Source organism: Mycetocola sp. Y791, assembly GCF_059445325.1.
Genome location: NZ_JCAIUC010000002.1, coordinates 1 through 113,053, shown reverse-complemented (window position 1 = coordinate 113,053; position 113,053 = coordinate 1). Strand labels below are relative to the sequence as shown.

The 113,053-nt window shown below is 66.2% G+C and carries 111 protein-coding genes (1 of these 111 cut by a window edge); 69 read left to right on the top strand and 42 right to left on the bottom strand.

Features of this window, described 5'->3' with window-relative positions; translation table 11 throughout:
• Together AC1C2N_RS05380 and AC1C2N_RS05375 are read left to right on the top strand one after the other, a co-directional pair.
• Positions 1–590, top strand: the 3' portion of a protein-coding gene (locus tag AC1C2N_RS05380; protein ID WP_495433174.1) for a M23 family metallopeptidase. Its footprint begins 406 nt before the window's first position; only the last 590 of its 996 coding nucleotides appear in the window; its start codon lies beyond the left edge, outside the window; its stop codon occupies positions 588–590.
• Positions 591–677: 87 nt separating this feature from the next.
• Entirely contained in the window at positions 678–1,319 is a 642-nt protein-coding gene (locus AC1C2N_RS05375; protein ID WP_495433173.1) for a class E sortase, read from the top strand.
• Between the two features lie 52 nt (positions 1,320–1,371).
• Here AC1C2N_RS05375 and AC1C2N_RS05370 read toward each other — a convergent pair whose 3' ends face one another.
• The 4 genes from AC1C2N_RS05370 to AC1C2N_RS05355 form a co-directional block, all read right to left on the bottom strand.
• A complete protein-coding gene (locus AC1C2N_RS05370) occupies positions 1,372–2,655 on the bottom strand; it encodes a coiled-coil domain-containing protein (RefSeq protein WP_495433172.1) in 1,284 nt (427 codons plus the stop codon).
• A 56-nt stretch (positions 2,656–2,711) separates the two neighbouring features.
• Entirely contained in the window at positions 2,712–3,413 is a 702-nt protein-coding gene (locus tag AC1C2N_RS05365) for an HAD hydrolase-like protein (protein WP_495433171.1), read from the bottom strand.
• Positions 3,414–3,477: 64 nt separating this feature from the next.
• Positions 3,478–4,173, bottom strand: a complete 696-nt coding sequence (gene nucS, locus AC1C2N_RS05360) for an endonuclease NucS (RefSeq protein ID WP_495433170.1) — start codon at positions 4,171–4,173, stop codon at positions 3,478–3,480.
• Between the two features lie 96 nt (positions 4,174–4,269).
• Positions 4,270–5,514 (bottom strand): MFS transporter, encoded by a 1,245-nt coding sequence (locus tag AC1C2N_RS05355; RefSeq protein WP_495433169.1) that lies wholly within the window; start codon positions 5,512–5,514, stop codon positions 4,270–4,272.
• A gap of 158 nt (positions 5,515–5,672) precedes the next feature.
• On the opposite strand from AC1C2N_RS05355, the gene AC1C2N_RS05350 reads away from it, so the two are divergent.
• Positions 5,673–6,752: a LacI family DNA-binding transcriptional regulator gene (locus tag AC1C2N_RS05350; protein WP_495433168.1), complete on the top strand. Its 1,080-nt coding sequence runs from the start codon at positions 5,673–5,675 to the stop codon at positions 6,750–6,752.
• A 9-nt stretch (positions 6,753–6,761) separates the two neighbouring features.
• On the opposite strand, the gene AC1C2N_RS05345 is transcribed toward AC1C2N_RS05350, so the two are convergent.
• From AC1C2N_RS05345 to AC1C2N_RS05300, 10 genes are all read right to left on the bottom strand, one after another.
• Positions 6,762–7,856: an FUSC family protein gene (locus AC1C2N_RS05345; protein ID WP_495433167.1), complete on the bottom strand. Its 1,095-nt coding sequence runs from the start codon at positions 7,854–7,856 to the stop codon at positions 6,762–6,764.
• Positions 7,857–7,949: 93 nt separating this feature from the next.
• Complete coding sequence (locus tag AC1C2N_RS05340) at positions 7,950–8,519, bottom strand: GNAT family N-acetyltransferase (protein WP_495433166.1); 570 nt, start codon at positions 8,517–8,519, stop codon at positions 7,950–7,952.
• Between the two features lie 74 nt (positions 8,520–8,593).
• A complete protein-coding gene (locus AC1C2N_RS05335) occupies positions 8,594–9,247 on the bottom strand; it encodes a response regulator (RefSeq protein WP_495433165.1) in 654 nt (217 codons plus the stop codon).
• Positions 9,244–10,419, bottom strand: a complete 1,176-nt coding sequence (locus AC1C2N_RS05330) for a sensor histidine kinase (protein ID WP_495433164.1) — start codon at positions 10,417–10,419, stop codon at positions 9,244–9,246. Before AC1C2N_RS05330 ends, AC1C2N_RS05335 begins: the two co-directional genes overlap by 4 nt.
• A gap of 124 nt (positions 10,420–10,543) precedes the next feature.
• Complete coding sequence (locus AC1C2N_RS05325; RefSeq protein WP_483406604.1) at positions 10,544–11,416, bottom strand: ABC transporter permease; 873 nt, start codon at positions 11,414–11,416, stop codon at positions 10,544–10,546.
• Complete coding sequence (locus AC1C2N_RS05320; RefSeq protein ID WP_495433163.1) at positions 11,409–12,341, bottom strand: ABC transporter ATP-binding protein; 933 nt, start codon at positions 12,339–12,341, stop codon at positions 11,409–11,411. The genes AC1C2N_RS05325 and AC1C2N_RS05320 overlap by 8 nt, the downstream gene beginning before the upstream one ends.
• Positions 12,342–12,428: 87 nt before the next feature.
• Entirely contained in the window at positions 12,429–14,252 is a 1,824-nt protein-coding gene (locus tag AC1C2N_RS05315) for a glycoside hydrolase family 15 protein (protein WP_495433162.1), read from the bottom strand.
• Positions 14,253–14,339: 87 nt separating this feature from the next.
• Complete coding sequence (locus AC1C2N_RS05310) at positions 14,340–15,236, bottom strand: glucose 1-dehydrogenase (protein WP_483406607.1); 897 nt, start codon at positions 15,234–15,236, stop codon at positions 14,340–14,342.
• 61 nt (positions 15,237–15,297) lie between these two features.
• A complete protein-coding gene (locus AC1C2N_RS05305) occupies positions 15,298–15,864 on the bottom strand; it encodes an RBBP9/YdeN family alpha/beta hydrolase (RefSeq protein WP_483406608.1) in 567 nt (188 codons plus the stop codon).
• A gap of 107 nt (positions 15,865–15,971) precedes the next feature.
• Complete coding sequence (locus tag AC1C2N_RS05300) at positions 15,972–17,285, bottom strand: MATE family efflux transporter (protein ID WP_495433160.1); 1,314 nt, start codon at positions 17,283–17,285, stop codon at positions 15,972–15,974.
• Positions 17,286–17,367: 82 nt separating this feature from the next.
• Here AC1C2N_RS05300 and AC1C2N_RS05295 point away from each other — a divergent pair, with 82 nt between their 5' ends.
• Positions 17,368–17,727, top strand: a complete 360-nt coding sequence (locus tag AC1C2N_RS05295; protein ID WP_495433159.1) for a VOC family protein — start codon at positions 17,368–17,370, stop codon at positions 17,725–17,727.
• A gap of 114 nt (positions 17,728–17,841) precedes the next feature.
• Positions 17,842–18,315: a MarR family winged helix-turn-helix transcriptional regulator gene (locus tag AC1C2N_RS05290; protein WP_483406611.1), complete on the top strand. Its 474-nt coding sequence runs from the start codon at positions 17,842–17,844 to the stop codon at positions 18,313–18,315.
• Here AC1C2N_RS05290 and AC1C2N_RS05285 read toward each other — a convergent pair.
• Together AC1C2N_RS05285 and AC1C2N_RS05280 are read right to left on the bottom strand one after the other, a co-directional pair.
• Positions 18,301–18,834, bottom strand: coding sequence for a cupin domain-containing protein (locus tag AC1C2N_RS05285; protein ID WP_495433158.1), 534 nt, complete (start codon positions 18,832–18,834; stop codon positions 18,301–18,303). The two genes, AC1C2N_RS05290 and AC1C2N_RS05285, sit on opposite strands and share 15 nt — an antisense overlap.
• 47 nt (positions 18,835–18,881) lie before the next feature.
• Positions 18,882–19,295 carry a nitroreductase/quinone reductase family protein gene (locus AC1C2N_RS05280; RefSeq protein WP_495433156.1) on the bottom strand — a complete coding sequence of 138 codons (414 nt, stop codon included), beginning with the start codon at positions 19,293–19,295 and terminating at the stop codon, positions 18,882–18,884.
• Positions 19,296–19,469: 174 nt separating this feature from the next.
• On the opposite strand from AC1C2N_RS05280, the gene AC1C2N_RS05275 reads away from it, so the two are divergent.
• The gene (locus AC1C2N_RS05275) at positions 19,470–19,823 is read left to right on the top strand and encodes a VOC family protein (protein ID WP_495433155.1); all 354 of its coding nucleotides are present in this window, start codon (positions 19,470–19,472) and stop codon (positions 19,821–19,823) included.
• A gap of 79 nt (positions 19,824–19,902) precedes the next feature.
• Here the strand turns inward: AC1C2N_RS05275 and AC1C2N_RS05270 are convergent, their stop codons facing one another.
• On the bottom strand, positions 19,903–21,351 hold the full coding sequence (locus AC1C2N_RS05270) for a collagen-binding domain-containing protein (protein WP_495433154.1): 1,449 nt from the start codon (positions 21,349–21,351) through the stop codon (positions 19,903–19,905).
• A gap of 115 nt (positions 21,352–21,466) precedes the next feature.
• Here AC1C2N_RS05270 and AC1C2N_RS05265 point away from each other — a divergent pair, with 115 nt between their 5' ends.
• The 3 genes from AC1C2N_RS05265 (at position 21,467) to AC1C2N_RS05255 (ending at position 24,771) form a co-directional block, all read left to right on the top strand.
• Positions 21,467–22,525, top strand: a complete 1,059-nt coding sequence (locus AC1C2N_RS05265) for an ABC transporter ATP-binding protein (RefSeq protein ID WP_495433153.1) — start codon at positions 21,467–21,469, stop codon at positions 22,523–22,525.
• Positions 22,522–24,141: an ABC transporter permease gene (locus AC1C2N_RS05260; protein ID WP_495433152.1), complete on the top strand. Its 1,620-nt coding sequence runs from the start codon at positions 22,522–22,524 to the stop codon at positions 24,139–24,141. The genes AC1C2N_RS05265 and AC1C2N_RS05260 overlap by 4 nt, the downstream gene beginning before the upstream one ends.
• A 114-nt stretch (positions 24,142–24,255) precedes the next feature.
• Positions 24,256–24,771: an META domain-containing protein gene (locus AC1C2N_RS05255; protein WP_495433151.1), complete on the top strand. Its 516-nt coding sequence runs from the start codon at positions 24,256–24,258 to the stop codon at positions 24,769–24,771.
• A gap of 97 nt (positions 24,772–24,868) precedes the next feature.
• On the opposite strand, the gene AC1C2N_RS05250 is transcribed toward AC1C2N_RS05255, so the two are convergent.
• Positions 24,869–26,314 (bottom strand): MFS transporter, encoded by a 1,446-nt coding sequence (locus AC1C2N_RS05250; protein WP_495433149.1) that lies wholly within the window; start codon positions 26,312–26,314, stop codon positions 24,869–24,871.
• Positions 26,315–26,365: 51 nt separating this feature from the next.
• On the opposite strand from AC1C2N_RS05250, the gene AC1C2N_RS05245 reads away from it, so the two are divergent.
• From AC1C2N_RS05245 to bsh, 6 genes are all read left to right on the top strand, one after another.
• The gene (locus AC1C2N_RS05245) at positions 26,366–26,929 is read left to right on the top strand and encodes a TetR/AcrR family transcriptional regulator (RefSeq protein WP_495433147.1); all 564 of its coding nucleotides are present in this window, start codon (positions 26,366–26,368) and stop codon (positions 26,927–26,929) included.
• A gap of 95 nt (positions 26,930–27,024) precedes the next feature.
• The gene (locus AC1C2N_RS05240) at positions 27,025–29,076 is read left to right on the top strand and encodes a M13 family metallopeptidase (protein ID WP_495433146.1); all 2,052 of its coding nucleotides are present in this window, start codon (positions 27,025–27,027) and stop codon (positions 29,074–29,076) included.
• Positions 29,077–29,376: 300 nt separating this feature from the next.
• Positions 29,377–30,294 carry a serine hydrolase gene (locus AC1C2N_RS05235; RefSeq protein ID WP_483406623.1) on the top strand — a complete coding sequence of 306 codons (918 nt, stop codon included), beginning with the start codon at positions 29,377–29,379 and terminating at the stop codon, positions 30,292–30,294.
• Between the two features lie 40 nt (positions 30,295–30,334).
• Entirely contained in the window at positions 30,335–30,619 is a 285-nt protein-coding gene (locus AC1C2N_RS05230; RefSeq protein WP_495433145.1) for a helix-turn-helix domain-containing protein, read from the top strand.
• 64 nt (positions 30,620–30,683) lie between these two features.
• Entirely contained in the window at positions 30,684–31,112 is a 429-nt protein-coding gene (locus AC1C2N_RS05225) for a VOC family protein (protein WP_495433144.1), read from the top strand.
• Positions 31,113–31,253: 141 nt separating this feature from the next.
• Positions 31,254–32,252: a choloylglycine hydrolase gene (gene bsh / locus AC1C2N_RS05220; RefSeq protein WP_483406626.1), complete on the top strand. Its 999-nt coding sequence runs from the start codon at positions 31,254–31,256 to the stop codon at positions 32,250–32,252.
• Here bsh and AC1C2N_RS05215 read toward each other — a convergent pair.
• Together AC1C2N_RS05215 and AC1C2N_RS05210 are read right to left on the bottom strand one after the other, a co-directional pair.
• The gene (locus AC1C2N_RS05215) at positions 32,249–33,502 is read right to left on the bottom strand and encodes an NUDIX domain-containing protein (RefSeq protein WP_483406627.1); all 1,254 of its coding nucleotides are present in this window, start codon (positions 33,500–33,502) and stop codon (positions 32,249–32,251) included. The two genes, bsh and AC1C2N_RS05215, sit on opposite strands and share 4 nt — an antisense overlap.
• Positions 33,499–34,248 carry an alpha/beta fold hydrolase gene (locus AC1C2N_RS05210; protein WP_483406628.1) on the bottom strand — a complete coding sequence of 250 codons (750 nt, stop codon included), beginning with the start codon at positions 34,246–34,248 and terminating at the stop codon, positions 33,499–33,501. The genes AC1C2N_RS05215 and AC1C2N_RS05210 overlap by 4 nt, the downstream gene beginning before the upstream one ends.
• 409 nt (positions 34,249–34,657) lie before the next feature.
• Here AC1C2N_RS05210 and AC1C2N_RS05205 point away from each other — a divergent pair, with 409 nt between their 5' ends.
• Both AC1C2N_RS05205 and AC1C2N_RS05200 read left to right on the top strand, forming a co-directional pair.
• Positions 34,658–36,043 (top strand): glycine--tRNA ligase, encoded by a 1,386-nt coding sequence (locus tag AC1C2N_RS05205; RefSeq protein WP_495433143.1) that lies wholly within the window; start codon positions 34,658–34,660, stop codon positions 36,041–36,043.
• A gap of 172 nt (positions 36,044–36,215) precedes the next feature.
• On the top strand, positions 36,216–36,596 hold the full coding sequence (locus tag AC1C2N_RS05200) for a DUF4190 domain-containing protein (protein WP_495433142.1): 381 nt from the start codon (positions 36,216–36,218) through the stop codon (positions 36,594–36,596).
• Positions 36,597–36,712: 116 nt separating this feature from the next.
• Here AC1C2N_RS05200 and AC1C2N_RS05195 read toward each other — a convergent pair whose 3' ends face one another.
• Both AC1C2N_RS05195 and AC1C2N_RS05190 read right to left on the bottom strand, forming a co-directional pair.
• Positions 36,713–38,131: a glutamyl-tRNA reductase gene (locus tag AC1C2N_RS05195; protein WP_495433141.1), complete on the bottom strand. Its 1,419-nt coding sequence runs from the start codon at positions 38,129–38,131 to the stop codon at positions 36,713–36,715.
• Positions 38,132–38,235: 104 nt separating this feature from the next.
• Positions 38,236–39,288: a hypothetical protein gene (locus tag AC1C2N_RS05190; protein ID WP_495433140.1), complete on the bottom strand. Its 1,053-nt coding sequence runs from the start codon at positions 39,286–39,288 to the stop codon at positions 38,236–38,238.
• A gap of 188 nt (positions 39,289–39,476) precedes the next feature.
• Between AC1C2N_RS05190 and hemE the strand changes: the two genes are divergently transcribed.
• The 12 genes from hemE (at position 39,477) to AC1C2N_RS05130 (ending at position 50,308) form a co-directional block, all read left to right on the top strand.
• On the top strand, positions 39,477–40,586 hold the full coding sequence (gene hemE, locus AC1C2N_RS05185; RefSeq protein WP_483406633.1) for a uroporphyrinogen decarboxylase: 1,110 nt from the start codon (positions 39,477–39,479) through the stop codon (positions 40,584–40,586).
• On the top strand, positions 40,583–42,139 hold the full coding sequence (gene hemG / locus AC1C2N_RS05180) for a protoporphyrinogen oxidase (protein WP_495433138.1): 1,557 nt from the start codon (positions 40,583–40,585) through the stop codon (positions 42,137–42,139). Before hemE ends, hemG begins: the two co-directional genes overlap by 4 nt.
• Before the next feature lie 44 nt (positions 42,140–42,183).
• A complete protein-coding gene (locus AC1C2N_RS05175; RefSeq protein ID WP_108389864.1) occupies positions 42,184–42,543 on the top strand; it encodes a hypothetical protein in 360 nt (119 codons plus the stop codon).
• 18 nt (positions 42,544–42,561) lie between these two features.
• Positions 42,562–42,975: a phage holin family protein gene (locus AC1C2N_RS05170; protein ID WP_108389865.1), complete on the top strand. Its 414-nt coding sequence runs from the start codon at positions 42,562–42,564 to the stop codon at positions 42,973–42,975.
• Positions 42,962–43,216 carry a hypothetical protein gene (locus AC1C2N_RS05165; RefSeq protein WP_495433136.1) on the top strand — a complete coding sequence of 85 codons (255 nt, stop codon included), beginning with the start codon at positions 42,962–42,964 and terminating at the stop codon, positions 43,214–43,216. Before AC1C2N_RS05170 ends, AC1C2N_RS05165 begins: the two co-directional genes overlap by 14 nt.
• Positions 43,217–43,341: 125 nt before the next feature.
• On the top strand, positions 43,342–44,061 hold the full coding sequence (gene hemQ / locus AC1C2N_RS05160; RefSeq protein ID WP_483406636.1) for a hydrogen peroxide-dependent heme synthase: 720 nt from the start codon (positions 43,342–43,344) through the stop codon (positions 44,059–44,061).
• Positions 44,058–45,239 (top strand): ferrochelatase, encoded by a 1,182-nt coding sequence (locus AC1C2N_RS05155; protein WP_495433135.1) that lies wholly within the window; start codon positions 44,058–44,060, stop codon positions 45,237–45,239. The genes hemQ and AC1C2N_RS05155 overlap by 4 nt, the downstream gene beginning before the upstream one ends.
• Positions 45,236–46,219 (top strand): hydroxymethylbilane synthase, encoded by a 984-nt coding sequence (gene hemC / locus AC1C2N_RS05150; protein ID WP_495433133.1) that lies wholly within the window; start codon positions 45,236–45,238, stop codon positions 46,217–46,219. Before AC1C2N_RS05155 ends, hemC begins: the two co-directional genes overlap by 4 nt.
• A 7-nt stretch (positions 46,220–46,226) precedes the next feature.
• Entirely contained in the window at positions 46,227–47,021 is a 795-nt protein-coding gene (locus AC1C2N_RS05145) for a uroporphyrinogen-III synthase (protein ID WP_483406639.1), read from the top strand.
• 120 nt (positions 47,022–47,141) lie between these two features.
• Complete coding sequence (gene hemB / locus AC1C2N_RS05140; RefSeq protein WP_483406721.1) at positions 47,142–48,068, top strand: porphobilinogen synthase; 927 nt, start codon at positions 47,142–47,144, stop codon at positions 48,066–48,068.
• Positions 48,065–49,384: a glutamate-1-semialdehyde 2,1-aminomutase gene (gene hemL / locus AC1C2N_RS05135; protein WP_495433131.1), complete on the top strand. Its 1,320-nt coding sequence runs from the start codon at positions 48,065–48,067 to the stop codon at positions 49,382–49,384. Before hemB ends, hemL begins: the two co-directional genes overlap by 4 nt.
• A 192-nt stretch (positions 49,385–49,576) precedes the next feature.
• Positions 49,577–50,308: a hypothetical protein gene (locus tag AC1C2N_RS05130; protein WP_483406641.1), complete on the top strand. Its 732-nt coding sequence runs from the start codon at positions 49,577–49,579 to the stop codon at positions 50,306–50,308.
• Between the two features lie 69 nt (positions 50,309–50,377).
• On the opposite strand, the gene AC1C2N_RS05125 is transcribed toward AC1C2N_RS05130, so the two are convergent.
• The gene (locus tag AC1C2N_RS05125) at positions 50,378–51,388 is read right to left on the bottom strand and encodes an MDR family oxidoreductase (RefSeq protein WP_495433130.1); all 1,011 of its coding nucleotides are present in this window, start codon (positions 51,386–51,388) and stop codon (positions 50,378–50,380) included.
• Between the two features lie 79 nt (positions 51,389–51,467).
• On the opposite strand from AC1C2N_RS05125, the gene AC1C2N_RS05120 reads away from it, so the two are divergent.
• The 3 genes from AC1C2N_RS05120 (at position 51,468) to AC1C2N_RS05110 (ending at position 54,830) form a co-directional block, all read left to right on the top strand.
• Complete coding sequence (locus AC1C2N_RS05120; protein ID WP_495433129.1) at positions 51,468–52,868, top strand: MFS transporter; 1,401 nt, start codon at positions 51,468–51,470, stop codon at positions 52,866–52,868.
• A gap of 286 nt (positions 52,869–53,154) precedes the next feature.
• Positions 53,155–54,405, top strand: coding sequence for an MFS transporter (locus tag AC1C2N_RS05115; RefSeq protein WP_495433128.1), 1,251 nt, complete (start codon positions 53,155–53,157; stop codon positions 54,403–54,405).
• Between the two features lie 179 nt (positions 54,406–54,584).
• On the top strand, positions 54,585–54,830 hold the full coding sequence (locus tag AC1C2N_RS05110) for a hypothetical protein (protein WP_108389876.1): 246 nt from the start codon (positions 54,585–54,587) through the stop codon (positions 54,828–54,830).
• Positions 54,831–54,989: 159 nt separating this feature from the next.
• Here the strand turns inward: AC1C2N_RS05110 and trhO are convergent, their stop codons facing one another.
• The gene (trhO, locus tag AC1C2N_RS05105; RefSeq protein WP_495433127.1) at positions 54,990–55,904 is read right to left on the bottom strand and encodes an oxygen-dependent tRNA uridine(34) hydroxylase TrhO; all 915 of its coding nucleotides are present in this window, start codon (positions 55,902–55,904) and stop codon (positions 54,990–54,992) included.
• A gap of 46 nt (positions 55,905–55,950) precedes the next feature.
• Positions 55,951–56,715, bottom strand: coding sequence for an IclR family transcriptional regulator (locus tag AC1C2N_RS05100; protein WP_495433126.1), 765 nt, complete (start codon positions 56,713–56,715; stop codon positions 55,951–55,953).
• 153 nt (positions 56,716–56,868) lie between these two features.
• Between AC1C2N_RS05100 and AC1C2N_RS05095 the strand changes: the two genes are divergently transcribed.
• The 14 genes from AC1C2N_RS05095 (at position 56,869) to AC1C2N_RS05030 (ending at position 71,769) form a co-directional block, all read left to right on the top strand.
• Entirely contained in the window at positions 56,869–57,810 is a 942-nt protein-coding gene (locus tag AC1C2N_RS05095) for an acetaldehyde dehydrogenase (acetylating) (protein ID WP_483406647.1), read from the top strand.
• A gap of 3 nt (positions 57,811–57,813) precedes the next feature.
• A complete protein-coding gene (dmpG, locus tag AC1C2N_RS05090) occupies positions 57,814–58,845 on the top strand; it encodes a 4-hydroxy-2-oxovalerate aldolase (protein WP_495433125.1) in 1,032 nt (343 codons plus the stop codon).
• Positions 58,846–58,847: 2 nt separating this feature from the next.
• Entirely contained in the window at positions 58,848–59,648 is an 801-nt protein-coding gene (locus AC1C2N_RS05085) for an HpcH/HpaI aldolase family protein (protein ID WP_495433124.1), read from the top strand.
• Entirely contained in the window at positions 59,645–60,967 is a 1,323-nt protein-coding gene (locus tag AC1C2N_RS05080) for an MFS transporter (RefSeq protein WP_483406650.1), read from the top strand. The genes AC1C2N_RS05085 and AC1C2N_RS05080 overlap by 4 nt, the downstream gene beginning before the upstream one ends.
• A 161-nt stretch (positions 60,968–61,128) precedes the next feature.
• Positions 61,129–61,965 (top strand): polyphosphate kinase 2, encoded by an 837-nt coding sequence (gene ppk2, locus AC1C2N_RS05075; protein WP_495433122.1) that lies wholly within the window; start codon positions 61,129–61,131, stop codon positions 61,963–61,965.
• Between the two features lie 178 nt (positions 61,966–62,143).
• A complete protein-coding gene (locus AC1C2N_RS05070; protein WP_495433121.1) occupies positions 62,144–63,337 on the top strand; it encodes a thiolase family protein in 1,194 nt (397 codons plus the stop codon).
• Positions 63,338–63,475: 138 nt separating this feature from the next.
• Positions 63,476–64,240: an SDR family NAD(P)-dependent oxidoreductase gene (locus AC1C2N_RS05065; RefSeq protein ID WP_495433120.1), complete on the top strand. Its 765-nt coding sequence runs from the start codon at positions 63,476–63,478 to the stop codon at positions 64,238–64,240.
• A 157-nt stretch (positions 64,241–64,397) separates the two neighbouring features.
• A complete protein-coding gene (locus AC1C2N_RS05060) occupies positions 64,398–65,171 on the top strand; it encodes an enoyl-CoA hydratase/isomerase family protein (protein WP_495433119.1) in 774 nt (257 codons plus the stop codon).
• Between the two features lie 193 nt (positions 65,172–65,364).
• Positions 65,365–66,192, top strand: a complete 828-nt coding sequence (locus AC1C2N_RS05055; protein ID WP_495433118.1) for an SDR family oxidoreductase — start codon at positions 65,365–65,367, stop codon at positions 66,190–66,192.
• A gap of 158 nt (positions 66,193–66,350) precedes the next feature.
• Positions 66,351–67,385 (top strand): enoyl-CoA hydratase/isomerase family protein, encoded by a 1,035-nt coding sequence (locus tag AC1C2N_RS05050; protein WP_495433117.1) that lies wholly within the window; start codon positions 66,351–66,353, stop codon positions 67,383–67,385.
• A 104-nt stretch (positions 67,386–67,489) separates the two neighbouring features.
• Positions 67,490–68,158 (top strand): GntR family transcriptional regulator, encoded by a 669-nt coding sequence (locus AC1C2N_RS05045; protein WP_495433116.1) that lies wholly within the window; start codon positions 67,490–67,492, stop codon positions 68,156–68,158.
• Complete coding sequence (locus AC1C2N_RS05040; RefSeq protein WP_495433115.1) at positions 68,155–69,678, top strand: MmgE/PrpD family protein; 1,524 nt, start codon at positions 68,155–68,157, stop codon at positions 69,676–69,678. Before AC1C2N_RS05045 ends, AC1C2N_RS05040 begins: the two co-directional genes overlap by 4 nt.
• On the top strand, positions 69,679–70,578 hold the full coding sequence (gene prpB / locus AC1C2N_RS05035) for a methylisocitrate lyase (protein ID WP_495433114.1): 900 nt from the start codon (positions 69,679–69,681) through the stop codon (positions 70,576–70,578).
• Between the two features lie 81 nt (positions 70,579–70,659).
• Positions 70,660–71,769: a bifunctional 2-methylcitrate synthase/citrate synthase gene (locus AC1C2N_RS05030; protein ID WP_495433112.1), complete on the top strand. Its 1,110-nt coding sequence runs from the start codon at positions 70,660–70,662 to the stop codon at positions 71,767–71,769.
• A 79-nt stretch (positions 71,770–71,848) separates the two neighbouring features.
• On the opposite strand, the gene AC1C2N_RS05025 is transcribed toward AC1C2N_RS05030, so the two are convergent.
• Positions 71,849–73,228, bottom strand: coding sequence for an FAD-binding oxidoreductase (locus AC1C2N_RS05025; protein ID WP_483406660.1), 1,380 nt, complete (start codon positions 73,226–73,228; stop codon positions 71,849–71,851).
• A gap of 151 nt (positions 73,229–73,379) precedes the next feature.
• Between AC1C2N_RS05025 and AC1C2N_RS05020 the strand changes: the two genes are divergently transcribed.
• Positions 73,380–74,327: a DNA-3-methyladenine glycosylase family protein gene (locus AC1C2N_RS05020; protein WP_495433111.1), complete on the top strand. Its 948-nt coding sequence runs from the start codon at positions 73,380–73,382 to the stop codon at positions 74,325–74,327.
• 36 nt (positions 74,328–74,363) lie between these two features.
• Here AC1C2N_RS05020 and AC1C2N_RS05015 read toward each other — a convergent pair whose 3' ends face one another.
• The 3 genes from AC1C2N_RS05015 to AC1C2N_RS05005 are packed head-to-tail and all read right to left on the bottom strand — an operon-like array spanning position 74,364 to position 77,440.
• Positions 74,364–76,040: a phytoene desaturase family protein gene (locus AC1C2N_RS05015; RefSeq protein ID WP_495433110.1), complete on the bottom strand. Its 1,677-nt coding sequence runs from the start codon at positions 76,038–76,040 to the stop codon at positions 74,364–74,366.
• Positions 76,041–76,075: 35 nt separating this feature from the next.
• A complete protein-coding gene (locus AC1C2N_RS05010; RefSeq protein ID WP_495433109.1) occupies positions 76,076–76,498 on the bottom strand; it encodes a VOC family protein in 423 nt (140 codons plus the stop codon).
• A 45-nt stretch (positions 76,499–76,543) separates the two neighbouring features.
• Positions 76,544–77,440, bottom strand: a complete 897-nt coding sequence (locus AC1C2N_RS05005) for a LysR family transcriptional regulator (protein WP_495433108.1) — start codon at positions 77,438–77,440, stop codon at positions 76,544–76,546.
• Between the two features lie 153 nt (positions 77,441–77,593).
• Between AC1C2N_RS05005 and AC1C2N_RS05000 the strand changes: the two genes are divergently transcribed.
• From AC1C2N_RS05000 to AC1C2N_RS04985, 4 genes are all read left to right on the top strand, one after another.
• Entirely contained in the window at positions 77,594–81,271 is a 3,678-nt protein-coding gene (locus AC1C2N_RS05000) for a proline dehydrogenase family protein (protein WP_495433107.1), read from the top strand.
• Positions 81,272–81,374: 103 nt separating this feature from the next.
• Positions 81,375–81,731 (top strand): hypothetical protein, encoded by a 357-nt coding sequence (locus AC1C2N_RS04995; protein WP_483406668.1) that lies wholly within the window; start codon positions 81,375–81,377, stop codon positions 81,729–81,731.
• Between the two features lie 3 nt (positions 81,732–81,734).
• The gene (locus AC1C2N_RS04990; protein ID WP_483406669.1) at positions 81,735–82,046 is read left to right on the top strand and encodes a DUF7882 family protein; all 312 of its coding nucleotides are present in this window, start codon (positions 81,735–81,737) and stop codon (positions 82,044–82,046) included.
• A gap of 40 nt (positions 82,047–82,086) precedes the next feature.
• Positions 82,087–83,478 carry an MFS transporter gene (locus AC1C2N_RS04985; protein WP_495433105.1) on the top strand — a complete coding sequence of 464 codons (1,392 nt, stop codon included), beginning with the start codon at positions 82,087–82,089 and terminating at the stop codon, positions 83,476–83,478.
• 12 nt (positions 83,479–83,490) lie between these two features.
• Here the strand turns inward: AC1C2N_RS04985 and AC1C2N_RS04980 are convergent, their stop codons facing one another.
• Entirely contained in the window at positions 83,491–83,910 is a 420-nt protein-coding gene (locus tag AC1C2N_RS04980; RefSeq protein ID WP_483406671.1) for a GntR family transcriptional regulator, read from the bottom strand.
• 74 nt (positions 83,911–83,984) lie between these two features.
• Between AC1C2N_RS04980 and AC1C2N_RS04975 the strand changes: the two genes are divergently transcribed.
• Complete coding sequence (locus AC1C2N_RS04975) at positions 83,985–84,872, top strand: Vgb family protein (protein WP_495433104.1); 888 nt, start codon at positions 83,985–83,987, stop codon at positions 84,870–84,872.
• A 15-nt stretch (positions 84,873–84,887) separates the two neighbouring features.
• Here AC1C2N_RS04975 and AC1C2N_RS04970 read toward each other — a convergent pair whose 3' ends face one another.
• Together AC1C2N_RS04970 and AC1C2N_RS04965 are read right to left on the bottom strand one after the other, a co-directional pair.
• Positions 84,888–85,634 carry a GTP pyrophosphokinase gene (locus AC1C2N_RS04970; protein ID WP_495433103.1) on the bottom strand — a complete coding sequence of 249 codons (747 nt, stop codon included), beginning with the start codon at positions 85,632–85,634 and terminating at the stop codon, positions 84,888–84,890.
• Between the two features lie 92 nt (positions 85,635–85,726).
• Positions 85,727–86,245 carry a CGNR zinc finger domain-containing protein gene (locus AC1C2N_RS04965; protein WP_483406674.1) on the bottom strand — a complete coding sequence of 173 codons (519 nt, stop codon included), beginning with the start codon at positions 86,243–86,245 and terminating at the stop codon, positions 85,727–85,729.
• Positions 86,246–86,348: 103 nt separating this feature from the next.
• On the opposite strand from AC1C2N_RS04965, the gene AC1C2N_RS04960 reads away from it, so the two are divergent.
• Complete coding sequence (locus AC1C2N_RS04960) at positions 86,349–87,182, top strand: alpha/beta fold hydrolase (protein WP_495433102.1); 834 nt, start codon at positions 86,349–86,351, stop codon at positions 87,180–87,182.
• Positions 87,183–87,265: 83 nt separating this feature from the next.
• On the opposite strand, the gene AC1C2N_RS04955 is transcribed toward AC1C2N_RS04960, so the two are convergent.
• Positions 87,266–87,604, bottom strand: coding sequence for a cupin domain-containing protein (locus tag AC1C2N_RS04955; RefSeq protein ID WP_495433101.1), 339 nt, complete (start codon positions 87,602–87,604; stop codon positions 87,266–87,268).
• Between the two features lie 205 nt (positions 87,605–87,809).
• On the opposite strand from AC1C2N_RS04955, the gene AC1C2N_RS04950 reads away from it, so the two are divergent.
• Entirely contained in the window at positions 87,810–87,974 is a 165-nt protein-coding gene (locus AC1C2N_RS04950; protein WP_162924865.1) for a hypothetical protein, read from the top strand.
• A 166-nt stretch (positions 87,975–88,140) separates the two neighbouring features.
• Here AC1C2N_RS04950 and AC1C2N_RS04945 read toward each other — a convergent pair whose 3' ends face one another.
• Complete coding sequence (locus AC1C2N_RS04945; RefSeq protein WP_483406677.1) at positions 88,141–88,578, bottom strand: Lrp/AsnC family transcriptional regulator; 438 nt, start codon at positions 88,576–88,578, stop codon at positions 88,141–88,143.
• A gap of 185 nt (positions 88,579–88,763) precedes the next feature.
• On the opposite strand from AC1C2N_RS04945, the gene ddaH reads away from it, so the two are divergent.
• The 4 genes from ddaH to AC1C2N_RS04925 all read left to right on the top strand — a co-directional run bounded on the left by ddaH (position 88,764) and on the right by AC1C2N_RS04925 (position 93,229).
• On the top strand, positions 88,764–89,627 hold the full coding sequence (gene ddaH, locus AC1C2N_RS04940) for a dimethylargininase (protein ID WP_495433733.1): 864 nt from the start codon (positions 88,764–88,766) through the stop codon (positions 89,625–89,627).
• Entirely contained in the window at positions 89,624–90,871 is a 1,248-nt protein-coding gene (rocD, locus tag AC1C2N_RS04935) for an ornithine--oxo-acid transaminase (RefSeq protein WP_483406678.1), read from the top strand. The genes ddaH and rocD overlap by 4 nt, the downstream gene beginning before the upstream one ends.
• An 82-nt stretch (positions 90,872–90,953) precedes the next feature.
• The gene (locus tag AC1C2N_RS04930; protein ID WP_495433099.1) at positions 90,954–92,420 is read left to right on the top strand and encodes a peptide MFS transporter; all 1,467 of its coding nucleotides are present in this window, start codon (positions 90,954–90,956) and stop codon (positions 92,418–92,420) included.
• Between the two features lie 71 nt (positions 92,421–92,491).
• Complete coding sequence (locus AC1C2N_RS04925; protein WP_483406680.1) at positions 92,492–93,229, top strand: polyprenol monophosphomannose synthase; 738 nt, start codon at positions 92,492–92,494, stop codon at positions 93,227–93,229.
• 127 nt (positions 93,230–93,356) lie between these two features.
• On the opposite strand, the gene AC1C2N_RS04920 is transcribed toward AC1C2N_RS04925, so the two are convergent.
• Positions 93,357–94,625, bottom strand: coding sequence for an alpha-hydroxy acid oxidase (locus AC1C2N_RS04920; protein ID WP_495433098.1), 1,269 nt, complete (start codon positions 94,623–94,625; stop codon positions 93,357–93,359).
• Between the two features lie 50 nt (positions 94,626–94,675).
• Positions 94,676–95,434, bottom strand: a complete 759-nt coding sequence (locus AC1C2N_RS04915) for a FadR/GntR family transcriptional regulator (RefSeq protein ID WP_483406682.1) — start codon at positions 95,432–95,434, stop codon at positions 94,676–94,678.
• A 107-nt stretch (positions 95,435–95,541) separates the two neighbouring features.
• Between AC1C2N_RS04915 and AC1C2N_RS04910 the strand changes: the two genes are divergently transcribed.
• From AC1C2N_RS04910 to AC1C2N_RS04900, 3 genes are read left to right on the top strand one after another with little or no spacing between them, the layout of a single operon-like run.
• Positions 95,542–96,000 carry a hypothetical protein gene (locus AC1C2N_RS04910; protein WP_495433097.1) on the top strand — a complete coding sequence of 153 codons (459 nt, stop codon included), beginning with the start codon at positions 95,542–95,544 and terminating at the stop codon, positions 95,998–96,000.
• On the top strand, positions 96,000–96,386 hold the full coding sequence (locus tag AC1C2N_RS04905) for a transcriptional regulator (protein ID WP_495433096.1): 387 nt from the start codon (positions 96,000–96,002) through the stop codon (positions 96,384–96,386). Before AC1C2N_RS04910 ends, AC1C2N_RS04905 begins: the two co-directional genes overlap by 1 nt.
• Position 96,387: 1 nt before the next feature.
• Positions 96,388–97,290, top strand: a complete 903-nt coding sequence (locus AC1C2N_RS04900) for an alpha/beta hydrolase (RefSeq protein ID WP_495433095.1) — start codon at positions 96,388–96,390, stop codon at positions 97,288–97,290.
• A gap of 79 nt (positions 97,291–97,369) precedes the next feature.
• Here AC1C2N_RS04900 and AC1C2N_RS04895 read toward each other — a convergent pair whose 3' ends face one another.
• A complete protein-coding gene (locus AC1C2N_RS04895) occupies positions 97,370–98,290 on the bottom strand; it encodes a 2-hydroxyacid dehydrogenase (RefSeq protein WP_495433094.1) in 921 nt (306 codons plus the stop codon).
• A gap of 77 nt (positions 98,291–98,367) precedes the next feature.
• Here AC1C2N_RS04895 and AC1C2N_RS04890 point away from each other — a divergent pair, with 77 nt between their 5' ends.
• Positions 98,368–98,586, top strand: a complete 219-nt coding sequence (locus AC1C2N_RS04890; RefSeq protein WP_495433093.1) for an SCO4848 family membrane protein — start codon at positions 98,368–98,370, stop codon at positions 98,584–98,586.
• Between the two features lie 120 nt (positions 98,587–98,706).
• Here AC1C2N_RS04890 and AC1C2N_RS04885 read toward each other — a convergent pair whose 3' ends face one another.
• From AC1C2N_RS04885 to AC1C2N_RS04875, 3 genes are all read right to left on the bottom strand, one after another.
• Complete coding sequence (locus AC1C2N_RS04885) at positions 98,707–100,206, bottom strand: rhamnulokinase (protein WP_495433092.1); 1,500 nt, start codon at positions 100,204–100,206, stop codon at positions 98,707–98,709.
• 121 nt (positions 100,207–100,327) lie between these two features.
• On the bottom strand, positions 100,328–102,364 hold the full coding sequence (locus AC1C2N_RS04880) for a bifunctional aldolase/short-chain dehydrogenase (protein ID WP_495433091.1): 2,037 nt from the start codon (positions 102,362–102,364) through the stop codon (positions 100,328–100,330).
• A gap of 81 nt (positions 102,365–102,445) precedes the next feature.
• The gene (locus tag AC1C2N_RS04875) at positions 102,446–103,207 is read right to left on the bottom strand and encodes a DeoR/GlpR family DNA-binding transcription regulator (protein WP_495433090.1); all 762 of its coding nucleotides are present in this window, start codon (positions 103,205–103,207) and stop codon (positions 102,446–102,448) included.
• Between the two features lie 191 nt (positions 103,208–103,398).
• On the opposite strand from AC1C2N_RS04875, the gene AC1C2N_RS04870 reads away from it, so the two are divergent.
• The 6 genes from AC1C2N_RS04870 (at position 103,399) to AC1C2N_RS04845 (ending at position 109,687) form a co-directional block, all read left to right on the top strand.
• Complete coding sequence (locus tag AC1C2N_RS04870; RefSeq protein ID WP_495433089.1) at positions 103,399–104,214, top strand: DeoR/GlpR family DNA-binding transcription regulator; 816 nt, start codon at positions 103,399–103,401, stop codon at positions 104,212–104,214.
• 103 nt (positions 104,215–104,317) lie between these two features.
• Complete coding sequence (locus tag AC1C2N_RS04865) at positions 104,318–105,346, top strand: autoinducer 2 ABC transporter substrate-binding protein (RefSeq protein ID WP_483406692.1); 1,029 nt, start codon at positions 104,318–104,320, stop codon at positions 105,344–105,346.
• 63 nt (positions 105,347–105,409) lie between these two features.
• Complete coding sequence (locus AC1C2N_RS04860) at positions 105,410–106,945, top strand: sugar ABC transporter ATP-binding protein (protein ID WP_495433088.1); 1,536 nt, start codon at positions 105,410–105,412, stop codon at positions 106,943–106,945.
• A complete protein-coding gene (locus tag AC1C2N_RS04855; protein ID WP_483406694.1) occupies positions 106,942–107,952 on the top strand; it encodes an ABC transporter permease in 1,011 nt (336 codons plus the stop codon). Before AC1C2N_RS04860 ends, AC1C2N_RS04855 begins: the two co-directional genes overlap by 4 nt.
• Positions 107,949–109,031, top strand: coding sequence for an ABC transporter permease (locus AC1C2N_RS04850; RefSeq protein WP_495433087.1), 1,083 nt, complete (start codon positions 107,949–107,951; stop codon positions 109,029–109,031). The genes AC1C2N_RS04855 and AC1C2N_RS04850 overlap by 4 nt, the downstream gene beginning before the upstream one ends.
• Positions 109,032–109,108: 77 nt before the next feature.
• Positions 109,109–109,687, top strand: coding sequence for a dienelactone hydrolase family protein (locus AC1C2N_RS04845; protein WP_483406696.1), 579 nt, complete (start codon positions 109,109–109,111; stop codon positions 109,685–109,687).
• A 43-nt stretch (positions 109,688–109,730) separates the two neighbouring features.
• Here the strand turns inward: AC1C2N_RS04845 and rhaI are convergent, their stop codons facing one another.
• Positions 109,731–110,897, bottom strand: coding sequence for an L-rhamnose isomerase (rhaI, locus tag AC1C2N_RS04840; RefSeq protein WP_495433086.1), 1,167 nt, complete (start codon positions 110,895–110,897; stop codon positions 109,731–109,733).
• 181 nt (positions 110,898–111,078) lie between these two features.
• The gene (locus AC1C2N_RS04835; protein WP_483406698.1) at positions 111,079–111,408 is read right to left on the bottom strand and encodes an L-rhamnose mutarotase; all 330 of its coding nucleotides are present in this window, start codon (positions 111,406–111,408) and stop codon (positions 111,079–111,081) included.
• A 183-nt stretch (positions 111,409–111,591) separates the two neighbouring features.
• Between AC1C2N_RS04835 and AC1C2N_RS04830 the strand changes: the two genes are divergently transcribed.
• Positions 111,592–112,635, top strand: coding sequence for a LacI family DNA-binding transcriptional regulator (locus AC1C2N_RS04830; protein WP_495433085.1), 1,044 nt, complete (start codon positions 111,592–111,594; stop codon positions 112,633–112,635).
• Positions 112,636–113,053 lie beyond the last annotated feature (418 nt).

Below are 113,053 nucleotides of genomic sequence, written 5' to 3'. Positions count from 1 at the left end.
GCCGCGACAGCTACTCGGCGACCTCGCCTGAGGAGCTTCAGGCGACCAAGGCCGCGCTCGCCGCCGCGGCTGCCGAGGCGGCTGCAGCAGCAGCCAGGGCCGCGAACAAGACAAGCTCGAACTCGAGTTCGAACTCGAGCTCGACCAGTGTCGAGCCATACACCGGCCCGGCAGGCGCCTGGGTGCGCCCGGTCGGCGGAAAGATCTCATCGTCATACGGCCCCCGCGGACTCATCTGCAACGGTGCCGGATGCTCCAACTCGTTCCACGACGGCGTCGACTTCAGCGGTAGCTGCGGCACCCCGGTGAAGGCCGTGTCTGCGGGGCGTGTCACGTTCGTTGGTGCTGCCGGCAGCTACGGTAACCGCGTGATCGTCGACCACGGCGGCGGAGTCGAGTCGGTTTACGGCCACCTGCAGGGCGGGTCATACCGCGTGTCGGTTGGCGACATGGTCGACCCGGGAACGGTTGTTGCCGGGATCGGTGCCACCGGCGTTGTCACCGGATGCCACCTTGACCTCAAGATCCGTGTCAACGGCAGCTTCACGAACCCCGTACCCTTCCTCGCGAACCGGGGCCTTCAGCTCTAGTTGGATGTCGTGAGTGGCTCGATATCGTGAGCTGCTCATGAGCGCGAGCCTCTCGATATCGTGAGCCCGCTGGCCTAGCCTGAGCACATGCCATGGTCAGCCGCAATCGCCGGACCTCCGTCGGGCGTGCGCGCCTGGCGTCTGCCGCTCGCCGTGCTGACCGCCACCCTTTCCGCGGCCGTGTTGTTGCCCTCGGATGCTGCGAGTGCAACGGCGGACGTTCTGCCGGCGACCAGCGCCACCACGTCGGTTCCGGCCGCTCCCGCGACGGGAACGGTTATCGCCACCCTGCGCATTCCGCGGTTCGGTGCGGACTATGCCGAACCGATCGGCGAAGGCGTCAGCGAGTCCAGGGTGCTCAACTCGATGATCGGACATTTCCCGGAGACCGCTCTGCCCGGCGAGCCGGGTAACTTCGCTCTCGCCGGGCATCGCGTCACCCACGGCAAGCCGTTTCATCTGATCGGGAGCCTCGTGATCGGGGATCCGATCGTGGTCGAGACCGCCGACGGCCAGTACCTCTACCGATTCCGATCGTCCGAATATGTGCCGCCGTCCGCGATTGACGTGACGTATCCGGTCCCGCGGCAGGAGGCATCCGTCGACCAGGAAAAGGTCATCACCTTCGTCGCGTGCAACCCGTTATTCTCCACGGCGGAGCGCATCATCGCGTACGGCGTTTTCGAATCGTTCACGCCAGTGGGTCAGCAGCCGGCCCCGGCTGGTTAGGTCCGATGCGCGAGGTACCTGCGGCACCGGTCTCCTCAGAACCCGAGGCTGATCAGCGCTTGAGCGGGGCTGTGCGCGGTCCTGCGTCGTAACGGGCGAGGGCGTCGGCATCCTGGGCCAGGCGGGAGGCCCTGCGCGCGGTGTCGAGCGCTTCGACCGGATCGTCGGCGGCCTCGGCCAGCGCGAGTTGCCGTTGCGCCTCGGCCAGTCGGGTCCGAGCATCCGCCCCGACCCGTCCGCGATTGTCTTCGATGAAGCCGGCCGCCACATCGAGGTGGCTCCTGGCCGAAAAGAGCGCACCGCGCAGGGCTTCCCTGGCGTTCTCGATGCGTTGCTCTCTGCTGCGAGCTGAGGCGAGTGCGGCGTCGAGGCGCGAGACGGCGTCGCGGAGTTCGTCGAGGCGGGCGAGCGGGTCAGGCAACTGCCTGCGGTCGGTGACGAGCGCGATCGTCGCCGTCACGACATCCAGCGCGCGCGAGATCTCATCGGCGGATTCCGGAAGCGGCGCTTGATCGCGCCTGGCCGTCGCCTCGCTCACCGCCCGGCGGGTCTTCGCAACGGCGGTCGCGAGTTCGGCGCTCGCTGCATCCAGACCTGATGCCGTTCTGGCCACCGATTCGAGGGCGTGCCTCGCCGTGAGAAGGTGTCCCGATGCGCGTTCGATGTCAGCCGTGGCCGGCTCGTTTGCCGCGACCCGGGCGCGGGCCGTCTCGAGCGACGTTCTCGCTTCGGCAAGAGATCCACTGGCGCTATCGACGGCGCCCTCGACGCCCGCATACGTTCCGGGAGCATAGGTCTCGCTGAGCCTGTCGAGTGTGGCCTCGGCCTCCGGTACCTGTGCTTCTGCGGCGGCAACCGCGACCTCGAGTTCGGCCAACTGCTCAGGAGCGGAACGCTCGAGGGCCCGCATGCCGTCGAGAGTCGCCGTCTGCCCGCCGACGGACTCGGTGATGAGTCCGCACAATTCAATGATGCGCTGGGACCACCGGCGCCGCTGGGACTCGCTGTCGGGAATAGCGTCGTGAAGTTGCTGGTGGAGCTCGAATGCTTCGCGGAGCTGTGCCCGGCCACTCGTCACCGCTCGCTGAAGCTCGGCAGCGGCACTGTCACCGAACTGGGCTCGTGCAAACTCGGCCTCATCCTCGGCCTCTCGCAGGAGATCATCCGCTTGAACGAGTTCGACCGCCGCCGATTGTTCGATCGCCCGAAGGGTGGAGACCGGATCGATACCGCGCTTGCGTTGCCGCGCACGCATCACCCGAGCCGCGAGAATCACTGCGATCGCGGCGGTGCCGAAGACAATGAGCGACGGGAGCCACCAGAGTCCGTTGAGCATGTCCCGAGTGTAGTTGCGGCCGGTGGGAGCCAGCCGAGAACCGGCGCGCTCCGGTGCTAGCCGATGAGGAGCTTGGCGAGCTGGTCCGTCGAATGTACAACGGCAAGCGCGTGCTCAGCCTCGGCCGGCGAGCCGTAACCCCACTCCACGAGGATCGTGGGGATCCCGTGAGCGGCCGCCCCTTCGACGTCGTGGTGGCGGTCACCGACGAGGACGACCTTCGAGAGGTCGACATCCTTCGCCGTCAGCCTCTTGAGTGCCTCCTCGATGACGTCAGCCTTTGAACTGCGAACCTCGTCTTCGGAAGCACCGCACAGCACGGTGAAGTACCGGCTGAGCGCGAAGTGGTCGAGGACCGCCTGGACCTGCGACTCCGGCTTGCTGCTCGTGATGGCGAGAGGAATGCCCTGGGCAGAGAGAGCCTTGATGATCCCGGCAATCCCCGGGTACACCGCAGAACCGGTCCACGGCCCCTCGACCGCTGAAATCGCGCGGTAGACCATGAGGGCGTTCTGTGCCTCGTCAGGGGTCATCCCCGCGCGTTGTTCGAGTGACTCGAGCATGGGTGGGCCCACCCACCCGAGCAGCTCCGCTTCCGATGGCACCGGCCGACCAAGCTCTTCGAAGGTCTTGACCAGTCGCGCAACGATTCCGGGGGCGGAATCGGTGATCGTTCCGTCGAGGTCGAAGAGCACGCACGACCAGTTGCGGGTGATGACCGAGCCTGTGCTCGTCAGTTCGGGTGAGGTAATAGACATAGGGACTCCATGATAGGCACTCTGTCGATCATCACAACAATTGCCTGATTCCCAGCTGGAAGAGCTAGAACAGTCGGCCGTCGGCGTTGTCGAGTCCGCGCATCGCGTCGTAGTCGAGGACGAGGCAGCGGATGCCGCGGTCTTCGGCGAGCGTGCGGGCCTGCGGCTTGATCTCCTGCGCGGCAAAGACGCCCGAAACCGGGGCGAGGCGCGGGTCGCGGTTCATCAGTTCGAGGTAGCGGGTGAGTTGTTCAACACCGTCGATGTCACCGCGGCGTTTGAGCTCGACAGCAACCGATGCGCCCTTCTCGTCGCGCGCGAGGATGTCCACGGGGCCGATGGCTGTCATGTACTCGCGGCGGACGAGGGTGTGTCCGTCGCCGAGGAGCTCAATCTGCTCGGCCAGGAGCTTTTGCAGGTGTGCTTCGACGCCGTCCTTCTGCAGGCCGGGGTCGATGCCGAGTTCGTGCGCCGAATCGTGCAGCACCTCGTAAATCGAGACGATGAGCATGTCGCCGGTCTTCGCGTGGGTGACCTTCCAGGTCTCTGTCACGCCGGCATCCGCCTGGTCAGAATCGGGCTCGCCGATGGCGAGCGTGCACGGCGGACTCATCCAGTTGAGCGGCTTGTAGCTGCCGCCGTCCGAGTGGACGAGGAGGCTGCCGTCGCTCTTCACCATGAGCAGGCGGGTGGCGAGCGGAAGGTGCGCCGAGAGTCGTCCGGCATAGTCAACGGAACACTTCGCAATCACCAAACGCACTCGAGAAGTGTAGCCCGGGCCGGAGGTCGGTTTGCGCGCTCGACCGCCGCGAGTGTCGGGGCTGGGCAGAAAACCCGGCGCAGGCGAAGCCGATTCTCAGGCGGAGTGCACCGGCGCCGCCGGCACCGCGTGGCGCTCGCGGGCTGCGGGCGATGCAAGGCCGGAGAGCACGACGAGCACAAGCACGACGAAGAGCGCGTTGAGCAGACCGACCTGATCGCCGAGCAGGCCGATGAGCGGCGGTCCGACGAGGAATGCGAGGTATCCGATCATGGCGACGGCGCTGACCCGCGCCGCGGCGTTTGCGCCCTCCGCTGCCGCTGACATCCCGAGCGGGAAGCCAAGGGCGCTGCCGAGGCCCCAGAGGATGGTGCCACCGATGACGATCCACAGGTCAGCACCGAGGATGAAGGCGAGCAGGCCGACCACCGCAGAGACCGCGGAGACCTGCAGCACGCGCACGCGACCAAAGCGATCGATGAGCGGGCCTCCCGCCACCCGGCCGACGGTCATCGCCGACACGAAGACGCCGAAGACGAGCGCTCCCGTGGGCTCCGTCAGACCGTGACCCTCCACGCTCGCCAGGGCGAGCCAGTCGTTCGCGCTGCCCTCCGCGAACGCCATGCCCAGCATGATGACGCCGATGAGGATGAGCCGCAGGTCGGCCCAGACCGCGAGGCTCGACCGCAGCCTGGCCTTCCAGTCCTGCTTGTGTGCGTGTGCCTGGGTGGAGTCGCCGAGGTCCTCACGAACGGGCACGTACCTCACAGCGACCACAACGGCCAGAGCGATGATCGCCGCCATGGCGATGGCGTGCCAGACCAGCCCGATTTCCAGGGCGGATGCCGCTGCGCCGATTCCCGCGCCGAGAACGGTTCCGACGCTGAAGAACGCGTGCATGAGCGGCAGCACTGTCTTGCCGAGTTCGGTTTCGGCCGCTGCGCCCTCGACGTTCATCATCACGTCGACGCTGCCGTTGCCGAACCCGAACAGCGCCAGCCCCACGAAGACCAGCACCGGTGAGAACACCACTCCAGCGCCGACGCCGATGACCGCGAGTCCGACCGCGACGCAGCCGAGCGAGAACACCATTCCCGTGCGGGCGCCGAAGCGGGCCATCAGCCACGCTGAGGCCATGAGCCCGAGGATCGATCCGGCACTCATCCCGAGGATCAGGATGCCGATCGACCCGGTTGTGACGTCGAGGTTCTGCTTGATCTCAGGCAGCCGGGCCGCCCAGGTGGCGATACTGAGCCCGGAGAGCGTGAAGATCACGAAGATCGCGTTGCGCCAGGCAACGAGCTCAGAGCGCGGGCGGAGGGCGGGTGCGTGGGGCGACATGCAGATCCAGTGGGGTGTGTGCGGGTGAGGAAGCGGGAGAACCGGTGAATGGAATCGAATCGATTCGACCATCCGCTTCGCCTAAGCTAACCCCAGACAACACCGCCCGGTCAAGGCCGCAGTGCCCACACCGTTCGGCCCGGCGATCGCGAGGACGAATGACCAACCAGCCAGCGGCATCCGCTTCGGTTTCACACGGAGGGCGCCCGACGCTCGCCGCGGTCGCGGCACGTGCCGGCGTGTCGCCCTCGACGGCGTCACTCGCTTTCAGCGGTCAGGGGCCGGTGTCGGATGCCACGCGGGAGAAGGTGCTGACGGCCGCCCGGGAGCTGCACTACGGCGGGCCTGATCCGCTCGCCCAGTCGCTGCGCCGCGGCAGGAGCGGCATCGTTGGCGCCCTCATCCCCGCGCGAATCGGTGTCTCCTTCCGTGACCCGGTTCTGATCCAGACGCTTGACGGCCTCGCCGAGGAAATTTCGAGCATCGGTGCCGGTCTCCTCCTGATGCCGGACCTCGGTGATGGGGTGGTCAGCGTCACCACGGCACCGGTCGACGCGGTGGTTCTCGTCGGGTGCAACGCGGATGCCGTCGAAACGCTCGATGTGCTTCGTCGCCGCAACATCCCGATCGTTCAAATCGAGGGCCCGGGTGACAGTGGCGTCCTCACCGTGAGCGTCGACAACCGGGGCGGGTCGCGGCAGCTGGCACAGCACCTCAAGGACCTCGGCCATTCGCGAGTCGCGCTGGTCACCCTCGGGCTTGACCGGGATTCCACGCCGGCACCGCTGACACCCGAGCGTGAGGCTCGCGCCACGGTCACGACGACCGTCGACAGGATCGCAGGTGTCCGCGACGTGTATCCGGAGGTCTCCGGCATGACCGCCGGCGGCAGTCGCAGCGACGCCGGGCGTGAAGCGGCTCTCGCCCTGCTGGATGTCGACCCGGGGAAACGGCCAACCGCGATCATCGCCCAGAGCGACGTGCTCGCCGCAGGGGTGATCGCAGCGGCAGAGGAACTCGGTCTTCGCGTGCCAGACGATCTCAGCGTTGTCGGCTTTGACGGCATCCGGGTTGACGGACTCGAACGACGGCTCACAACGATCTGGCAGCCCTCCCAGGGCAAGGGCGCGGCCGCGGGGAGGGCAGTCGTCGAGATGCTCGCGGGTCGGTCGGCGGACCCCGTTGCGTTCGACGTGCGATTCCAGCCGGGCGACACGACGGGACCAGCGCCGCACTGACCGCGTGGTCTAGGCCCGCTCGCCGTCCTGCACCATCACCGCGAGGATCCGGTTGAGGTCCATCGCCACAGCGGCAACGGGCGTGAGCGCCGATGGTGCGCTGTTGGTCTGCTGGTCGATGCGATCGGTGAGCGCGTCGACCGCCGCGCGCGCCGCCTCGACGGCATCCGCCACATCACGGTCGGAGTTCCGTTTCTTGAGGGGGTCGGCGACGGCGTGGAGCGCCTTGGACAACGGCTCGCGCAGCGGTTCAGGGACCTCGGAGTGGAACGGAGCATCCCAGATCGCGGCGGCGAGCACCTCGGTCAGGTCGCGCACGTGGAAGGTGATGCGCTCGAGATCGGCGAGGTCTCGGTAGTCGTCGTCGAGGTTCCGTTTGTGGCGGCGCGCGCGGGGATTGCCCTTCCTGCTCTCGTCGGCCTCGCCGACGGCCACCCGAACGGCGGTTGCCGTCTCGGCGAGTGTGTTGCTGCGGCTCGCCCACCCCTCGTGCTCTGGCGGCCAGTTCTCGACGAGGGCATCACCGACCTCCTCGAGGTGCTTCGCGAGCAGGCTGCGGAACTGGGCGAGCTTGACGACGGCACCGTTGAAGTTGAGCGGTGGCAGGATGAGGAAGTTGACGAGGAGACCGACGGCAACGCCGACACTCATCTGGACGATATAGCCGATCGAGTACGAATCAGCGTTCGGGCCACCGACGATGAGCACGAACAGCGCGGCAACGGGAACGTAATCGCCGCCGGTCGTGAGCCACTTGCTGCCGGCGATGAGCACGCCGACGCCGATCACGAGCGAGATCGTGACGACATTCGGCGCCGCGACAATGAGCACTATGGCGGCGAGCAGGATGCCGATGGCGAGCGAGGCGAGCGTCTCGACGCTGGTTCGCAGTGAGCTCATGAGCGTGGGATACATGCTGATGAGCGCGCCGAGCGGTGCGTAGTACGGGTACTCTTCCGCGACCCCCGGCACCAGGGGAGCGATCAGCCAGGCGATGGCGACAGCGATCGATGTCTTCACAGCGAGCAGGAACCTGGGGTGTCTGAGCCAGGCTCTCAGGCGCGCACCGGTTGTCTGCACCGCGGTGCGTGTTGCTGACGTCATTGGTTCATCATCACAAACCCCGCTGGGAAGGCGGCGGGGTGCTCTGCCGCCTTCGAGTTGTACCAGCCGGGACGGCTCCGGTTGGCGCGCGGCTCAGCGGGTCTGGGCTGCCCATTCCCGGTCGAGCACGGCGTAGACGCCCGTGTCGCCCCACTCGCCCTTGACCCAGATGTCCTCCAGGTAGTGCGCCTCCTTGCGCATGCCGAGTCGGCGGCACAGGCGCACCGAGGCGTCGTTGGCGGGGTCGAGCTTCGCGATCACCCGGTGGGCGCCCATCCTGCGGAAGGCGAAGTCGACAGCGGCGGTCGCGGCCTCCGTCGCGTAGCCCTGGCCCGAGTAGTCGGGGTGCAGGATCCAGCCGACCTCGACACTCTGGTTCTCGGCGTCGTCGATGTTCAGGTAGATCAGGCCGATGACCTGCTGGTCGTCCCGTCGCTCCATGGTGGGCTGAATCCAGTCGCCCGAATTCTCCAGTCGCAATTTCGTCGACGCTTCGGCGATCTTCTCCTCGATGGTGGCTCGGTCGCGCGGCTCGTAGAGGAGATAGGTGCAGACATCCTCACGGGACTGGAACGCATGGATCGGGTCGACGTCGTCCATGATGGGCAGCCGCAGGGTGAGCCGCTCGGTCTGGATAGGGCGGGTGAACTCGGTCGCGCGCATGCCTCATGCTAACCAGCACCGGTTCGGTCGGCCAGTGCCGGGTTCTCAGCATCCGCGCTCAGAGCGGGCCGTGCTCAGAGCAGCCCGAGCTCCAGGGCGAGTGTGACGGCGCGGGTGCGGTCAGAAACCCCCAGCTTCTCGAAGACATGGATGAGGTGCGTTTTCACCGTTGCCTCACTGATGAACAGCTGTTTCGCGATCGACGGGTTGCTGTGCCCGGCCGCAACGAGCCTGAGCACATCGAGCTCTCTCGGGCTGAGCCTGGGTCCGGCGGGTGCGGCGCCCTGCCGCATCCTGTCCACGAGCTTGGCCGCGATGGCGGGCGCGAGCACGGTCTGGCCGCCGACCACCGAGCGCACCCCGGCAATGATCTCGCCCTCCGGCGCCGCCTTGAGCAGGTAACCGCTCGCGCCGGCCTCGATCGCGCCGAGGATGTGGTCGTCCGACTCGTAAGTGGTGAGAATGAGCACCCGTGTGCCCGGCAGCGTCGCCACGATCTGCGCGGTCGCCGCCGCACCGTCCACCTCCGGACCGCTCGCGACGGGCATCCGCAGGTCCATCAATACGAGGTCGGGTTCGAGCTCCAGCGCCAGCGCTACGGCTTCGGCACCGCTCGCGGCTTCACCGACGACCTCGATATCGTCGGCGAGAGAGAGCAGCGAAGAGATCCCCGATCGCACGATGGGGTGGTCGTCGGCAACGACGACCCTGATCGGAGCATCGGTCATGCGGTTCTCTCCTTCGCGAGGGGGATGGTGACGGTGAGCTCCGTGCCCGTCGCTGTCCCGGCATCCGTCACGACGAGCGACCCGCCGACGAGCCCGACCCGGTCGCGCATGCCGCTGAGACCAAAGCCGCGTTCATCGTCCGGCTGGTAACCGTCGAGGCCCCGCCCGTCGTCGCTGACCCGCAGGCTGACGCCGTCGTCATCCTGGATCACGGTGACGGATGCTGCGCGCGCGTGTGCGTGCTTCCGCACGTTGGCGAGGCCTTCCTGTGCGCACCGCAGCAGCACCACCTCGATGTCACGGGGGAGTTCGCCGAGGGTGACGTTGGTGGTGACAGCGACACCGGTCTCACGCGAGAAGCGCTCGCCGAGGCGGGCGAGGGTGACGGCGAGTGAGGCGTCGCTCGCGGGAAGGCCGGCGTTGGCCGTCACGAGCGCTCGCGCCTCGCTGAGTGCGTCGCGTGCGGTGGACTCGATGAGCTCGAGGGTCGACTCCCGGGCGGGCTGCTCGCGGCGCGCCCGCTGGGCGAGCATGACGATGCTCGTGAGGCTCTGCGCGATGGTGTCGTGGATGTCGCGAGCGATGCGTTCGCGCTCGGCCGTGCCCCCGGCATCCCGGTGGAGCAGTTCGAGTTCGCCCTGTGCCGACTGGAGTTCCGCGAGCAGTCGCTGGCGTTCGTCGCCGTAACTCGCGATGCTCGTGATCCAGAGGCCGAGTGCGAGGCTGAACGCGAGCGAGAGACCGCCGACGAAGAGTGTCTGGATCACTCCATCCACCCCACCGCCGAGGCCGAGACCGAAGCCGAACGCCATCACGGCGGCGGCACCGACGTTGGCGAGAACGGCCTGCGTCGTGGTCAGCGACACCACCCAGATCAGCGGAAACGCGATGGTTTGCGCGGTGATGACGTTGGGTTCGAATGCGGCACCGACCCCGACGATGACGGCGAGCAGCGCCTGAAAAGCGAGGCTCGGCGCCAGTGTCGGTGTCGGCCGTCCGCGATGGCCGGCGCCAACGAGCCGACGGCCGAACAGGTAATACGCGGCGCACAGCAGTGCGAGCGAGACCAGGGCGGCCCACCCGTGGAAGCCGTCGGAGGTGTACACGACGGTGATCCCCACGACCACCGCGGTGGCGGCAACCGCGATGTCCCACCACTTCGGATTGTTCACTGGACTACTCTCTCGCATCGCGACCGGGGTCGCTGACAGTGGTTTGGGGAGGAAAAACATGGGGTCCGTTGCCACCAGGGCGACGACCCGCACGATTTTCCTCCCGTCGCACGACGGTTCGGGTTCAGCTGTCCTTGCGGATCCAGCGGAAGGTGAACCGGCAGAGCAGCAGCCCGACGACGCACCAGATCAGCATGATGATGGCAACCCAGTCGAGTTCCCAGCCGCCGTTCTGTTCGAGGCTGGCGAAGTTCTCGGGCAGGAACACCGAGCGCATGCCCTGGGCCAGCCACTTGAGCGGGAACACGCTCGCGATGTTCTGCAACCACTCGGGCAGCATCGTGAACATGAGGTAGACGCCGGAGATGAACTGAAGGACGAGCACGATGGGGATGACGACGGCCGTCGCACTCTTGCCGGTTCGTGGCACCGCGGAGAGCGCAATGCCGAGGACGGCCGACGTGATGATGCCGAGCAGGTACAGCCACGCGAAGCGGGCCCAGAGTTCCGGCTCCGTGGGCAGCTCGATCGAGAAAACGACGCGAGCGACGACGAGAAGCAGTGCGATCTGTGCGAGTGACGTGACGAAGACCTGGCCGATTTTGCCGATGAAGTAGCTGATCACCGGCAGCGGCGAGCCGCCGAGCCGCTTGAGCGTTCCGTCGCTTTTCTCCGTCGCGATGTCGGTCGCGAGGTTCTGCACTCCCGAGAGCAGGATGCCCGCCGCGATCATGCCCGGCAGGTAATACGCGCCCTGGGTGATGCCGCCGCTACCGTCGGGGTTCGTCCCGATGTTCCCCGACGTGCTGAAGGCTGTTGCGAAGATCGCCAGCATCACCACGGGGAACAGGAAGGTGAAGAACACCTGGTCGCCGACCCGGAAGTAGGTCTTGACCTCGTATCCGATGCGCTTGATTCCCAGGCGGATGCCGCGCCCCGCCGGGAGCGCCGGGACCGGGTTCGCGACCGTCGGCCTCGTGAGGGTTGATTCAGACATGCGCTGCTCCTGTCGGTTCGGCCTGTTCCGTCGCCTCGGCATTGGCCGTTGCGACGAGGCCGAGATAGATGTCTTCGAGGCTCGGCCGGATGACCTCGAGGCCCTGGGGCTCGCCGCCCGTGCGTTGTGTCAGCGCCGTGACAAATGCGGCGGGCTCGGTGGTTCGCTCCTCGTGGAGCCCGGCCCCGTCGCGCCAGCGGACGACCGGTATTCGGGCGTCGGCGCCGCCGATCGAGCCGACCGGGCCGATCTCGACGAGCCGTCCTGCGGCGATCACGGCCACGCGATCGGCGAGCTGGGCTGCCTCGTCCAGGTAGTGGGTGGTGAGGAGGATCGTGGTGCCCTCGGCCTTGAGCGACCGGATCAGGTCCCAGAAGTGGCGGCGCGCTTCGGGGTCGAAACCCGTCGTTGGCTCGTCCAGGAAGAGCAGCTGAGGGCGCCCGATGACGCCGAGCGCGACGTCGACCCGGCGGCGCTGGCCGCCGGAGAGTTTGCCGATGCGGGTCTTCGCCTTGTCGGTGAGACCCACGGCGGCGATGACCTCGTCGACGTCCCGTGGCGACGGGTAGTACGCCGCGAACTGTTCCACCTGTTCACGCACGGTGACGTGTGCGGCCTCCGCACTCGACTGCAGGACGATGCCCAGCTGGGCCTTCCACGCCAGGTCGCCCTTGTGCGGGTCGACGCCGAGCACGCGCACCTCGCCGCTGGTTCGGTCGCGGTATCCCTCGAGGATCTCGATCGTGGTCGACTTGCCCGCGCCGTTCGGTCCGAGCAGGGCAAAGGTCTCTCCGCGCTGAATGTCGAAGCTGACGCCGTTGACGGCGGTGTGTGCGGGGTAGCGCTTGATGAGGTCACGAACCTCGACGACGGGCGGGCCCGACGGTTCTGCGGATGCCGGTGGCGGGCTCGTCGAAAATGTCATGACTACAGGATCGCGCCGTAATCATCCCCGCAACAGAGGTGGTTCGGCTGATTCACAGGTCAACCGACCGGTTGATGCGAGCGAACGTCAGCCGTCGAGTTCGCTGATCAGGATGGCCGTATAGATGAGCGACAGGTGGCTGAGTCCCTGTGGCAGGTTGCCCGCAAAGTCCAGGGTGTCGGCCTCGATCATTTCGGAGTACATTCCGACGTCGTTCGACAGCTCAACGAGCTCGTCCATGAGAGCTTTCGCCTCGTCCATCCTGCCGACGCACGCCAGCGCCCCGGCACGCCAGAAGGCACACGCGACAAAGGTGGCCTCCTCTTCCCGCATGCCCGAGTACCGGTAAACGAGCGGACCGCTGCCCAGCTCGGCCGTGATTGCATCGATGGTCCGTGACATCCGTTCGCCCCGATCGAATCCGCTCGGTGCGTGGAGCAGGATCGACGCGTCCAGCTCGTCCGAGCCGGGATACATCGTGTACGCCTGCCGGTCGTCCGACCAGCAGTTCTCGTTCACCCACTCGGCGATCCTGTCGCGTTCTGCCTCCCAGCGCGCCGAATCGCCCGGGATCTGCCCGAGGCCAGCCAGGTGAACGGCGCTCGAGAGCGCCTGCCAGCAGCCGAGCTTCGAGGTTGTGTAGTGGCGCGCTCCCTCGAGTTCCCAGATGCCGGAATCGGGCTTCTGCCAGTCGTCGCAGGCCTGGTCGGCAACCGCCGCGAGCGACCGCCCGGTCTCTGCGTCGAGGATGTTGCCCGCGTCGACGTAGCTGCGCATGACGTCGAAGAGGTCACCGTACGGTCCGAGTTGCAACTGGTGTTTGGCATCGTTGCCGCAGACGACCGGGCCCAGTTCGCGCCAGCCCGGCGCCTGGGTATGGACGATGTCATCGGGAATCCGGCCATCGAGGGTATAGAAGATCTCGAGCTCGGGGCCGTGCCTGCGGATGGTGGTGAGCATCCACGACACGGCCGCCTGGCTCTCCTCACGGAGGCCGAAGCGGATCATGGCCTGCAGCGTGTAGGCCACGTCGCGAACCCAGGCGAACCGATAGTCCCAGTTCTTGCCGCCGTTGATCGTCTCGGGAAGGCTCGTTGTCGCCGCGGCGGCGATGGCACCGGTCGGGCTGTGAATGAGGAGCTTGAGCGCGAGAGCGCTGCGCTCGACGGCATCCGACCACGGTCCCTCCCAGGAGAACTCGCGGGACCACGCCCGCCAGTTCTCCACAGTGCGGTCGATGCCCCGGTCGACGTTCCTCGGGTTGGGCGGGTGCACCGGTTCGCGTGACGTGCCGGAGACCGCGAAGAGGTGGCGGGAGTCCGGGCTGGTGGTGAACGCTCCGTCGAGGCTGTGGGTGCCGGGCTCGTTCGGCCCGTGCTCGAAGCCCGTGACCGACAGCATCACTCCGTCGATCCTGATCACCGGGCCGTGCACGGTCTGGTCTACCCACGGCATCGCGGTCCGGAGAGCACGACCGGGTTCGACCGACCAGGTCATGGCGACCGTTCCCCGAACGCCGTCGATCCGCCTGGCCAGTTCGGTCCACGGCAGCCGCCCAGCCACACCGGTGACGAGCGCGTCTGTGACGCGGACGACACCGGATGCTGTCTCGAACGTCGTCTGCAGCACGTTGGTTCCCGAGACGTAGGAGCGCGTTGTCGTGAACGGCTCGACGGGCGAGAGCCTGATCCGTCCACCGTCTTCGGCGTCGAGCAGCGCGGCGAACACCGGGACCGAGTCGAGCGCCGGGATGGGCAGCCAGTCGACGTCGCCGTCGCGGGCGATGAGCGCGACGGTGCGGCCGTCACCAATGCCCGCGTAGCCGCGGAGGTCGGCGTAGCCGTTCTGGCGATCGAGCGCGCCGGCGCGGTTGGCATTCGCTCCCCGCCCGGTGGACTGCTGTTCTCGCACTGTCTCTCCGATTCCCCTGCCGCTCCCGAAATCGAACGCCTGCCTCACACAGAGGTGCCGCCCACCGGTTGGTGGGCGGCACGTGGGTTACGGCGTCGGCATCCCGCCATTGACGTGGAGGGTTTCACCAGACACGTAGCTGGACTCGCCCGATGCCAGGAACACGAAGGCCGGTGCGAGTTCGGCCGGCTGGCCTGGGCGACCGAGCGGCGTATCAGTACCGAAGTCGGGCAGTGCCTCTGTCGGCTGGCCGCCGGCGGTCTGGAGCGGGGTCCAGATCGGGCCTGGCGCGACGACATTGACCCGGATGCCCTTGGGCGCGAGCTGCTGGGCGAGCGCCTTCGAGAACGTGTTGATCGCTGCCTTCGTTGTCGCGTAGTCGACGAGGTTCTCCGACGGCTGGTAGGCCTGGATCGACGAGGTGTTGATAATCGTCGAACCCGGGCCCATGTGCTTGAGCGCGGCCTTGGTGACCCAGAACGTCGCGTAGACGTTGGTCTTGAAGGTCTCGTCGAACTGCTCGTCGGTGAGGTCGAGGAGGTCCTCGACGTGCTGCTGCTTCGCCGCGTTGTTCACGAGGATGTCGAGGCCGCCGAGTTCGGTGACCGCGCGCTCGACGAGCTCACGGCAGTAGTTGACGTCGGTCAGGTCGCCGGGGATGGCAACCGCGGTGCGACCGGCCTCCTCGATGAGTGCGACGACACCCTGGGCATCCTCTTCTTCCTCCGGGAGGTAGGCGATGGCGACGTCGGCGCCCTCGCGGGCGAAGGCGATGGCGACCGCTGCACCGATTCCGGAGTCAGCGCCGGTGATGAGCGCCTTCCGGCCCTCGAGTCGGCCCGAACCCTTGTAGCTCTTCTCGCCGCGGTCGGCCTTCTGGACGAGGTCCGCGTCGAGGCCCGGCCCGTCCTGCGACTGTGCCTTGGTGTCGATGTCTGCGTACTTCTTGCTTGGATCTTCGAACGAGTGCTGGTCGGGCGACATGGTGACCTCTCCTGCTTGATCGTGGAACGGCGCGAGAATTCAGCGCCGTCCCTCGATGGTGTCAGGGCTCGCGGGAATGCATCATCCCGTTGACCACGGGAAGCAGTTCGGGTATGGAGAAGCAGCCTAAACGGTCGACGAAGTGACCCGCGCCGGGGACGATGGTGAGCGGTGCGTCGAGCTCGCGGGCCAGTTCGGCGGTGAACTCCGGAGCGACTGTCGTGTCATTGTCCGAGCCGAACACGTGGCGGTGCTCGATGGTTCCGGCGAGGGATGGCACGTCGATGGGAGGGGCGGTGAACCCGTCGAGCTGCGGCAGGTTCGGTAGGGGTGACACGAACCCGGCGACCAGGATGAGGCCGCCGAGCCGCCACGGCCGCGGCATCCGTTCGAGGTAACGCAGCGTCGTGATGCAGCCGAGGCTGTGACCGATGAGGATCGTCTCGTCGTCGACCCCGCCGACCGTCACCGCGAGGGCGTCGAGCCAGGCTTCGGGTTCAGGCTCCGTGGGGTTTGGCAGTGCGGCAACGCTCACAACGCCGGGGTCAAACTGGTCGACCAGCCACGGGAACCAGTGCCGGTCGGGGGCAGCGTTGTATCCATGAGCGACGACGATGCGGGGTGCCATGCGACGATTCTGGCATTCCGGCTGGTGCCGCCGGCTGGGGTGGCGCACTTTGTCGCGCCAGACGTGTACGAGGGACGATTCGTGTCCAGTCTCCGACTGCGGCGAACTCAGACCCCGGTGCGCATCCAGGCCGTCGTTCGTGCCCGCAGCCCCAGGGTGAGTGCGCGCGCCGCGAGGTAACCGAGCGTGAACGCGGCGGTCAGGAATGCCAGGCCAGCGGCATCCGTCGGCGCCGAGAGCTGAACCCAGAGTGCCAGCGGAACGAAACAGGCGAGGTTCAGGATGCCGGTGAGCGCGAGATAGCGCGCGTCGCCGGCGCCGATCAGCACGCCGTCGAGCACGAAGACGAATCCGGCGAGCGGGGCGCTGATGCCGAGCACGATGAGGCTCGGCACGAGCAGGGCCGCGAGGTCGGGGTCGCTCGTGAAGAGCAGGCCGGTGACGCCGGACGTGGCGACGATGACGAGTCCGAGCACGACGCCGGAGCCGACGCCCCAGGTGAGGCAGCGGGTGAGAACGGCGCGCACTCCCGCTGTGTCCGCCGCGCCAAGTCCTTTACCGATGAGGGCCTGGGCGGCGATCGCGAGGGCGTCGAGCACAAACGCGGTGAGGGTGAACATCGTCATGACCACCTGGAACCCCGCGAGTTCCTTCGTGCCGAGTCCCGTCGCGACGAAGGTCGCCAGCAGGATCGCCGCGCGGAGGCTCGCGGTGCGCACGAACAGCCAGCCGCCCGACATCGCCGAGCCCGAGATGCCCTCGCGGTGCGGCCGGATGCTGGCGCCGGTGCGGCGGGCGTGGCTCAGCACAACGACGAGGTAGACGGCCGCCATGCCCCACTGCGCCACGACGGTGCCGATCGCCGAGCCGGCGATGCCGAGGCCGAGCAGGTAGATGAAGACGAAGTTGAGCGCGATGTTCGCCGCGAACCCGATGCCGGCGACGAAGAGCGGGGTCTTCGTGTCCTGCAGGCCGCGGAGCAGCCCTGTTGCGGCGAAGACGAGGAGCATGGCGGGGATGCCGGCCATCGAAATCGAGAGATAGACGGATGCCTGCTGCGTGACATCCGCCGAAGCACCGAACCAGGAGAGCAGGAGGGGTGTCGCGACCACTCCGGCGAGACCGAGCACCGCGCCGAGGCCGAGTGAGAGCCACAGCCCGTCGATGCCGACGGACACCGCGCCGCGCTCGTCGCCCGCGCCGAGACGGCGGGCAACGGCGGGGGTCGTCGCGTAGGCGAGGAAGACCATGAGGCCGATGATGGTCTGCAGTACGGCGCCGGCGAGGCCGAGGCCGGCGAGCGGGGTCACGCCGAGGTGGCCGATCATGGCGGAGTCGGCGAGGAGGAAGAGCGGTTCGGCGACGAGGGCGCCGAGCGCGGGGACGGCGAGGCGCAGGATGTCGCGGTCAACCGTTTTCACTTCTCGAGCCTAAGGGAGGCCGAGCAGGGCAGGGCAACGGGAGGGCTTTCGATGCCGGGCCCCTCGTCGTATCCTCGCCGACATGATCGGAGAATTTCGAAGCGTCGTGCTCGACTGCCCCGACGCACGCTCCCTGGCGTCCTTCTACGAGGAGCTGCTCGGTATGGAGCGCATCATCGACCGTGACGACTGGGTTGCCCTGCAGAAACGCGAGGGCGGCCCGCGGGTGTCGTTCCAGCAGATCGAGGACTACAACCCGCCGAAGTGGCCCGGCCAGCTCGTTCCGCAGCAGTTGCACATCGATGTGACCGTCGACGACATGGACACCGCCGAGCAGCGCGTGCTCGCGATCGGGGCCACCGACGCCGGCTACCGCGAAGACGACTTCCGCGTCTTCCTCGACCCGGCAGGCCACCCGTTCTGCCTCGTCGTGGACAGCTGACGCCCAGCGCGAATCAGCGTCGATGGACACCACCCGACCTCGGGTATGCCCGCGGTCGGGTCATAACGTTGCTCGAACAACTACCATTGAGTGACGATGGTGAAGGGGTGTTTCATGAGCAATGCGGACGATGCTGCGGGCACGGTTGCCGGGCAGGGCCCGGTGAGCCACGCGATCTTTCGGGTTGCTCGACTGCACAAGACGATGGCGGGGCAATTGCTCCGGGAGACCGGTCTCTATCCCAACCAGGAACTCCTGATGATGCGACTCTGGGACGAGGGGCCGCAGCGGCAGGTGGATCTGGTTCGCCATCTGGAGACCGACGCTCCGACCGTTGCGCGCACCGTTCGACGGTTGGAGCGAGCAGGGTTCGTCCGGATCAGCGTCAGCCCGACGGACAAGAGGGCGACCGTGGTCGAGGCCACGCGCGCGAGTATGCCGCTGAGAAAAGCTGTGCACCGAATCTGGTCGGAGCTGGAGGCGGCGACGGTCGGTTCGCTCTCGGAAGACGAGCGGGCACAGGTCCTTGCCTCGTTGACGTCGCTGGAGCAGAACCTGACCGCCGCCGCGCAATCAGCTCGGGGGTAGGTTCTCGATCGCGTAGCGGGGACCGAGCTCGATAGCCTTGCCGATGGCATCCTGCGCCTCGTCATCGGAGAGTTCGAGCCGGGCAGTCCGCGTCGGGAGCGGCTTTCCCCACAGCGTGAAGTACTCTTCGAGCCCTGGCGGCGAAATCATGCAGAGCATTCGTGCGTCGCTGCCAGAGGCGTTATGGAATCGGTGGGGTGCCCCAGCGGGGATATTGACCGTTTCCCCCGCCCGGACCCGTGTCGTTTGTCCGCGGAACGTGATCTCCACTTCGCCCTCGAGCACGTGGAACATCTCCTCGAAATTGTGTCGGTGCGGGGGCGGCCCGCCGCCGGGTGGCACATGCATGTCGATGAGCCCGTACCTGCCGTCGGTGTCCGCGCCCGTGAGCAGGATTGTGTAGTTGTCACCCACGACTCCGTAGTGGGGCAGAGTTTCGTCCGTGTCCGGCCGCCGGATCCTCAGCGACCTGCTGAGGTCATCCGGTGGCACAGCGTTGGCGGTGGATGGATCTGTCATGGTGTCTCCTTGATTATCGGAAGGTGGATCGTGCCTGGCCACGCGTTTCATCGCGGGGTGAAGCGGAATACGGGGAGCAGGCGTGCCGTGCGCTGTTGATAGGCCGCGAACGATGGCGCTCGCTCGGTAAAGCGCGCGAATGCCGCCTGGCGCTCTGGTCCGTCGAGTTCCTCCGCCGTTACGGGGATCGTCCTGACATCGCCTGCAACGGACGCTTCGATCTCGACCTCGGGCTCCGCCCTGAGGTTCACGGCCCAGGCGGGGTCTCGTGCTGCCCCCATCGCGGATGCCACAACGAGCCACGTGCCTGGGTCGCGGAGTGACAGGGCGGGGTTGACCCGGGGCTCCCGTGTCCTGGCGCCGACGCTATGAATCAGGAGGAGGCTCGATCCGAACCCCGCAGAGGCGACGACTCCGTTGTTTGTTCTGAATTCGGAGATGATCCGGTCGTTGAATGACATTGTGGTGCACTCCTTTCGGGTGAGCGCCGGCTTGCCGCCTGTGCAGCGGTTGATGCGCAATACTATGCCGAACAACTATTCTGGGTCCAGATATTCCTCACCGGATGTTTCCCGACACCAGGCGAGCAACGGGAGGGCTTTCGCTGCCCGAACTCTCGTCGTATCCTCACGGACATGATTGGTGAACTTCGAAGCGTTGTGCTCGACTGCCCTGACCCCGACTCCCTTGCCTCGTTCTATGAGCAGCTCCTTGGCATGGAGCGCATCATCAACGAGGACGACTGGGTAGCCCTGCAGAAGCCCGGCGGCGGAATCAGGGTCGCCTTCCAGCAGGTCGACGATTACACGCCCCCGCAGTGGCCGGGCCAGGTGGTCCCGCAGCAGTCACACTTCGACATTCGAGTCGACGACCTTGACGCAGGGGAGGCAAAAGTACTCGCGATCGGGGCGCGTGACGCCGGGAGCCGGGAGGACGATTTCCGGGTGTACCTCGACCCGGCCGGTCACCCGTTCTGTCTCGTGAGTTAAGCACGGCCCAGCGCTGGGCTGTCCTGGTGTCGCTGACCCATCACGCTGTCCGCCACGTCGGGAGGGACCCGACCCGGTCTCAGTCCTTGCTCGTGCGACGCCGTCCGAAGAGAAGGAGCGCGCCACCCACGGCGGCAGCAGTCGCAATGCCGGTGAGTGTCGCTGCGAGGGAAACGTCCCCTCCCGTGCCCGGCAAACGGTCCCGGTCATCTCCCCACGATGTCCCCGTCTGAGAATCCGGTGTCGGATCCGAGCCGGGACCTGGCGCGGGTGCGGTTGGGGTATCCGTCGGAGTGGGAGTCGGGTCCGGCGTAACGGTTGGCGTTGGCGTTGGCGTGTCCGTTGGTGTGGGCGTTGGCGTGTCCGTTGGCGTCGGCGTTGGCGTCGACCCGTCCTCGTAGGTGCACGTGAGTTCGGTATTGAACGGGAAGCTGTGCACTTCCCTCGGTGCCCCGCCCGGAATGGCTGGCGTGCCGTGCGTGAACTGCGCCGCGATCACGTTTCCTTCGATGTTCTGCGTGACTTGCCAGCTCAGGTTGGCGTTTGGGGCGTAAATCGTGCCTTCGAGGCTGTCACCGCCGGCGACGGTCACAGATGTCGCCTCTGGGAAGTTCCACAGGATGTACGGTGCCTGGGCCGAAGTCGCACCCGGCAGATTCGGAATGGAGCCGTTGAACGTTTGCCCGCTGATGTTCACGAGCACGGGAGTGTCTTCGGCGGGCTGTGAGTCGACAACGAGTTCGCTCAGCGCTTCGAGGTCGGATGCCGGGATGTTCAGTACGTTCGTCACGCCGGGAGTAAGCGAGAGGTGACCCCGGGTCCCCGGAGCGACGGGCGAGGTGAGGGGCGTGCCCGCATCGTCGGTCAGTGTGGCGTTCGGGGTGCATTGGGCGAGTTGAGTGGTGAGCCCGCGATATGCGGTGAACGCTCCCGGAATGTCGATCAGGTCGGCGCTAACCGGCGCGGAGACCTGGGCGGGTGTCTCAATAACCGTTCCCTCGATTCGGGGAACGGAACCGTATGCTGCTCCGGGCTCGACAATGTTGTAGTTGACCGTCGCGTTGTTGTTGTCGCGGTCCAGGGCCAAATATGTCGATGCGTCGGCGATCTTCGTGAAGCCGTTGTTGAGCACCCTGAGCACGTTGGAGCCACTCGCTGCGAAGTCGACCCCTCCTCCGACATAGAGGTACGTCGGTTGAGCGTCACCGGGTGCTGTGAAGGTGTTGGGATATATCCCGGCACCGGCGATTGAATAACTAGCGCCGAAGCTCAGATCACCACCCGCGGCGACTGTCCCTTCGGTCTCGTCGGCGTTCAAAGCAACGTCGCCTTCAACAAACACGGTGAAACCGCTATTCGCCGGATGCCCGCTCACCGCCACGGTGACAGGGTTGACGGGTCCGACCGTGATGGTCGCTCCCTCAGCGGGCAGAGACCCCGCAGCAAGAACTGTCGCGGCCGCCAGAACGCCAACCGTTCCGGCCACAATTGCCATTCCTGCAAGTCGCTTCGTCGTGTATCGCCTCATCGGGATAGGTATAGCAAGGAGGGGAGACCGTGGGTAGAGACTTCCCTTGTCTTCGTCGCGCTGAGATTGCGCTCGCGTCTGGTCAACGCGCCCCGCGAAGCGTAGCCTCCGCAGTATGAGCACCGTGATTCAGGCTCGTGATCTCCGCAAACAGTTTGGCCAGGTGCACGCACTCGATGGCCTCGACCTCGATGTCGAAGCCGGCGAGATCCATGGTTTCCTCGGGCCAAATGGGGCGGGAAAGTCGACGACGATCCGCATCCTGCTCGGCCTCGCGCGGCAGACCGGCGGCACCGCGACGGTGTTCGGACGGGATCCCCGGGCGGATGCCGTCGCGATCCACCGGCGGCTGGCATACGTTCCCGGCGACGTGAGCCTGTGGCCCAACCTCACCGGCGGCGAGGCGATCGATCTGCTCAGCCGGCTCCGCGGCATCCGTGACCGCACCGAGTACGAGCGGAGTAGAAAGCGTCTCCTCGATGTTTTCGAGCTGGATCCCACGAAGAAGGGGCGCACCTACTCCAAGGGGAACCGACAGAAAGTGGCGCTGGTCGCCGCCTTCGCCGTGCCCGCCGAGTTGTACCTGCTCGATGAGCCGACGTCCGGGCTCGATCCCCTCATGGAGGCCGTGTTCCGGGCGGAGCTCACCGACCGGGTCGCCGACGGTGCCACAGTGCTGTTGTCGAGTCATATCCTGAGCGAAGTCGAAGAGCTCTGCACCCGCGTCAGCATCATCCGCTCGGGTCGGCGGGTCGAAGAGGGAACGCTCAGCGATCTCCGGCGCCTCACCCGCACCGAGATCAGCTTCGCTGCGTCCGGCCTCAGCGACGCTGATCTCCCGGCCCTTCCCGGCGTCGAAGACCTTCGGATCGAGCACGGCAGGGTCGCGTTCACCGCGGAGACCGCCTCGGTCACGGATCTCCTGCCCGCGTTGGCGGCGCTCGGGGTGACGGGGCTGACGATTACGCCACCCTCCCTCGAAGAGCTCTTCCTCCGGCACTACGGCGATGGGGCAGGCGCCGAGGCAGCGTCGGCGCTTGCGTCACCCCCTCGGCCGGGGCGTGACGCGGCCACCCCTGGACCGCCGCGGAAGGCCGCCGTCGCCCGAGGCGCGGTCCCCGCAGACCCGGCCGTGGTTCACCCGCCGGCCCGCCACGCCCGAGACCGACGATGACCGAGTTTGTCGCGCTGCTCGGGCAGCGGGCGAGGCGGGATCGGGTCCAGACGCTGAGCTGGCTCGCCGCGATCGGTGCACTGGTCTTCTTCACGGCGGCGGCGCTCGGCGACAATTTCGGCGACGAGACGCAGCGGGCCGCGCTGCTGAGGCTGGCGACGGCGAACCCGGCCATCCTTATCCTGCGCGGGCCACCGCAGGGCGCTGCGGTCGACGCCCTCTTCATCTTCACGATCTTCGCCTTCCTCGGCCTGCTCGTCGGCCTCGTCAACACCTTCCTCGCCGTCCGTCACTCCCGCGCCGAGGAGGAGACCGGCCGGGCCGAGCTGGTGGCGGCGACCCCGATTCCGCGCTTGCTTCCGCTCAGCGCCACACTTGCCTGGGGAGTGATCGTCAATCTTCTGCTCGTCATCGTGGTGAGCGGATGCCTGCTGGCCGCAGGCCTGGACGCGGCAGGTTCCTGGCTCACCGGTCTGTCGCTCGCGGCCGTTGGCGTCAGCTTCCTGGCCGTCGGTCTGGTCGCCTCGGAACTCATGCTCACCTCTCGGGCGGCGAACGGCACGGCGGCCGGTCTCGTGCTCCTCGCTTATCTCGCTCGCGGAATCGGCGATGCGTTCGGGGCGGTCTCCGAGGACGGACTCAGGGTCGACAGTGCGTGGCCGAGCTGGCTGTCGCCGATCGGCTGGGGGCTGGCGACACACCCGTTCACGGCGGATGACGCAACCCCGTTGCTGCTGAACGTCGCCCTCGCGGCCGTGCTGACGGCATCCGCCTGCCTGCTGCAGGTGGCGAGGGACAGCGGCGCAAGCGTGTTCGGGGCAGGCGTGGGGCGGCCGCGGGCGCGGGCAACACTGGCGGGTTCGCTCGGCCTGGCCTGGCGGCTGCACTGGCCGTCGGTGATCGGCTGGGCGGCCGGCGGGGTTCTGCTCGGCGTATTCGGGGGCGCGCTTGGCAGTATCGCCGGAAACAATGACGTCGCGAGCAACCCGGTCGCTGAGCAGTTGCGCCGGCTGTCGGGCGAGGGGGAATCGCTCAGCCAGGCGTTTCTGTCGGTGATCTTCACCGTCGTCGGGATTCTCGCCGCGGGCTGTGCTGTTCAGGCGATCGTCCGTGCTCGGCAGGAAGAGGCGCTCACGACCGCCGAACTCGTCCTCGCGACCCCGGTGCACCGCGTGAAATGGCTCGCTGACTATCTTCTCGTTGGCACTGTCGCCGTTGTGCTCGTGCTCGCCGCCTCGGTGGTGGCGGCCGCGCTCTCCGCTGCCCTGGCCGGAGCGGAGGAAGTCACGACGGCTGACACGCTCGCCGCTGGTGCTGCCCAGCTTCCCGCCGCACTGCTCTATCTGGGCGTCGTCGCCCTCGTGTTCGTGCTCCTGCCCCGGTTCACCGGCCCGATCGGCTGGGCGCTTCTCGTGGCCGGCGCGTTCCTCGGGCTCTTCGGCAAGCTCGTTGGCCTGCCCGAGTGGGCCGAGAACCTCTCACCGTTTTCTCACACCCCGATCGCCCTCGGGAGCGAGACGGACTGGAGCGGTGGATTCGGGATGCTCGCGCTCGCGTTCGCAGCGGGGATCGCGGCATCCATCGTTCTGAACCGGCGAGACCTGGCAGCGGCGTGACCTGCGGTTGCTCCCAGCGGGGTCGGACGACTCTGGTCGGCACCCGTCTGCCCGGCTTAACCTCGCCATAATCAACCCGGTGCCAGCCCGCGCACTGGCCATTGGAGGGGTGTCATGATCAACCAGACTCACAACAGCAGGGGCATCTCTGCGATCGTCGGGGTCTTTGCGCTCGCGCTCGCATTGACGGGGTGCGGAGGGGGCCCGGACAACGGAGCACCGCCGCGCGACGGCGGTGCCGGCGGCGGCACTCGGGATACCGGGAGCCCGAAGGACAGCGGTCGCATACCCACCCTCACCGAAGAATTTGTTGTCGGTACGTGGGGCGACCCTGACGACGCCGACGACCCGTACCTCGAATTTGCCCAGGACGGAACCGTGACCGGCAGCGACGGATGCAACGACCTCGCCGGGACCTGGACGATCGAAGAAGAGGCGATCGTGTTCTCCGAACTGGCCACGACCCTGGTTCAGTGCGCAGGCGTCAACACCTGGCTGAGCACAGCAGCTACAGCCGTCGTTGAGCCGGACGATGACGACGAACTGGCCTTCCTCAACGGTGAGGGTGTGCCGATCGGCACGCTGGATCGCGACGGTCCTGACTACGACGACCCCGACGGCGACGACTAATCGCGCCGACAAAATCGAGACGACGGCACAGAAAAGCGGGAGGGGCGAACCCCTCCCGCTTTTCTCGTGGGCGCGTCCTGGCCGCAGCCACAGCCACTTAGCCCACGTGGAGTGCGTTCTCCGCCTTGTCGCCCATCGGCATGAGGTCTTCCTTCGACCCGCGGATGAACGTGGCGGCGATGATCGAGCCGATCACGAGCGCAACCGCTGTGCCGATGAATACCGCGGAGTATCCCGAGACAAAGGCCTCGAAGCCCGTGCCAGTCGCACTGCCCGCCGTGTACAGCGCCGTGTAGATGCCGAGTCCGATCGATCCGCCAATCTGCATCGCGGCAGTGTTGGCCGCGCTCGCCGCACCGGCATCGTGGGGTTCGACGCCGAGCAGGGCAAGGTTCTGCATCGGCACGAAGAGCATGGCCATTCCGACGCCGAGCAGAACAACCCCTGGCACGATCTCGGTCCAGTAGTTACCCGTCACGGAGAGTCGGCTCAGCCAGAGCATTCCCGCGGCGGCGATGAGTGGTCCGACAACCATGAGGGGCTTGGGGCCGATCCTCGGCAGCAGCTTGGTGGCGATCGGGGCGACGATGCTGATCACGATGGTCATCGGCAGCGACGCGAGCCCGGCGAGAAGCGGTGAGAACCCGAGCACGATCTGGAGGTGGAATGTCAGGTAGAGCATCATGCCGATCATGACGCTGCCCGACACCATCTGAAGCAGCAGAGAACCCCCACGGACCCGGTTCGCGATGACGCGGAGCGGGAGCAACGGCTGCGCGACCCTCGACTGAGAGTAGAAGAACAGCGCCATCAGCACGACGCCCGCAGCAAGGCACGCCCAGGCCCCGAGTGAATCCCAGCCCTGTTCGGCGAGTGTGAAGCCGTAGACGAGCGAGCCAAGACCCAGTGCGACGAGCACGGTGCCGAGGAAGTCGTATTTGTTGTCGCCGTCGGCCTTGCTCTCGCGGAGGAGGTAGATCGCCGCGACGATCGCGATGAGAACCACCGGGACGTTGACGAGCAGGCACCAGCGCCAGCTGAAGAACTCGGTGAGCACTCCGCCGAGAACGAGGCCGACGGCAGCTCCCGCGCCACCGATCGAGCCGAAGACGGCGAACGCCGTGTTGCGCTCGCGGCCGGACGGGAAGGTTGTGGTGAGGATGGCGAGTGCGGCCGGCGCCATGAGGGCCGCGAACGCGCCCTGCAGCCCACGCGCGACGATCAGCTCGATTCCCGTGCCGATCAGCCCGCCGTATGCGCTGGCGATGCCGAACCCGATCATGCCGACGATGAACGAGCGCTTGCGTCCCCAGTAGTCGGCAATGCGGCCGCCCAGAAGGAGCAGGGCGCCGAACGCGAGGGCGTAGGCGGTGACGACCCACTGGCGTTCGACGTCGGTGAGGCCAAGGTCGGCCTGCGCTTCTGGGAGGGCGATGTTGACGATGGTTCCGTCGAGGACGACCACCAGCTGGGTGAGCGCAACGATGGCGAGCACCCACCAGCGGCGTTTGTTGGAGAGCGGGGCTTCGGACGGAAGTGTCACAGGGATAACCTTTTCCAAATAAGTATTTGCTTTTAGCTCTATTATGATGGCATGACCGTGGCATCCGTTCGCACCAAAGCTGTCATTCTCGACGCCGCGCGGAGTGAGTTTGCGGCACACGGCCTCGCTGGCGCGCGGGTCGACCGCATTGCGAAACTGGCGGGCGCGAATGTGCAGCGCATCTACGCGTATTACACGGACAAGCAGGGCCTGTTCGATGCTGTCGTTGAGGATGCCGCAGACGACCTCGTCACTGCGATCGGTTCACCCGCCGACCTGACCGCATTCGCGACAGCGGTGTTTGACTACGTCACGCAGAACCCCGACAGCACCCGCACGATGATCTGGGCGCGGCTCGAACGTGAGGACGAGTTCTTCCGCCTGATGGGAACCCGCGCGAATGGCCGTACTCCGATTTCGGTGGTGGCCGGCCTGCAGGACGCCGGCCGGGTGACGACGCGGTGGGATGCCACGACGATCGTTGAGGCGATCATCGCACTCTGCGAACGGTGGCACTCGAGCGCGCAGGAGAACGACCGCGACCACGAGCTCACCTACCGGGAACTCGTCGTCGGATTCGCCCGCACGTTCGCGGTGGAGACTGCCGCATCCTGAACCGGTGGGAATGCGCAGCGCCGGCCGACGGCATCCGCAGTCGCGAGAGCACCCATTCCTGTCTGAACGGCGGGCAGCGGAACTAGGGTGGAACCATGACTGACGCAGCGCTCCACTCCGGCATCGCACTCGACGAACTCGACCCGGAGGTGCGTCCGCAGGACGACCTCTACCGCCACGTCAACGGCAAGTGGCTCGACCGCACCGAGATTCCGGCGGACAAGGCCCGCTGGGGGTCATTCCACCAGCTCGCCGAAGAGGCCGAGAAAGCGGTGAAGGACATCATCCTCGAGGCGCAGGGCGCCACCGAGACGACGGGCGAGACGGCCGTCGAGCAGCGCAAGGTTGGCGACCTCTACGCGAGCTTCATGGACGACGAACTCATCGAGGCGCTCGGTGCAGCGCCGATCGCCCAGCAGCTCGCCTCGATCGACTCCATCGAGACGATCGAGGAGTTCGTGTCGGCTGTTGCCGCATTTGAACGCGTTGGTGTCAGTGGCTTCTTCCAGCTCTACGTCGACAACGACCCGGGCAACCCCGAGCGTTACCTCGTGCTCATCGAGCAGGGCGGCATCTCGCTGCCAGACGAGAGCTATTACCGCGAGGACTCCTTCGCCTCGGTGCGCGAGGCCTACCTCGCCCACGTCCAGCGCATGTTCCAGCTCGCCGCTGACGGCATCGCCGATGGTGACGAGTTCACCGCAGCCGACGTGCGTGCGCAGCGGGTCTTCGAGCTTGAGACCGCCATCGCGGCCGCGCACTGGGACAACGTGCGCACCCGCGACAGCGAGGCGACCTACAACCTGTATTCGTGGGCGGATGCCGCTGCCCTGTTCGCGGGGGTCGCCGTCGACGTCAGCGACGAACGTGACGTCGCACGCTCGGCCGCCGGCATCCTCGAGATTTGGCGCACCGCGCTCGGCGCTCCCGAGCACGCGCTCGACGAGGTCGTGGTTCGCGAACCCAGCTTCTTCGAGGAGCTCGCGCCGCTCCTGGTTCCCTCGCGCCTCGAGGCGTGGAAGGACTGGCTCGCCTGGAAGGTCGTCCATGGCGCGGCGCCGTACCTGTCCGGCGAGTTCGTCGACGAGAACTTCGACTTCTACGGCCGTACCCTCTCCGGCACGCCCGAGCTTCGCGAACGCTGGAAGCGCGGCGTCTCGCTGGTCGAGGGCGTCATGGGTGAGGCGGTCGGCAAGATCTACGTCGAGCGATTCTTCCCGCCGCAGGCCAAGGAGCAGATGGACGTGCTCGTCGACTACCTCGTCGAGGCGTACCGCGAGTCGATCTCGACCCTCGACTGGATGAGCGAGGCCACCCGTGCCCGTGCACTCGAGAAGCTCGACAAGTTCACTCCGAAGATCGGGTTCCCGGTGAAGTGGCGCGACTACTCCACACTCACCGTCGACAAGCGCGACCTGCTCGGCAACGTGCGCAGGGCGAGCGAGTTCGAGTTCAACCGCGAACTCGGCAAGATCGGCAAGCCGCTCGACCGCGACGAGTGGTTCATGACCCCGCAGACGATCAACGCGTACTACAACCCGGGTTTCAACGAGATCGTGTTCCCCGCGGCCATCCTGCAGTACCCGTTCTTCGACGAGAAGCGGGATGCCGCGGCCAACTACGGCGCGATCGGTGCGGTTATCGGCCACGAGATCGGGCACGGCTTCGACGACCAGGGCTCGAAGTACGACGGTGACGGCCGGCTCACCGACTGGTGGACCGAGGAGGATCGATCCGCGTTCGAATCGCGGACGGCATCCCTCATCGAGCAGTTCAATGCGCTCGCGCCCGCGCAGATTCCCGACCACCACGTCAACGGTGCGCTCACCATCGGTGAGAACATCGGCGACCTCGGTGGCCTGTCGATCGCGTGGAAGGCGTACCTGCTCTCGCTCGGCGGCCAGGAGCCCCCGGTGATCGATGGGCTGACCGGTGCTGAGCGGTTCTTCCTCTCCTGGGCGCAGGCCTGGCAGCAGAAGAGCCGCGACGCTGAGGCGATCCGCCTGCTCGCCATCGACCCGCACTCCCCGAACGAGTTCCGCTGCAACCAGATCGTGCGCAACATCGACGAGTTCTACGAGACGTTCGGTGTGACGCCGTCTGACGCGCTGTGGCTCGACGAGGGTGACCGCGTCACGATCTGGTAGCTGCGCGCCCAGCACGCCCGCCAGCCCACGGCATCCGTCACCGAAACCATCAGTTCCGGTCGAGCACATCAGTTCCGCGCGATGTTCTCGACCGGAAGTGGTGCTCTCGCGGTGGGTTGGCCTGACGGGAGAGGGTCAGTTTTTCCGTCACCGACGATGCAATTGAGGTACCGTTGAAGCGGTCGAGCCGCCCGTCAGGCGGGTTGCATTGCAGTACTCGACCGATATCGACGTCGATGCACTGTCCGCGGCCCAGGGAGAGAGTGGTCACGGATGCGTCGACCCTTGTGATGGAGAACCGTGGTACCGCCGACCCCCCAAGCGCCGAAGTCTCATGACAGGCTGCGCGCGCGGGATCGTCGGCGGGCGAAGCACAGCTCGGCAGAGCCGAGCGACACGTTCACGCGCAGCTTCAAGGCGCTCGGTTACCTCGCCAGGAACGGTGTCCAGGTATCGGCTCGGGTCACAGACCTCGCGAGCGGTGCTGAGCTCCTGAGCGTCGACGACTATGTCGTCATGCCGACCGCATCGATCGGCAAAGTCCTGCTGCTCATCGATGTCGCGGCCAGGCTCTCCGACGACGATTTCGCAGCGCTGACCATTCTCGACCGTGAATCAGACGACTCGGTCGGAGACTCGGGCCTGTGGCAGCACCTCCAGGCGCCGTCATTCCCGGTCGCCGACCTCGCTGCACTCGTCGCCGCGACGAGCGACAACCTCGCCACGAACGTGCTCCTTCGCCTCGTCGGCCTCGACGCTGTGCGACACCGAGCCGAGTCGATCGGCCTCAAGCGACTCGCCCTCCTCGACAAGGTGCGCGACAGCCGCGGACCTGACGACGCGCCCCACCTCTCCGTTGGCTCCATGAAGGAGCTCACCTGGTTGTTCTCCGCGCTTGCCCGCGGCGAGGTCGTCGACCAGGCGACGAGCCAGCGGGTGGCCAGCTGGCTCTCGCTCAACACCGACCTCTCGATGGTCGCGTCGGCGTTCGGCCTCGACCCGCTGGCCCATCGTGGCGGCGATCACGGCATTCACATCTTCAACAAGACGGGCACGGATGTCGGTGTGCGCACCGACGTCGGAGCCGTGCGCGGCCCGCGGGCTGGTGTCGCTTACGCGGTGTCAGCGTCGTTCACCGACTCTGGCCTCCCGCCGCGGCTCGCCGTGCTCGATGCGATGCACACCATCGGGCTCGACCTCGTGGAGTACGTGCACTAGTTCGAGTGCGGATGAATCGAGCGTCATCTACCCTCGACATATGCCTCGACCGTCGCGACCATCACCGAGAGAACTGGCCGAGGGGTGGCCCGATTCGCGATCCGCTGATCCGGTCGGCGAGGTCGCACGACAGTTCGCCCTGAACCTTCGCGCAGCCATCGGCAATCGGAGTCTCCGCGCGGCCGCAGAGGTTGCCGGGGTGGACCACAGCACGATCCAGGCGATCCTGCAGGGGCGGACGTGGCCCGATCTGTACACGGTGGCCAGGCTTGAGCAGGGCCTCGAGGCCGACCTGTGGCCGGGCCGTAGCTCCGATCAGCGGTAGCGACCGGCGGGAAGAGTGCGCCCCGCCCCGCGGTTACACCCTGCACGACACCGGAGGAGACACCATGGGCAAAGTCCTGCAGATGAGACTCGTCGTCGAAGCCGAGGACTTCGACGCGGCCGTTGCGTTCTACCGGGACGCACTCGGCCTCCCGGAGGAGGCAGCATTCGAGGGCGACGGCGACGCGAGGGTGATGATCCTTGACGCCGGTCGCGCCACCCTCGAACTCGCGAACCCCGCCCAGAAGCGCATGATCGACGAGGTTGAAGTCGGCAGGCAGGTCGCGCCGCGGCTGCGTGTTGCCTTCGAGGTGACGGATGCCGACGAGCAGACAGCGTACCTCACCGAGCACGGCGCTGAGCTGGTGGCGCCGCCGACGGTGACGCCGTGGAACTCCCTCAACTCGCGCCTCGATGCGCCTGCGGGGCTGCAGGTCACGCTCTTCGAGGAGCTGGGCGACGCCGCGCGAACCCGGCCCGGCCCGGCCAGCTAGTCGAGTCGAGCCGTGCCAAAGGTCCCGCGTACAGGACCTTTGGCACTCATTGCCGTTTCTATTCCCGGTCTAGCCTCGCCTCACTGATCCAACCTCGCGCCACCAAGCGGGTTGGACATCGTCGTAACGGAGGCAAGTCGTATGTGCACGGGAGCGAACTACACCACGCGGGATCACTACTTCGGTCGCAATCTTGACCTGGAGTTCTCCTACAACGAGACGGTGACCGTCACGCCGAGGAACTTTGCGTTCGAGTTTCGCAAGGAGGACACCCTCCAGACCCACCACGCCATTATCGGGATGGCAACCATCGCCGACGGATATCCCCTGTACTACGACGCGACCAACGAAAAAGGGCTCAGCATGGCCGGGCTCAACTTCCCGGAGAACGCCGACTACAAGCCGGAGGCTGAAGGCAAGACGAACATCACGCCGTTTGAATTCATCCCGTGGGTGCTGGGACAGTTCGAGACCGTCGCCGAGGTGAGGACCGCTCTCGAAACGCTGAACCTCGTGAAGATCAACTTCAGTGAGTCATTCCCGCTGTCGCCGTTGCACTGGATCATCTCGGACAGAGAGACCTCCATCACCGTGGAGAGCGTGCGCGAGGGACTCAAGGTCTACGACAACCCGGTCGGGGTCCTCACCAACAACCCCACTTTCGATATCCAGTCCTTCAACCTCAACAACTTCATGCACCTGTCGAAGAATCCGCCGACACCGCTCTTCTCGGATGAACTCGAGTTCGACGTCTACAGCCGCGGAATGGGCGCCATCGGCCTTCCCGGAGATCTGTCATCCGCTTCACGCTTTGTGAAGGCCGTGTTCACGAAGATGAACTCGGTTTCCGGGGACTCCGAGTCGGAATCGATCAGCCAGTTCTTCCAGATCCTCGGCTCCGTCGCGCAGCAAAGAGGATGTGTCGAGGTGTCCCCTGGGAAGTTCGAGATCACGATCTATTCCTCGTGCTGCAACACCGACAAGGGGATCTACTACTACACGACCTACGAGAACAGCCAGGTCACCGCGGTCGACATGCACAACGAAGACCTCGATTCAGACGAGCTCGCCGATTACCCGCTGGTCAAGGAACAGCAGATTCAGATGGTGAACAACCGCGCCACGGTTGAGAGCCGCTAGTCGATCAGGTCGAGTGCGGCGAGCTGCTTGAGCACTTCGGTGCCGGCCGGCGGGCAGCGGTATGCGTCTGCCGTTGTCACCCAGTGCACCTCGCTGACCTCGGCACTCGGTCGCGGTTCGGCGTCAGGCTCACCCGAAAACACGACCATGCGCACCTGCCTGCCGTCGGGTTCGCCGTGCGCCTGGGTCACAACAGTGAAGAGCTGGTGCACGGTGCCGGGAACCAGGCCGACCGCGACCTCTTCGCGCGCTTCGCGCACCGCAGCATCCATGGCGGTCTCGCCATCGTCGATCTTTCCGCCGGGCATGTACAGCACATCACGGCCGCGTGCGCGCACCATGAGCACGCGGCGGTCGCGCACGAGAGCGACAGCTGACACGAGAATGTCGGGGTGCTCCTGAGCGAGGGGCGGTGCGCCGGCGTGGGCATTGGTCGGTGTCGAGACGGAGGCCGGAGCTGCGTCGGAGGAAGGGCTGTCGTCGATAACGGTTGTGCGGTCATCGAAACCGGACGCGTCATCGGCGCTCGCAACCGGATCATCGCCGTGGCCCGGCGGTCGGCTTGCCAGCAACCCCACGGCATCCGCTGCCGCATCGATGGTGTCCGGCGCGTGCAGGATGCGGAAGTGGCCGCTCACCGGGACCTGAACGTTGGTCGCACCGACGAGCACACTGCCGTCGGGCACGTGCGGGTCGAACGGGCCGAAGATGGAGACGATCTCGGAGTTGACGCTCGAGTCACGGCCGAGCAGCACGATCGTGTCGTCGGTCGGGGAGAACGCGCGCAGGGTCTGGCCGAGCACGTATTTGGCATAACGCGAGCCGGCGAACGGGGTGCAAACGGCGACCAGCCCACGGATACCGAGGCTCTCGCGGTGGGTCAGCATGAGGTGCTTGCCGACGAGTCCGCCCTTGCTGTGCGCGACGATGATGCGTCCCGCCGGGTTTGCCCGTACCCGCGAGAGCGCGGCGGCCAGCCGGTCGGAGGTGTCGATGATCGGCCGGAGGTTGTAGCCGAGTCCGTGCACGATACTGATCGGGTAGCCGTCTTCCCACAGGCGATCGGCGATGGGCTTGAGGAAGTTCCAGCGCTCGTAGACACCGGGGATGAGCACGACGGTCGGTTTGCCCGGCTCACCGTGCGCGTAGTGTTCCGGCACACGCCAGCCCCCTGCAATGGCACGCATGTGCAGTTGAGCGGCGTCGACATAGTCGACAGCCCAGATCCCAGCCTTCTCGAGAAGATTCACACTCGCCCTTCCGCGTGACGGACGATGAGCGCGCCGACGGTTTTGCCGTTCGTCATCATCACCTCGTGTCCTGTTCCCGGCACCTCCACGTAGCGCGAGCGCGGGATGGCCGCCACGATGCGGTCAACCCAGCTGCGGGGGCACAACCTGTCGTCGCTGCCGCGGACAATCAGCGTGTTCGCGCGGATCTGCGGCATGATCTTCTCGACCTCGTGCCGCATCATCATCCGGAGCGTCCTGGTGTACCAGCGCGGCCCGGCCTTGAGGTAATACACCACCCCGAACCCGAGCACCCGCCGCTTTGCACCCCACAGGTCCTGCGCGAGTCGCCTGGCCTGGGTCGAGACCCGACGTTCATCGGGGTTCACCGTCGGGCTGATGAGCACGAGCGATTCGAAGAGATCCGGATGCCGCGCGGCAGCTTCGGCGGCGACCTGCGAACCCATGGAGTGGCCGACGAGCACGACCCGCTCGAGCCGCATGCGTTCGACGAGTTCGGCGATGAGGTCGCCCGATTGCGCCATGGTGAGCGGGGCTTCCGGTTCGGGTGCATCGCCGAATCCCGGGAGGTCGAGTGCGTACACCCGGCCATGGGCGCCGAGCGTGTCGGTGAGGGTGCCCCAGTATCGCCTGCCCATGCCGATCCCGTGCAGCAGGATGAACGACGGTCCGGTGTGGAGGCCGCTCTCGGCGACCACCGTCACTCGCTCGCGCGTTCGAAACTCCTGGGCGCGGGGTGTGGGCATGCGGCAAGTCTACGGACGCCGCCTGTGCGCTCGGGCGGGCTTCCGACTCTGGTCCGTCATCCGTCGCGGATGCCTGGTGTGTGCGACGTTTCTTGGCATTTGCGCCGGGTGAACGGAGGTTCGCAGCCGGTTCGCGCCGTCATCCGTCGCACGTGTCGGGTTTTCGTCGCGTTTGTCGGCATTTGCGCCGGATGAACGGAGGTCCGCACGCGGTTCGCACCGTCATCCGTCGCACGTGTCGGGTTTCCGTCGCGGTTGTTGGCATTTGTGCCGGGTGAACGGATGCTGCGCGATCCTGCGACGGTGACGTTGCACGGACGTGCGCTCTGGCCGGGGGCCCAGACAGGCGCGGCTAAGCTTGAATGGTCCGTGCAGCCGGCACGGTACCCCTTTCGCATCAGGAGCCACAGTGGCCGCATCCAGCCGTCTCGACTCAGTCATCGCCCTCGCCCGCCACCGCGGATTCGTCTTCCAGGCCGGTGAGATCTACGGAGGATCGCGATCCGCCTGGGACTACGGGCCCCTCGGCGTCGAGCTCAAAGAGAACATCAAGCGCCAGTGGTGGAAGTACATGGTCACCCGTCGAGACGACGTTGTCGGCCTCGACTCCAGCGTCATCCTCCCCAAGAAGGTCTGGGAAGCATCCGGCCACGTCGGCGTCTTCACCGACCCGCTCGTCGAGTGCCTGCACTGCCACAAGCGGTTCCGTGAAGACCACCTCCTCGAGGCATTCGAGGAGAAGAAGGGCCGTGCGCCCGAGACCGGCATGCTCGAGATCGCGTGCCCGAACTGTGGCACCCGCGGTGAGTGGACCCCGCCACGCGACTTCAACATGATGCTCAAGACGTACCTCGGCCCGGTCGAGGATGAGTCAGGGATGCACTACCTGCGCCCAGAGACGGCCCAGGGCATCTTCGTCAACTTTGCCAACGTCCTCCAGGCCGCGCGCGTCAAGCCGCCGTTCGGTGTCGGCCAGATCGGCAAGAGCTTCCGCAACGAGATCACTCCGGGAAACTTCATCTTCCGTACCCGCGAGTTCGAGCAGATGGAACTCGAGTTCTTCGTCGAGCCGGGCACGGACGAAGAGTGGCACCAGTACTGGATCGACTACCGCTTCAACTGGTACACGGACCTCGGCATCAACCCCGACAACCTGCGCCTGTTCGAGCACCCGGCGGAGAAGCTCTCGCACTACTCGAAGCGCACCGTCGACATCGAGTACAAGTTCGGCTTCACCGGCGGCGACTGGGGCGAGCTCGAGGGCGTTGCGAACCGCACCGACTTCGACCTCACCACCCATGCCGAGCACTCGGGCAAGGACCTCTCGTTCTTCGACCAGGGTAAGAACGAGCGCTGGGTGCCGTACGTCATCGAGCCAGCGGCGGGGCTTACCCGCTCGCTCATGGCGTTCCTCGTCGACGCGTACCACGAGGAGGAAGTGCCTAACGCGAAGGGCGGCACCGACAAGCGCACAGTGCTCAAGCTCGACCCGCGCCTCGCGCCGGTGAAGGTGGCCGTGCTTCCGCTCAGCCGCAACGAGGCCCTCTCGCCGCTCGCGCGCAAGGTCGCGGCAGACCTCCGCGAATCGTGGAACATCGACTTCGACGACGCCGGCGCCATTGGCCGCCGCTACCGCCGCCAGGACGAGATCGGAACCCCGTTCTGCATCACCGTCGACTTCGACTCGCTCGAGGACAACGCGGTGACGGTTCGCGATCGCGACACGATGGCCCAGGAGCGCGTGCCGATCGACGAGCTCTACATCTACCTCGCGGAGCGGCTCAAGGGCGCCTGACCCCTGTCGTTCCCGTCGTGACAAACGGCCGCCTCTGCTGCAGTGGCGGCCGTTGTCGTACTCTCCGAAGTGCCGCGAAAGGGGGGACTTCTCCCCATAGGGCGAGCGGCGCGTGTAATTGACTCTCATTCAGCAGGCTGCCAGTCTGTAATCCGGCTTACGAAGGAGCACCATGTCGAACGACAATTACAGCAACACCCCGCCAGTGCCCAACGCTGGCTCCAATCAGCCTTACGGCCAGCAGGCGCCGCAGTACTCAGCCCCGCAGGCCCAGTACGGAGCTCCGCAGGGCCAGTACGGAGCTCCGCAGGGCCAGTCGGCGAAGTGGAATGTTCTGTCGATCATCACCCTGGTGAGCTCGGTTCTCGGGTTCTCGATCATCTCGATCGTTCTCGGATTCATCTCGCTCAACCAGATCAAGAAGACCGGCGAGCAGGGCAAGGTCCTCGCCATCGTCGGAATCGTGATCGGCGCACTCGCCACTATCGGCTACATCATCGCGATCATCACGTTCATCGCGCTGCTGAACAGCGACCCGTACATGTATGGCTAGCACGTCCTGATCCGGCATCCGCCGGAGATGAGAGAAGCCCGCTCCACGAATTCGTGGGGCGGGCTTCTTCGTGCAAGCGGGCTTCTTCGCGCAGGGGATGCCCGCGGCCTGCTGGTCTAGGAGGCTTCTGCGTCCAGCTCGAGGTCGTCGTCGAGGTGGGGTGCAGCCCCGCGCGCCCGGGTAATATCCGCGGTTTCGGCGGTCGGCGCGGGAAGATCCGGGGCGGATGCCGCTTCCTCGTCGAGCGTGATGCCGAACAGGGTGTCGAGCGCGTCGACGTAACGGTCGTGGTCGCCGGCCCTGGCGTGGTCCCGCGCTCGTACCGTCGGCGTGTGCAGGAGCCGGCCCATCATGTGGCGGAGCGCGCGTTCCACGCTCCCGTCGGAATCGCGGGGAGCTGCCCGGGCGATCTCCTGCTCGAGCACTTCAGATGCGCGAGACCGGAGAGCAACGACAGCGGGCGCAAGGCTCTGCTCGTCGGTTACGGAGGCGAACTTGCGCGCTGCCTTGTTGACGATCTGCCGTGCGTGATCTGTGGCCTGAAGTTCTTCGAGTGGGGCGTGGATGCGGATGGTCTCAAGGTCGAGCAGGTCGACACCGGCGAGGGTAGCGACGTCAGGGTCCACATTGCGCGGCAGGCCGAGGTCGATGACGAGCTGGCCGGCAGAGTGGTCGACGGGGCAGCCGGGCGTGCCGTCGAACGGGAAGGCGGGCAGTGCCGCCTCGAGGTCGCGACGCCCTGCCGCAATGACCTCGGCATCGACCACAAAGCCGGATGCCGTTGTGCACGTCACGATGATGGTCGCCTCTGCGGCCTCCCGCGGGAACATATCAGCGTCGACGGCCCGGATGTCATGGCCGGCGGCGAACTTCGCCGCGCGACCTGACGGCGAGTACACGGCGACGTCGGTGACGCCGCGGTCGCGCAGTGCGGCGAGGCTGGCGCCAGCGTATGCGCCGGTTCCGATGAGCAGAACCCTGACCGCTGACCAGTCGGTGATGCGGCTCTCGGCGAGATCGAGGCCGAGCCGCACGATCGAGCGACCTGCGCGGCCGAGCGGTGTGTTGTTCTTGACGCCGCGTGAGGTTTGGGAGGCGCGCTGAAAGAGCCGTTCAAGGTCGCTCGTGGTCGTCCCTGATTCGCGGGCGAGCTGCAGCGACCGGCGCACCTGACCGGCGATCTCACCCTCGCCGACAACGACGGATTCGAGCCCGGCAGAAACGGCGAACAGGTGGCGGGCAGCTTCTTCGTCCGTGTGCGTTTGCCAGGTCTGGTGCAGCGTGTCCGTGGGGATTCCTGTGGCCGCACTGACGGCATCCGTCGCAGCCTGAAGTGCGACCTGGGCACCGGCGGTGACCGGCTCATCGAGATCGATGTACGCCTCGAACCGGTTGCAGGTGGCGATGACAATGGCGCCGGCGACGCACTCCGAGTGTTCGGTGATGCGTCGGCCGACGCTCTCGGAACCCGTTGAGAGTCGCTCGAGCAGATCGAAGGAGGCGTTTTTGTGACTCGCCGTCAGACACATGAGCACCGCTTAAGAGTACCGCTGGATTCTGGGTGTTGAATCCGTACGGTTGTTGTGCAAGCCGCTCCAGTGGAACGAGTTCGGGATCACCACGGCGATGAAGGCCAGGGTCAGAGGACACTATTGGCGATGACAACCGCGGCAACGTAGGCGGCGACGAAAATACCGGTCAGGATTGCGCCGTTGCCGGCGACCATTTTCAGTCGACGGCCGCGTGGAGCCACTGGTTTTCCGCCCGGCAGCATCGTCGCTCGCGCGTCGCCCCGGGGGAGAGGTCCCGCTGACAGCCGGTCGTCGCGCCACTGTGCCCAGCGGTCGATCTTCGCGGTGATGGCGGCCGTCGCGGTGACGACGGTGTGCCACGTCCCGGGATCCAGGGTGACCACGTCGCGGCTCGACTCGAGGAAGAGCCAGTCGTCGATGATCTCAACGTCGAAGCTGTTCACCCGGTCGATCAGTTCGGCCATGACGTCGGGGGTGAACAGGTAGAGGGCGTCCTGCTCATAGCCCTGTGGGCAGTACAGCGTGAAGTGATCGTCGAAATTGCCCTCGAGTGAGAGCACCTGCGCCCGTGCGGGTACCGCGTAAGGCAGGACGCGGCGGTCATTCTTCGCCACCAGCAGGATGTGGGGAAGGCTGTTCGGAAGCTTCAGTGAGACGATGCCGCCGAAGCCGGAGTTGCGGCTGCCGCTGGTCTCCGTGGTGAGGACGTAGTTCGCGAACTCGACCGCTCGCGGAGAGACCGGTCGCATCACGCGCGTGAGCATGAGCTGCCCCCGCTCTTTCCACGGCGTCAGGTGAGTGCCGGGAAGAGGGCCGGGGAGGTAGGCCATTCCGTTCTCGAACCCGAACTGCGCGAGGCGGTAGTGCCGCTCGGGGCTTCCGCGCTGCGCCCGGTGCCGAAAACTTGCCCAGCAGAGCAGTACCCCGGCATAAAGAAACAACCCGAGGATGGCGAACTGCGCGACGAGCTCACTCACCATGTCGGGATTGGCCTCCTCGATCTCCTCGCCGATCCCGAAGGACAGGGCGAGCAGCCCGATCGGAATGGAGAGGGCGCCGAGCGGCAGCATGATGCGCCGTGCGGCCTCGACGGGGTTGCGGACTGACGGATGCTGTACGGCAAACGCCCGATAGAACGCGCGGATTTCTCGTCGCTTCACTCGAGCCGTGAGTGCATGCGTCCGCAGGCCAGTCCTGCGTTCCTCGACTGTCTCCACCCCGCGGTACCCGTCTCTCTGTCTCGTCTGCTGGATCTGTGCTGGAGCTGCTCCGTGTCGAGGGTAGTGGTGCGGCCGTGAGCATTTGTGCAAAAGTCTCGAACGAGCGCTTCATTTGAGAGGATTGTCTGGTGCAGCTTTCTCAGAACCACCCGCTTGAAGCAGGACTGACCCCCTCGTCACGGTTGATCACCGCCTACCGGGGTGAGCGCCCCGAGACCACACCCGTCTGGTTCATGCGGCAGGCAGGCCGGTCGCTGCCCGAGTACCGCGACCTGCGCGTCGGGACCGCAATGCTCGACGCGTGCCTCAACCCCGAACTCGCGAGCGAGATCACCCTGCAGCCCGTGCGCCGCCACGGTGTCGACGCCGGCATCTTCTTCAGCGACATCGTCGTCCCGCTCAAGCAGGTCGGTGTCGAGGTCGACATCGTTCCCGGCAAGGGACCTGTGCTCGGCAAGGCCGTCCGCACCGCCGCCGATGTCGACGAACTCATCGCGCACGATCCGTCTGTGCTCGACGAGACACTCGCGCCGGTCCGTGATGCTGTTGCGCTCACCGTCGCCCAGCTCGGAGAAACCCCGCTGATCGGCTTCGCAGGAGCACCGTTCACGCTCGCGGCCTACCTCGTCGAGGGTGGCCCGTCGAAGGACCATATCCACGCCCGCACACTGATGCACGCGGAACCCGAAGCATGGGCACGCCTGATGGAGTGGGTTGCCGAGGTCACCGGCCGTTTCCTCCGTGCCCAGGTGCTCGCGGGCGCGTCGGCAGCGCAACTGTTCGATTCGTGGGCCGGTGCGCTCTCGCTCGATGATTACGTGCGTTACGTTGCGCCGGCATCCGCTCGCGCTCTCGAACACGTGCGTGACCTCAGCTATACGGTCGCCGGCGAGGCGGATTCCCGCGACGTTCGCACGGTGCCGATCGTCCATTTCGGTGTTGGGACCGGCGAACTGCTCAAGGCCATGCACGACATCGGCGCTGACGTGGTCGGCGTTGACTACCGCGTCCCGCTCGATGAGGCGTCGCGCCGACTCGGCGGGCTCGTTCCCGTTCAGGGCAACATCGACCCTGCGCTCCTCGCGGCACCGTGGCCGGTGCTCGAGGCGCACGTGCTCGACGTCCTCGATCGCGGCAAGACGGCGCCATCCCACGTCCTGAACCTCGGTCACGGCGTGCCGCCGGAGACCGACCCCGCCGTGCTCACCCGGCTCGTCGAATTCGTGCACGCACAGTGATCGAGCCGCGCCACGTTCTCGTCATCGGCGGTGGCATCGCCGGGCTCGTCGCGGCGCTCGACTGCGCTCGCGTAGGCATCCGTGTCACGCTCGTTGAGGCCGCCGAACGGGCCGGTGGTTCCGTCGCGACCGAAACCGTCGCCGGCATCCGTGTCGACACAGGCGCGGAGAGCTACGCAACACGGCAAGGCACGGTGCGGAAGCTCGTCGACGAGCTCGGCCTCGCTGACGCGGTTGTCACCCCGGCTTCGGCCGGTGCCTGGGTGCGGCTGCCGAACGGCGTCAGCGCGCCCCTCCCGAAGGCCGGCCTTCTCGGCATCCCGTCGAACCCGCTCGCCGATGACGTGCGCCGGGTCATCGGGTGGAGCGGAGCGATCCGCGCCTACCTCGACCGGATCCGCCCTGTGCTCACGATCGGCCGCGAGCACAACCTCGGCGACCTGGTCGAGCGGCGCATGGGTAAGGCCGTTCTCGACTCACTCGTCGCTCCGGTGACCCGGGGCGTGTACTCGGCAGATCCGGCCGACCTCGACGTGACGCGTGCCGCGCCCGGCCTCAATAAGGCGCTGACCACGGCCGGCTCGCTCTCGGGCGCTGTCGCACTGCTCAGGGCCGCGGCCCCGGCCGGATCAAACGTCGAAGGCCTCGCCGGCGGCATGTACACGCTGGTTGAGGCGATGCTCGCCGAACTCACGCGCCGCGAGGCGACGGTGCTCCTCGGCAGGACAGTCACCGAGCTGCAGCGACCGGACGCGTCGGTCGACGGTGCCGAGGCAGCGGCCAGCGCGCAGCCGACAACCTGGCGAGCCATCCTCGATGACGAGACCACCATCGAGGCCGACTACGTCATCGTCGCAACACCGGAAGCCGAAGCGCTCCGGCTGCTCGCACCGCTCTCGGCGGAACTCGCCGCAGAGCAGCCGATCCAGACGCCGACCGTCGAACTCGCGACGCTCGTTGTCGATGCCGCATCCCTCGACGTCAAGCCCCGTGGTACCGGCGTGCTCATTGCCGACCGAGAAGAAGGCTCGAAGCCAGCCGGACGTCCGATCACGGCCAAGGCTTTGACGCACTCGACGGCCAAGTGGCAGTGGCTCGACGACGAGGCAAGTCGTGAGCATCCGCACCGTCACGTCGTCCGGCTTTCCTACGGAAGGCTTGGCCAGGCCAACCCGACGCTGGGGCTCGATGACGATGAGCTTCTCGCACTCGCCGTCGCTGACGCGTCCGAGATTCTCGGCGTGCCCCTCGACGCCTCGCAGGTGGTCGGATTCACCCGAACCGCGTGGGTCGGGACCCTACCAGGAGCGGCCATCGGACAGCGGGAACGCGCCGAACGGCTCCGCGACGCCGCTGTGGCGATCGGGGATCTCGATGTGACGGGCGGCTGGCTCTCGGGAACGGGGCTTGCCTCCGTAATCCCGGATGCGCTTGCGGCCTCAGCGCGGATTCGTCACCTCGTCGCCGCAAGCTATCTCGCGGACGGTGTTGTGGTCGATCCGCATACCAGAACAGGCATAAACGACACCAGCCCGGACGAGAACCCGTCATAGGTACTACGCTTGAGCCACTGACGGCCGATCGAACGGAGTTACCCATGAGGGGCAAGCTGGTTTTTGTGGCAGGAATTGCCACTGGATACGTGCTCGGATCCCGTGCGGGCCGCGAGCGGTACAACCAGATCAAGAAGAACTGGCTGAAGGTCTGGAACACCGACGTGGTTCAGGACAAGGTCGAGGTTGTGCAGGGTTTCGCGAAGGCACGCCTGAGCGAGGTCCCCGGAGCAGTGTTCGCCGGAGTCAAGAAGGTATCCACCGCTGTCGGCGGTGAAGGCACCCCCGGCCAGAAGCTCGATCGCACAATCGCGAAGACCAAGGACGCTGTCGACGATGTCGCTGAGCGGGTCCTCCCGCACGACGAGCCGTCGAACCCGTCAACCGGAACACCCTCGAAGTAGCACCTGGAGCGTCTGACCATGACGGACCGAAATCTCAGCGATAAGAGCCGCGAATCGCTCTTTGAGTTGCTCGCTGACCTCCCCAACCTGATCACTAACCTGATCCAGGCGGAGATCGAGCAGGTCAAGACCAAGGCCAAGCACCTCGGAAGCTATGCGGGTAAGGGCGCCATTTTCATGGTGCTCGCGCTGATCTTCCTGTTCTTCGCCATCGGCACAGCTGTCGCCGTTGCCATTCTGGCGCTCGCGCTGGTTCTTCCGGCATGGCTGAGTGCGCTCATCGTGTTTGTCGTGTTCGTGCTGATCGCCGTGATTCTGGCGTTGATCGGGCTCAAGTACTTCAAGAAGCTCGGCGATGACCCGAACCCGGTCGAGAGCGTCAAGAAAGACATCCGTGCGGTAAAGGGGGAGGGCGAATATGACCGTTACTAACCCAGGAGCGAACCCAGGATCGCCGGCAGCAGCACGGGCTGAGCTCGTAGCGACTCTCAACGCGATCGAAGACAAGCTCAATGTTCCCCGCAAGTTCAATCGCCTCGTTGTGCAGGGGAAGAAGCAGGTCGCGACGCTTCAGCGCGAGAACCCCACGGCGATCTATGCCGGAATCGCTGCAGTGGCATCCATGGCGGGCCTTGCCGCATGGGCCATCGTCCGCGGCATCGCGAACCGCTAGCGGATTCGATCACGTATATCCCCTGCTGCGCCGGAATCGGTCGCGGAGGGAAGAGCGTTGAGCCAATGCACAGCGGAACTCACGCTCATTTGGCGCGGAGAGATTAAGGGGTGATGATGTTAGGTATGACTCACCCGGCCTCTGCCGAGGCATCCCTGCCCCACAACATTTCCGAACCCGAAGAGAACCCGACAGGATTTGCGCTCTGGGCGGTTCTGCGTCGACCCCAGGCGCCGATCGCACTCAGCGACCACGCTGTCTTCGAGTTGGACTCCGCTGTGAAGCGGGTCGAGAGCGACGGCGTGACCGTCCGCGGCTTCTATGACGTCTCCGGCCTCAAGGCCGACGCTGACATCATGATCTGGCTGCACGGTGACACGGCCGATGCGCTCCAGCGGGCGCTGCGCGAACTGCGCCGCACCAGCATCCTCCGCGGCCTTCTTCCGACGTGGAACGCGATGGGCGTCCACCGTGAGGCTGAGTTCAACAAGCGCCACGTGCCCGGATTCCTCCGTGGCATCGAGGCGAAGAACTGGCTCACGGTCTACCCGTTCGTGCGCAGCTTCGAGTGGTACCTGCTGCCGGACGCCGAGCGCAGCAAGATGCTCGCCGACCACGGACGCAAGGGCGCGGCGTTCCGCGGAGCCATCGCAAACACGGTGTCCGCATTTGCCCTCGGCGACTACGAGTGGATTCTTCCGATCGAATCGGACGACCTCACCGAACTCGTCGACCTCATGCGTGACCTTCGTGCCACTGATGCCCGTCGCCACGTCCGTGAGGAAGTTCCGTTCTACACAGGCCGTCGCATCTCGACGGCAGAAATCCCCGAGGTAATCCAGTGACCGATCTCGTTCTCGGCGCAACGCCGGCCGCAGCATCCGGCGAGCCGCACATCACCGAGCCCGTCGCGTATGACGCGATTCTGCTCGCCGGTTTCGGCGGCCCTGAGGGACAGGACGACGTCATCCCGTTCCTGCGCAATGTCACCCGTGGCAGGGGCATCCCTGAGGAACGGCTCGAAGAGGTCGCGCACCACTACCGTCACTTTGGCGGCGTCAGCCCGATCAATGACCAGAACCGACAGCTGAAGGCAGCACTCGAGGCCGAGCTGGCATCCCGAGGCATCGACCTTCCCGTCCTCTGGGGCAACCGCAACTGGGACCCGTACCTGCGCGACGCGCTGGTTGAGGCGAACGACCGCGGCTTTACCAAGCTCATCGCTATCGCGACAAGCGCGTACTCCTCGTACTCGAGCTGCAGGCAATACCGCGAGGACTTCGCCATCGCGCTCGACGAGACCAGCCTGTTCGGGCACATCGCCATCGATAAGGTGCGCCAGTTCTTCGACCACCCCGGATTTGTTACGCCGTTCATCGACGGAGTGCGCGACGGTCTCGTGCAGATCCAGAACGATAACCCTGGCATCGACCTCGCCACAGAGGTTGAGATCCTCTTCTCCACGCACTCGATTCCTTCGACGGATGCCGCCAGGTCCGGTCCTGCCGAACGCGGCTTCGGCGAGGGCGGCGCCTATGCGGCCCAGCACAACGCGGTCGCCGAGGTGGTTATCGAATCGGTCAAGCGGGAACTCGGCCTCGAGGCCGAACTCGCCTGGCAGCTGGTGTACCAGTCCCGGTCCGGCCCGCCGAGCATGCCGTGGCTCGAGCCCGACATCAACGACACCATCGCTGAACTGCCGGCGAGGGGCATCCGCGCGGTGATCATCGTTCCACTCGGTTTTGTCAGCGACCACATGGAGGTCCTCTGGGACCTCGACAACGAGGCCACGGAATCCGCGCAGGAAGCCGGGCTGTACTCGGTGCGGGTTCCGACCCCTGGCACCCACAAGGCGTACGTCACCGGCCTCGTTGACCTCGTGCTCGAGCGCCGCGACGGCGTGCCGGTTGCCGAGCGGCCGGCGATGACCGACCTTGGCCCCTGGTACGACGTGTGTCGTCCCGGTTGCTGCGAAAATGCGAGGCTCGGTTTCAAGCCGGCGGTTGCGGGCCTCAAGCCGTGACACTTCGCATTGGGACGCGCGGCAGCGCTCTCGCGCTTGCGCAGGCGGGAGACATCGCGCGGGAAATCACCGAGCGCACGGGAGTCGCGACCGAGCTCGTGCCCGTGACGACGCACGGCGACGTGTCGCGGGAGTCTCTCTCGAGCCTCGGCGGCACCGGGGTATTTGCGTCTGCGCTGCGCGAGTTCCTGCTCGCGGGTAAGTGCGACCTGGTCGTGCACTCGATGAAGGACCTGCCCACCCAGAAGTACGACGGGCTCAGGATCGGTGCCGTACCGCCCCGCGCCGATGCCAGGGACACCCTGTGTGCCCGTGACGGACTCACCCTCGACACCCTGCCGGAGGGTGCTCGGGTCGGAACCGGTTCGCCGCGACGTGCCGCGCAGCTCGCCGCCCGCCGTCCAGACCTCGCGATCATCGATATCCGGGGCAACGTCGACACACGACTCGGTTTCGTCGCCTCCGGCGAGCTCGACGCCGTGGTTCTCGCCGCGGCCGGCCTCGGCCGACTTGGCAGGACCGAGAAGGTGACCGAGTACTTCGATCTCGAGTCGTGGCCGACGGCCCCTGCGCAGGGCGCGCTTGCGATCGAGGTTCGCGACGAAGAACACGACGACGACCTTCTCCGGGCGCTCGAGGCCATTCACGACACGTCGGCCCAGGCTGCGGCCGTCGCCGAGCGCAGCATCCTGTTCCGGCTCGAAGCCGGTTGTGCGGCACCGATCGGTGCGCACGCGACGGTGAGCGAGAGCGCCATCACCCTGCTCGGTGCCGTCTATGCACCCGACGGTTCTGGCCAGCTTGTTCTGACCGGTTCGGGAAACCTCGACGCCAGACACCCGGCGGCTGGCGACGCGGACGATTTCTCCGGTCCCGCCCAATCGAGCATCATAGAGACTGCCGAGTTCGTCGGCAGCACTCTTGCCGACGAGTTGCTGGCAGGGGGAGCAGCTCAACTTGCCCCCCTGACGCAAGACTGAGGACGCGATGAAGCCTGCAGTACAGACACCCAAGCCCCTGAAAGGGTGGCGCATTCTCGTCCCGCGCGGAGGCCCGTGGGGTGACAGTGTTGCAGCCGACCTGCGCGCCCGTGGTGCAACGCCGGTTGTCGCACCGATGATCAATTTTGCCCCGACCGAGGATCCTGAGAACCTCACACGGGCGCTCGCGGCTCTCGCGAACGGCGAATTTGACTGGCTCACCGTGACGAGCGCAACGACAGTTGACGTGATGTACTCGCAGGGCGTGAAGATCCCCGAACGCACCCGCGTCGCCGCTGTCGGTGAGACAACCGCTGCGGCGCTTCAGGCCGTCGGGTATCGCGTCGACCTCGTTCCGGCCAGGGACAACTCCGCGCGCGGAATGGTCACAGAGCTCATGCAGCTCGAACCGAAACCCAAGCGCTTCCTCACCCTTCGATCGGAGATCGCGAAACCGCTGCTCAGCGAGGGGCTCGCCGCCGCCGGGCACGACGTGCAATCCGTCGTCGCGTACCGCACCATCGGTGAACCGGTCGCCGAGAACGTGATCGCCGACGTCAGGTCCGGCCGCATCAACGCGATCCTCGTCACGAGTGGTTCGGTGGCCGAGCAGGTCGTTCAGCAGTTCGGCGAGCTGCCCGATGCGACGCTCGTCGCCGCGATCGGCCCGCGAACGGCGAAGGATGCCACGAGCTACGGCCTGACCGTCGACATCGTCTCCGGGCACCAGACGGTGTCCGCTCTCCTCGACTCGATTGTCGCCACGGTCGAGGCAGCGCAGCCGCAGGACACCGACTACTAGCAGCGCGTTTCTCTCGCGGGAGCGCGCCTGCACCCGGCGAGGTCCCAGCCTCGAAAGCGTAGGCTGAACTGTGTGAATGCTCCCGTAATCCGCCCCCGCAGACTTCGTTCATCCCCGGCAATGCGCCGCCTCGTCTCCGAGACGCGGGTGCATCCAGCCGAACTGATTCTTCCGCTGTTCGTCCGTGAGGGCGCGACAGCGCCAACGCCCATCGGCTCGATGCCCGGCGTCATGCACCACACTCTCGACTCGCTGAAGCGGGCCGCAACCGAGGCCGCCGAGGCTGGCGTCGGCGGGGTCATGCTCTTCGGGGTTCCGCTCAGGCGCGACGCGACGGGCTCACAGGCATCCGCTCCCGACGGCATCCTCAATGTCGCGACCGAGGCACTCGTCGCTGAGGTGGGTGACGCGCTTGTCGTGCAGACCGACCTCTGCCTCGACGAATTCACCGACCACGGCCACTGCGGCGTGCTCGACTCCCGTGGTGCGGTCGACAACGACGCGACCCTCGAGCGGTACGTCGACATGGCACTGTCGCAGGCGAACGCCGGTTCGGCCATGCTCGGTCTGTCCGGAATGATGGACGGCCAGGTCGACGCCGTCCGCGCCGCCCTCGACGAGGAAGGTTTCACCGAGACCGCGATCCTCGCCTACTCGGCGAAGTACGCCTCCGCGTTCTACGGACCGTTTCGCGAGGCCGTGGACTCGCAGCTCACCGGTGACCGCCGCAGCTACCAGCTTGACCCAGGCAACCGTCGCGAGGGCATGCGCGAAGCGACCCTCGACATGTCTGAGGGTGCAGACGTCGTGATGGTGAAGCCGGCGATGAGCTACCTCGATGTGCTCGCGGACGTCGCCGCGATGAGCGATATCCCGGTCTGGGCGTACCAGGTCTCCGGTGAATACGCGATGATCGAGGCCGCCGCCGCAAACGGATGGATCGACCGCCGCCGGGCGATCGAGGAATCGCTCGTCAGCATCCGCCGTGCCGGTGCCGACGCCGTTCTCACCTACTGGGCAACCGAGGCTGCAGGGTGGCTCAAGTGAACAACGACGAACTCTTCGCCCGCGCGAAAGCGTCCATTCCCGGCGGCGTGAACTCGCCGGTTCGCGCCTTCGGGTCGGTCGGTGGAACACCGCGGTTCCTGGTGAAGGCGTCAGGCGCATACGTGACGGATGCCGATGGCACCGAATACGTGGACCTCGTCGGTTCGTGGGGTCCCGCCATCCTCGGTCACGCCCAGCCTGATGTCGTGCGTGCGGTGCAGGATGCCGCGGCGCTCGGACTCTCCTTCGGTGCGTCGACTCCGGCCGAGACCGAGCTTGCCGAGCTCGTGAAGTCGCGGGTCATCGCTGGCGGAATGGCACCGATCGAGAAGCTCCGACTCGTGTCGACGGGCACCGAGGCCACCATGACGGCCATCCGACTCGCCCGCGGGTACACCGGTCGTGACCTGCTCGTGAAGTTCGCTGGTCACTACCACGGTCACTCCGACGGCCTGCTTGCCCAGGCAGGGTCCGGCCTCGCAACGCTCGCGCTCCCGGGCTCGGCCGGCGTCACCGAGGCGACCGCCGGGCAGACCCTCGTGCTGCCGTACAACGACCTCGACGCGCTCAGGGTCGTGTTCGAGGAGCGCGGCGACCAGATCGCCGCTGTCATCACAGAATCGGCCGCGGCCAACATGGGAGTGCTCGCTCCGCTTCCCGGTTTCAACGCCGCCCTCGTTGACCTCGCGCACGAGCACGGCGCCCTCGTCATTCTCGATGAGGTGCTCACCGGGTTCCGCGTGAGCGCCGCCGGCTACTGGGGTCTCTCGGTGACCGACGGTCCCGCGTACCAGCCCGACCTCTTCACCTTCGGCAAGGTCATCGGCGGTGGCATGCCGCTCGCCGCGCTCGGCGGACGTGCCGAGATTATGGACTACCTCGCGCCGGCAGGCCCGGTCTACCAGGCTGGCACGCTGTCGGGGAACCCTGTCGCTGTCGCCGCGGGAATCGCGACCCTCGAACGCGCGACACCCGACGTGTATGCGCGCCTGGACGCGGCATCCGTCACCCTCTCGAACGCTGTCTCCGATGCGTTCACACGGGAGGGTGTCGCCCACGTTGTGCAGCGCGCCGGCAACCTGTTCAGCTTCGTCTTTGCCGCCGACGCACCGCGCAACTACGTCGACGTTCAGGCGCAGGAGACCTGGCGCTACGCGCCGTTCTTCCACGCCATGCTGGACGGCGGGGTGTCGTTGCCGCCGAGCGTTTTCGAGGCGTGGTTCGTCTCAGCCGTGCACGACGACGCGGTGCTTGGGCGCATCATCGAGGCACTTCCCGCGGCAGCGCGGGCTGCCGCAGCCGCGAAACCGAACTAACCGGTTACCGCGCCGGCGCGGCAGCATCCGTTCGCCGACCGCTGCACATCCATGCTCGCGCTGCAGAAGTATCTGCAGCGCGAGCATGGATCTGGCGCGCTCGCGGCTCCGCGCCCGCAAAACAACGCCGCTGTTACCTCTTTGTGAGGTTTCACCACCCGAATTCGCCACCCCTACCGGCAGACTGGACACATGGCTCGTCTTCACCTTCACCCTGACCGACTTGAGATCGCACTGTCGACGGCTGAGAAGACGCTCGCACTACGCAAAGACAACATCGTCATCCCGCGCTCGGCCATTCGCTCGGCGACGCTGACCGACGATCCATGGATCTGGGTCCGCGGCATCCGTGCTCCAGGAGCCGCCATTCCGCTCACTCTTGCCGTCGGGCAGTGGAAGTTCCACGGCGGTAAGGACTTTCTCGTACTCAAGGGCACGAAGCCCTCTGTCGTGATCGACATTGCCGACGAGGAATTCTCACGCGTCATCATCACGACGAAGCACGGGCTCGAGCTCGTGGCCAAGCTCCAGGTCGACGTGAAGCCGGCCAAGAAGCAGCCGAGGGCTCGCAAGACGACGCCGCAGGTGACGCCGAAGCCGAAGCGGGCTGCGAAGCTGGCGACGGATGCTCCGGCGCCGGGGAGTGAGGGCGTCTCACCGGCAGAGACGGCAGCGTCCGCTGTCGACGCGTCGGGTGCCGAGGCATCCGTCACTCCCGCAAAGGCCGCTGCAGCCAGGAAGCCGGCCGCGTCGGCCCGCAAGGCCCCGGCCGCACCCCGGAAAACGACCAGCCGCAGCAAGACCGCGGCGGCAGTGACCCCCGCGAAAGCAGCGGCTGAGGCGACTGAGGCAGCTGAGCTGTCGGAAGCGACCGAACAGCCAGAGTCGTTCGAACCGCCCACCGAAGCGGCCGCAACCAACTGACGCGTGGGGCCCCGCCGAGGGCAGTCGACCCATTCTGACTGAGCCCGCGAATAAAGCCGTTCGAACCGACTAACCCCGCACGTTGACGACGGTACGCCCGGACAGCTGGCCGTCGAGGATCGAGGAGGCGGCAGCCTGCGCTTCCGTGAGCGAGATCTCGGTGGTCAGCCCGTCGAGAAGTTCCGTGTCGAGGTCGGTGGCGAGTCGCGACCACGCTTCCTCCCGCAGCGCGAGCGGCGCGTCGACCGAGTTGATGCCGGCGAGCGTTACCCCGCGCAGGATGAACGGCATCACCGTCCCGGGCAGGTCAGTGCCCTGCGCCATGCCGCTCGCCGCCGCGATACCGCCGTAGTTGAGTTGCGCGATCGCGTTGACCAGGGTGGTGCTTCCGACGGGGTCGACGATAGCCGCGTACTTCTGCGACTGCAGCGGTTTGCCCGGCTCGCTCAACTCTGCACGGTCGATCACCGTAGCTGCACCAAGGCGACGGAGGAAGTCGCCCTTGCTGTCGACCCGCCCTGTCGAGGCGACGACGTCGAAGCCGAGCCGTGCCAGCAGGGTGACGGCGATCGACCCGACTCCTCCGGCCGCCCCGGTGACGAGCACCGGCCCTTCTGATGGAGTCACCCCGTGCCGTTCGACCGCGAGGACCGAGAGCATCGCCGTGAACCCCGCTGTGCCGATCGCTGCGGCCCGTCGGGCCCCGAGAGAACCGGGAACGCGAACCAAAGACGCGCTGTCGACCCTCGCCCGTTCTGCGAGACCGCCGTGGTGAGTCTCGCCGAGTCCGGCACCGTTGAGCAGCACCTCATCGCCCACCGAGAACCGGCCGGTCTCACTCGCGGTCACCGTTCCCACAGCGTCGATCCCGGCAACGAGCGGCCAGGTCCGAACCACTCCCGGCCTGCCAAGCAGCGCGAGGCCGTCCTTGTAGTTGATGCTGGACCACGACACGTCGAGGGTGACGTCGCCCGGCATCAGGTCATCGTCGGTGAGATCTGAAACGGATGCTGTCTGCGAAGCGGTGCCGGAGGCATCCGTCTGCTTCTCGACCAGCCAGGCGCGGAACGTCGTTGTCATGCGACCAAGCCTAGAGTGCGCCCGGTTCCGGTGGTTTTGCGATGACCGGTAGAAGATGCCCGTCGTGCAGAATGGGACGATGACCCGATCGGCGACGCTCAACAGGCCACTCGCCCTTCTCGTCGCCGCGACATACTTCATGGAAAACCTCGACGGCACAATCATTCAGACCGCCGCGCCGGCCATGGCTATCGATCTCGGTGTCCGCGCCGTCGACATCAACATCGCCATGACGGCGTACCTGCTGACCCTCGCCGTCGGCATTCCGGTGAGCGGCTGGCTGGCCGATCGATTCGGGACGCGACGCATCTTCCTGCTCGCGATCGTCATTTTTACTCTCGCGTCGGTGCTGTGTGCACTGAGCACGACGCTGCCCATGCTCGTCGCCATGCGGGTGCTGCAGGCCGTCGGCGGCGCGATGATGGTGCCGGTCGGACGCCTCGCCGTGCTGCGCAGTATTGAGAAGCGAGACCTCCTGGATGCCATGGCGTACCTCACCTGGCCGGCGCTGCTTGCGCCGGTGCTCGCGCCCGTCATCGGTGGGGTTCTGTCCGACACGGTCGGGTGGCACTGGATCTTCCTGATCAATGTTCCGATCGGCATTGTCGCGTTTGTGACGGCGCTGAAGCTCGTGCCCCTCACCGAACCGACCGCACGGAATCCGCTGGACTGGGCCGGGTTTGCCCTCGTCGGTGTGGCGCTTGCCGCGCTCGTTCTCGGTATGGAGCAGCTCGGGGCGAGCCAGACCGAGTGGCTCTGGGCGGCGGGGCTGCTCGTTCTCGCTGTCGTCGCCGGAATCACCGCCCTCGTGCGGCTTCGGCGGGCGGCGCACCCGCTGCTCGACCTGTCGGCGCTTCGAATCGCGACCTTCCGGGTCGGTAACGTCGGTGGCAACCTCTACCGGCTGCTCATCGGCGCCGCACCGTTCCTCTTCGTGCTGCTCTTTCAGTCGGGGTTCGGCTGGAGCGCCTCCCAAGCCGGTCTTCTGGTGATGGCCGTATTCGTGGGCAACGTCGTGATCAAGCCGGCGACGAGTCCGCTCATTCGCCGGTTCGGGTTCCGAACGGTGATCATCGGGAGCAACCTGTGTGGCGCCGTCGTCTTCGGACTGTGCGCGTTTATCCAGCCGTCGACGCCGGTCGTTCTCATTGCCGCATTGCTCTTTGCGAGCGGGGTGTTCCGGTCGATCGGGTTCAGCGGTTACAACTCGGTGCAGTTCGCCGACGTGCCCGCTGCGCTCACCTCGGGGGCGAACACGCTCGCGTCAACGCTGCAGCAGGTGGCCGTCGGGCTCGGGATCGCGGTCGCAGCACTCGTTGTGCGCGCGGCGACCGCCGGCGCTGCACTCGTCGACGCTGGTGCTGTCGGGCTGGGGTATCGGTGGGCGTTTGCCGTGCTGGCCGTGCTGCTGCTCGTTCCGGCCGTCGAGGCGTGGCGGATGTCCGCCTCTGCCGGCGCCGAGGTCGCTGCGCGGCGGTAACGCCCACCGGTGGTCGGATGCCCGGACGCCCGGCCGCTCGGATGACAGTTGGTGTGGGTCTTCGGGCGCCGCACCCACGTTAGGTGTCACTTGAGCTGCGCGGTGCCCGTTGCGGGACCAGGCCACGGACGCTCGAGTGACAGTTGTTGTGGGTGTCCGGGTGCCGCACTCACGTCAGGTGTCACTTGAGCCGCGGAGTGCCCGCTGCGGGACCAGCCGCCGGATGCACCAGCGACAGCAGAACGGCGGTTGTGAGGTTTACCGCTCGCGAGCACAATAGGGGCCCATGTCGGATTCGCGGTTGTTCCGGAGCCGGGACTTCCGGTTGCTTCTGATCGGCCAGACGACGAGTCAGCTGGGCTCCCAGGTCAGCGGCGTCGCCATCCCTCTGCTGGCCGTTCTCACGCTCGACGCTTCGCCGATCGAGCTGGGCTTCGTCACCGCGTCGTCGACGTTTGCCTTCGCGCTCATCGGTCTGCCAGCGGGAGCGTGGCTGGATCGCTGGGTCAAACTCCCCGTGCTCGTGGCGAGCGACATCGCGCGGGCGCTCCTGCTCGCGACCATTCCTCTCGCCGCGCTTGCCGGCATCCTGACCATCACCCACCTCGTGGTCGTCTCCGTGCTCACGGGATTTGCCCGGGTGTTCTTCGACGTCGGTTACCAGAGCTACCTTCCGGTCGTGCTCGGCAAAGACCGCATTCTCGCCGGGAACTCGTCGATGGAGGCCATTCGGGCGTCCGGGCAGGTGATCGGTCCCGGGCTGGGGGGTGGGCTTGTCGGACTGATCGGCGCGGCGAACGTCGTGCTCACCCAGGCGGTCACATTCGCGATCTCTGCCGTCTGCCTACTCGCCATCCGCACGCGGGAGACACCGATTCCGGTTCGAGGTGACCGCCCCAGGCTCGGCGCGCAAATCCGCGAGGGGCTCGTCTTCGTCGCACGCAACCGCATACTCAGGGCGACGGCGCTCGCGAGTGCCGCGGGGAACTTCTCGTTCGCCATCGCATCGGCGGTGACATTTATCTTCGCGTCCCGCACGCTCCAGCTCTCGCCGCTTGCCATCGGGGTGATCGTGTCGGCGGGGTCGGTCCTGGCGATGATCGGCGCAGCGTTCACGCCGCGGCTCTCCCGCCGGGTGGGGAGCGTCCGTATCATCTGGCTCTCGCTCGTGGTCACCGGTCCGTTCGCGCTTCTGACGCCGCTTTCTCAGCCGGGGTGGTTGGTGTTGTTCGCCGTGGTCGGGATGTCGGTGGGAGAACTGGGACAGATCATCTACGCGGTGACGAACGTCAGCCTGAGGCAGCGGCTCTGTCCGGACGCGATGCTGAGTCGGGTCAATGCGACGATGCGAGTGCTCATCATGGGGTTGTTTCCTCTCGGCGCTGTGGTCGGGGGAGTGCTCGGGGAGCTGATCGGCCTGCGCGGCACGCTCTTTGTCGCCGGCGGACTGATGGTGCTGTCGCCGATTCCCTTGATGGCTGCGTTTGGCCGCATCAGGGACATCGAACAACTGGAGAGCTGGCACCGCTCAGGCTAGGCGCGGCCCCCGTGGCCCGTGGCCCGTGTGCCGTGGCCCCGTGGCCTGTGGCCCGTGGCCGCCGCCCGGAGTCGGTGCTGCGCTGGCCCCTGTCGTACTCGGGCCGTACTCGCAAGGCCCTTGCTGCGTTATACGGCTCCGGCATACGGTCGGTGTAACGCAACACGAAGGAGATACGCATGACTGACGCAGAATCGCCGAAGAACGCCCTTCCCGATGGCCTGGCCGCGACCCCCGAGGTCGTTGACGCTCAGTTCGTCGAACAGGGATACAGCGAGGATATTGTCTCCTCGCCCGAGATCCGTGCGCAGGACTACGAGGGTGACAACCCGGTCCTCAAGGAGCACTACAACAACTCGGATGCCGATCCTGAGGCTGCCGACGAGATCCTCGATGAGCAGATCGACGGACGCACCGACGGTTAATAATCCCGCTGAGCCGCCCCGATTATTCGTTCAGGTTGCTCACGCCATTCGCCGCCGTGGCACGCCCCTCACCGGGCGGCCACGGCGGCGTTGTGCGTTACCCGGCGGGTGAACGCGCGCCGGCTTGATGCGGGCCTCTGGGCACGAACCCCGTCGAAACTACGCGCTGACGCCGTTCGCGGCGGCGTGCTCCTCGCAGAGCGGGGCAGCCGCAGCGTGCTCATCGCACAGCACCATCTGTACGCGGCAGGAGGCATCCGCACAGTTCTGCATTCGCTTGCTCGGCGTGCCGCACACGGCACACTCGCCGACGACGACGGCCGAGTCCGTAAAGTCGATCGACAGCCGGTTATCGAACACGTAGAGCGAGCCCTCCCAGAGCCCTTCATCGCCGAACGTTTCGCCGTAGCGAACGATGCCACCGTCGAGCTGGTAGACCTCGCCGAAGCCACGGCTCTTCATCAGGCCGGAGAGAACTTCACAACGGATGCCGCCGGTGCAGTAGGTCACAACCGGTTTGTCCTTGAGGTGGTCGTATTTGCCGCTCTCCAGTTCGGCGACGAATTCGCGGGTGTTTGACACATCAGGAACGACAGCGTTCTTGAAGTGACCGATCTCCGCTTCGAAGGCGTTGCGCCCGTCGAAGAAGACGACGTCATCGCCCCGCTCGGCGACGAGTTCGTGGAGCTCGGCCGGCTGAAGCTTCGTCCCGCCGCCAACCACGCCGTTCTCATCCACTTCGAGTTCACCGGGAGCGCCGAACGACACAATCTCCTCGCGCACCTTCACGACGAGGCGCGGGAAGTCCATGCTCGCGCCGGTGTCGTCGAGACCGGTTCCCTCCGACCACTTGATGTCGAGGTTCTTGAACGCCGGGTACTCGCGGGTCTTCCGCAGGTACTTCTTGACCGCGTTGAGGTCGCCGCCGACCGTGCCGTTGAGGCCATCCTTCGAGATGAGGATGCGGCCACGCAGGTTCAGCGATTCGCAGAGGTCCCGCTGCCAGAGGCGGATCGCGTCGGGGTCGGCCAGGGGAGTGAAGACGTAGTAAAGGAGGATCTTCGAAATGGCCATCCGCCGATTTTACCCGCAGCTCGCTGGGGCGCGGCCGTGCGTGGGCTCAGGCCGCAAAGCCCAGTCGGGAAGAGAACTGCGCGGCGCCGGCACGGACGAGGTCGACCCAGTGACTTTCGGGATGCTGCTCCCACCGCGTTGTCGGAACCGAGACGCTGATCGCAGCGACAACGGCTCCTGTGCCATCGCGCACGGGAGCGGCGGCACAGCGAATGTTGGGCGTCGACTCCTGGTTCTCGAAGGCCACACCCGTCTGGCGAACCTGTGCCAGTTGATCCTCGAGCTCGGACAACGTGCCGATACTGTGCTCCGTCATCCTGGGGAGGTTCTCCGGGTCTTCGAACCGGCTGGCGAGGGATGCCGGCGACGCGTAGGCGAGGAGCGCTTTGCCCAGCCCGGTCACGTTCGCGGGCAGCCTCTGTCCGATGCTCGACGGCAGCCGGAGGTTGTCGCGGCTCTCGATCTTGGCCAGGTAGAACACGTCGCCGCCCTCGAGGAGTGCAACGCTGACGGTCTCACCGCTTTCGGCAGCCACCTGCCTGGCCACATCGTTGGCGGCGCTCAGCATGTCGAACCGCGCTGAATAGGCGTTGCCGAGCTGAAGCAGTCGAACGCCCAGCCGGAATGTCCCGGTTGCCTCGTCTTTCTGCAGGTATTCGCGCGCCACGAGGGTCGCGAGAAGCTCGTGCACCGACGTGCGGGGAAGGCCCGTCCGCTTCACGACATCCGGCGCGGTGAGCGGCGCGTCATCCTCGAGGAACAGCTCGAGGATATCGAGGGTTCGCAGAACGGCCGGGGTGAGTCGGGGCATGCCTTATGAATACCCGTGAAACCTGAGGGGCGCAAATTGCGAAACCCGGCCGGTTGACAAACTCCCCCTCAGTGTGTTCGATATCTAGAACAAGTGTCGAAGTTTCGAACAGCGAAACGGAGGCGCTCCACAGCGCAGTGAAAGGAGCGGACAATGCCACAGGGCGTTCCCGCAGCCATCATCGGGTCAGGCAACATCGGCACCGACCTCATGATCAAGATCCTCCGGGGAAGCGGCATCCTCTCCGTTTCGGCGATGGTGGGAATCGATCCGGAATCCGACGGGCTCGCGCGCGCCGCCCGCCTCGGGGTCACCGCGATCTCGACCGGGGTGGACGGACTCATCGCGTCGGCCGAGTTCACCGACATCGAGATCGTGTTCGACGCGACCTCAGCCGGTGCCCACCGGCACAACGCCGAGAAGCTGCGTGCCGCCAAGCCGGGTATCCGGCTCATCGACCTCACTCCAGCGGCGATCGGGCCGTATTGTGTCCCCGTCGTGAACCTCGAGCAGCACCTCGATGCACCCAACGTCAACATGGTGACCTGCGGCGGGCAGGCGACCATTCCGATCGTCGCGGCGGTGTCAGCGGTCACGCCGGTGCACTACGCCGAGATCGTCGCCTCTATCTCGAGCCGTTCGGCAGGGCCAGGTACCCGCGCGAACATCGACGAGTTCACCGAGACCACCGCCCAGGCCCTGCAGACCGTCGGCGGCGCCACATCCAGCAAAGCCCTCATCATCCTGAACCCGGCCGAGCCTCCGCTGATGATGCGCGATACCGTGTACGTCCTGACGGATGCCGCCGACCGCGACGCGATCGAAGCATCCGTCATCGAAATGGTGGAGAAGGTCAACGCCTACGTCCCCGGGTACCGGCTCAAGCAGCGGGTCCAGTTCGATGACATCACCGAGCCAGTGAACGTGCCGGGTGTCGGTGAGTTCACCGGCCTCAAGACAAGCGTTTTCCTCGAGGTGGAGGGCGCAGCGCACTACCTGCCCTCCTACGCGGGCAACCTCGACATCATGACCTCGGCCGCGCTTCGCACCGCCGAGACAATCGCAACGCACGCGCTCGCACTGGAGGTGGCATAAGCCATGACCGATTCACTCGTCCCGGACAAGCTCTTCATCTCAGACGTCACCCTTCGTGACGGCAGCCACGCGGTCCGCCACCAGTACACGGTGCAGAACGTCCGCGATATCGTCTCGGCACTGGATGCCGCTGGCGTCGACAGCGTCGAAGTTGCTCACGGCGACGGCCTCAACGGGTCGAGCGTTGCCTTCGGGTTCTCGCGCCACTCCGATGTCGAACTGATCGAAGCGGCGGCAGAGACGGCATCCAATATCGCCATCGCCACGCTCCTGCTTCCGGGTGTCGGCACCATCTCCGACCTGAAGCGAGCGGCATCCGCTGGCGTCAGCTACGTGCGCGTTGCCACCCACTGCACTGAGGCGGATACTTCGGCGCAGCACATCGGCACGGCTCGCGAGCTTGGCCTTAACACGACGGGCTTTCTCATGATGAGCGCGCTGACAACGCCGTCAGAGCTCGGCGCGCAGGCGAAGCTCATGGAGAGCTATGGTGCCCAGTGCATCTATGTCGTCGATTCTTCCGGCGCCCAGACGATGGACGACGTGACCGACCGTGTGAACGCCCTCCGCGACGTCCTGGAGCCGGACACCGAGATCGGTATCCACGCTCACCACAACCTGTCGCTCGGCGTCGCCAACTCGATTGCCGCGGTCAAGGCCGGAGCAAACCGGGTCGACGCGAGCCTCACCGGAATGGGCGCTGGTGCGGGAAACGCACCGCTCGAGGTCTTCATCGCCGTCGCTGACAAGCTCGGCTGGAACCACGGTACCGATGTCATGGCGCTGATGAACGCCGCAGACGACATCGTCCGGCCCCTCCAGGTCCGCCCGGTGCAGGTGGACCGTGAGACTCTGGGGCTCGGGTACGCGAACGTTTATTCCTCCTTCCTGCTGCACGCCGAGACGGCATCGGCCAAGTACGGTATCCCCACCATCGAAATCCTGCTCGAACTCGGCCGCCGCAAGATGGTCGGCGGGCAGGAAGACATGATCGTCGACGTCGCCCTCGACCTGCTCAAGCAGAAGGCCGCCTAGCCATGTCATACGGCTCGCCGCCTCAGACATCGGGGGGTGGTTCCGGGACGCTTCGCGCGCGACTCAGGGAGACGAGCGTCGTCGGCACCTTTCAGGTCATCGCGAGCGCAACGGTCACCGAGGTCCTCGCGGCGACGGGTGCCGGTGTCATTGTCGCTGACGCCGAGCATGCCGCACTGAACCCGTCTGGCCTGGAGGAGCTCGTCCGCGCGGGCGATGCGCATGGAACCCCCGTTCTCATCCGCGTACCAGGAGTCGGCGCTGACCACAGCCGCGCGCTCGACACGGGTGCAGCGGGAATTGTCGTTCCCCGGGTCGAGAGCGCGGATGACGCCCGTGCGATCGTTCGTGCCACCCGGTTTCCGCCGCTTGGCGCGCGGGGGCTCGGCCCAGCCCGGGCCACAATGTTCGGTCTCGACCTCGTCACCCACCGCGACCGCGCGAACGACGACCTCCTCGTCGTTGTGATGATCGAAACACGTGCCGGGCTCGCCGCGCTCGACGAGATCGTGTCGGTCGACGGTATCGACGTGATCATGGTCGGCCCGGCCGACCTCGCGTCGAGCCTGGGCGCGCCGATCGGCAGCGAGGAGCACTCGGATGCCGTCTCGCGGATCCTGCAGGCAGCCCTTTCCGCTGGGCGCCAGACCGCCATCCACTGTGCGGATGCCGACGAAGCCGCGCGATTCCGGGACCGCGGAGTGCGCCTGCTGCTCATCGGCACAGATGTTTCCTTCCTCGCCGGCAACGCGTCGGCGACTTTTCACGCAGTACCCTTCAACGATGAAAGGCCAGAACTATGACGACCATTGCGGAGAACCCGGCCCCGCTTGACAGATCCGAGTTGATCGACGGACCGACCAGGAGGCGCGCGCTCTTCGGCAGCGCGGTCGGCAGCGCCGTCGAGTGGTACGACTACTTCCTCTACGGCACCATGTCCGCACTCGTCTTCGGGCCTCTCTTTTTCCCGTCGGATGACCCAGTGGCGAGCCAGATGCTCGCTCTCGCGTCTTTCGCGCTTGCGTTTCTGATCCGCCCGATCGGCGGCATCCTGTTCAGCCACATCGGCGACCGGATCGGCCGGAAGAAGACGCTGGTCATCACGCTGACCATCATGGGTGTTGCCACAGTCGCCATCGGCCTCATGCCGACGTTCGACATGATCGGAATGTGGGCACCGATTCTGCTCACGGTGCTCCGGCTGCTGCAGGGCCTCGCCCTCGGCGGTGAGTGGGGTGGCGGACTCCTCATGGCGGTCGAGTACGCCCCACGAAACAAGCGCGGACTCTACGGCGCAGTGCCGCAGACCGGTGCACTGTTCGGTCTGGCGCTCGGAAACCTCGCGGCATCCGCAACCAGTTCGATCTTCAGTAACGAAGATTTCCTCGCTTTCGGCTGGCGCATTCCGTTCCTGTTCTCGATTGTTCTCGTCGCCATTGGACTCTGGATCCGTCACAGCGTCGCCGAGACGCCGTCGTTCAAGAACGTGGTCGCGACCAACACAACGGCTAAGGTGCCACTGCTCACGACGCTGCGTCACCACTGGCGGGCCGTGCTCATCACGATCGGTGCGAAGTTCATCGAGACCTCGACGTTCTTCATCTTTGCGACGTTCACCGTGTCGTATGCCGTTGGCCTCGGCTATGAGCGCAGTGAAGCGCTCAACGCCGTTCTGATTGCGGCCGTCGTCGCCATCCCGGTGATGCTCGGCGTCGGCAGCCTGTCAGACCGTCTTGGCCGCAAGAAGATGTTCATCATCGGCTCGGTTCTCGTGATGATCTACATCGTCCCGTACTTCTGGCTGGTCAACCAGGGCTCGTTCCTCCTTCTCACCCTCGCGGTGGTTGTCGGTTTCAGCTTCATCTGGTCGATGTACGGCGCGGTGCTCGGCACCTTCTTCGCCGAGAGCTACACGGCCGATGTGCGCTACACGGGTGTCTCACTGGGCTACCAGATCGGTGCGGCGCTCGTCGGCGGACCTGCGCCCCTCATCGCGACGGCCCTGCTCGCAGGCTTCGGCGGGAGTTACGTCCCGATCGGCATGTTCATCATGGCGTGCGCCGTGGTTTCGATCATCGCCGTCGGAGTGTCGAAGGACCGCTCCGGGCAGCCGCTCGACTGAGTCCGCTTGTGCAGTGAGGTGCCCCTGCCCGCGCATGTGCGGGCAGGGGCCTTTGCATGCGACCGCACCCGCACCCTCACTCGCCGCGCGCCAGAGATCAGGCAGACCCTATGATCGTGCGATCGGTGTTGAAAGTCAGTGGTGTAGCGAAAAGGACAACCATGTCGAAGTCGAAAAAGTCGGGTGCCATCAAACGCGTCTCCAAGCCGCTTTACGAGCAAGAACTTGAGCGGTTGCAAGCCGAACTGGTGAGCATGCAGCAATGGATCATCGAGACCGGGGCTCGTGTCCTGGTCATCTTCGAGGGCCGGGACGCCGCCGGTAAAGGTGGCGCGATCAAACGAATCGTTCAGTACCTCAATCCCCGCTCGGCACGGGTCGTCGCGCTTCCGACGCCGAGTGAACGCGAGAAGGGGCAATGGTACTTTCAGCGGTACATCGAGCACCTGCCGACCACCGGGGAAATCGTCCTGATGGATCGCTCCTGGTACAACCGCGCCGGGGTTGAACGGGTCATGGGGTACTGCACCGAGGAGCAGTACCACCGCTTTCTCGAGCAGGTCCCCCAGGTGGAAAAGATGCTGATTGACGACGGAATCATTCTCGTGAAGTACTGGTTTTCCGTCTCGGACACCATTCAGGAAGAACGGTTTCGCTCGCGTCTGGAAGATCCGATGCGCCGGTGGAAGCTCTCCGACACTGACCTCTTTTCGATCACCCGGTGGGAAGACTACTCGCGAGCCAAGGACGATATGTTCGCGGCGACTGACCACTACTCCGCGCCGTGGTGGACCATTGAGAGCGACGACAAGCGCGCTGCACGCCTCAACTCCATCAAACATCTCCTGGATCAAATCCCGTACGAACGTCGTGAGCCGGAGAAGGTGACCATCCCCGAGCGCCCGGTCGCTGCCTCGTACGAACGACCCTCCCGCGATCAAACCAACTTCGTCACTGACCACGCGAAAAGCCTGAAGCAGAAGAAAAGCCTCAAATAGAACAGGTAGTTCGCGTTCGGTCAGGCACGGCGGGCAGGCGACACCGCATCTCCAACGACTGGCGCGAACGAGCTCTCACCGCGCTTACTCTCGAGAAGCCGGGCCCTCGTGCGGTGGTCCGGCAGGAGGCATCCGTCGTACGCTCGAAGGGCACGTTCGCCGATCGGAGAAGATCCCCATGTCACGAGCAGTTCTTGTCGATGTTGTTCGCACCGCGTCCGGGCGCGGGAAGCACGGGGGAGGCCTTAGCGGAATCCACCCGGTCGATCTGCTTGCCCAGACACTGCAGCGCCTCGTCGAGCGTGTCGACCTCGACCCGGCGCTCATCGACGACGTCATCGCAGGCTGTGTGACCCAGGCCGGTCGGCAGTCAACGAACGTCGCCAGGAACGCTGTGCTCGCCGCGGGATTCCCCGAGACGGTACCGGGCACCACCGTCGACAGGCAATGTGGCTCGAGCCAGCAGGCCGCCCAGTTCGCGGCGCAGGCGGTTATCGCCGGAACAAGCGACATCGTCATCGCGTGCGGTGTCGAGCAGATGAGCCAGCAGCCGATCGGCTACTCGACCCTGGGCGAGGACTACCTCGGACCCATGGTCGCCCACCGCTACCCGGAGGGCCTGGTGTCGCAGGGCATCGCCGCCGAACTCATCGCCGCCCGCTGGAACATCAGCCGCGCCGAACTCGACGCGTTCGCCGCGCGGTCCCACGACCGCGCGACGGCCGCCCTCGATCGGGGCCTGTTCAGCTCCGAGGTCGTCCCGATCACCCTCGTGGCGCTCGACGGATCCACAACGACCTTCGGCGTCGACGAAACGGTCCGCCGCAGTACGACGGCGGATGCCCTGGCGCAGCTCCCGCCCGCATTCCACACGGATGCCGTTGCCGAACGATTCCCGGAGATCGGCTGGAGCATCACGGCGGGCAACTCGTCGCCGCTTACCGATGGAGCATCCGCGGCACTGATCATGAGCGAGGAGAAGGCCGAACAGCTCGGGCTCACTCCCCGCGCACGGTTCGTCGGGTTCACGGCGGTCGGCAGTGATCCGCTCGAGATGCTCACCGGAATCATCCCAGCGACCCGTCGCATCCTCGACCGCACAGGGATCGCCCTCGATGACATCGACGTGTTCGAGGTCAACGAGGCGTTCGCGTCCGTGCCGATCGCCTGGCAGCGCGAGTTCGACGTCGACGAGTCGAAGCTCAACCCCTGGGGCGGAGCGATCGCACTCGGCCACCCGCTCGGCGCGTCAGGCACCCGGATCCTCGCGACCCTCGTCAACGCGCTGCAGACCGGCGACGGCCGATACGGGCTTCAGGTGATGTGCGAGGGCGGCGGCATGGCGAACGCCACGATCATCGAGCGGTTGTAGCCGCGGCGAGAGTTGTGGACTCAGCACAACGGCGTCGCTCCTGCGCCCGGCGACAGCCACCTGCCACGACAAGCCAGCCACCGCGGTTGACGGCGCACCCCTAGGCTGCACGTGACTCGTTCTCTGGAGGATCAAGCAATGAAGCTCGACGGAATTTCCGCACTCATCACCGGTGGTGCATCAGGTCTCGGCAACGCAACAGCGACCAGGCTCGCGGCGCTCGGCGTTGCCGTCGTCATCGTTGATTTGCCCGGTTCGAACGGTGCGGATGCCGCGTCGCGGCTGGGCGAGAATGCCCGGTTCGTCGCCGCCGACGTGACGAACGAAGACCAGGTGCAGGCGGCCGTTGATGCAGCCACCGCCCTCGCCCCGCTCGGCATCGTCGTGAACTGCGCGGGGGTCGCTACCCCCGGCAAGGTGCTCGGTCGCGACGGGACTCTCCCCCTCGCGACCTTCAACACGGTGATCCAGATCAACCTCGTCGGTACGTTCAACGTCGTTCGGCTCGCCGCTGCTGCGATGTCTCAGAACGCACCGGACGAGAGCAGAGGCCGCGGACTCATCGTGAACACGGCATCCGTCGCTGCCTTCGACGGGCAGATCGGCCAGCCGGCCTACGCCGCGTCGAAGGGGGCTGTGCACGCGATGACGCTGCCGCTTGCCAGGGAACTGGCGAGGTACGGCATCCGTGTGAACACGATCGCGCCAGGAATCATGGAGACGCCGATGCTGATGGGCCTGCCGCAGGAAGCCCAGGACTCGCTCGGCACCCAGGTCCCGTTCCCGTCGCGCCTCGGCCGCCCCGACGAGTACGCCGCGCTCGTTCAGCACCTCGCCGAAAACGACTACCTCAACGGCGAGACCATCCGGCTCGACGGAGCGATCCGGATGGCGCCGAAGTAGGCGCACCCCGCCGGACCCCGCCGAGAACACTACTTCCGGTCGAGAACATCCCGCGCAACTGATGTTCTCGACCGCAACGGATGATCTCGCCCAGACACATCTCTCCCAGGCACACCTCGCCCCAGACACCGACAGACCTCACAACGAAAGTGATCGCATGACAGACAGCATCCTTCTCACCGTCGACGACGGGCTCGCCCACGTCACGCTCAACCGTCCGGCCCGGCTCAACGCCGTCAACGAGGACGCTGCGCGCGCCTGGCGTGACATCGCCCAGCAGGTCGCTGACCGCGACGACATCGGCGCAGTGCTCCTCGACGCCGCAGGACCCGCGTTCTGCGCCGGCGGCGACGTTGCGGAGATGAGCGCGCTCGGTGGCGACACCGGCTCAACCATCGGCAGCATCGCCGACATCATCCACGAGGGGCACCGGATCTTCACCACGACACCGAAGCCGATGGTCGCGGCAGTTCACGGCGCCGTCGCCGGTGGGGGCCTCGGTTTCATGCTCGTCGCCGACTACATTGTCGCCGCGGAGTCGTCGAAGTTCGTCTCGAAATACGCCGATATCGGCCTCACCCCAGATTGCGGCGTCTCCACGCTCCTGCCAGAGGCAATCGGCGTGCGCCGTGCCCTCCAGCTCGCCCTCAGCAGCAAACTGCTGACCGCGGCCGAAGCCCTCGACTGGGGACTCGTCGCCGAAGTGGTTGCCGACGGCGAGACGGATGCCCGTGCGCGCGAAGTCGCAAGCGTCTGGCTTTCGGGCGCTACCGCGGCGTTCGGGCAGGCAAAGCGCCTGCTGCGCGACGGTGCCTTCCGCGACTTCCAGTCCAACCTCGACGACGAGTCACGCACCATCAACGCTGCGGCAGCCACCGACGAGGCCCGTGCGCGGATCGCCGCGTTCGCTGCCCGCTCGGCCCGCCGATAGCATCCGCCCGCCCGCGCGCCGTCGGCGCGCGCGCTCGTGTCCCGCCCGGCGAAAGCATCAGTTCCGGTCGAGAACATCCCGCGCAACTGATGCTCTCGACCGGAATTGATGCGCTCGGCACGACAGGCCCCGCCACCCCGCGACCCAGCCAAACGGCATCCACCCCGTCTCCCCTCAGAACGAAAGTGACCCCATGACCGCACCACTCGCCGGAAAGACCCTCCTCATGTCGGGCGGAAGCCGCGGCATCGGCCTCGCCATCGCCCTCCGCGCTGCTCGCGACGGCGCCAACATCACGCTGCTCGCCAAGACCGACACTCCAGACCCGCGCCTCGAGGGCACCATCCACACTGCGGCGGATGCCATCCGCGAGGCCGGTGGGCGAGCGCTCGCCGTCGTCGGCGACGTGCGCGACGATGCCTCGATCGCCGATGCTGTCGCGCAAACGGTCGATACCTTCGGTGGCATCGACATCGTCGTCAACAACGCGAGCGTGATCAGCCTGGCCCGCACGCTCGAGCTCGAGCCCAAGCGCTTCGACCTCATGCAGGACGTCAACATGCGCGGCACTTTCATGCTCTCCCGCGCGGCGATCCCGTACCTCAAGGACGCACCGAACGCCCACATCCTGTCGCTCAGCCCGCCGATCAACCTCGACCCGAAGTGGCTCGGCGCGCACACCGGATACACCCTCGCGAAGTACGGCATGTCGATGGCGACCCTCGGTTTCGCAGCCGAATTCGCCGGCGACGGCATCGCCGCCAACACGCTCTGGCCGCGCACGACGATCAAGACGGCCGCGGTCGGCAACATCCTCGGTGGTGAGGCGCTCCTCGCGAAGAGCCGCACCCCGGAGATCTACGCGGATGCCGCGTACGAGGTGCTGACGAAGCCGTCACGTGAGTACACCGGCCAGTCCCTGATCGTGGAGGACGTGCTGATCGCCGCCGGTGTCACCGACTTCGCGCAGTACTCGCCGGGAGTCGACGAGAAAGACCTGTTCCCCGACATCTTCCTGTAGGGCGCGGCTCGACCCCGGCGAGAGCATCACTTCCGGTCGAGAACATCGCGCGGAACCGATGTTCTCGACCGGAACTGATGCGTTCGGGCACCACCGCCCCCGCACCGCGTGTACTCGGGCCCGAGCGCCATACCCTTGATCGACGGAAGGAGCCAGCATTGGACGACCTCGACACGCGCGTGGCCAACGGCATCGGCCGCATCACCCTCAACCGGCCTCAGGTGCTCAACGCCCTGACCCACGAGATGATTCGCGGTATCGCCGACGCGCTCGAACGCTGGCGGTCCGATCCCGAGGTCGCGATGGTGCTCATCGATGGCGCTGGCGACCGCGGCCTCTGCGCCGGCGGCGACATCCGCGGCCTTCGCCAGCACGCCCTCGACGGACGCAACGACCTCTCCCGCCGGTTCTGGCGCGACGAGTACGAGCTCTGCGCCACGATCGACGAGTATCCCAAGCCATACATCGCCCTCATGACCGGCATCACCATGGGCGGGGGCGTCGGCGTCTCCGCGCACGGCAGCATCCGGATCGTCACCGAATCCAGCCGCGTGGCCATGCCCGAAACGCGCATCGGCTTCAGCCCGGACGTCGGCGGCACCTGGCTGCTCGCGCACGCCCCGGGTGAACTCGGCACCTACCTCGGCCTCAACGGCCAGACGATGAGTGGTGCGGATGCTATCGCTTGCGGGTTCGCGGACTATTACGTGCCATCCGACCGGCTGCCCCGGCTCATAGAGGCCCTCGGTGACCAGGCGGGCTCCGGCTCGCCCTCCGACGTGGCTCTCCGCTTCTCGGAGGAACCGCCGACGTCGACGCTTGAGGCCGAGCGCGAGTGGATCGACCGGTGTTATTCGGCGGACTCGGTTGCCGAGATCCTCGATCGGTTGCGCGCGGAACCCGGGCCTGAAGCCGCTGATGCGGCCGGTGAGCTGGACGCGCTCTCGCCGATGGCACTCACCGTCGCACTCGCCGCTCTCCGCCGGGCTCGTGAACTCGGCTCCCTTCGGGAGGCTCTCGCGCAGGAATACCGCACCTCGGCGTGGCTCGCTGAGCAGCCGGACCTCGCGGAAGGCATCCGGGCACAGGTGGTCGACAAGGATCGCTCACCGAAGTGGCTGCCATCCAGGCTGGCCGCTGTTCCGCCATCCCTCGCGGCTACGGCGCTCGGGCACCGTCCCCCTCGGCATTGAGCCATTTCCTCATCGGTATACCGAAGGGCGTAAAGCAACCGCCAACCGGGCGAAATCTCCCCCTTCTGTATACCCGCAGCGCGGCATCCGCGTATACTGGGCCTGTGCGAGCGAGCGATAAGGCCTACGACGTCCTCAAGGAGGACATCCTGTCGTGGAAGCTCCGCCCTGGCACTGTCCTCGGTGAGACCGAGCAATCCGAGCGATTGGGCATCTCCAGGACTCCGCTGCGCGAGGCGATCACCCGGCTCGCCGCCGAGGGGCTCGTCGACACCCAGCGTGGCCGCGCCGGCGTCGTCACCGATGTCTCAGCAGCCAACCTCGCCGAACTCTTCGAGCTTCGAGAGGCGCTCGAAACCCAGGCAGCCCGACTCGCTGCCCGCCGCCGCAGCGCGACGGTCTTTGAAGCACTTCGCGTCGATTTCGAGAACGCGCGCGCCACAGTCGCTGAGGACACGGCGGGCTACTACGCCGTCGTGGCGCGGCTCGACACGGCCATCGACGACGCTATGGCGAACCGGTTTCTCCTGTCATCGCTCAGGGGCCTTCGCGGTCACCTCGCCCGCGCCCGCCGGCTCGCGCAGGACAACCCCGACAGGCTCACCGAGAGCATCGGCGAACACCTGCTCATCGTGCAGGCCATCCTCGACCGCGACGAAATCCTTGCCGCGCAGGCCACAGCCGTGCACCTGCGCAAGAGCCTCACCAACCTGCTTGACACCGCCGCGCTGAATGCCGGCGCCCCCGAGTCTTCGATGAAAGGAACACTATGAAGACCCACCACCTGCGCGTCCACACGAGCGAAGAGAACCTCTCCCGCGAGGGCCAGCTCGCCTGGGCTCTCGCCGAGCTTGCCGCCGACCCGGTCGAGGTCACCGAAGAGGTCACCGACATGATCATCAACCGGATGATCGACAACGCCGCTGTCGCCGCGGCGTCGCTCACCCGCGGCCCCGTCGTCGCCGCCAGGTCACAGGCGCTCGCGCACCCCGTCACCACGGGAGGAAACGGGTCGACGGTGTTCGGTCCGGATGCCGCGCGTCGCGTCAGCCCGGAATGGGCGGCGTGGGCAAACGGCGTCGCCGTGCGCGAACTCGACTACCACGACACGTTCCTCGCTGCCGAGTACTCGCACCCCGGTGACAACATCCCACCGCTCGTCGCCGTCGCCCAGCACGTCGGCGCGACCGGCCACGACCTCGTCCGAGGAATCGCGACCGGCTACGAGATCCAGATCGATCTCGTCAAGGCGATCAGCCTGCACGCCCACAAGATCGACCACGTCGCTCACCTCGGCCCATCGGCAGCCGCTGGCATCGGCACGATGCTCGGACTCGACGTCGAAACCATCTTCCAGGCCATCGGCCAGGCGCTGCACACCACAACGGCAACCCGCCAGTCCCGCAAGGGCCAGATCTCCACCTGGAAAGCGCACGCTCCGGCGTTCGCGGGAAAGATGGCCGTCGAAGCCGTTGACCGTGCGATGCGCGGCCAGACCTCGCCCGAACCCATCTACGAGGGCGAAGACGGTGTCGTCGCGTGGATGCTCGACGGACCGAACGCGTCATACGATGTACCGCTCCCCGAGGCAGGCGAAGCCAAGCGCGCCATCCTCGACAGCTACACGAAGGAGCACTCCGCCGAGTACCAGGCCCAGGCCTGGATCGACCTCGCGCGGAAACTGCACAACGAGCACCCTGAACTGCTCGTTCCCGGCGCCATCGACCGCGTCGTCCTCCATACCTCGCACCACACGCACTACGTCATCGGCTCAGGCGCGAACGACCCGCAGAAGTACGACCCGACGGCGTCGCGTGAGACCCTCGACCACTCCATCCCGTATATCTTCACCGTCGCGCTGCAGGACGGCCGCTGGCACCACGTCGACTCCTACTCTCCCGAGCGGGCAGCACGACCGGACACCGTTGAGCTGTGGAATCGGGTGAGCACGGAGGAAGACGCCGAGTGGACGCGCCGCTACCACTCCATCGACCCCGCTGAGAAGGCCTTCGGCGGGCGCGTCGAGATCACCCTCACCGATGGAACCACGATCGTCGACGAGATCGCCGTCGCCGATGCGCACCCGCTCGGCGCCCGGCCGTTCGTGCGCGAGGACTACATCGCCAAGTTCCGCATGCTGGCGGAGCCTGTGCTCGAGCCCGAAGAGATCGAGCGCTTCCTCACCACAGTTCAGCGCCTGCCTGAACTCAGCGCTGACGAACTCGGCGGGTTGACCATCCAGGCGGCATCCGGTGTTCTCGCCGGAGTTGAATCACCGAAGGGACTGTTCTAAATGCTGTACGCCAAGACCACACCGGAGGAAAAGCGCCGGATCTTCCGTGACCGCCTCGCCACCGGTGAACTGCTCCGTTTCCCCGGGGCGTTCAACCCGCTCTCCGCGCGGCTGATCGAGCAGAAGGGCTTCGACGGCGTCTACATCTCCGGCGCTGTCCTGAGCGCTGACCTCGGCCTGCCCGACATCGGCCTGACCACCCTCACCGAGGTGGCCGGCCGTGCGAAGCAGATCGCCCGGATGACCGAACTGCCCGCACTCGTCGACGCCGACACCGGCTTCGGCGAGCCGATGAACGTCGCCCGCACCATCCAGGAACTCGAGGATGCCGGCCTGGCCGGCATGCACATCGAGGACCAGGTCAACCCGAAGCGCTGCGGTCACCTCGATGGCAAGCAGGTCGTCGATGAGTCGACAGCGCTCAAGCGGATTCGCTCGGCCGCCGATGCACGTCGTGACGACAACTTCCTCATCATGGCGCGCACCGACATCCGTGCCGTTGATGGACTGGATGCCGCGATCGACCGGGCGAAGAAACTCGTCGACGCCGGCGCGGACGCCATCTTCCCCGAGGCCATGCGTGACCTCACTGAGTTCGAGGCGGTCCGCAAAGCCGTCGATGTGCCGATCCTTGCCAACATGACCGAGTTCGGCAAGAGCGAGCTCTTCACGAGCGCGCAGCTCGCCGATGTTGGAATCAACATCGTGATCTGGCCCGTGTCGCTCCTCCGCACCGCGATGGGCGCAGCGGGCCGCGCGCTCGACACGCTCAACAACGAGGGCAGCCTCAGCTCGAAGCTCGGCGAGATGCAGCACCGCGCCGATCTCTACGAACTCGTCGACTACGAGGGCTACAACCAGTTCGACACCTCGGTGTTCAACTTCACCGTTGAACGGTAGGGTTCCTCGGACCAGCGGTGCGGCATCCCCGACCGCTGGTCCGCCCAGACTTTCGCACCACCCCACGCAAAGGAGCACGGCATGACAGACACCGACATCAAGAAGGGCCTCGCCGGAGTCGTTGTCGACTACACGGCTGTGTCCAAGGTCAACCCTGAGACCAACTCGTTGCTGTACCGCGGCTACCCGGTGCAGGAACTTGCCGCGAACTGCAGCTTCGAGCAGGTTGCCTACTTGCTCTGGCACGGTGAGCTGCCGACGGATGCCGAACTCAAGGAATTCGAGGATGTCGAGCGTGGGCAGCGTGCTCTCGACGACAGCGTGAAGGCCGTCGTCGACCTGCTGCCGATGACAGCTCACCCGATGGACGTGCTGCGTACCGCGGTTTCGGCCATCGGAGCCACTGACCCGGATGCCGACGTCGCCACCGAGGAATCCAGCCTCAACAAGGCGGCCCGGCTGTACGCGCAGGTCCCGGCCATCGTGGCGTATGACCAGCGTCGCCGCCGCGGTGAAGACCTCATCCCGCCGCGCGACGACCTCGGCTACTCGGCGAACTTCCTCTACATGACGTTCGGCGAGGTGCCGGCGGATGCCGTTGTCGACGCGTTCAACGTGTCGATGATCCTCTACGCCGAGCACTCGTTCAACGCCTCGACGTTCACCGCGCGCGTGATCACGTCGACCCTGGGTGACCTGTACTCCGCGGTCGTCGGCGGCATCGGCGCGCTCAAGGGCGCACTGCACGGCGGCGCAAACGAAGCAGTGATGCACACCTTCGACGAGATCGGCACCGCAGATCAGGCCGAGGCGTGGCTCGAAGAGGCGCTCGCCTCCAAGCGCAAGATTATGGGCTTCGGCCACCGCGTGTACAAGAACGGTGACTCACGGGTGCCGACGATGAAGGCCGCGCTCGACACGCTTGCCGAGTACTACGACCGCCACGACATGGTCGAGTTGTACGACGCGCTCAACGACGCAATGACGAGCCGCAAGAACATCAAGCCGAACCTCGACTATCCGTCCGGTCCTGCTTACCACCTGATGGGCTTCGACACTCTGACCTTCACTCCGCTGTTCGTGGCGGCGCGCGTTGTGGGCTGGACGGCACACATCATGGAGCAGGCGGCGTCGAACGCGTTGATCCGGCCGCTGTCGGAGTACAACGGCCCCGACGAGCGCCACCTGTAGGCGGACCACGCGAGTTGCTGGGTTTGCACGGGTTGAGCGCGCCCTAACCCGTGCAAAACCAGCAACTCGAGGTGCGCGGTCAGGCCTGCGGCACCGGCTCCACCGGCCCAAAGGCGAACAGGCCATCGGGGTCGTAGGTCTTCCGAGCCCGGGCCAGCCGCTCGAACGTCTCGGGCGGCCACGCCTGGGCGAAGTGCTCAGGGGTCTCGACGTACGGCGAGAAGTTGATGTTCGTCTCCGGTGAGATCCACCGCGCCGCACGCTCGAGGAACGCGTTCGCAACCACGGGCATCCGTTCGAAGAGTGGCGGCACGACACCGATCAGTGTCAAGGTAAACGCACTGTTGCGACCACCGACCGCCGAACCGCCCTCAACGTCGTTCTGGGTCGCTGCGCCCAGCTGGCGGATCTCAACCGAGACGAAGGGCGAGTCGGCGTCCGGTCCGAAGCTCGCGAGGAGTTCGGTCACGAAGTCCTGGTCGATGGGCTTCAGCAGGACACCGAGGTCCCACAGGGGACTCGGGTCATCGGGGTCGGCGTGGATGGCGCCCATCGCCGTCGTGGGAATCTCGGCGACGCCGTCGACGTAGACCGGTGCCGCCTGACGGAGTGGCTGCAGGAGCTGGGCCCCGACCTCGGCGTCGCCCGGGTAGGCGAATCGCAAAGCCAGAACGAACCGGCCGCGGAAGGGTTCGGGGATTTCCTCGATCGGCGGCATCGACAACAGTGCGACCGAACTCGTCACGTCATCGGGAGCGGTCGCGGTCCAGTCCACCCACGCCCGGAGAGCAGTCTCGGCGTCGGGCGTGTCAAAGAAGAGGCTGCCGGCGTAGAGACTCACGAGCGGCACGAGTTCGAGCCGCATCTCGGTGACGACGCCGAGGCCGCCCTTGCCGCCGCGTAATGCCCAGAACAGCTCGGGGTTTTCCGCGGTTGTCGCGACCGCCACTGTGCCGTCCGCGACGACCACCCGGAACCCGCGGACCCAGTCCGCACTGAACCCGTGGCTTCGGGCGAGTGGACCGAGTCCTCCGCCGAGGGTGTACCCGACGGCGCCGACGTGTGGTGACGAGCCGGTGACCGGGGCGAGTCCGTACGGCGCGGCCGCGTCGATGACGGCACTCCACCTCGCCCCCGCCCCGATCGTCGCGATGCGTTCGTCCGAGTCGATCGACACCGCGTCGAGGCGGGAGGTGAGAATCAACAGACCCGACGTGATCGGCTTCCACGCGCCGTGACCCGTCGACTGCACGCTGACCGGGAGGTTGTGCTCGGCGGCGAACCGCACGGCGGTGGAAACGTCGGCCTCATCGGCCACGAGTACGGCGAGCTCTGGCTCGTGCACGATAAGGGTGTTCTGGGCGGCTACGTGTTCGGCCATCCCGGCGTCGCCGCGCTCGAAGACCTCACCGGTCACGGCAGCGCGGAGGGCCGAGACGTCGCTTGTCGAAAATGTCATGCGCGAACTCTACGCAGGCGTCCCGGTGTGCCGCCAGCCCGAAATCAGCCACAGTCCGGCCGCCACAGGACAAACCAGAACAAGCACCGGGCCGGGCCAGGCGGGGCTCGGAATGCCGGCGTGTCGGTGCCCGTCACGTATCGTGGTGCGCATGGACACCCTCGCGGCCAGCGACACCGTGCTGCGTTCGCGTTACCGCCCACGGCATCCGCTCTCGATCTCCGCAACACTCGGCCCGCTCTCGCGTGGCGTCGACGGCCCGTGCTTCCGGCGAACGGCGAACGGCTCGTGGTTGACGCTCCGCACCCCGACCGGTCCAGCAACCCTTCACCTGGTCCAGCGGACGGATGAGGTCGACGTCTCTGCGTGGGGAGACGGTGCCGAGTGGGCGATGGATGGTGTTCCTGAGCTGCTCGGCAGCCGCGACGACTGGGACGACCTCGACCTCAGCCGAAGTCCACTGCTGACCGAGGTCCGCCGCCGCAATCCCGGCCTGCGGCTCAGTCGCAACCGGCTCGTTTTCGAGATGCTCGTGCCTGCGGTTCTCGAGCAGAAGGTCACCGTTGTCGAGGCGTGGCGCGCGTGGCGCCGGCTCGTGCGACGACACGGTGAGTCAGCACCCGGTCCGGCGCCCGAGGGCATGACCGTCGCGCCAGCACCTGACACCTGGCGCCTCATCCCCAGTTGGGAGTGGCACGAGGCCGGCGTCGGCCCGCAACGGTCAGACACTGCGGTCCGCGCGAGCCGGGTCGCCGACGCTCTCGAACGCACCCTCTCGACGGGGGAGGATCTCCTTCAGGAGTCCGCGACGGCATCCACTCGACTGCGCAGCCTGCCCGGAATTGGCGTCTGGACGGCCGCTGAGGTCACCGCGAGGGCGCACGGAAACCCGGATGCCGTCAGTGTCGGCGACTACCACCTCGCGTCGACGGTCGGGATGGCGCTCACCGGGGCGCCGGTCGACGACGACGGCATGCTCGAGCTGCTCGCGCCGTGGGAGGGTCAGCGGCAGCGGGTTGTGAGGCTCATTCTCGCGAGCGGGATTGCGAAGCCACGGCGCGGCCCGAGGATCACGATCCAGGATCACCGCCGACACTGAGTGCGGTGTGGCCGGGTTCGCCCCTGCCGGGTACTCCTACTCGGACTCGAGCAGGGCCATCGCGGCGTTGTGTCCGCCGAGACCCGATACCGCTCCGCCCCGGCGCGCTCCCGAACCGCACACCAGAACGCGAGGGTGCTCCGTCGCGACGCCCCAGCGCGCGGCCGGGGTGTCGAGCGGAGCGTCATCCTCGGCGAACGGCCAGTCCAGCCCACCGTGGAAGATGTTGCCGAGCGGCATCCCCACGGCCCGCTCGATATCCAGGGTCGTTTTGGTTTCGATGCAGGGCCGGCCGACGGCATCCGTCATGATGAGGTCTTCGATCGGCTCGGCGAGCACCGAATTGAGCGACGCCAGGACCGCGGCCTGCAGCCTGTCGCGCATCTCGTCGTTGTTCTCGCCGGTGACGAGTCGCGCCGGCGTATGCAACCCGAACACGGTGAGCGTGTGCGCCCCGGCCTCGCGCAGTTCGGGCGAGAGGATCGTCGGATCGGTGAGGGAATGGCAGTAGATCTCGCAGGGCAGCGGGGTCGGGATGCCGCCCTCGGCGGCGGTGAGGTACGCATCGTCGAGTTGCGACCACGACTCGTTAATGTGGAAGGTGCCGCCGAACGCGGCTTCACCGGTCACGGCCTGATCCCGCAACACCGGCAGACGCGAGAGCAGCAGGTTCACCTTCACCTGGGCGCCCTCGCGGGACGTGTTCGGGTTCGCCTGAGCGGCGGAACCCACCCCGAATGGGCGTGACTCGAAGACGCCGACCGACGGTTCACCGGCCGCGAGTTGCTCGCGCCCGTAGCTGACACTCGTTCCGGCAACGAGCAGCTTGTCGAGCACGGCGGGGGCGACATTCGAGAGGATCCACTCGGCGTGCACCTCGAGTTCGGCGCCGTCCCGCTGATATCGCACGACGCCGGCCGGGTCGACGGCCGTCACGTCTGCTCCGGTAAGAAGAGTCGCGCCGGCATCCCGGGCGGCTCGCGCGAGCTCAGCGGTAACAGCGCCCATTCCGCCGACGGGAACGTCCCAGTCCCCGGTCCCGCCACCGAGAAGGTGGTAGAGGAAGCAGATGTTCTGCTGCAGGTCGGCATCCGTCGCCCGCGAGAAGGTGCCGATGAGGGCGTCGGTGAGGACCACGCCACGCACGACGTCGTTCTGCAGGTGCCGCGCGATGATCTCGCCGATCGGACGCTCGACCATTGCGTCCCACACGGCCGCTCCGCCGGCATCCGTCACCAGGCGCTTCGCCTCGGAGCGCGTGAGCAGTGGCCCGGTCAGAGTCGGCCAGAGCGCCTGGGTGAGGATGCGGCAGTTCTCGTAGAACCGCTCGAAGAGATCGAATTCGCTGTCGGTGGTTCCGATCCGGAGGAACGACGCCGCGGTGGCAGCGGGATCGTCGTTGTCGACGAGCAGGCCGCGGGTGGGATCCTCGGGGTCGGGGGTGTACGACGAGAACCGTCGCCGCACGAGCGTGATGTCGAGACCGAGGTCGTCGATGATCCGCTGTGGCAGCAGGCTCACGAGGTAGGAGTAGCGTGACAGCCACGCCTCGACGCCGTCGAACGCCTGCGCCGACACCGCGGCACCGCCAACGGCATCGAGCCGCTCGAGCACCAGCACCCGCTTGCCCGCCTTGCCGAGATAGGCCGCCGCGGTGAGGCCATTGTGGCCGCCGCCGACGATGATCGCGTCGTACGTCTCGATTGTCGTCATGCCGCGAGTCTGCCACGTCGGCCACGGGTACGGGGTCAGCCCCCGTCTGAGGCGCTGTCGCTCAGCCACGGCGTCGACACCAGGCCGACGAGAAGCCTTTCAGGACTCAGCAGCCGCGCGGTCACCTGCCCCCACGGTTCGGTACGAGTTCCGTGGATCAGGGTCAGCCCCCTATCGCGAAGTTCGGACTCCGCTGCGGCAACGTCAGCGACTTCGAACTCGATCGTCGCCTGGGGTACGGGGACATCATCCGGCCAGGCCTGAGTACCGAAACAGGTCTCAGCAGCCTCGGAGAGCGGCCACAGGCCCAGGTGTTTCACCCCGGGGAGAGCATGGGTGTAGCTGTAGTCGTCCATCTTCTTTTCGAACCGGATGCCGAGTGCGTCCGCATAGAAAGACCGGGCGATGTCCGGGTCGGCAACGATGGGCGAGAAACCGGCGACAAAGAGGATGTCCATCGCTCAAGTGTGGGGTTACCGGTGCGCATTGTCACGAGGTCGGATTCACGACGGGGCCACCAGGAACCCCGTCGCCCTCGCCAGTGCCCCGCGCACAGCGGTGACGGCAGGGCGCGCTGCACTCACGCGCCGCGCCGAGGTGAACACGGTGCGCGCGGGCGTTCCGGGCAGGTCGACGAGCCGCAGCCCGGGCTCCCGGCCCGCCCACACCAGATCGGGCAGCATACCGACGGCGTTGCCCGACTCGATCAGTCGGATGTGCGCGATGAGGTCAGCCGTTTCGAACCGCACGTCCGGTTCGAAACCGGCAGCACGGCACAGCTGCGTCGACCACAGCCGCGCAACAGTTCCTTCCGGTTCCATCACGAACGGGAGGTCCGTGGCATCCGTCAGCGAGGAAACAGCGGATGCCGACGGCACAGCGAGCCGGAGGGCATCCGTCGCGAGGAACTCGCGATCCAGGTCGGGCAGATGCGGCCGGGTGTGACCGGGGTACTGCTCGGCCAGGACCAGGTCGAAGTCACGCGCCGCGAGGTCGAACAGGCCGGCCTCCGGCTCGCGTTCGACGATTTCTAGTCGGAGATCCGGGTGCTCTGAGCGGAGGATCGACAGCGCCTCAGGGATGACCGCGTGCGCGGCCGACTGGAACACGGCGACGCGAACCGTGCCGATCACCGCGTCGAGCGAGGTGACGAGTTCGGCCTCGGCGCGTTCGAGCCCGTCGAGCAGTTCAGCGGCGCGCGTGGCCAGGAGCACTCCCTGTGGCGTGAGCTGGACCCGGCGGCCGCTCTTCTGCAGCAGTTTGACGCCCGCCTCCCGCTCGAGTTGTGACAGCTGCTGCGACACGGACGACGGACTGAATGCGAGCGCTTCGGCGACGCCGGCGAGCGTGCCCCGCAACTGAACCTCGCGCAGCAGTCGAAGTCTTCTCATGTCGAGCATGGGGCCAGCCTACTCATCGGAGAAACTGATCAATATTGGTAAGAAACATTCGCTTTTCCGAATTCAGGTTCTCCCACACACTGAAGCTGAGAGTTGACGCAACCCGCGTTCCGCTCCCTTCGCACCAGGTACAGAGGGAATAGTCTCGTGATCATGCCTCACACTTCGGCCGGCGCCGAACTCAGCGCCACTCAACTCGCAGCCGACGCCGTCGTTCTCGCCCGCAAATGGGTGGACGAGAGCGCTGACGCTCCGGTGGATCCTGCCGCCCAGCGTCTCGCCGATGTGCTGAAGGATCCGAATGGTCTGGCCTTTACCGTCGGCTTCGTCGACGGTGTCATGCGACCGGAAGACCTCTTCGTCGCCGGCTATAACCTGCAGCGCGTCGCGAAGCTCGCCCCGGCGTTCCTGCCGTGGTACCTGCGCGCCGCGATCACCGCTGGTGGTGTGCTTGGCCCGGTCGTCCCTGGCGTGGTGATCCCCATCGCCCGCCGCGTGCTGCGCGACATGGTCGGTCACCTCGTGGTTGACGCAACATCGGAGAAGCTCGGACCGGCCATCGCGTCGCTCCGCGAGGGTGGCTCGAAGCTCAACCTGAACCTGCTCGGCGAAGCGGTGCTCGGCGAGAACGAGGCACACAAGCGGCTCGAGGGTACCCGCGATCTCCTCGTCCGTGACGATGTCGACTACGTCTCGATCAAGGTTTCCGCCATCGCCTCACAGCTGTCGATGTGGTCGTTCGACGAGGCTGTCGACCGCATCGTCGAGCGACTGACGCCTCTGTATGAGCTGGCGGCTGAGTCCACGACGCCCAAGTTCATCAACCTCGACATGGAGGAGTACCGCGACCTCGACCTCACCCTCGCGGTCTTTATGCGCGTGCTCGAGCGCCCGCGGCTGCGTAACCTCGAGGCCGGAATCGTGCTGCAGGCGTACCTGCCCGATGCGCTCTCCGCGATGCAAACGCTCCAGGACTGGGCGGCCACGCGCGTGGCATCCGGTGGCGCCCCGATCAAGGTGCGACTCGTCAAGGGCGCCAATCTTGCGATGGAGGGTGTCGAAGCCAAACTCCACGACTGGCCGACAGCGCCGTACGACGTGAAACAAGACACCGACGTCAATTACAAACGAGTCCTGTTGTGGTCGCTCACCCCCGAGCGCGCGAAAAACGTTCACGTTGGCGTCGCCGGTCACAACCTCTTCGACGTCGCCTTCGCCTGGCTCCTCGCCAAGGACCGCGGCGTTACCGACGCCGTCGACTTCGAAATGCTCCTCGGTATGGCCACCGGCCAGGCCGCGGCGGTCAAGCGCGACGTCGGCGATCTGCTGCTCTACACACCCGTCGTGAATCCGCGCGAGTTCGATGTGGCGATTTCGTACCTGATCCGCCGCCTCGAAGAGAACGCGTCGCAGGAGAACTTCATGTCGGCGGTCTTCGAGCTCCACGACAACGCCGCACTGTTCGAGAGGGAGAAGGGCCGTTTCCTCGCGAGCGTGACGCAACTGGATGCGACGGCGAGCGAGGTTCCAACGCCTCGCCGCCTGCAGAACCGCGAAACCGAATGGACGCTCGCGCCCGTCGCTGAACTCGTACCGGGCAAGGCGCCGGCCGGCGATCAATCGATCACGAGACCTGTCGCGGTCGATGACGACGAGGTGAGCATGACCCAGCAGGTGCTTGGACTTGCCCGCGGATCGAAGACCGAGTCGCCGTTCGATACCGTTCGGGTGTTCGATACAACGACCCTCAACACCGTGCCAGCGACCGACATCGGCGCGCCGGGTTTCGTCAACACCCGCGACACCGACCCGGCCCTGCCGGCGAACCGCGCGTGGGCGCGCCGCATTCTCGCCAGGGTTCCCGGCAGCGACCTCGGGGCCGCGACGATCGCCGCGTGCACGGTGACGGATGCCGAAACCCTCGAATTCATCGTCGCCGGCGTCCGGGAACGCGGTACGGCCTGGGGTACAACCCCGGCGGCGGAACGCGCCGCCCTTCTCGACCGTGCCGGTTTTGCGCTCGCGGCAAACCGGGACCGCCTGATCGAGGTGATGGCATCCGAAACCGGCAAGACGATCGCCGAGGCCGACCCCGAGGTCAGCGAGGCCATCGACTTCGCCCACTACTACGCAGCAAAGGCCCGTGAACTCGACGCGATCCGGGGTGCACGGTTCGTGCCCTCCCGCCTCACCGTCGTCACACCACCGTGGAACTTCCCCGTCGCCATCCCGGCCGGTGGAGTGCTCGCAGCGCTCGCCGCGGGCTCAGCGGTCATCCTCAAGCCGGCACCGCAGGCGCGCCGCTCGGCCGCGATCCTCGCCGAAGCGCTCTGGGAAGCAGGCATCCCGCAGGAGCTTCTCACGCTCATCTCGCTCGACGAAGACGGCCTCGGCCAGCAGCTCGTCTCCCACCCGAGCGTCGACCGGGTGATCCTCACCGGCGCGTGGGAAACCGCGAAGCTCTTCCGGTCCTGGCGGCCGGAGCTGGCACTGCACGCGGAAACCAGCGGAAAAAACGCCATCATCGTCACTCCGAGCGCCGACCTCGACCTTGCGGCGGCCGACGTCGTGAAGAGCGCGTTCGGCCACGCCGGCCAGAAATGCTCGGCGGCAAGCCTCGTCATCCTCGTCGGTTCGGTCGCGAAGAGCGACCGGTTCCGTCGCCAGCTCATCGACGCGGCAACCTCGCTCCGCGTCGGCTACCCCGGGGACCCCACCAGCCAGATGGGCCCGATCATCGAGCCGGCCGACGGCAAGCTGCTGCACGCGCTCACCGAACTCGGCGTCGGTGAGAAGTGGCTCGTCAAGCCACGCCAGCTCGACGACACCGGTCGCCTCTGGTCGCCGGGGATCCGCGGCGACGTCGCCCCCGGCTCGTACTTCCACCTGACCGAGTTCTTCGGGCCTGTGCTCGGCGTCATGCACGCCTCGACGCTCGCCGAGGCGATCCGGTACACCAATGCCATCGATTACGGGCTGACGAGCGGACTGCACACCCAGGACGCCGACGACCTCGAGGAATGGCTCGCCACCGTCGAAGCGGGCAACCTGTACGTCAACCGCGGCATCACGGGCGCGATCGTGCAGCGTCAGCCGTTCGGCGGCTGGAAGCGTTCCGCCGTCGGTGCCGGAGCCAAGGCCGGTGGCCCCAACTACCTGCTGACCCTGGGCTCGTGGGTGCCTGACTCCGGTTCAAGCAGCACGACGCTCCACCTGCGCGGCCTCGACTCGCGCGTCACCCGCATCATCGAGTCGGCCCAGCCGTCGCTCGGGTACGAGGAGTTCGACGTGCTCCGCCGTTCTGCGCTCTCGGATGCCATCGCCTGGGGAAACGAGTACGGCGAGGTGAAGGATGCCTCGGCGCTCGAGGTCGAGCGCAACCTCTTCCGCTACCGCCCGGTTTCCGTCGCCGTTCGCGGCACCGCAGACGCGGACCTCGGTGAGGTGCTTCGCGTGGTGATAGCCGGTGTGCGTTCGCGGTCCCGTTTCACGCTGAGCTTGGCATCCGGGCTGCCCGCAGCCATCCGCGGTGTGCTTGCCGACCTCGGTGTTCCCGTGTCTGTCGAGACGGATGCCGAGTGGATCGAGCGGGCCGCCGCGCTCGATGCGGATGCTCACCGGGTGCGGCTCGTCGGCAGCGCTGAGGCGCGGCGCCAGTTGCACACGGCCCTGGCCGGAGCGGCAGAGGGCAACCCTGACCTCGCGATCTACGCGGGCGCTGTGACGCCGGCTGGCCGGATCGAGTTGCTGCCGTTCCTGCACGAGCAGGCTATTTCGATCACGGCGCACCGGTTCGGCAACCCTGACCCGTGGAGCGAAGCGGTCATTTAGTCGCCGTCGGTGGCTGAGGATCCACGGGCGTTCGCGTGTATCACGGCGGGCGCACGCGGTCCAGCGGTGCTCACGAATTTCGAGACTGCAGTACGGTCGAATTATGAAGCGCATCACATACTCCGGCGGATCAATCGTGACGGGCAACGCCATCACGGCGGCGCTTCTCAAGTACACAACCACTGTCGCTGACGCAGAGCACAGCGTCACCGTGGACATCCCTGTTCTCGAGGAGAACGGCGAAATCACCGTGCACGAGTTCCTCCTCAGCCCGGCCAGCCAGTTCGACGTCGCCGACGTCGGGGGCGTGAGCAGCGAAGAGGAAGCCAAGCGCTTCCAGGTCCCGGAGATGCCGCAGGTGGGCATCAAGGGCAAGGTCGAAGAAGGAACGGCAGCCGAGAAAACCGCCGAAGATTTCAACGCGGTCATGAACGACATCGACGCCGGGCTGGGGGAGTAGGTCATGGGCAAGTTCATCTATGGAACGCCGTCGATCTCCGTCGACTTCGACGACCGCGTGCTCGCGCACCTCAAGGTCGTCATTCTGTCGAAGGTTCGGCGGGGCGAGAGCTTCTCGTTCTCGTGGGAGTACACGGTCGCCTCGGGCAGCGGACACAGCTCCATCTGGATCCACCCGGCAATTCCGCTCCAGTTCGACTTCGCCGGCAGCAGGGAGCCACGCCTCAACCGCGCCTGGGTCGAGCAGCTGGTCCGGTTGGCGAACTCGCCAGCTGGTCTTCGCGTGATCCCCGAACCCTCCGAACCCGCGCCGTAACCCCTCCCGCGACGGGGTGCCCCGGCGCATACTGGGGTGCATGGCATCCGCCCCCCGCACCGAATCCGCTACCCAGCGAATCGTTTTACTCGTCGCGATCCTCGCGTCATTCGTCGCTTTCCTGGATGGCACGATCATCAACGTTGCCCTGCCGGCGATCTCGCGGGAACTCGGTGGCGGCCTGTCGGTTCAGCAATGGGTGGTCGATGCGTATCTGCTGACGCTCGGTGCATTCATCCTCCTTGCCGGTTCGCTGTCGGATGCCTTCGGTCGCGTTCGCATCCTCGCAATCGGCCTGGCCGGATTCGGAGCGACCTCCCTGCTCTGCGCGGTTGCCCCGAGCGCCGAGTTTCTCATCGTCGTGCGTGCCCTGCAGGGTGGGACGGCGGCGTTGCTCGTTCCGAGCTCGCTCGCGATCATCATCTCGACCTTCTCGGGTCAGGCCCAGGCGAAAGCCATCGGCACGTGGACGGCATGGACAGGTACCGCGATGATCGTCGGTCCACTCGTCGGCGGTCTGCTCGTCGACACGGTGAGCTGGCGGCTCGTCTTCGGCATCAACATCCTGCCGATCACGGTGACCCTCTGGCTGCTCGTGAAGATGGAGAAGCAGCTGGAGCGTTCGCGCCGGCCGCGCGTCGACCTGGTCGGCGCTGTGCTCGGCGCGATCGGACTCGGCGGTCCGGTTTTCGCGCTCATCGAACAGGGGCGGTTCGGCTGGCAGAGCCCGGTGGTGTGGCTCCCGCTGGTACTGGGGATCGCGGCGTTCGGCGCGTTCCTCTGGTGGGAGCGCCGCACAACCGACCCGATGATGCCGCTCTCGCTGTTCCGGTCACGCAACTTCTCAGCGGGCAATATCGCCACAATGTTCATCTATGGCGCGCTCGGTTTTGGCTTCTTCGTCATCGCTATCTACCTGCAGCAGGTGGCCGGCTGGCCCGCTACCCTGGCCGGCGTTGCGACGCTCCCGCCGACCCTCGTGATGCTGGCGCTCTCGAGCCGGATCGGCGCGCTCGCCGGAAAAATCGGGCCGCGGATGTTCATGACCATCGGTCCGATCGTCGGCGGGATCGGATTCCTCCTCATGCTCACGGTCAGCGCTGACGTCGACTACTGGTCTCAGCTCCTGCCAGGGCTCGTGCTCTTCGGCATCGGTCTTTCGATCACCGTCGCACCGCTGACGAGCGCGATCCTCGGTGCGATCGATGAGTCCCAGGCCGGCATCGGATCGGCCATCAACAACGCGGTCGCCCGGGTTGCCGGGCTCGTCGCCGTTGCGTGTGCCGGTCTCATCCTCGGCTCGGTGCTCGACCTCGGCGGCTTCCACCGTGCAATGGGCGTGACCGCCATCGCGCTCATCCTCGGCGGGATCGTCTCGTTCATCGGCATCCGCAATCCTGTGGTGCGCGATGGGACGTCGGCGCCCGCGTAACCTCGGGCGGGTTCAGGACGAACGGATGCCGAGTGCAGCCGTCACGATCGACAGGGCGTCATCGGGAGAGATACCGAGCGACTTCACGCGGTCTGCGTAGGCAACAGCGGCGAGCTGGGCCTGCTTGTGGGTCGGATCGCCGACCGCCGAAACAAAAGAGCCATTGCGACCGCGGGTCTCGATCACGTCGTCACGCTCGAGCTCACGGTAGGCGCGAGCGACGGTGTTGGCGGCGATACCGAGGTCTGCGGCCAGGGTCCGCACCGTCGGCAGCTTGTCGCCGGGGACGAGGGTGCCGTCGCGCACGGCGTTGATGACTTGTACCCGCAACTGTTCAAACGGCGGAACGGCCGAGCGGGCATCGATGGTGAACTTCTGGGGCACGGTGTCCTCGTCCTGAACGGTCGGCGAAGCAATGGCGGTGCGGCCCAACGTAGCAATACAAAGCTGTCTGAGCAAACGCCGAGAGGGGTGCTGCCAGCGCGACCGGCGCTTAGGCTTGAACAATGACCGAGCGAACGCACCTCACTGAGCACAGGATTTCTGACGCAGAGGCCGCACCCTATGGCGTTGCGCTCACCGACGACGGTGCCGTCTGGGCAACCCTTATCCGGGGGCAGGCGGTCGTGCGCCGCGACGCCGATGGCACACTCGACACGATCGGACTCGGTGAGGGCTCCGAGCCGTCACTCCTCGCTGCGGCAACCGAGGACTCCATCTGGGTGACGGATGCCGCACGCAACCGCATCGTCCGCATCGGCCCCGAGGGAATCCGGGCCGAGATTCCGGTGCCGAGCGTCGGTGGACGCCCGTTCGGTATCGCCGCCGCCGAATCGGGGGAGGTGTGGTTCACCGAGATGACCACCGACCTGATCGGCAAGGTCGACATTCTCGGCAAAGTGACCGAGTTCACCGCCGGTGTCGACCATGGCAACCCCTCGATGATCGCCTGCTCCGGTGAGAGCGTGTGGTTCACGCTCAACGGTGCCAACGCCATCGGTTACATTCGCGGCGGCAACTCTGCGGTCGTCGTCACTGACCTGCCCACCAGCAAGGCCGGCCCGGTCGGAATCACCGTTGCGACGGATGCCGCCGCCTGGTTCACCGAGATCGCCGCCGGACAGATCGGGCGACTCGATCGCGATGGAGTCCTCACCGAGTTCCCGCTGCCCGACCGTTCCAGCAAGCCGCACGCGATCGCCGCCGACCCGTCCGGCGGGTGCTGGTTCACGATGTGGGGCTCAAGCCAGATCGGGTTCATCGCCGCCGACGGCACAATTGCCGTGACAGACCTGCCGACACCGGACAGCGAGCCGCACGGCATTGCCGTTGCCGCAGATGGCACCGTGTGGGCAGCGCTCGAAACAGGCTTCCTGGCCGAGCTGCGACCCTAGGCGCTTCCGCGCCGGTTACCGCTGTTTCACGCGGGCGGCCGCGAGCATCCGCAGCATCGCGTCAGGAACAGCATCCCTGCCGATATCACGGGTGTCGATAACGCCGTCATCAGCGCCAGCCACACCGCGGAGTGCGACCACCTCATCGTGGAGCCGCTCCATCTTCACGTCGAGGCGGTTCGCCGTGAGCGCCGCGTCACGGAGCTCGTCGAGGAGTCGCTCAGGAACCGCGCGGTTGTATTTGTAGTAGATCTTGTGCTCGAGCGCCGCCCAGAAGTCCATGGCGATGGTGCGGATCTGGATCTCCACTTTGACCTGCTCGACGTGATCGGACATGAAGACGGGCACCTCGATGATCATGTGCAGGCTCTTGTAGCCGTTCGCCTTGGGCTGGGCGATGTAGTCGCGTACCTGCAGCACCGTGACATCCCGCTGGGCCGCGATCATGTCGAAGATCTTGTAGGTGTCGGAGATGAAGCTGCAGGTCACCCGGATCCCGGCGATGTCCTGAACGTCGGAACGGATGCCGTCGAGCGTCATTTCCGAGCCCTTGCGATCCGCCTTGGCGAGAATGCTCTCCGCCGACTTGAGCCGTGAGCTCACGTTCTCGATCGGGCTGTAGTCGTGCCGGTGACTGAACTCTTCGCGAAGGATGTTGATCTTCGTCATGACCTCGTCGATGCCGAACTTGTACGACATCATGAACCGCGTGAAATCGCCGTTCAGGGCACGAAGGCCACTGAGATCGGGGGCGTCTGGCATGACGGCTTGTTCCTTCCACTGGCGGGGTTCGTCCGCCGCCGTTCAGTCTGCCACCGGGCGCTGGTTGTCACCCGAGAGATCGGCGCGGAGATTCAGCTAGAGATTTCCCTGGTGCGAGCGTAGTGGCGCCTGGACTTCATGCGATTTCCGCACGATTCCATCGAGTGCCACTTACGCGAATTTGCCTTGCTGTGGTCGACGAGGAAGTGCTGGCACTCCGGGTTCGCACACGGTCGGATCCGTGAGCCCGTTGGGGTCTGCAGTGCGTCCCACTCCTCAAGAGCGCGGGCACCAATCGCGAGGTCATCATCGACACTCAGCGACCACACCAGACGGCCATGCTCCAGGGCAGCGGTCTTGTGCATCGCGCTCAACCAGGGCTCAAGCACCGCGACCGACGCTTCTCCGCGCAGAAACGGCACGAAAGCCGACCTCGCCCGCCTCGCGCCCTCCACCTCGGCGGGGCTTCCCGTTCCGCCGTGCTCACGAAGCCACTGCCGCGCCGCGGCCTGGTCACCAAGTTCGTCATAAACGGCGTCGGGAAGCTCGAGTCGTGAGTTCACGAGATCGAGCAGCAGGGGCGTGTTTGAGGTGCCAGTGGTTCCGTTCATCTTCTAACCATATCAAAGCGCTTGACAGGTTGGGTGGCCTGTGGTTTTCTTATCGCTATAACCTGACAAGCGCCGTAAGGCGGTTAGAGAATCGGAGATTGCAATGAGCTTCATCACGGTCGGCACAGAGAACTCCACTGACATCAACCTCTACTACGAAGACCATGGCGCGGGCCAGCCCGTCGTGCTCATCCATGGCTACCCGCTCGACGGTCACTCCTGGGAGAAGCAGTCGGCGGCTCTTCTTGACGCCGGCTATCGTGTCATCACCTATGACCGCCGGGGCTTCGGCCAGTCGAGCCAGCCAGCCGTCGGCCACGACTACGACACCTATGCCGCTGACCTCAATACGCTTCTCGACACTCTCGACCTCACCGATGTGATCCTCGTCGGGTTCTCGATGGGCACGGGGGAAGTGGGCCGCTACCTCGGCACCTACGGCTCTGAACGGGTCGCGAAGGCCGCGTTCCTCGCGTCGCTCGAGCCTTTCCTGCTGCAGACAGAGGACAACCCGGCCGGTGTGCCGCAGGATGTTTTCGACGGCATCTCCAAGGCCGCCACTGCCGACAGGTTCGCCTGGTACGACGATTTCTTTGCCAACTTCTACAACCTCGACGAGACGCTCGGATCGCGGATCAGTGAGGCCGCTGTTCGTGGCAGCTGGAACGTCGCTGCGGCGGCCTCCTGGCTCGCTGCATCCGCTGCGGTTCCCACCTGGCTGACCGACTTTCGTGCAGACATCCCCAAAATCGACGTGCCGACTCTGATTCTCCAGGGCACGGCCGACCGGATCCTTCCGATCGACTCGACCGGCCGGCCGTTCTCGAAGCTCCTTCCCGACGCCGATTACATCGAGATCGAGGGTGCCCCGCACGGTCTGCTCTGGACGCACGCCGATGAGGTGACCGAGGCGCTGCTGAACTTTGCGAAAAAGTAGCAGCGAAGAAATAGCCGCGAGCGGATGCTGCAGGTGCGACGACATCTCCGTGCCTGCGGCATCCACTCGTTTCTCCGAGCGATCTATTCGAGATTTTCCTGAATCATCCGTGGTGAAGCGTGAATGCACACCATGCGGAGCGGTCCGGTGCCCGAATTCACGAACTTGTGCGTGGTCTCGGCAGGGACGGTGAGGATGTCGCCCGCAACGGCATCCATTGACTCCGAACCCACCGTAATGCGCACCGATCCGAACCGGACCAGCCACGTTTCGGTGTAGGGATGACGGTGCAGAACCGGCCCCTGGCCCGGGTCGTTGTCGACAAGAAAGAATGAAATCCCGGCGCCGTGCGACGCTCCCTCGAATCGCCCGGTGCGCCCGGTTCCGACGATCAGGTCGGCACTTTTGACAATCGTGACCACGAGATCTCCTCTCGAAGAACACTCACCGCCGACGGTTGAGGAGTAGCGTGTACCAAAGAGTCCACTACTCCCGGAACGGGGTCGGCGGGGTTGTTTGAGGCAGAATCACAAGCAATTCCCACCGCTTTATCAGTAAGCCGGGTCCCGCGTCAAGGCCCTTCCCCCGATGCGGAAGATGGTGACGCCCGCTGTTAGCGTCGTTGCCATGAACATTCTCCTTGTAGTGGTCGCAATCATCGCCATCATTCTTCTTGTCACCGGTGGCTTCGTGCAGTCCCTCAACTTCCTGCTGTGGGTTGGCGTCGTCCTCCTGGTTCTGGCAATCATCGCCTGGCTGCTCCGTGTAGTCACAGGCAAGAAGAACATCTAACCAAAAGCAATACTCTGTCTGATTCGGCTCGCTGAGCCGAATATAACGACACAGCAAGGCCACGCCACCGCAGCAATGCGGACCCGATCACAGCATTTCGGGGGCGTGGCCTTTCTGCTGTTAACGCCCGCGGGTTAGCCACCGACGCGTGCCACAGGGCTCGACGCTAGTCGACCTCACGGGAGATCAACCGGGACAGGACTATCGCGCTCCGCGTGTGGTCGACGTGCGGGGCGTGGCGGACTCGCTCGAGTGCGGCTTCCAGGCTCGGGATGTCCCGTGAGCGCATGTGAACTATCGCATCGGCGCTCCCGGTGACAGTGCCGGCGTCGATGACCTCGGGGACATCGGCCAGGATTCGAAGGAGGTCATCGGGCGCGACGGTCCCGCGGCAGAAAATCTCGACGTATGCCTCGGTGTGCAGGCCGTCGACCGCTGGATCGACCTGGATGGTGAAACTGCGGATGACGCCGTCGGCGACGAGCCTGTCGACGCGGCGTTTGACCGCGGAAGCTGAGAGGCCGACCTCGTTTCCGATGTCGCCATACCCGGCGCGCGCGTTCTGTCTGAGCAGATCGATGATGCCGCGATCGAGGTTGTCCATTGCCGCAGTCTACGGCAGGATTTTGCGTCCAGAGCGAAACTCACGCAGCATTCGTGCGCACAACTGTCGACATCATCACGGGACTGCGTGCGACACTGGTTCTACGGCGTGCCGGTCTGATCGCCTCTCGCGAGCTGCCGGCCTCCCTGGACACCGTCCGCCGCTTCTTCGTGACGGAGATCAGCATGACGAACATCGACACCATGGCAGCAGGACAGACCGGGACCCGGGTGCCGACGACCCGCAGCTACCTCATGTGCAGACCCGAGTTCTTCACCGTGTCGTACAAGATCAACCCGTGGATGGAGCCGACGAAGCCCACCGACACCGCCAGGGCGCTCGCCCAGTGGCAGGTGCTCTACGACACGTATGTCGGTCTCGGCCACGACGTACAGCTCATCGATCCGATCGACGGGTTGCCCGACATGGTCTACTCGGCCAACGGCGGGTTCGTGATCGACAACATCGCGTACGGCGCGAGCTTCACTCACCCCGAGCGGATGCCGGAGGGCCCCGCGTACATGGAGTGGTTCCGCAGCAACGGCTTCGACGTCCGGGTCCCCCGGAACGTCAACGAGGGTGAGGGCGACTTCCTCCTGGTCGGGGAGACGATCCTCGCGGGAACCGGATTCCGAAGCGAATCACAGAGCCACAGCGAGGTTGCCGAGATCTTCGGCCGCGAGGTGGTCACACTCACACTCGTGAACCCGAACTTTTACCACCTCGACACAGCGATCGCCGTTCTCGACCCGGTCGCCGGGAAGACGCTGGCGAACATCGCCTACCTGCCAAGCGCGTTCGACGCCCGCTCACTCGAGATCCTCCGTGACCGTTACCCGGATGCCATCATCGTGAGCGAAGAGGATGCCTCGATCCTGGGGCTCAACTCGATCTCCGACGGATGCAACGTCGTGATCGCACAACGTGCTGTCGGGTTCGAACGCCAGCTGCGCGAACGCGGCTACAACCCCATCGGCGTCGACCTGTCCGAGCTGCTGCTCGGCGGCGGCGGAGTGAAGTGCTGCACACTGGAGCTGCGGAGAGCATGAGCATCGTGAACGAAGAGCTGAACGTGATGACGACCGATGCGCGACGCGCCATTGCGAGCGAAGAAGAGTACGTTGCGCACAACTATCACCCGCTCGAGGTGGTGGTGGCATCCGCCGATGGTGCCTGGGTCACCGACGTCGAGGGCAAGCGCTACCTGGACTGCCTCGCCGCGTACTCGGCAGTGAACTTCGGGCACTCGAATCCGACACTGGTCGAGGCAGCACGTGATCAGTTGCGCCGGGTGACACTGACCAGCCGTGCGTTCTACAACGACCAGCTCGGCTCCTTTGCCCAGGCGCTCGCCGAACTCAGCCGCAAAGAGATGGTGCTGCCGATGAACACGGGCGCCGAGGCCGTGGAGTCGGCGATCAAGGTGGCGCGAGCGTGGGGCTACCGCGTCAAGGGCGTCGCCGATGGTCAGGCGAACATCATCGTGATGTCCGGCAATTTCCACGGACGGACAACGACGATCATCAGTTTCTCCGACGACCCTGATGCTCGGGCCGACTTCGGCCCGTACACGCCTGGGTTCCGTACGGTGCCCTATGGCGATGCTGACGCGCTCGCGGCTGCCATCGATGAGAACACTGTCGCGGTGCTCGTCGAACCGATCCAGGGTGAGTCCGGCGTCGTCGTGCCGCCCGCGGACTACCTGCCGGCGGTGCGCACAATCTGCACCGACAACAACGTGCTCCTGATCGCCGATGAGATCCAGTCGGGGCTCGGCCGCACCGGAACCACATTCGCCTCTGACCTCGTCGGGGTCGTGCCTGACCTCTATCTGCTCGGCAAAGCGCTCGGCGGTGGCATCGTGCCTGTGTCAGCTGTCGTCGGCAATCGCGACGTGCTCGGAGTCCTCCAGCCGGGGCAGCACGGGTCGACCTTCGGCGGTAATCCACTCGCGGCGGCGGTCGGCCGCGCGGTAGTACGGATGCTCGCGAGCGGCGAGTACCAGAAGCGCGCCAGGGTGCTCGGGGCTCGACTCCACAACAGGCTCAACGGACTTGTCGGCCACGGGGTTCTCGAGGTACGCGGGGCAGGGCTCTGGGCCGGGATCGATATCGACCCAGCACTCGCTTCCGGACGTGAGGTGTGTGAACGGCTCATGGAGCGTGGGGTGCTCGCCAAAGACACCCACGGATCGACGATCCGTCTTGCGCCGCCGCTCGTTGTGGAAGAGGCCGACCTCGACTGGGCCGTCGATCAGCTCGAGGCGGTGCTCCAGGAGCTCGGGAGCGTCTAGCGCCTCCCCGCGCGGTGCGAGCGAGGGCGGAGGTTTGCCCGGGAGTTCGCAATGCCCCCGTTCGCGGGGTACCGTCGTAACTATGAGTCAGGTCACAACTCCGGCCTCGGCGCGTGAAGATCGCAGCTTTTTCGGGCAACCACGCTCGCTTGCCAACCTCTTCGGCGTCGAGATGTGGGAACGCTTCTCCTTCTACGGGATGCAGGGCATCCTCCTTATCTACCTGTACTACTCCGCAGCTGACGGTGGTCTTGGCATCCCGCAGGTCACCGCAGCCGGCATCGTCGGAGCATACGGCGGAGGGGTCTACCTCTCCACCATCCTCGGAGCGTGGATCGCTGACCGTCTCCTCGGCAGCGAGCGTGTTCTGTTCTATAGCGCCGTCGTCATCATGGTCGGCCACATCGCTCTCGCGCTTATTCCCGGCATCCCTGGCGTCGCCATCGGTCTCATCCTCGTCGCCGTCGGCTCCGGCGGTCTCAAGGCGAACGCAACGAGCGTCGTCGGAACGCTCTATTCAGAAAAGGATCCGCGCCGTGACGCCGGTTTCTCGCTCTTCTACCTCGGCATCAACCTCGGAGCGTTCTTCGGCCCGATCCTGACCGGGCTGCTCCAGCAGAGCCTCGGCTTCCACTTCGGCTTCGGTCTCGCCGCTGTCGGTATGGCCGCCGGGCTCGTCCAGTACTCGTTCGGCCGCAAGCGGCTTCCGGCAATCGCGCGGCAGGTGCCGGATCCGTTGCCGAAATCACGCTGGCTGGCCTACGGGCTCATCGCTGCGGCCGGTGTGGTCCTCATCGTGGTTCTCGTGATGGTCGGAGTCATCACCGCTCAAAACCTCGTGACGATCGTGATCCTGCTCACCGTGGTATCCGCTATCGCCTATTTTGTCGTCATCCTCACGAGCGCGCAGGTAACGGCAACCGAACGCAAGAGGGTTTACGCGTTCATTCCCCTGTTCATCGCCAGTGCGGCCTTCTGGTCGCTCTACCAGCAGCAGTTCACCGTCGTCACGATCTACTCGGACGAGCGGCTCGACCGGAGCCTCTTCGGCTGGGTGATGCCGGTGTCGTGGGTGCAGTCGATCAACCCGATCTTCATCATCATCCTCTCCGGGGTGTTTGCGGCGATCTGGACCAAGTGGGGTACGAAGCAGCCATCGACGCCGCTCAAGTTCGCCGCCGGCACCGCCATTATGGGCATTGCCTTCCTGTTCTTCCTGCCGTTCGCGGGCGGGGCAGCCAACTCGACGCCGTTGCTCGCCATGATCGGTATCCTGCTCGTCTTCACCATCGCCGAGCTGTTGTTGTCGCCCGTCGGACTCTCGGTCGCGACAAAGCTCGCGCCGGAAGCCTTCCGTACGCAGATGGTCGCGTTGTTCTTCCTGTCGGTGGCGCTCGGATCGGCGGTCTCCGGACTGCTCGCCGAGTGGTACCTCACGGTGAATGAGTCGGTCTACTTCGGGCTGCTCGGCGGCATCGCGATAGTGATCGGCGTGATTCTCGCCGTCATCGCCAGGCCGGTACTCCGGCTGATGAGCGGGGTGCGGTAGGCGGCGTGGGCGCCCGCTCTCTGGTTTAGGCTGGGAAGCCGCGCGGCGCCCGCCGCCCCGGGAGGACGCACGTGGCCGAAACGCTTGTCGTCATTCCGACATACAACGAGCGCGAGAACGTCACCGCCATCGTTGGTCGGGTCCGCACTGCGACGCCAGGGGTTGACGTGCTCGTCGTCGACGACAACTCACCCGACGGCACCGGTGATATTGCCGACGGCCTGGCGGCATCCGATGCGGCGGTGTTTGTCCTCCACCGTGCGGCGAAGAACGGTCTCGGCATGGCATACGGCGAGGCGTTTCGGTGGGCGCTCGCCCGCGGGTACCGCCGCGTCGTGGAAATGGACGCAGACGGTTCGCACGCGCCCGAGCAGCTTCCATCGTTGTTGAGTGCTGCGGATGCCGGCGCTGACGTCGTTTTGGGATCCCGCTGGGTTGCCGGTGGTGGCGTCAAGAACTGGCCGAGGTATCGCGAAGTGCTGTCGCGGGGCGGCAGCGCATACGCCCGGTTCGTGCTCGGCCTGCCGCAGCGCGATGTCACAGGGGGATACCGGGTGTTCACCGCGCGCGCGCTCAGCAGCATCCGTCTGGAGGATGTGCACAGCCAGGGCTATGGGTTCCAGGTCGACATGTTGTTCCATGCCCAGCGGGCGGGACTCGTGATCGTCGAGGTGCCGATCACCTTCGTCGAGCGGGAGTTCGGTGAATCCAAGATGACCGGGGGTATCGTCCTGGAGGCGATGTTCCGGGTCACGCTGTGGGGGATCGGCGCGCTGCCTGGTCGGATGCGGCGACGGTTCGTGCGCTGACGCACCCTGCCGTTGTGGGAGCGTTGAGCTGGTGCGTTCTTGCGGGTGGTGCTTCGGGAGGAAAATCCGGGGGCCCGTCCACGCATGGACGACGGGCCGCCGGATCTTCCTCCCGAAGGGGCCGGGTCTACCGCTGGGCAGCGGCGACGGCGTCAGCAGCGGGCGATGCGTACGGCACCAGTCGGGCCAGCTGGGTCACGTGGCGCGGCTCGAGCTCGTCGAGGCTCGCGACACCGAGCAGCTTCATGGTGCGGGTGATCTCCTCCGAGAGGATCTCGATCGTGCGGTCGACACCCTGGCGCCCGCCGGCCATGAGGCCGTAGAGGTACGCGCGTCCGATGAGCGTGAACTGGGCGCCCAGAGCAACGGATGCCACGATGTCGGCACCGTTCATGATGCCGGTGTCGAGGTGAACCTCGACCTCGGTGCCGACTTCGCGGACGACGGCGGGAAGCAGGTGGAACGGGATCGGCGCACGGTCGAGCTGGCGCCCACCGTGGTTCGACAGCACGATCGCGTCGGCACCGAGTTCAACGGCGAGCCGCGCATCGGCGACGGACTGGATGCCCTTGACGACGAGCTTGCCCTTCCACTGCTCGCGGATGAACCTGACCTCGTCGGGTCCGACCGTCGGGTCGAACATCGTGTCGATGAGCGCGGCGACGGTTCCTGACCAGCGGTCGAGGCTCGCGAAGGCGAGGGGCTCCGTGGTGAGGAAGTTGATCCACCAGGCCGGGCGAGGCAACGCGTTGATCACGGTCTTCGGGGTGAGTGCCGGCGGAATCGAGAAGCCGTTCTTCACATCGCGGAGGCGGGCGCCGCCGACGGGGGTATCGACGGTGACCATGAGGGTGTCGTACCCGGCAGCCTGGGCCCGGTCGACGAGCGCGAGCGAGCGGTCGCGGTCGGTCCACATGTAGAGCTGGAACCAGTTGCGTCCGCCCGGTGCTGCCGCGGCGACGTCCTCGATCGACGTCGTTCCCATGGTGGAGAGAGTGAACGGGATGCCTGCGGCCTCGGCCGCCGTCGCTCCGGCGCGCTCGCCCTCGGTCTGCATCATCCGGGTGAAGCCGGTCGGCGCGATACCGAACGGCATCGCGCTCGTCTTGCCGAGCACCTCGCGGGTGGTGTCGACCTGCGACACGTCACGGAGGACCGACGGGTGGAACTCGATGTCCTGGAACGCCTGACGCGCACGTGTGAGCGAGATCTCGCCCTCGGCCGCGCCGTCGGTGTAGTCGAACGGTGCCTTCGGGGTGACGCGCTTGGCGATGGTGCGCAGGTCGGCGATGCTCGTCGCCGCGGCGAGCCGACGGGTGCGCGCGTTGAACTCAGGCTTCTTGAACTGCATGAGCGGCGCGAGGTCGCGCACCTTCGGGATTCGTCTGTCGACCATGGGGTCTCCTTCTGTCGGGGTGGTGTGTTCGAGCTGCCACAAAGGGTTGTCTACGTGCCCCGCGGCGCGGCATCCGGAACCATTTCTGGCAAACCAACCGCTCGATGCGCGGGCAAGTCCGTCTCCGCGTAGTAGTTCGTGATGTGCGCGTGCACCGTCGAGCGGGCGCTCGCCGCATCACCGGTCTCGATGGCCGCGACGATGTCGCGGTGTTCGGCCTTGAGGCGCGCCGCCGTCGCGGACCACGACGGCAGGGTCGCCGCTCCGGCCCGCACATAGCTCTCGATCGAGCTGCGCAGGCCGGCCATCGTCGCCGCGATCACCTGGTTGCCGGATGCTTCGGCCAGCGACAGGTGGAACTGGGCATCGAGTGCGAGAAACTCGGCGGCGGTGAGCGTGCGCGACTCCATGACGTCGAGCAGGGCCACGGATGCCTCGAGGCTCGGCCGCGGATCCGCGCCTGCGAGGTCGGCGGCAACGGCGGTCTCGAGCACGAGTCGCGTGGCCACGATGTCGGTCACGGCGAATCCCGTTGCCGCGACCTGCAGTCGCATGAGTGCCGACATCCCGCCGCCGGGGAGGGCGACGATGATCGCGCCCGAGTTCGGACCGGATCCGGTCGCGGTGCGGATCAGCCCGAGTACCTCGAGTACCCGAAGTGCTTCGCGCACGCTCGAGCGGCCGACGCCGAGGTCAGCGGAGAGGGCGCGTTCGCCGGGGAGATGGTCGCCGGGCCGCAAGCGGCCCTCGAGCAGGTCGCGCTCGATGGACTCGAGCACCACTTGCCAGGCGCGAGGTTCGTCCGTCACGCTGCTCCCGTCATTGGTGTGGTCTGACCACAGAGCCTACACCTCACGCGCGAGTGCGACGAAAAAGATTCTCGACTTTCCATGTCGGCAACTGTAGAGTTGCCGACATGGAAAGAGACGATGCCCTCAGTCCCCTGGCCGCCCAGGAGCAGCTCGATGCGTTGACGGCCGACGGTGCAACGGTCAGCGGGCGAACCACTGCTCCGCTCTGGTATGTGATCGTGCAGTCGCTCTGTATTGGCGGATTCGTCTTCTCGTTCAGCCTCGGCCACTGGCAGTCCATGGGTTTCGTGATCGCCGCGGTGGCGATGGTGCTCCTGGGGGTGCTGCGGCCCGCCATCACCGGTACCCGCGCCGAACCGTGGGTGTATCGGCGGTCGATGACGGTTGGCACGGCCCAACTGGTCTTCGTGGTTGCCCTCGTGGTGCTCGGCCCGTTCCTGGCGACCCTCGCCGATTCCGCCGTGCTGTTCGGTGCCATCGTGGTGGTGGCCTTCGGGGGGAGCCTTGCGCTCGGGATCGCGATGGAGCGCGCGCTCGCTCGCTCCATCGCGGAGGGTGAGTAATGGCGGCAGAAGCACGCTTCGATGAAGCGGTGCATGGCGTCGTGCGACTGCGGGTCTGCGGCATCCTTGCTCGCCTGGGCAGCAGCGAGTTCGCGCTGCTTCGGGACACTCTCGGTGTGAGCGATCCGACGCTGAGCAAACACCTCAAGCACCTTGAGCAGGCGGGGTACCTGAAGCTGGTCAAGGGGCCTGGCCTCGGTGGCCGAACCCGCACGTGGGCAGAACTCACCGACGAGGGCCGGGCCGCGTTCGACGGGCACGTCGCCTTCCTCCGCGAGGTGATCGACACCGACCCGGGCGCGATCGACGGCAGGTCAGGCGCGCCAGTCGCAACCGACACCGGGTCAGGGGCGAGCGGCTCGGGCGCGACCGAAAGCGGAAGCTGACGTGGTTTTTCGGGCACGGCGCAGGGTGGGGTCTTCGATCGGGTTTGACGGGCTGGTTGTTTCCGGGCCTCACGGCGACATTCCGGTCCGCTGGTACGAGGCGGTGGCATCCGATGGGTTCTGTCCTGTGCTGGTCTGGCTTCATGGCGGTGGGTTCTTCACGGGTGGGCTTGAGCAGCCCGAGTCGCACGACGTTGCGCTCGCCCTCGCGGGCAGGGGCATCACGGTCGTGACCGTCGATTATCGGCTGGTCCCGCTTCCCGGCCTGGCGCAGCTGGGCGCGCTCGCGGGCCGCGCCGCGGTGCGACACCCGGTGCCGAGTGACGACGTTGCCGCCGTCGTGCGGTGGGCGCGCGAGCGCGCTGGCGGCCCGGTCTTCCTCGGCGGGGCGAGCGCCGGCGCATGCCTTGCAGCCACGGCCACCCTGCGGATGACGGACGAGGGCTCGCCGGTGCTCGGCACGGTGCTGGCCTACGGTTTCTTCCACGCCGCTCTCCCCGTCCCACCGGCGGAACTGCGCTCCCGTCTGACCGGCCGCCGCAGACTGACGCACGCGCCCTTTCTCCTCGACGCCGTCAACCGGAACTACGCCGGCTCAGCCACGGTGCTGTCGGAGCGACTCGCATTCCCCGGTGGGCATGATCTCGGCGGCTTCCCACCAACGCTGATGGTCGACGCCGACAGGGACGTCATGCGTTCCTCCGCCGAGCGGTTCGCCGCTGAGCTTCGTGCTGCGGGCACGGATGTCACGCGCCGTGTTCTCCCCGAGACCCACCACGCGTTCCTCAACCGTCCGGTGCTCCCGGAGTTCGCGACGGCGATCGACCTCATCGCCGAGTGGTCCGCGCGTCACGCCGACGACGGCCGGCGTTCGCGCCGGGAGAAGGAAGAAGAGGCCGGATAAGGATGAATTCCGGCTGGTGATCCTTATCTCGCGGTTGTTTCCTGAGCTCGACGCTGTCGCCCGGTAAGCGGGTCAGATGCTACGAGCGAAGCACCACGTTCTCGGGTTCTTCGCCCCGCAGCATCCGTTCGATCTGGCGTCGGGCGAGCTTCGCCATCCGCGGCATCATGGCGGTCGATGCGCCACCGACATGGGGGCTGATCAGCACGTTCTCGAGGGCGAAGAGCGGGTGCCCGTCGGGCAGCGGCTCCGGATCGGTCACGTCGAGCGCGAACCGCAGGCGGCCCGATTCAGCGTGGCGAAGGATGGCATCCGTGTCGGCCACGGCGCCGCGCGCGATGTTCACCAGCAACGCCCCATCGGGCATGGCCGAGAGGAAGTTCTCGTCGACGAGGCCGGTCGTCTCCTCGGTGAGCGGAACCCCGACAATGACGATGTCGGCGGTGGGCAGCAGCTCGGGCAACTCGTCAATGCCGTGGATCTCGCCGCGCTCATCGCTCCGCGCGTGGGTCGCAACCCGAACGACGTTGACCTCGAAGGGGAGCAGGCGGTCCTCGATCGCCTTGCCGACTCCGCCGTAGCCGAGCAGCAGAACTGTCCGGTCCGCGACGCTCGCGTGTCTGGCGGGCGCCCACTTTCCCTTCTCCGCCGCGCGGACGAAGTCCGGGATGCCGCGCTGCGCCGCGAGTACGAGCGCCAGGGTGAGCTCGGCGGTCGAGGTCTCGTGCACCGAAGAAGCATTGGCGAACACATTCCCCGGTGGCAATACCTCGTCAATACCGTCGTATCCGATCGACTGGCTCTGCACCAGTTTCGTCGTCACGCCCTGAAGCGCCTCCAGCGTCTCCGGCGATCCCATGTAGGGCAGGATGACCATGTCGAAGGAGGACTCCGGCGCCGGGCCGGACATGTCCCACTCGACAAACTTGACGCCATCGATGTCGCCGATGGCCTTACGCAGGGTCTTGCCTGGGACGCTTACGAGCAACGGTTCAGTCATGACCTGAGCCTACCGAAGGCGGTCGTGCGCACCGCGGCATCCGGAGGGAGGTAGACAGCGCGCGGTAGATTCGACTAATGGATTCACCGCTTCTCGTCGCACTCCTTCTCGCCAACGTCGTGTTCAACCTCATCGTCTGGCCGCCGCTCTACCGGCGCGTGGAGAAGGACCCGAGGGCTCGGGATGCCGCCGGCAAGGCAACGAAGTTCCTCACCGTGCACATCGTGCTGTTCGTTGTCGCCGGAGTGCTGACCCTCGCCAGCGCGATCGTCGCGATCGCGGCCCTCGTCGGCTAGCTCGCGCCCCTCGTCGAGCGCGCCACTTCCATGCCCGCGCTGCAGAAGTGTCTGCAGCGCGGGCATGGAAGTGCAGCGGCGGGCGAGGCGCGGCTTCGGGACTGCGAGCCAGAGCCCGCGTCAGCGCCGGGCGCGCGGCTCGAACCGAACGGGCTCGAACGACGCCGCCACTCGCGCGCGCAGCGACTCGAGGTCGCCGTCGATCAGCCCGACGGCCCGCGCCTGTACGAGCACGTTGCCGAGAGCCGTCGCCTCCACCGGGCCGGCGAGCACCGGCAGCCCGGCCCGATCCGCTGTCTGCTGGCACAGCAACGTGTTGAGCGAGCCGCCGCCGACGATGTGGATCACCGAAACGTGCGTGCCCGCGAGACGGGACGCCGTCTGCACGGCGTGCGCGAAGGCATCCGCGAGGCTCTCGAGGATCGACCGGGTGAACTCAGCCTGTGACTGCGGGACCGGCTGACCGGTCTCGCGCAGCAGCTCGGCGATGCGCGCGGGCATATCACCCGGCGGCATCAGCCGTGCATCGTTCGCGTCGAATACCGGCACGGGTCCGGACACCGCGGCTGCCCGGGCGAGCAGGGTCGGCAGGTCGATGGGCGCTCCGGACTCCCGCTCCCAGGTGCGCACCGACTCGCTCAGCAGCCACAGCCCCATGACGTTGTGCAGGAACCGCACCCGCCCGTCGACTCCACCCTCGTTCGTGAAGTTGGCCTCCCGGCTCGGCTCGGTGAGCACCGGTGAGTCGAGTTCGAGCCCGACAAGCCCCCAGGTGCCGCACGAAATATAGGCGGCATCGCCAGTCATCATCGGAACACCAACAACAGCGGATGCCGTGTCGTGCGATCCGACAGCGGTCACGGGCACGCTCGGTGAGAGCCCGGTCCGCTCGGCGAGCTGCGGCAGCAGCGTACCGATGCGGTCGCCGGGGAAAACGAGTGGGGCGAACAGCCGGCGCGGCAGGCCGAGCCGGCTCATCAGTGCCTCGTTCCACTCGCCGTCGACGGTGAGGAGCCCGGTCGTCGACGCGTTGGTGGACTCCGAGACGCGGGCGCCGGTGAGCCAGTGCGCGAGCAGGTCGGGGATCAGCAGCGCGGTGTCGGCGTCGTTGAGCCGATCGCCGTCGGCGGCCAACTGGTAGAGCGTGTTGAACGCGAGGAACTGCAGGCCGTTCTCGGCGTACAGTTCGCTGAACGGAACCTTCGCGTGCACCGCTTCGACGCCACGCTCGGTGCGACCGTCGCGGTAGTGGAACGGCTCGGCGAGCAGGTGCCCGCCCGAGAGCAGGCCATAGTCGACGGCCCACGAGTCGATGCCGATCGACGCCAGGTTCGGAGCGCGCGTCGCGGCCTCGGTCAGCCCGGTGAGCACCGATTCGTAGAGGCCAGTGATGTTCCAGTGCAGCCCGCCGTCGATCTCGACCGGGCCGTTCGCAAAGCGTGCCACGGGCTCGAGCCGCAGCTCGTTCGGCCCGACGTGGCCGAGCATGACCCGGCCGCTCGTCGCACCGAGGTCGACGGCCGCGACCGTGCCGACGGTGCCGACGGTGCCGACGGTGCCGACCGTGCCAGCCGGGACCGTGCCAGCCGCGACCGTGCCAGCCGGGACGGTGCCGCTCACGCGACCACCTCGGTTGCCGTGCCGCCGAACGTATCAGTTCCGGTCGAGAACACCAGTTGCGCGCGATGTTCTCGACCGGAAGTGATGTTCTCGCCGCGCCCGCGCCCGCGCCCGAGCCCGCTCATCGCAGGAATGCGGCTGCAACGCCGGCGTCGACCGGAATGTGCAGGCCCGTGGTGTGCGACAGGTCGCTCGTGCAGAGCACGAACACGGCGTTGGCGACGTTCTCCGGGACAACCTCGCGCTTGAGGATGGTGCGCTGGGCGTAGAACTTGCCGAGGTCTTCCTCTTCGATGCCGTAGGTCTTGGCGCGGTTGGCGCCCCAGCCCGAGGCGAAGATGCCCGAACCGCGCACGACGCCGTCGGGGTTGATGCCGTTCACCTTCACGCCGTACTCACCGAGTTCGGCCGCGAGCAGTCGCACCTGGTGCGCCTGGTCGGCCTTGGTCGCCGAGTACGCGATGTTGTTCGGTCCGGCGAAGACCGAGTTCTTCGACGAGATGTAGATGATGTCTCCACCGAGCTTCTGCTCGATGAGCACGCGGGCAGCGGCCTTCGACACGAGGAACGATCCCTTGGCCATCACGTTGTGCTGCAGGTCCCAGTCCGCCTCGGTGGTCTCGAGCAGCGACTTCGACAGCGACAGTCCGGCGTTGTTCACGACGAGGTCGAGTCCGCCGAACGCCAGAACAGCGGCGTCAATCGCGGCCTGGACCGCCTGCTCGTTCGAGACATCCGCCGCGATGCCGATCGCGACATCCGTGTTTCCGATTTCTGCGGCAGCGGCCTGTGCCTTCTCGAGCGACAGGTCGGCGATCACGACGCAGGCACCCTCGGCGGCGAGGCGGGTGGCGATGGCCTTGCCGATTCCGGATGCCGCGCCCGTCACGAGAGCGATGCGGGTCGCGAGCGGCTTGGGTTTCGGCATGCGCTGGAGCTTGGCCTCCTCGAGCGCCCAGTACTCGATGCGGAACTTCTCTGCCTCGTCGATCGGCGCGTAGGTCGAGAGGCCCTCTGCCCCACGCATCACGTTGATCGCGTTGAGATAGAACTCGCTCGCAACGCGTGCGGTCTGCTTGTTAGCGCCGTAGCTGAACATGCCGACACCTGGGACGAGAATGATGAGCGGGTCGGCGCCGCGGATCGCGGGGGAGTCGGCCGTCGCGTTGCGGTCGTAGTAGGCCTGGTAGTCCGCGCGGTACTCCTCGTGGAGGACCTGCAGGCGCTCGATCGTCTCTTCCACCGATGCGGATGCCGGCAGGTCGACGACAAGCGGCTTCACCTTGGTGCGGAGGAAGTGGTCAGGGCAGCTCGTTCCGAGGGCGGCGAGGCGCGGGTGCTCGGCGCTGGCGAGGAAGTCGAGGACGACAGCGTGGTCCGTGAAGTGGCCGACCTGCGGCTTGTCTGTTGACGCGAGTCCGCGGAGCGTGGGGGCAAGGGCTGCAGCCTTGGCACGACGCTCGGCGAGGGGGAGGGCTTCGTAGCCGTCGAGCTCGGGGCCGAATGGCTCGGGACGCGAGTGGGTCGCGATGTACTCAGCGGCGGTGTTGATGATCCAGAGCGAGTTCTTCTCGGACTCGTCGCTGGTGTCTCCCCACGCGGTGATGCCGTGTCCGCCGAGGATGCAGCCGATGGCATCCGGGTTTTTCGCCTTGATCTCGGCGATGTCGAGGCCGAGCTGGAAGCCGGGACGGCGCCAGGGAACCCAGACCACCTTGTCTCCGAAGATGGTCTTCGTGAGCTCTTCGCCGTCTGCGGCGGTAGCGATCGCGATGCCCGAGTCGGGGTGCAGGTGGTCGACGTGAGCAGAGTCGACGAGGCCGTGCATGGCGGTGTCGATCGACGGGGCAGCGCCGCCCTTACCGTGGAGCGTGTAGTCGAAGGCCGCAACCATCTCGTCTTCGCGCTCGACGCCGGGGTAGACGTGAGTGAGCGCCCGCATGCGGTCGAGGCGGAGCACGGCGAGGCCCGACTCGGTGAGGGTGCCGAGGTCGCCGCCGGATCCCTTGACCCAGAGCAGCTCGACGTCGTCGCCGGTGACGGGGTCGGTGTCGACGCCCTTGGCCGACGTGTTGCCGCCGGCGTAGTTCGTGTTTTTCGGGTCGGCGCCCAGCCGGTTGCTCCGGGCGATCAGTGCCGCTGCGGTCTCGTTCGTCATGCGCGTCTCCCGTTGTTCGTTCATGTTAACTCTTACAGAAAGTAACACCGGCCGTTGCGTCGGTCAAGGAGACGCTCCCGGTCAGGCGAGTTCGACGAGGTTCCTGTACGGATCGAGCCTGGCGTCGGCGGGATCGAGTTCGGTGACCATGAGGCTCACCCGCTCCCAGTCCAGGGCGCGGGCGAGGGCACGCTGGCCGAGTTTGGTGGAGTCCACGAGGAGGACTGTTTCGTCCGCCGCCGCGACGAACGCGAGCTTGACCTGCGCCTCCGCGAGGGTGACCTCACTCGTTCCGCGCTCGGGGTCGACCGCACCCGCTGAGGTAAAGAAGTGCGAGTAGTGCAGCGAGCCGGCCGCCTGGCACGCCAGCAGGCCCACGAAGCTGTCGGTGCGTTCCTCGGCCTCACCGCCGATGAGTAGCTGCATCCCCCCGAGGCGCCGCGCACTCTGGAAATTCTCGTACGAGTTCGTGGCAACGGTGAGGTCAGTGCCCGATCCCTCCATGCGCGCGAGTACGGTTCCCGCGGTGGACGACGCGTCGAATGCGACAGCCCCGGTCGCGGGCATCAGCGCAAGCGCCTTGTCGGCGATGACGCGCTTCGCCTCGGCGCCCGTCGACATCCGGTCAACAAAGGAGCGCGGTTTGAGGGAGGGTACCGCGCCGCCGCGGACCCGGCGAAGGCGGCCCTCGGTCTCGAGGTCGGCGAGGTCGCGTCGCACGGTCATCGCCGAGACGCCGAGGCTTTCCGCTGCCTCGTCGAGACGGATGATTCCGTCGGCGGTGAGGATGCCGAGCAGGCGCTCCCGGCGGGACTCCGCGTCGACGGTCGATGTTGTTGCCATGTTCCCGCTCCTCGGTCTGGACTGAAATGCTACAGCCAGGCGTTATCGCGGGGCGCGCTCCCCCTGCGAGGGCAGGACCTCAACGCAAGCGTTCCGCAACGTTTTGATTTCGTTTCTTGACGTGAACTGACGATCGGCCTATCTTTCGAGACAAAGCTGAGAGTTCGTCACTGTTGCCGAACGGAGGAGCGATGAGTCGATACGACTTCGTGCGCGAAGAGGCGATTCTCGATGACCTCCTCACCAAGGGACGCGTCACGGTCAACGATCTCGCGACGCGGCTCGGAGTCTCAGCGGTCACCGTGCGCAAAGATCTCGACCTGCTTCAACAGCGATCGCTCCTCCGTCGCGTCCGCGGGGGTGCCGTCGCAACGGTCCCACGTGAGGAAGACGCTTTCGAGAGCCGACTGCGTGCTGATGCCGCGGCCAAGCGCGCCATCGCGCGGGCGGCCGCGGCGCTGGTGCAGGATGGCGATGTCATCGTGATCGACTCGTCGTCGACGGCGTATTACCTCGCAACCGAACTGACCGGCCGCACCGGCCTGGTCGTCGTGACCAATGGCATCCGCCTCGCCAGTCTCCTGATGGAGCGTACGGACGCCACGGTCATCCTTCCAGGGGGAGTGGTGCGCCGCGCATCGCGATCGGTCGTCGGCGCGTTCTCGGATGTGCTCGAGGGGCGCGGTCGGGTGAAGACCGGGTTCTTTGGAGCATCGAGCGTGTCGCGGAGCCTGGGCCTGCTCGAGCTGTCGACGGAGGAGTGCGAGGCGAAGCGGGGGCTCGCGCGCTCGTGCGATTCGGTGGTCGGTCTGTTCACCGCGGCGAAGGCCTCCGGCTTCGGCCTGCACGCGTTTGCGGACCCGGACCACATCACGGCGCTGTACACCGACGATGCGGTGGGTCCGGAGTTCCGGGAGGCGTGGCAGGGATCCGGGGTGGACGTCACCGTGGTCGCGGTGCCGGCGCCTGGCCCCGCACGCGAAATTCCCGAGGAGGTACCGGCGTGACCGGCATTTCACACGAACCAGGAGAAACACCTCGCGGCGGCAGTGTCGCGACCGTCTGGGCGATGTCGCCCGGTTCAGAGAAGAAAGAGGCACAACTGTGTTGATGAGAAGGAAGACACTGGCGGTCGGCGCGCTCGCGTTGACCGCGGCGCTCGCCATGACCGCATGCACGAGTCGTGGCGACGCGGGTGGTGGCGACGCGGGCGGAGGCGGCGGCGACGAGCAGGTCACCGTTGCATTCGTGCCGAAGCTGCAGGGCATTCCCTACTTCGAAGCGATGAACGCCGGTGGCGAGGCGGCCGCGGAGGAGCTCGGCATCGAATGGCTCTATCAGGGACCGACAACGGCGGATGCCGCTGCGCAGGCAGACATCGTTCGCTCGTTCATCCAGCAGGGCGTCGACGCACTCATCGTCGCGCCCAACGATCCTGACTCCATGGCACCGTTGCTGCAGGAAGCCGCTGATGCCGGCATCCAGGTTGCGACGAGCGACACGGACGCACCGAGCTCGGTGCGCGAGGTGTTCGTGAACCAGGCGTCGGTCGAGGGTATCGGCGAGGGTCTCACCGATGCGCTGCTCGACGCCATGGGCGGATCGGGCAAGTACGCCATCGTGTCGTGCGGGGAGACGGCGGCGAACCTGAACGCGTGGATCGAGGTGCAGGAGGAGTACACCGCCGAAGAGTACCCTGACGCCGAAATCGTGGACATCGTCTACGCCGGTGAGGACCAGGCAATGGCGACGTCGATGGCAACCGACCTCATGAATGCTCACCCGGATCTCACCGGGCTGGTCGGCGAATGCACGTCGAGCGCCCCCGGCGTTGCCCAGGCGGTGTCGGATGCCGGCAAGGTCGGCCAGGTGTTCACGGTCGGCCTCGGAACCCCCCAGTCGATGAAACCGTACCTGGAAGACGGTTCATCGAGTGCGTCGATCCTCTGGGACGTCGAGGCACTCGGTTACCTCACCGCGTGGACCGGGTTGCAGCTCGCCGAAGGTAACGAACTCGAGGCGACGAACAACGTGAGCGACGACCTGCCAGAGGTGGAGTATGACTCCGAGTCGAAGGTTCTTCTGCTCGGGCCTCCCCTCACCATCACGACGGAGAACGTCGACGAGTTCGACTACTGACAGCAAGAAGCGGTGGTCGGGACGGCGGGACGCGAGTCGCCCGTCCCGACCGGGAGGGATCTCATGCCCGGCAATATCGATACCCCGGCGGCCGTGCTTCCACGGCTCGCCCTCTCGGGCGTCTCAAAGAGCTACGGCGGCGTTCGGGCCATCAGGAACGCCGACATCTCGGTGGCACCCGGCACGGTGCACGCCCTCGTCGGCGAGAACGGCGCGGGCAAGTCGACGCTCATCAAGATCGTGGCGGGAGCGGAACGCGCCGATGCCGGTCGACTCGAATTCGATGGTCGTCCCGTCACGATTTCATCAACGACGGATGCCATCGGGCTCGGTGTGCAGACGGTCTACCAGGAGCCGCAGCTCTTTCCGGAACTCAGCGTTGCCGAGAACGTCTTTGTGGGGCGCGAGCTCACGAAGGGGATTCGTGTCGACTGGGCCGGGCAGGCCGACCAGATGGGTCAGCTTCTCGACACAGTGGGACTCAGTGTCGGCATCGCGACCCGGCCCGTCGGCAGTCTGTCCATCGCTCAGCAGCAGCAGGTGTCGATAGCGAAGGCGCTCGCCGGAGACGCGAGGGTGCTCATCCTCGACGAGCCGTCAGCGATCCTCACCGACGCTGAGATCGACGTGCTGTTCGGCGTGATCCGCAGGCTGACCGCGACGGGGGTCGCCGTCATCTACATCTCCCATCGCCTCGACGAGCTGTTTCGCATCGCCGATGTGGTGACCATCATGCGCGACGGTGAGACGATCACAACCCGGCCGATCGCCGACCTCACGGTCCGGCAAATTGCGGAACTCATGGTCGGAGGGGTTCTCGCCGAGCCGCGTGGCGATGGTGAGGCGACTCGCGGTGCCGTCGTGCTCGAACTCGACGCACTGAGCCTGGCGAATGCGTTCGAGAACGTCAGCTTCAGTGTCCGGTCGGGTGAGATCCTCGGCCTGTACGGCCTCATTGGTTCAGGTGCCGGCGAGATCGCCAGCACGATCTACGGAATGCAGCGACCAACAGCGGGGCGGATGCTGGTGAAGGGTGAGCCGGTCGTGATCAGTCGTCCGTCCTCAGCGAGGAAGCGTGGCATCCATCTGCTCCCCGCCGATCGCTCTGCTCAGGGGGCGTTCTCTTTTCAGAGCATCGCCTTCAACATCACGATCGGAGAGCTTCGCCTGCTGTCGCGGGTGCGGGGTTGGGTCGAGCGACGTGTCGAACGTGACATCGCGCGGGACTTCATCACCAGGCTCGCGGTGAAGACGCCGAGCGAGCGTCAGCCGATCAGCGCCATGTCGGGTGGTAACGCACAGAAGGTGGTTCTCGCGCGACAACTCGTCAGCCGACCGGAGCTCCTCGTACTCGTCGAGCCGACCCAGGGCGTCGACGTCGGTGCCAAGGAAGAAATCCACCGCATCATCGACGACCTGGCCAGCGAGGGGACCGCGGTGCTCGTGGTGACGAGCGACCTGGGTGAGGTCCTGCGGATCTCCGATCGCATTCTGGTGATCCGCAGCGGCGAGATCGCCCGGGAGTTCAGCCCGGATGCCACCCAGGTCGAGATCCTGGCGGCTGCGGCCGGCGAAGCGGGCAGGGAGGAGACGTCATGACGGCGCTCGCCACCGGACCAGCGGAGAAGGCGATGGTCCGTCGCATCCTGCCGCCACCGGTCACCGGGCAGGAGTTCGTTCTCGTTGGCGTGATCGCCGTGCTGTGGGCGTTGCTCGGAGTGTTCACTCCGTCGTTCCTGAGCGCGTCGTCGATCCAGCCGCTGTTCGTGTCGGTTGCGCCGATCGCCCTGATCGGTGTCGGGATGACGTTCATCATCATTACCGCCGGCATCGATGTGTCGGTGGGAGGGGCAATTGCGCTCTGCGCCGTCGTCACCGCAAAGCTGCTCGTCGACGTGAACGTTCCGCTCGTCGTCGCTGTGCTCGTGAGCATGGTCCTCGGCACGGTACTCGGTCTTATCAACGGCACCCTGATTGCGTACGGCCGGGTGCACGCCATCATCATCACCTTCGGAACCGCGAACATTTTCCAGTTCTTCGCGCTGCGGACCTTCGGGTCATCGACGGTCAACAACATCCCGTCCACCCTCGATGTCTTCGGGCGGGGCGAGTCCGGGCGGACGCTCGGGGTGCCGCACAGCTTCGCGATCACGATTCTCATCGTGCTTGTGGCGTGGTGGTATTTGAGGAACACGGCAGGGGGCAGGCACTTCTTCGCGATCGGTGGAAATGCGAACGCGGCTCGCCTCGCCGGGGTGAAGGTGCAGCCGCGCGTCGTGCTCGCGTACGCGATCACCGGTGCCCTGGTCGGCCTCGGAGCCTGCTTCTTCATCGCAGCGGGCACGTCGACGCTCGACCAGGGCGTCGGCACCGGTCGTGAGCTCGCGGTCATCGCCGCCGTCGTGATCGGGGGAACCTCGATTCTCGGTGGCCGCGGCTCGGTGATCGGCACGCTGCTCGGCGCGATTCTTGTGCAGACGGTCAACTCGGGTGTGACCCAGCTGGGCTGGCCGTCACAGCTCGCGAACCTGTTCGTCGGGGTCTTCATCATCGTCGCCGTCGGCACGGACCTGCTGCGCGAGCGGGCACGGAGGAGGAAAGCATGAGTGTCACGACCGAGGCTCCGGTCACCAGGCCCGATGAATCCAGGCGAAGCATTGGTGCGCGTGCGCTCGAAGCGCTCCTCACCCAGCGCATTGTCCTGCTCGCTGTCCTCATCGTTGTCGTGCTCGTCGTGATGACCGTTCTCGACGGTGTCGGCCTGCTGAGCGGGTCATACAACTCGGACTACCTCGCCGCATCGCTCATCAACGCCGTTCCCCTCGCCATGCTCGGTCTCGCGCAGCTCGGGGTCATCCTCTCCGGACGCGGGGGCATCGACCTGTCCGTCGGTTCGATGGTTTCGGTGACGGGTATCGCGTTCGGGATGTCATACGGTCTCTGGGGCTGGAACCTCATCGTCGCGATGGTGTTCGCCGTCGTGCTCGGTGGCATCCTCGGTGGCATCAATGGGGCGCTGGTGTCGTATATCGGTTTTCCGCCTTTGATCGCCACGCTTGCGACGTTCTATGCCTACCGTTCGATCGCGCTCGTGTGGAGTGGCCAGAAGCCGGTGAACTCGACCGAAATCCAGACCTTCTATTCCGCAGCGAAGGCTGTCGAGCTGCCGATCATCGGGGCATCCGTGCCGTTGATTCCGCTGGGGATCTTCACCTTCCTCATTCCGGTCGTCATCGTGGTCTGGGTGCTGCTCAACAAGACGACCTTTGGGCGCCGGGTGTACGCCCTCGGCACCAACGACACGGCGGCATCGTGGGCTGGCATCAACGTCCGCCCGAACCGCTTCGCCGTGTATGTGCTCTCCGGGGTGATCTCCGGACTCGTCGGGATCGTCACTGTCGCGCAGTTCGCGTCGGCGCGTCCGGATGCCGGTACCAGCGGCAACGGCATGGCGCTGCCTGCGATCACGATCGCCGTCCTCGGCGGGGTCGCGATCACCGGCGGCATCGGACGGGTGTCCGGAGTCGTTCTCGCAACGGTCCTCATCGTGTGGCTCAACGCCGGAATCCTGCTCGCGTTCCCGGGGAACGACGGTGTGCAGGTGCAACTGCTCGCGCTCGGTCTCGTGCTCGTGTTTGCTTCTCTCCTCAACGGGCTCACCAGGCGCAGGTACGGGGGCATCTGACACTGGCGGCGGTTCGAGCAGGTTGATATCCATGACGGCACGCCAACCGCGTGCGTAACCGGACGAAAGGGTTTCTTATGGCCGAGGTTCTGCTGTTCCATCACGCGCAAGGCCTGACCCAGGGCATCCGCGAATTTGCCGAACTGCTCCGGCAGGCTGGTAATGAGGTTCACCTCCCCGATCTGTTCGACGGGCGGACGTTTGAAACCCTCGAGGAGGGCGTGAACCATGCCCGCGAGATCGGCTTCACCCAGATTCTGCGACGGGGGAGCGCGGCAGCCGCTGACCTGCCGAGCGACCTCGTCTACGCCGGTTTCTCCCTCGGGGTGATGCCGGCCCAGCTTCTCGCCCAATCGCGACCCGGCGGGCGCGGTGCACTGTTCTTCTCCGCTTGTCTGCCCGTCACCGAGTTCGGCGATGTCTGGCCGGCTGCGCTCCCCGTGCAGATCCACGCGACGGAGGGGGATCCCGAGTTCGTGGACTCCGGCGACATTGACGCGGCACGCACGCTCATCGAGCAGGCAGACGACGGTGAACTCTTTATCTATCCGGGCGACGCGCACCTCTTCGCGGACTCCAGCCTTCCGTCCTATGAACCCGATTCCGCGGAGCTTCTCAGCGGGCGCGTCCTTCAGTTTCTCGATCGGGTCGGGTAGTGAGGCCCCGTACCTGGGCCCGTCGCGAACAGGCGCCGGACGCTTACGCCCCCCAGCCCGCCTGCTGGCCACCGACACGCTCAGCGGCGATCTGCTCCTGGTAACCGGATGCCGCGTATGCGGCCATCGGGTCGGCCGGAAGACCGCGGGACTCGCGCCACGCGGCCAGGTCGCCACGAACATCCGTATAGAAGGCATCCATGAGGATGCCATTCGCGCCGAGTACGTCGCCTGCGTTCTGCGCGGCAAGCAAGGCATCGCGGTCGACGAGCAGCGCACGCACCGTCATCTCCTGAACATTGAGTACGCTGCGGATCTGGCCGGGGATCTTGTCCTCGACGTTGTGGCACTGGTCGAGCATGAACGCGACGGGTGAGTCGTCGTCGAGCCCGCCTCCGCGAACGACCTCGTAGAGGATCCGGAACAGCTGGAACGGGTCGGCCGCACCGACGATGAGGTCGTCGTCGGCGTAGAAGCGCGAGTTGAAGTCGAACGAGCCGAGTTTGCCGAGGCGAAGCAACTGGGCGACGATGAACTCGATGTTGGTGCCTGGAGCGTGGTGACCGGTGTCGAGGCAGACGAGGGCCTTGTCTCCGAGGGCGCTGACCTGGGCATAGCTCGTTCCCCAGTCGGGAACATCGGTGTGGTAGAAAGCCGGCTCGAAGAACTTGTACTCGAGCACGAGGCGCTGGTCATCGCCGAGGCGGTCGTAGATCTTCTGCAGCGATTCGGCGAGCCGGTCCTGACGACCGCGGATGTCACCCTGGCCCGGGTAGTTGGTGCCGTCGGCGAGCCAGATTTTGAGGTCCTGAGAGCCCGTCTCGCCCATGATGTCGATGCACTCGAAGTGGTGGTCGATGGCTTTCTGGCGGACAGCGGGGTCGGTGTGGGTGAGCGAGCCGAACTTGTAGATGTCGTCCTGGAAGGTGTTCGAGTTCACGGTGCCGAGCGACACGTTGAGGTTGGCCGCGTAGTCACGAAGCGCGGCGTAGTCATCGACCTTGTCCCAGGGGATGTGCAGCGCCACCGTGGGAGCGAGTCCCGTGAGCTCGTTCACCTTTGCGGCATCCGAGAGCTTCTCCTGGATCGTACGCGGGGTGCCGGGGGTGCCGAAGACCTTAAACCGGGTGCCGGAGTTGCCGAACGCCCACGAGGGGAGTTCGATGGCCTGTTTTTCCAGCGTGGCAAGTGCCGTGGAGTCGATCGTCATTGTTCTTCGTCCTTACTGAATTTCATGTGTGGAACACGTTGCTGAATCGTTTCAGCTCAGAGCACCAAGTTATCAGAGAAGGGCGGTGCCGGCATAGCCCGCTTGCCTTCCGTGTGTAGCTTCTGCGTCCACGGCGAGACGGATGCCTCGGGCTGCGCCCGCGCACTCGCCAGACGCGATGTCATGCCAGGTGGAAATACTCCTGCAGTGTTCGCATGGTCCGGTCGGGGGCGGTCTCCTCCGCGAAGTAGCCAGCCATGGTTGCCTGCCACCGTTCGTTGACCTCGGTCCTGTCCATTTCGGCTCTGGCGCGATCAAAGTTGTCGGTTTCGAGGTAACCGACGACGAGCCCATCCTCCTTGCGGAGGAACAGGGAATAGTTGCGCCAGCCGCACGCACTCAGTGCCTCGAGCATCTCTGGCCAGACCGTCTCGTGTGCCGCGAGGTAGTCATCCACCCGTTCGGGCTTGAGGTTCATGAGGAAGCAGACGCGTTCGATTTCGGTGGACACTGTGAGCTCCTTTGATCAGTGTGGTCGGTACACGCACTGGGGGTCCGGCCGCGTCGACGTGGCCTGCAACACGCGAATTGGATGAAATGATTCAACCGGATCTTTTGTATCACGCCAGCCGGACGCGCAGCGATCCACGGGTTCGCCTATACGCTGGCATCACCGGCCATGGAGGATTGCGTTATGGGAATGAGCGTTCGTGACGTAGCGAACCGTGCGGGAGTGTCTGTGGGGACTGTCTCCAACGTGCTCAACCGGCCGGACAAGGTATCGCCCCAGACTGTCGAGCGTGTACGAAAAGCCATCGACGAACTGGGGTTCGTGCGCAACGACGCGGCACGGCAACTCAGGGCTGGACGTAGTCTCAGCATCGGGCTGATTGTGCTCGATGTCTCGAACCCGTTCTTTACCGATGTCGCCCGAGGCGCCGAAGACCGTGCCGCCGAAGACGGGCTCACGGTCCTCCTCGGCAATAGCGACGAAAACGTCGAGCGTGAAGCGGCATACCTCGACCTCTTCGAGAAGCAGCGTGTCCACGGCGTCCTCATCTCGCCGGTCGGCGACAGTGTCGACAGGCTCGACCGCCTGCACACCAGGGGCATCCCGGCTGTTCTGGTCGACAGGCCGACCACCGACGAACGGTTCTCTTCGGTTGCCGTCGACGACGTCGCCGGCGGGTATCTCGCGGTGCGGCACCTCATTGATACCGGACGACGCCGGATCGCCGTCGTCGGCGGTCCTGCTCACCTGCGCCAGGTCGCCGATCGGCTCGCCGGCGCACGCAACGCCGCAGCAGAGACGGAAGGGGTCACTCTCGAGTACATCGAAACTGACGCCCTCACTGTCCTCCAGGGCAGGAGAGTCGGTGAAACTGTACGGGAGCGGTCGGTCGCTGAGCGCCCGGACGGCCTGTTTGCCGCAAACGATCTCGTGGCGATGGGCCTCCTTCAGGCGCTCAGCATGCTCGGCACACTGTCGGTACCGGACGACATCGCGATCGTCGGCTACGACGACATCGACTTCGCTGTCGCAGCGGTGGTGCCCCTCACGTCAGTGAGGCAACCGAGCGCCCTCATCGGGTCGACCGCGGTCGACCTTCTCCTGAGGGAGGCGGAGGCACCGGATGATTTCACGCGCGAGCACATCGTGTTCCAGCCCGAATTGATCGTGCGGGAATCGACGATGCCGGGCGCATCCGGCGGGGCGAACACCTCACTAGGTTCGTGATGGTTGCACGAGCACCGGAGGCGACACGCCCGGCCTGCACGTGCAATTTGCCGGAGTGACGAAAGCCAACGTAGAGTAACTACTCGTCACCCCAAAGGTGCGGCTGAGCTTAGCTCGCCGGCCTCATGCGGGACCAAATCCTCACCTCAACTCCGTCACTCTTGAGTGTCGTTGTCTTGAGGTTTAGGATATAAAACCCACCCAGGAAGAACCGAAGAAATTCGGCGACTCTTGTGACGCCCAGCCTGGCTGGATGTCACGGGGAGCGGCCGGTTTTACCGGCTGATTCATGTGGTAGGGTAGAGAAGTTGCCCTGCGGAGCAGCCCGGAAGGGTGAAAAGCGGGAGCATCCGATCCTTGAGAACTCAACAGCGTGCACAATGTCAAATGCCAAATACCCGTTGACTCGACCTTTTCT

Coding starts and splice junctions, on each gene's coding strand:
- AC1C2N_RS05130 (WP_483406641.1), top strand. CDS start 49,577: ATGGCTCGTCTTCACCTTCACCCTGACCGACTTGAGATCGCACTGTCG.
- AC1C2N_RS05030 (WP_495433112.1), top strand. CDS start 70,660: ATGACAGACACCGACATCAAGAAGGGCCTCGCCGGAGTCGTTGTCGAC.
- AC1C2N_RS04870 (WP_495433089.1), top strand. CDS start 103,399: ATGAGTCGATACGACTTCGTGCGCGAAGAGGCGATTCTCGATGACCTC.
- AC1C2N_RS05055 (WP_495433118.1), top strand. CDS start 65,365: ATGACCGCACCACTCGCCGGAAAGACCCTCCTCATGTCGGGCGGAAGC.
- prpB (WP_495433114.1), top strand. CDS start 69,679: ATGCTGTACGCCAAGACCACACCGGAGGAAAAGCGCCGGATCTTCCGT.
- rhaI (WP_495433086.1), bottom strand. CDS start 110,897: ATGACGATCGACTCCACGGCACTTGCCACGCTGGAAAAACAGGCCATC.
- AC1C2N_RS05080 (WP_483406650.1), top strand. CDS start 59,645: ATGACGACCATTGCGGAGAACCCGGCCCCGCTTGACAGATCCGAGTTG.
- AC1C2N_RS04875 (WP_495433090.1), bottom strand. CDS start 103,207: ATGGCAACAACATCGACCGTCGACGCGGAGTCCCGCCGGGAGCGCCTG.
- AC1C2N_RS04920 (WP_495433098.1), bottom strand. CDS start 94,625: ATGGTCGACAGACGAATCCCGAAGGTGCGCGACCTCGCGCCGCTCATG.
- AC1C2N_RS04970 (WP_495433103.1), bottom strand. CDS start 85,634: ATGCCAGACGCCCCCGATCTCAGTGGCCTTCGTGCCCTGAACGGCGAT.
- AC1C2N_RS05025 (WP_483406660.1), bottom strand. CDS start 73,228: ATGACATTTTCGACAAGCGACGTCTCGGCCCTCCGCGCTGCCGTGACC.
- rocD (WP_483406678.1), top strand. CDS start 89,624: ATGAGCATCGTGAACGAAGAGCTGAACGTGATGACGACCGATGCGCGA.
- AC1C2N_RS05165 (WP_495433136.1), top strand. CDS start 42,962: ATGACCGTTACTAACCCAGGAGCGAACCCAGGATCGCCGGCAGCAGCA.
- AC1C2N_RS04990 (WP_483406669.1), top strand. CDS start 81,735: ATGGGCAAGTTCATCTATGGAACGCCGTCGATCTCCGTCGACTTCGAC.
- AC1C2N_RS04975 (WP_495433104.1), top strand. CDS start 83,985: ATGACCGAGCGAACGCACCTCACTGAGCACAGGATTTCTGACGCAGAG.
- AC1C2N_RS05290 (WP_483406611.1), top strand. CDS start 17,842: ATGAGCAATGCGGACGATGCTGCGGGCACGGTTGCCGGGCAGGGCCCG.
- AC1C2N_RS05100 (WP_495433126.1), bottom strand. CDS start 56,715: ATGCCCCGACTCACCCCGGCCGTTCTGCGAACCCTCGATATCCTCGAG.
- AC1C2N_RS05015 (WP_495433110.1), bottom strand. CDS start 76,040: ATGACGACAATCGAGACGTACGACGCGATCATCGTCGGCGGCGGCCAC.
- AC1C2N_RS04995 (WP_483406668.1), top strand. CDS start 81,375: ATGAAGCGCATCACATACTCCGGCGGATCAATCGTGACGGGCAACGCC.
- AC1C2N_RS04845 (WP_483406696.1), top strand. CDS start 109,109: ATGGCCGAGGTTCTGCTGTTCCATCACGCGCAAGGCCTGACCCAGGGC.
- AC1C2N_RS04855 (WP_483406694.1), top strand. CDS start 106,942: ATGACGGCGCTCGCCACCGGACCAGCGGAGAAGGCGATGGTCCGTCGC.
- AC1C2N_RS05335 (WP_495433165.1), bottom strand. CDS start 9,247: ATGACCGATGCTCCGATCAGGGTCGTCGTTGCCGACGACCACCCCATC.
- dmpG (WP_495433125.1), top strand. CDS start 57,814: ATGACCGATTCACTCGTCCCGGACAAGCTCTTCATCTCAGACGTCACC.
- AC1C2N_RS04965 (WP_483406674.1), bottom strand. CDS start 86,245: ATGAACGGAACCACTGGCACCTCAAACACGCCCCTGCTGCTCGATCTC.
- AC1C2N_RS05040 (WP_495433115.1), top strand. CDS start 68,155: ATGAAGACCCACCACCTGCGCGTCCACACGAGCGAAGAGAACCTCTCC.
- AC1C2N_RS04985 (WP_495433105.1), top strand. CDS start 82,087: ATGGCATCCGCCCCCCGCACCGAATCCGCTACCCAGCGAATCGTTTTA.
- AC1C2N_RS05350 (WP_495433168.1), top strand. CDS start 5,673: ATGACCAACCAGCCAGCGGCATCCGCTTCGGTTTCACACGGAGGGCGC.
- AC1C2N_RS05355 (WP_495433169.1), bottom strand. CDS start 5,514: ATGTCGCCCCACGCACCCGCCCTCCGCCCGCGCTCTGAGCTCGTTGCC.
- AC1C2N_RS05375 (WP_495433173.1), top strand. CDS start 678: ATGCCATGGTCAGCCGCAATCGCCGGACCTCCGTCGGGCGTGCGCGCC.
- hemB (WP_483406721.1), top strand. CDS start 47,142: ATGCGCCGCCTCGTCTCCGAGACGCGGGTGCATCCAGCCGAACTGATT.
- AC1C2N_RS05145 (WP_483406639.1), top strand. CDS start 46,227: ATGAAGCCTGCAGTACAGACACCCAAGCCCCTGAAAGGGTGGCGCATT.
- AC1C2N_RS05115 (WP_495433128.1), top strand. CDS start 53,155: ATGTCGGATTCGCGGTTGTTCCGGAGCCGGGACTTCCGGTTGCTTCTG.
- AC1C2N_RS05345 (WP_495433167.1), bottom strand. CDS start 7,856: ATGACGTCAGCAACACGCACCGCGGTGCAGACAACCGGTGCGCGCCTG.
- AC1C2N_RS05120 (WP_495433129.1), top strand. CDS start 51,468: ATGACCCGATCGGCGACGCTCAACAGGCCACTCGCCCTTCTCGTCGCC.
- AC1C2N_RS05200 (WP_495433142.1), top strand. CDS start 36,216: ATGTCGAACGACAATTACAGCAACACCCCGCCAGTGCCCAACGCTGGC.
- AC1C2N_RS05325 (WP_483406604.1), bottom strand. CDS start 11,416: ATGTCTGAATCAACCCTCACGAGGCCGACGGTCGCGAACCCGGTCCCG.
- AC1C2N_RS04830 (WP_495433085.1), top strand. CDS start 111,592: ATGGGAATGAGCGTTCGTGACGTAGCGAACCGTGCGGGAGTGTCTGTG.
- trhO (WP_495433127.1), bottom strand. CDS start 55,904: ATGGCCATTTCGAAGATCCTCCTTTACTACGTCTTCACTCCCCTGGCC.
- AC1C2N_RS05265 (WP_495433153.1), top strand. CDS start 21,467: ATGAGCACCGTGATTCAGGCTCGTGATCTCCGCAAACAGTTTGGCCAG.
- AC1C2N_RS05285 (WP_495433158.1), bottom strand. CDS start 18,834: ATGACAGATCCATCCACCGCCAACGCTGTGCCACCGGATGACCTCAGC.
- AC1C2N_RS04850 (WP_495433087.1), top strand. CDS start 107,949: ATGAGTGTCACGACCGAGGCTCCGGTCACCAGGCCCGATGAATCCAGG.
- AC1C2N_RS05225 (WP_495433144.1), top strand. CDS start 30,684: ATGGGCAAAGTCCTGCAGATGAGACTCGTCGTCGAAGCCGAGGACTTC.
- AC1C2N_RS05295 (WP_495433159.1), top strand. CDS start 17,368: ATGATCGGAGAATTTCGAAGCGTCGTGCTCGACTGCCCCGACGCACGC.
- AC1C2N_RS05070 (WP_495433121.1), top strand. CDS start 62,144: ATGTCACGAGCAGTTCTTGTCGATGTTGTTCGCACCGCGTCCGGGCGC.
- AC1C2N_RS04880 (WP_495433091.1), bottom strand. CDS start 102,364: ATGACGAACGAGACCGCAGCGGCACTGATCGCCCGGAGCAACCGGCTG.
- AC1C2N_RS05365 (WP_495433171.1), bottom strand. CDS start 3,413: ATGTCTATTACCTCACCCGAACTGACGAGCACAGGCTCGGTCATCACC.
- ddaH (WP_495433733.1), top strand. CDS start 88,764: ATGACGAACATCGACACCATGGCAGCAGGACAGACCGGGACCCGGGTG.
- AC1C2N_RS05010 (WP_495433109.1), bottom strand. CDS start 76,498: ATGGACATCCTCTTTGTCGCCGGTTTCTCGCCCATCGTTGCCGACCCG.
- AC1C2N_RS04950 (WP_162924865.1), top strand. CDS start 87,810: ATGAACATTCTCCTTGTAGTGGTCGCAATCATCGCCATCATTCTTCTT.
- AC1C2N_RS05260 (WP_495433152.1), top strand. CDS start 22,522: ATGACCGAGTTTGTCGCGCTGCTCGGGCAGCGGGCGAGGCGGGATCGG.
- AC1C2N_RS05085 (WP_495433124.1), top strand. CDS start 58,848: ATGTCATACGGCTCGCCGCCTCAGACATCGGGGGGTGGTTCCGGGACG.
- AC1C2N_RS05020 (WP_495433111.1), top strand. CDS start 73,380: ATGGACACCCTCGCGGCCAGCGACACCGTGCTGCGTTCGCGTTACCGC.
- AC1C2N_RS05065 (WP_495433120.1), top strand. CDS start 63,476: ATGAAGCTCGACGGAATTTCCGCACTCATCACCGGTGGTGCATCAGGT.
- AC1C2N_RS05245 (WP_495433147.1), top strand. CDS start 26,366: ATGACCGTGGCATCCGTTCGCACCAAAGCTGTCATTCTCGACGCCGCG.
- AC1C2N_RS05240 (WP_495433146.1), top strand. CDS start 27,025: ATGACTGACGCAGCGCTCCACTCCGGCATCGCACTCGACGAACTCGAC.
- AC1C2N_RS05125 (WP_495433130.1), bottom strand. CDS start 51,388: ATGACAACGACGTTCCGCGCCTGGCTGGTCGAGAAGCAGACGGATGCC.
- AC1C2N_RS04860 (WP_495433088.1), top strand. CDS start 105,410: ATGCCCGGCAATATCGATACCCCGGCGGCCGTGCTTCCACGGCTCGCC.
- AC1C2N_RS05370 (WP_495433172.1), bottom strand. CDS start 2,655: ATGCTCAACGGACTCTGGTGGCTCCCGTCGCTCATTGTCTTCGGCACC.
- AC1C2N_RS04960 (WP_495433102.1), top strand. CDS start 86,349: ATGAGCTTCATCACGGTCGGCACAGAGAACTCCACTGACATCAACCTC.
- AC1C2N_RS04890 (WP_495433093.1), top strand. CDS start 98,368: ATGGATTCACCGCTTCTCGTCGCACTCCTTCTCGCCAACGTCGTGTTC.
- AC1C2N_RS05320 (WP_495433163.1), bottom strand. CDS start 12,341: ATGACATTTTCGACGAGCCCGCCACCGGCATCCGCAGAACCGTCGGGC.
- AC1C2N_RS04905 (WP_495433096.1), top strand. CDS start 96,000: ATGGCGGCAGAAGCACGCTTCGATGAAGCGGTGCATGGCGTCGTGCGA.
- AC1C2N_RS05280 (WP_495433156.1), bottom strand. CDS start 19,295: ATGTCATTCAACGACCGGATCATCTCCGAATTCAGAACAAACAACGGA.
- AC1C2N_RS05005 (WP_495433108.1), bottom strand. CDS start 77,440: ATGCTCGACATGAGAAGACTTCGACTGCTGCGCGAGGTTCAGTTGCGG.
- AC1C2N_RS05275 (WP_495433155.1), top strand. CDS start 19,470: ATGATTGGTGAACTTCGAAGCGTTGTGCTCGACTGCCCTGACCCCGAC.
- AC1C2N_RS05305 (WP_483406608.1), bottom strand. CDS start 15,864: ATGGCACCCCGCATCGTCGTCGCTCATGGATACAACGCTGCCCCCGAC.
- AC1C2N_RS05255 (WP_495433151.1), top strand. CDS start 24,256: ATGATCAACCAGACTCACAACAGCAGGGGCATCTCTGCGATCGTCGGG.
- AC1C2N_RS05310 (WP_483406607.1), bottom strand. CDS start 15,236: ATGTCGCCCGACCAGCACTCGTTCGAAGATCCAAGCAAGAAGTACGCA.
- AC1C2N_RS05170 (WP_108389865.1), top strand. CDS start 42,562: ATGACGGACCGAAATCTCAGCGATAAGAGCCGCGAATCGCTCTTTGAG.
- AC1C2N_RS05210 (WP_483406628.1), bottom strand. CDS start 34,248: ATGCCCACACCCCGCGCCCAGGAGTTTCGAACGCGCGAGCGAGTGACG.
- AC1C2N_RS05340 (WP_495433166.1), bottom strand. CDS start 8,519: ATGCGCGCGACCGAGTTCACCCGCCCTATCCAGACCGAGCGGCTCACC.
- AC1C2N_RS05175 (WP_108389864.1), top strand. CDS start 42,184: ATGAGGGGCAAGCTGGTTTTTGTGGCAGGAATTGCCACTGGATACGTG.
- AC1C2N_RS05230 (WP_495433145.1), top strand. CDS start 30,335: ATGCCTCGACCGTCGCGACCATCACCGAGAGAACTGGCCGAGGGGTGG.
- bsh (WP_483406626.1), top strand. CDS start 31,254: ATGTGCACGGGAGCGAACTACACCACGCGGGATCACTACTTCGGTCGC.
- AC1C2N_RS05270 (WP_495433154.1), bottom strand. CDS start 21,351: ATGAGGCGATACACGACGAAGCGACTTGCAGGAATGGCAATTGTGGCC.
- ppk2 (WP_495433122.1), top strand. CDS start 61,129: ATGTCGAAGTCGAAAAAGTCGGGTGCCATCAAACGCGTCTCCAAGCCG.
- AC1C2N_RS04910 (WP_495433097.1), top strand. CDS start 95,542: ATGGAAAGAGACGATGCCCTCAGTCCCCTGGCCGCCCAGGAGCAGCTC.
- AC1C2N_RS05110 (WP_108389876.1), top strand. CDS start 54,585: ATGACTGACGCAGAATCGCCGAAGAACGCCCTTCCCGATGGCCTGGCC.
- AC1C2N_RS05095 (WP_483406647.1), top strand. CDS start 56,869: ATGCCACAGGGCGTTCCCGCAGCCATCATCGGGTCAGGCAACATCGGC.
- AC1C2N_RS05060 (WP_495433119.1), top strand. CDS start 64,398: ATGACAGACAGCATCCTTCTCACCGTCGACGACGGGCTCGCCCACGTC.
- hemQ (WP_483406636.1), top strand. CDS start 43,342: ATGACTCACCCGGCCTCTGCCGAGGCATCCCTGCCCCACAACATTTCC.
- AC1C2N_RS05000 (WP_495433107.1), top strand. CDS start 77,594: ATGCCTCACACTTCGGCCGGCGCCGAACTCAGCGCCACTCAACTCGCA.
- AC1C2N_RS04895 (WP_495433094.1), bottom strand. CDS start 98,290: ATGACTGAACCGTTGCTCGTAAGCGTCCCAGGCAAGACCCTGCGTAAG.
- AC1C2N_RS04945 (WP_483406677.1), bottom strand. CDS start 88,578: ATGGACAACCTCGATCGCGGCATCATCGATCTGCTCAGACAGAACGCG.
- AC1C2N_RS04865 (WP_483406692.1), top strand. CDS start 104,318: ATGAGAAGGAAGACACTGGCGGTCGGCGCGCTCGCGTTGACCGCGGCG.
- AC1C2N_RS04930 (WP_495433099.1), top strand. CDS start 90,954: ATGAGTCAGGTCACAACTCCGGCCTCGGCGCGTGAAGATCGCAGCTTT.